General features: G+C 62.8%; 113 protein-coding genes (2 of these 113 running past the window's edge). 54 read left to right on the top strand and 59 right to left on the bottom strand.

What is annotated here, in order from left to right:
• From AC1RTB_RS05795 to AC1RTB_RS05825, 7 genes are all read right to left on the bottom strand, one after another.
• Nucleotides 1–817, bottom strand: partial view of a TadA family conjugal transfer-associated ATPase gene (locus AC1RTB_RS05795; protein WP_492875569.1) — the 5' portion only. It extends 680 nt beyond the left edge of the window; the window shows 817 of its 1,497 coding nt (coding positions 1–817); the start codon lies at nt 815–817; its stop codon lies beyond the left edge, outside the window.
• Nucleotides 818–846: 29 nt separating this feature from the next.
• Nucleotides 847–2,130: a CpaE/TadZ family protein gene (locus tag AC1RTB_RS05800; protein ID WP_492875571.1), complete on the bottom strand. Its 1,284-nt coding sequence runs from the start codon at nt 2,128–2,130 to the stop codon at nt 847–849.
• Nucleotides 2,131–2,152: 22 nt separating this feature from the next.
• The gene (locus AC1RTB_RS05805; RefSeq protein ID WP_492875573.1) at nt 2,153–2,857 is read right to left on the bottom strand and encodes a CpaD family pilus assembly protein; all 705 of its coding nucleotides are present in this window, start codon (nt 2,855–2,857) and stop codon (nt 2,153–2,155) included.
• 14 nt (nt 2,858–2,871) lie between these two features.
• Complete coding sequence (locus AC1RTB_RS05810) at nt 2,872–4,395, bottom strand: type II and III secretion system protein family protein (protein ID WP_492875574.1); 1,524 nt, start codon at nt 4,393–4,395, stop codon at nt 2,872–2,874.
• On the bottom strand, nt 4,392–5,207 hold the full coding sequence (cpaB, locus tag AC1RTB_RS05815) for a Flp pilus assembly protein CpaB (RefSeq protein WP_492875576.1): 816 nt from the start codon (nt 5,205–5,207) through the stop codon (nt 4,392–4,394). The genes AC1RTB_RS05810 and cpaB overlap by 4 nt, the downstream gene beginning before the upstream one ends.
• A gap of 113 nt (nt 5,208–5,320) precedes the next feature.
• Nucleotides 5,321–5,842, bottom strand: a complete 522-nt coding sequence (locus AC1RTB_RS05820; RefSeq protein WP_492875578.1) for an A24 family peptidase — start codon at nt 5,840–5,842, stop codon at nt 5,321–5,323.
• Between the two features lie 160 nt (nt 5,843–6,002).
• On the bottom strand, nt 6,003–6,203 hold the full coding sequence (locus AC1RTB_RS05825) for a Flp family type IVb pilin (RefSeq protein ID WP_492875580.1): 201 nt from the start codon (nt 6,201–6,203) through the stop codon (nt 6,003–6,005).
• Between the two features lie 392 nt (nt 6,204–6,595).
• On the opposite strand from AC1RTB_RS05825, the gene AC1RTB_RS05830 reads away from it, so the two are divergent.
• The 14 genes from AC1RTB_RS05830 (at nt 6,596) to AC1RTB_RS05895 (ending at nt 19,759) form a co-directional block, all read left to right on the top strand.
• Nucleotides 6,596–6,985, top strand: a complete 390-nt coding sequence (locus AC1RTB_RS05830) for a pilus assembly protein N-terminal domain-containing protein (protein ID WP_492876336.1) — start codon at nt 6,596–6,598, stop codon at nt 6,983–6,985.
• A 131-nt stretch (nt 6,986–7,116) separates the two neighbouring features.
• A complete protein-coding gene (locus AC1RTB_RS05835) occupies nt 7,117–7,704 on the top strand; it encodes a TadE/TadG family type IV pilus assembly protein (RefSeq protein ID WP_492875582.1) in 588 nt (195 codons plus the stop codon).
• Nucleotides 7,705–7,802: 98 nt separating this feature from the next.
• Nucleotides 7,803–8,381, top strand: coding sequence for a TadE/TadG family type IV pilus assembly protein (locus AC1RTB_RS05840; RefSeq protein ID WP_492875584.1), 579 nt, complete (start codon nt 7,803–7,805; stop codon nt 8,379–8,381).
• 120 nt (nt 8,382–8,501) lie between these two features.
• The gene (locus AC1RTB_RS05845; protein WP_492875586.1) at nt 8,502–9,740 is read left to right on the top strand and encodes a phosphopentomutase; all 1,239 of its coding nucleotides are present in this window, start codon (nt 8,502–8,504) and stop codon (nt 9,738–9,740) included.
• Nucleotides 9,733–10,623 (top strand): bifunctional DNA-formamidopyrimidine glycosylase/DNA-(apurinic or apyrimidinic site) lyase, encoded by an 891-nt coding sequence (mutM, locus tag AC1RTB_RS05850; RefSeq protein WP_492875588.1) that lies wholly within the window; start codon nt 9,733–9,735, stop codon nt 10,621–10,623. The genes AC1RTB_RS05845 and mutM overlap by 8 nt, the downstream gene beginning before the upstream one ends.
• A gap of 50 nt (nt 10,624–10,673) precedes the next feature.
• Nucleotides 10,674–11,447 carry an enoyl-CoA hydratase gene (locus tag AC1RTB_RS05855; protein ID WP_492875590.1) on the top strand — a complete coding sequence of 258 codons (774 nt, stop codon included), beginning with the start codon at nt 10,674–10,676 and terminating at the stop codon, nt 11,445–11,447.
• 134 nt (nt 11,448–11,581) lie between these two features.
• Nucleotides 11,582–11,848, top strand: coding sequence for a 30S ribosomal protein S20 (gene rpsT, locus AC1RTB_RS05860; RefSeq protein WP_492875592.1), 267 nt, complete (start codon nt 11,582–11,584; stop codon nt 11,846–11,848).
• Nucleotides 11,849–12,780: 932 nt separating this feature from the next.
• Nucleotides 12,781–14,313: a chromosomal replication initiator protein DnaA gene (dnaA, locus tag AC1RTB_RS05865; RefSeq protein ID WP_492875594.1), complete on the top strand. Its 1,533-nt coding sequence runs from the start codon at nt 12,781–12,783 to the stop codon at nt 14,311–14,313.
• 202 nt (nt 14,314–14,515) lie between these two features.
• A complete protein-coding gene (gene dnaN, locus AC1RTB_RS05870; protein WP_492875596.1) occupies nt 14,516–15,634 on the top strand; it encodes a DNA polymerase III subunit beta in 1,119 nt (372 codons plus the stop codon).
• 13 nt (nt 15,635–15,647) lie between these two features.
• Nucleotides 15,648–16,820: a DNA replication/repair protein RecF gene (gene recF / locus AC1RTB_RS05875; protein WP_492875597.1), complete on the top strand. Its 1,173-nt coding sequence runs from the start codon at nt 15,648–15,650 to the stop codon at nt 16,818–16,820.
• Between the two features lie 31 nt (nt 16,821–16,851).
• Nucleotides 16,852–17,610 carry a molybdopterin-synthase adenylyltransferase MoeB gene (locus tag AC1RTB_RS05880; protein WP_492875599.1) on the top strand — a complete coding sequence of 253 codons (759 nt, stop codon included), beginning with the start codon at nt 16,852–16,854 and terminating at the stop codon, nt 17,608–17,610.
• Nucleotides 17,611–17,613: 3 nt separating this feature from the next.
• Nucleotides 17,614–18,096 (top strand): GNAT family N-acetyltransferase, encoded by a 483-nt coding sequence (locus AC1RTB_RS05885; protein WP_492875601.1) that lies wholly within the window; start codon nt 17,614–17,616, stop codon nt 18,094–18,096.
• A complete protein-coding gene (locus AC1RTB_RS05890) occupies nt 18,093–19,346 on the top strand; it encodes an aconitase X (RefSeq protein WP_492875603.1) in 1,254 nt (417 codons plus the stop codon). Before AC1RTB_RS05885 ends, AC1RTB_RS05890 begins: the two co-directional genes overlap by 4 nt.
• On the top strand, nt 19,343–19,759 hold the full coding sequence (locus AC1RTB_RS05895) for an aconitase X swivel domain-containing protein (RefSeq protein ID WP_492875605.1): 417 nt from the start codon (nt 19,343–19,345) through the stop codon (nt 19,757–19,759). The genes AC1RTB_RS05890 and AC1RTB_RS05895 overlap by 4 nt, the downstream gene beginning before the upstream one ends.
• Here AC1RTB_RS05895 and AC1RTB_RS05900 read toward each other — a convergent pair whose 3' ends face one another.
• On the bottom strand, nt 19,760–20,761 hold the full coding sequence (locus tag AC1RTB_RS05900; protein WP_492875607.1) for a 2-hydroxyacid dehydrogenase: 1,002 nt from the start codon (nt 20,759–20,761) through the stop codon (nt 19,760–19,762). It lies immediately after the preceding gene.
• A 160-nt stretch (nt 20,762–20,921) separates the two neighbouring features.
• Between AC1RTB_RS05900 and AC1RTB_RS05905 the strand changes: the two genes are divergently transcribed.
• The gene (locus AC1RTB_RS05905) at nt 20,922–21,479 is read left to right on the top strand and encodes an SH3 domain-containing protein (RefSeq protein WP_492875609.1); all 558 of its coding nucleotides are present in this window, start codon (nt 20,922–20,924) and stop codon (nt 21,477–21,479) included.
• A gap of 41 nt (nt 21,480–21,520) precedes the next feature.
• On the opposite strand, the gene irrA is transcribed toward AC1RTB_RS05905, so the two are convergent.
• Complete coding sequence (gene irrA / locus AC1RTB_RS05910) at nt 21,521–21,919, bottom strand: iron response transcriptional regulator IrrA (protein ID WP_492875611.1); 399 nt, start codon at nt 21,917–21,919, stop codon at nt 21,521–21,523.
• Between the two features lie 277 nt (nt 21,920–22,196).
• On the opposite strand from irrA, the gene fabA reads away from it, so the two are divergent.
• The 4 genes from fabA (at nt 22,197) to AC1RTB_RS05930 (ending at nt 26,427) form a co-directional block, all read left to right on the top strand.
• Complete coding sequence (gene fabA / locus AC1RTB_RS05915) at nt 22,197–22,715, top strand: 3-hydroxyacyl-[acyl-carrier-protein] dehydratase FabA (RefSeq protein WP_492875613.1); 519 nt, start codon at nt 22,197–22,199, stop codon at nt 22,713–22,715.
• A gap of 32 nt (nt 22,716–22,747) precedes the next feature.
• Nucleotides 22,748–23,971: a beta-ketoacyl-ACP synthase I gene (gene fabB / locus AC1RTB_RS05920; protein WP_492875615.1), complete on the top strand. Its 1,224-nt coding sequence runs from the start codon at nt 22,748–22,750 to the stop codon at nt 23,969–23,971.
• Between the two features lie 10 nt (nt 23,972–23,981).
• Nucleotides 23,982–24,794 (top strand): enoyl-ACP reductase FabI, encoded by an 813-nt coding sequence (gene fabI / locus AC1RTB_RS05925; RefSeq protein ID WP_492875617.1) that lies wholly within the window; start codon nt 23,982–23,984, stop codon nt 24,792–24,794.
• A 94-nt stretch (nt 24,795–24,888) separates the two neighbouring features.
• Complete coding sequence (locus AC1RTB_RS05930) at nt 24,889–26,427, top strand: putative bifunctional diguanylate cyclase/phosphodiesterase (protein ID WP_492875619.1); 1,539 nt, start codon at nt 24,889–24,891, stop codon at nt 26,425–26,427.
• Between the two features lie 9 nt (nt 26,428–26,436).
• Here AC1RTB_RS05930 and AC1RTB_RS05935 read toward each other — a convergent pair whose 3' ends face one another.
• From AC1RTB_RS05935 to rimP, 10 genes are all read right to left on the bottom strand, one after another.
• Nucleotides 26,437–27,453, bottom strand: coding sequence for a class I SAM-dependent methyltransferase (locus tag AC1RTB_RS05935; protein WP_492875621.1), 1,017 nt, complete (start codon nt 27,451–27,453; stop codon nt 26,437–26,439).
• A gap of 87 nt (nt 27,454–27,540) precedes the next feature.
• Nucleotides 27,541–29,688, bottom strand: coding sequence for a polyribonucleotide nucleotidyltransferase (gene pnp / locus AC1RTB_RS05940; protein ID WP_492875623.1), 2,148 nt, complete (start codon nt 29,686–29,688; stop codon nt 27,541–27,543).
• Between the two features lie 368 nt (nt 29,689–30,056).
• Nucleotides 30,057–30,431, bottom strand: coding sequence for a 30S ribosomal protein S15 (gene rpsO, locus AC1RTB_RS05945; RefSeq protein ID WP_492876337.1), 375 nt, complete (start codon nt 30,429–30,431; stop codon nt 30,057–30,059).
• A 58-nt stretch (nt 30,432–30,489) separates the two neighbouring features.
• Nucleotides 30,490–31,584, bottom strand: coding sequence for a magnesium/cobalt transporter CorA (corA, locus tag AC1RTB_RS05950; protein ID WP_492875625.1), 1,095 nt, complete (start codon nt 31,582–31,584; stop codon nt 30,490–30,492).
• 61 nt (nt 31,585–31,645) lie between these two features.
• Entirely contained in the window at nt 31,646–32,593 is a 948-nt protein-coding gene (gene truB / locus AC1RTB_RS05955) for a tRNA pseudouridine(55) synthase TruB (RefSeq protein WP_492875626.1), read from the bottom strand.
• Between the two features lies 1 nt (nt 32,594).
• Nucleotides 32,595–33,002 (bottom strand): 30S ribosome-binding factor RbfA, encoded by a 408-nt coding sequence (rbfA, locus tag AC1RTB_RS05960; RefSeq protein WP_492875628.1) that lies wholly within the window; start codon nt 33,000–33,002, stop codon nt 32,595–32,597.
• Nucleotides 33,003–33,116: 114 nt separating this feature from the next.
• Nucleotides 33,117–35,834, bottom strand: coding sequence for a translation initiation factor IF-2 (infB, locus tag AC1RTB_RS05965; protein WP_492875630.1), 2,718 nt, complete (start codon nt 35,832–35,834; stop codon nt 33,117–33,119).
• Entirely contained in the window at nt 35,831–36,481 is a 651-nt protein-coding gene (locus tag AC1RTB_RS05970; protein WP_492876339.1) for an RNA-binding protein, read from the bottom strand. The genes infB and AC1RTB_RS05970 overlap by 4 nt, the downstream gene beginning before the upstream one ends.
• Before the next feature lie 32 nt (nt 36,482–36,513).
• Nucleotides 36,514–38,106 (bottom strand): transcription termination factor NusA, encoded by a 1,593-nt coding sequence (gene nusA, locus AC1RTB_RS05975; RefSeq protein WP_492875631.1) that lies wholly within the window; start codon nt 38,104–38,106, stop codon nt 36,514–36,516.
• A gap of 51 nt (nt 38,107–38,157) precedes the next feature.
• Nucleotides 38,158–38,790, bottom strand: coding sequence for a ribosome maturation factor RimP (rimP, locus tag AC1RTB_RS05980; RefSeq protein ID WP_492875632.1), 633 nt, complete (start codon nt 38,788–38,790; stop codon nt 38,158–38,160).
• Between the two features lie 272 nt (nt 38,791–39,062).
• Between rimP and AC1RTB_RS05985 the strand changes: the two genes are divergently transcribed.
• A complete protein-coding gene (locus AC1RTB_RS05985) occupies nt 39,063–39,227 on the top strand; it encodes a hypothetical protein (protein ID WP_476799815.1) in 165 nt (54 codons plus the stop codon).
• 209 nt (nt 39,228–39,436) lie between these two features.
• Here AC1RTB_RS05985 and AC1RTB_RS05990 read toward each other — a convergent pair whose 3' ends face one another.
• From AC1RTB_RS05990 to AC1RTB_RS06005, 4 genes are all read right to left on the bottom strand, one after another.
• Nucleotides 39,437–40,993 carry a tripartite tricarboxylate transporter permease gene (locus AC1RTB_RS05990; protein ID WP_492875634.1) on the bottom strand — a complete coding sequence of 519 codons (1,557 nt, stop codon included), beginning with the start codon at nt 40,991–40,993 and terminating at the stop codon, nt 39,437–39,439.
• A 27-nt stretch (nt 40,994–41,020) separates the two neighbouring features.
• Nucleotides 41,021–41,509, bottom strand: a complete 489-nt coding sequence (locus tag AC1RTB_RS05995) for a tripartite tricarboxylate transporter TctB family protein (protein ID WP_492875636.1) — start codon at nt 41,507–41,509, stop codon at nt 41,021–41,023.
• On the bottom strand, nt 41,506–42,450 hold the full coding sequence (locus AC1RTB_RS06000; RefSeq protein ID WP_492875638.1) for a Bug family tripartite tricarboxylate transporter substrate binding protein: 945 nt from the start codon (nt 42,448–42,450) through the stop codon (nt 41,506–41,508). The genes AC1RTB_RS05995 and AC1RTB_RS06000 overlap by 4 nt, the downstream gene beginning before the upstream one ends.
• Nucleotides 42,451–42,763: 313 nt before the next feature.
• Nucleotides 42,764–43,828 carry an ABC transporter substrate-binding protein gene (locus AC1RTB_RS06005; protein ID WP_492876341.1) on the bottom strand — a complete coding sequence of 355 codons (1,065 nt, stop codon included), beginning with the start codon at nt 43,826–43,828 and terminating at the stop codon, nt 42,764–42,766.
• 124 nt (nt 43,829–43,952) lie between these two features.
• On the opposite strand from AC1RTB_RS06005, the gene AC1RTB_RS06010 reads away from it, so the two are divergent.
• Together AC1RTB_RS06010 and AC1RTB_RS06015 are read left to right on the top strand one after the other, a co-directional pair.
• Nucleotides 43,953–44,627: a response regulator gene (locus AC1RTB_RS06010; protein WP_492875640.1), complete on the top strand. Its 675-nt coding sequence runs from the start codon at nt 43,953–43,955 to the stop codon at nt 44,625–44,627.
• On the top strand, nt 44,627–46,012 hold the full coding sequence (locus tag AC1RTB_RS06015) for a sensor histidine kinase (protein ID WP_492875642.1): 1,386 nt from the start codon (nt 44,627–44,629) through the stop codon (nt 46,010–46,012). Before AC1RTB_RS06010 ends, AC1RTB_RS06015 begins: the two co-directional genes overlap by 1 nt.
• Before the next feature lie 377 nt (nt 46,013–46,389).
• Here AC1RTB_RS06015 and trmB read toward each other — a convergent pair whose 3' ends face one another.
• From trmB to AC1RTB_RS06085, 14 genes are all read right to left on the bottom strand, one after another.
• Nucleotides 46,390–47,091, bottom strand: coding sequence for a tRNA (guanine(46)-N(7))-methyltransferase TrmB (trmB, locus tag AC1RTB_RS06020; RefSeq protein ID WP_492875644.1), 702 nt, complete (start codon nt 47,089–47,091; stop codon nt 46,390–46,392).
• Nucleotides 47,092–47,107: 16 nt separating this feature from the next.
• The gene (gene metK, locus AC1RTB_RS06025; RefSeq protein ID WP_492875645.1) at nt 47,108–48,415 is read right to left on the bottom strand and encodes a methionine adenosyltransferase; all 1,308 of its coding nucleotides are present in this window, start codon (nt 48,413–48,415) and stop codon (nt 47,108–47,110) included.
• A gap of 203 nt (nt 48,416–48,618) precedes the next feature.
• On the bottom strand, nt 48,619–49,038 hold the full coding sequence (locus AC1RTB_RS06030) for a helix-turn-helix domain-containing protein (RefSeq protein WP_476785574.1): 420 nt from the start codon (nt 49,036–49,038) through the stop codon (nt 48,619–48,621).
• A 141-nt stretch (nt 49,039–49,179) separates the two neighbouring features.
• A complete protein-coding gene (gene lnt / locus AC1RTB_RS06035) occupies nt 49,180–50,772 on the bottom strand; it encodes an apolipoprotein N-acyltransferase (RefSeq protein ID WP_492875648.1) in 1,593 nt (530 codons plus the stop codon).
• Nucleotides 50,773–50,860: 88 nt separating this feature from the next.
• Nucleotides 50,861–51,934 (bottom strand): hemolysin family protein, encoded by a 1,074-nt coding sequence (locus tag AC1RTB_RS06040; RefSeq protein WP_476788957.1) that lies wholly within the window; start codon nt 51,932–51,934, stop codon nt 50,861–50,863.
• 26 nt (nt 51,935–51,960) lie between these two features.
• Complete coding sequence (gene ybeY / locus AC1RTB_RS06045; RefSeq protein WP_492875650.1) at nt 51,961–52,473, bottom strand: rRNA maturation RNase YbeY; 513 nt, start codon at nt 52,471–52,473, stop codon at nt 51,961–51,963.
• A 17-nt stretch (nt 52,474–52,490) separates the two neighbouring features.
• Nucleotides 52,491–53,483 (bottom strand): PhoH family protein, encoded by a 993-nt coding sequence (locus AC1RTB_RS06050; protein ID WP_492876343.1) that lies wholly within the window; start codon nt 53,481–53,483, stop codon nt 52,491–52,493.
• A gap of 74 nt (nt 53,484–53,557) precedes the next feature.
• Nucleotides 53,558–54,967, bottom strand: a complete 1,410-nt coding sequence (gene miaB / locus AC1RTB_RS06055; protein ID WP_492875652.1) for a tRNA (N6-isopentenyl adenosine(37)-C2)-methylthiotransferase MiaB — start codon at nt 54,965–54,967, stop codon at nt 53,558–53,560.
• Nucleotides 54,968–55,009: 42 nt separating this feature from the next.
• Nucleotides 55,010–55,816, bottom strand: coding sequence for a lyso-ornithine lipid O-acyltransferase (gene olsA / locus AC1RTB_RS06060; RefSeq protein WP_492875654.1), 807 nt, complete (start codon nt 55,814–55,816; stop codon nt 55,010–55,012).
• 36 nt (nt 55,817–55,852) lie between these two features.
• Entirely contained in the window at nt 55,853–56,341 is a 489-nt protein-coding gene (locus AC1RTB_RS06065) for a GNAT family N-acetyltransferase (RefSeq protein WP_492875655.1), read from the bottom strand.
• A complete protein-coding gene (gene tsaB, locus AC1RTB_RS06070) occupies nt 56,338–57,021 on the bottom strand; it encodes a tRNA (adenosine(37)-N6)-threonylcarbamoyltransferase complex dimerization subunit type 1 TsaB (protein WP_492875657.1) in 684 nt (227 codons plus the stop codon). The genes AC1RTB_RS06065 and tsaB overlap by 4 nt, the downstream gene beginning before the upstream one ends.
• A gap of 263 nt (nt 57,022–57,284) precedes the next feature.
• Complete coding sequence (locus AC1RTB_RS06075; RefSeq protein ID WP_492875659.1) at nt 57,285–59,459, bottom strand: malate synthase G; 2,175 nt, start codon at nt 59,457–59,459, stop codon at nt 57,285–57,287.
• 148 nt (nt 59,460–59,607) lie between these two features.
• Nucleotides 59,608–61,623 (bottom strand): hydantoinase/oxoprolinase N-terminal domain-containing protein, encoded by a 2,016-nt coding sequence (locus AC1RTB_RS06080; protein WP_492875661.1) that lies wholly within the window; start codon nt 61,621–61,623, stop codon nt 59,608–59,610.
• A 429-nt stretch (nt 61,624–62,052) separates the two neighbouring features.
• Nucleotides 62,053–62,232, bottom strand: coding sequence for a hypothetical protein (locus AC1RTB_RS06085; protein ID WP_492875662.1), 180 nt, complete (start codon nt 62,230–62,232; stop codon nt 62,053–62,055).
• 147 nt (nt 62,233–62,379) lie between these two features.
• Here AC1RTB_RS06085 and AC1RTB_RS06090 point away from each other — a divergent pair, with 147 nt between their 5' ends.
• From AC1RTB_RS06090 to AC1RTB_RS06105, 4 genes are all read left to right on the top strand, one after another.
• On the top strand, nt 62,380–62,850 hold the full coding sequence (locus AC1RTB_RS06090) for a hypothetical protein (protein ID WP_492875663.1): 471 nt from the start codon (nt 62,380–62,382) through the stop codon (nt 62,848–62,850).
• 119 nt (nt 62,851–62,969) lie between these two features.
• On the top strand, nt 62,970–63,641 hold the full coding sequence (locus tag AC1RTB_RS06095) for a hypothetical protein (protein ID WP_492875665.1): 672 nt from the start codon (nt 62,970–62,972) through the stop codon (nt 63,639–63,641).
• Between the two features lie 307 nt (nt 63,642–63,948).
• Nucleotides 63,949–65,409, top strand: a complete 1,461-nt coding sequence (locus AC1RTB_RS06100) for a P-loop ATPase, Sll1717 family (protein WP_492875667.1) — start codon at nt 63,949–63,951, stop codon at nt 65,407–65,409.
• Nucleotides 65,410–65,672: 263 nt separating this feature from the next.
• Entirely contained in the window at nt 65,673–66,083 is a 411-nt protein-coding gene (locus AC1RTB_RS06105) for a hypothetical protein (RefSeq protein ID WP_492875669.1), read from the top strand.
• Nucleotides 66,084–66,236: 153 nt separating this feature from the next.
• On the opposite strand, the gene lepA is transcribed toward AC1RTB_RS06105, so the two are convergent.
• The 3 genes from lepA to AC1RTB_RS06120 all read right to left on the bottom strand — a co-directional run bounded on the left by lepA (nt 66,237) and on the right by AC1RTB_RS06120 (nt 68,890).
• A complete protein-coding gene (gene lepA, locus AC1RTB_RS06110; protein WP_492875671.1) occupies nt 66,237–68,045 on the bottom strand; it encodes a translation elongation factor 4 in 1,809 nt (602 codons plus the stop codon).
• Between the two features lie 63 nt (nt 68,046–68,108).
• Nucleotides 68,109–68,426: a hypothetical protein gene (locus tag AC1RTB_RS06115; protein WP_492875673.1), complete on the bottom strand. Its 318-nt coding sequence runs from the start codon at nt 68,424–68,426 to the stop codon at nt 68,109–68,111.
• A 50-nt stretch (nt 68,427–68,476) separates the two neighbouring features.
• Nucleotides 68,477–68,890, bottom strand: coding sequence for a hypothetical protein (locus AC1RTB_RS06120; protein ID WP_492943798.1), 414 nt, complete (start codon nt 68,888–68,890; stop codon nt 68,477–68,479).
• Between the two features lie 211 nt (nt 68,891–69,101).
• Here AC1RTB_RS06120 and AC1RTB_RS06125 point away from each other — a divergent pair, with 211 nt between their 5' ends.
• From AC1RTB_RS06125 to AC1RTB_RS06140, 4 genes are all read left to right on the top strand, one after another.
• Nucleotides 69,102–69,698: a GNAT family N-acetyltransferase gene (locus AC1RTB_RS06125; protein WP_492875677.1), complete on the top strand. Its 597-nt coding sequence runs from the start codon at nt 69,102–69,104 to the stop codon at nt 69,696–69,698.
• A gap of 64 nt (nt 69,699–69,762) precedes the next feature.
• Entirely contained in the window at nt 69,763–70,530 is a 768-nt protein-coding gene (locus tag AC1RTB_RS06130; RefSeq protein ID WP_492875679.1) for a hypothetical protein, read from the top strand.
• A gap of 81 nt (nt 70,531–70,611) precedes the next feature.
• A complete protein-coding gene (locus AC1RTB_RS06135; RefSeq protein WP_492875681.1) occupies nt 70,612–70,950 on the top strand; it encodes a hypothetical protein in 339 nt (112 codons plus the stop codon).
• A 181-nt stretch (nt 70,951–71,131) separates the two neighbouring features.
• The gene (locus AC1RTB_RS06140; RefSeq protein WP_492875683.1) at nt 71,132–71,620 is read left to right on the top strand and encodes a hypothetical protein; all 489 of its coding nucleotides are present in this window, start codon (nt 71,132–71,134) and stop codon (nt 71,618–71,620) included.
• Nucleotides 71,621–71,720: 100 nt separating this feature from the next.
• Here the strand turns inward: AC1RTB_RS06140 and AC1RTB_RS06145 are convergent, their stop codons facing one another.
• From AC1RTB_RS06145 to AC1RTB_RS06155, 3 genes are all read right to left on the bottom strand, one after another.
• Nucleotides 71,721–72,374 (bottom strand): LuxR C-terminal-related transcriptional regulator, encoded by a 654-nt coding sequence (locus tag AC1RTB_RS06145; protein ID WP_492875685.1) that lies wholly within the window; start codon nt 72,372–72,374, stop codon nt 71,721–71,723.
• On the bottom strand, nt 72,371–73,774 hold the full coding sequence (locus tag AC1RTB_RS06150; RefSeq protein WP_492875687.1) for a sensor histidine kinase: 1,404 nt from the start codon (nt 73,772–73,774) through the stop codon (nt 72,371–72,373). The genes AC1RTB_RS06145 and AC1RTB_RS06150 overlap by 4 nt, the downstream gene beginning before the upstream one ends.
• Nucleotides 73,775–73,919: 145 nt before the next feature.
• The gene (locus tag AC1RTB_RS06155) at nt 73,920–75,911 is read right to left on the bottom strand and encodes a PhoX family protein (RefSeq protein ID WP_492875689.1); all 1,992 of its coding nucleotides are present in this window, start codon (nt 75,909–75,911) and stop codon (nt 73,920–73,922) included.
• A gap of 140 nt (nt 75,912–76,051) precedes the next feature.
• On the opposite strand from AC1RTB_RS06155, the gene AC1RTB_RS06160 reads away from it, so the two are divergent.
• The 3 genes from AC1RTB_RS06160 (at nt 76,052) to AC1RTB_RS06170 (ending at nt 78,876) form a co-directional block, all read left to right on the top strand.
• On the top strand, nt 76,052–76,747 hold the full coding sequence (locus tag AC1RTB_RS06160; protein WP_492875691.1) for a phosphatase PAP2 family protein: 696 nt from the start codon (nt 76,052–76,054) through the stop codon (nt 76,745–76,747).
• A gap of 78 nt (nt 76,748–76,825) precedes the next feature.
• A complete protein-coding gene (locus AC1RTB_RS06165; RefSeq protein ID WP_492875693.1) occupies nt 76,826–77,071 on the top strand; it encodes a helix-turn-helix domain-containing protein in 246 nt (81 codons plus the stop codon).
• An 83-nt stretch (nt 77,072–77,154) separates the two neighbouring features.
• Nucleotides 77,155–78,876 (top strand): SulP family inorganic anion transporter, encoded by a 1,722-nt coding sequence (locus AC1RTB_RS06170; protein WP_492875695.1) that lies wholly within the window; start codon nt 77,155–77,157, stop codon nt 78,874–78,876.
• On the opposite strand, the gene AC1RTB_RS06175 is transcribed toward AC1RTB_RS06170, so the two are convergent.
• The 3 genes from AC1RTB_RS06175 to AC1RTB_RS06185 are packed head-to-tail and all read right to left on the bottom strand — an operon-like array spanning nt 78,848 to nt 81,114.
• Complete coding sequence (locus tag AC1RTB_RS06175) at nt 78,848–79,663, bottom strand: YiiX/YebB-like N1pC/P60 family cysteine hydrolase (protein ID WP_492875697.1); 816 nt, start codon at nt 79,661–79,663, stop codon at nt 78,848–78,850. The two genes, AC1RTB_RS06170 and AC1RTB_RS06175, sit on opposite strands and share 29 nt — an antisense overlap.
• A gap of 48 nt (nt 79,664–79,711) precedes the next feature.
• Nucleotides 79,712–80,644, bottom strand: coding sequence for a CHAD domain-containing protein (locus AC1RTB_RS06180; protein ID WP_492875699.1), 933 nt, complete (start codon nt 80,642–80,644; stop codon nt 79,712–79,714).
• Nucleotides 80,641–81,114 carry a CYTH domain-containing protein gene (locus AC1RTB_RS06185; protein WP_492875701.1) on the bottom strand — a complete coding sequence of 158 codons (474 nt, stop codon included), beginning with the start codon at nt 81,112–81,114 and terminating at the stop codon, nt 80,641–80,643. Before AC1RTB_RS06185 ends, AC1RTB_RS06180 begins: the two co-directional genes overlap by 4 nt.
• A 78-nt stretch (nt 81,115–81,192) precedes the next feature.
• Here AC1RTB_RS06185 and AC1RTB_RS06190 point away from each other — a divergent pair, with 78 nt between their 5' ends.
• The 5 genes from AC1RTB_RS06190 (at nt 81,193) to AC1RTB_RS06210 (ending at nt 85,864) form a co-directional block, all read left to right on the top strand.
• The gene (locus tag AC1RTB_RS06190; protein WP_492875703.1) at nt 81,193–81,876 is read left to right on the top strand and encodes a CerR family C-terminal domain-containing protein; all 684 of its coding nucleotides are present in this window, start codon (nt 81,193–81,195) and stop codon (nt 81,874–81,876) included.
• Nucleotides 81,873–82,823 (top strand): HlyD family secretion protein, encoded by a 951-nt coding sequence (locus tag AC1RTB_RS06195; protein WP_492875704.1) that lies wholly within the window; start codon nt 81,873–81,875, stop codon nt 82,821–82,823. Before AC1RTB_RS06190 ends, AC1RTB_RS06195 begins: the two co-directional genes overlap by 4 nt.
• Before the next feature lie 106 nt (nt 82,824–82,929).
• On the top strand, nt 82,930–83,847 hold the full coding sequence (locus tag AC1RTB_RS06200; protein WP_492875706.1) for an ABC transporter ATP-binding protein: 918 nt from the start codon (nt 82,930–82,932) through the stop codon (nt 83,845–83,847).
• Entirely contained in the window at nt 83,844–84,992 is a 1,149-nt protein-coding gene (locus AC1RTB_RS06205; protein WP_492875708.1) for an ABC transporter permease, read from the top strand. The genes AC1RTB_RS06200 and AC1RTB_RS06205 overlap by 4 nt, the downstream gene beginning before the upstream one ends.
• 56 nt (nt 84,993–85,048) lie before the next feature.
• Complete coding sequence (locus tag AC1RTB_RS06210) at nt 85,049–85,864, top strand: DUF8605 domain-containing protein (protein WP_492875709.1); 816 nt, start codon at nt 85,049–85,051, stop codon at nt 85,862–85,864.
• A gap of 117 nt (nt 85,865–85,981) precedes the next feature.
• On the opposite strand, the gene AC1RTB_RS06215 is transcribed toward AC1RTB_RS06210, so the two are convergent.
• The gene (locus AC1RTB_RS06215; protein WP_492875711.1) at nt 85,982–86,305 is read right to left on the bottom strand and encodes a hypothetical protein; all 324 of its coding nucleotides are present in this window, start codon (nt 86,303–86,305) and stop codon (nt 85,982–85,984) included.
• 176 nt (nt 86,306–86,481) lie between these two features.
• Between AC1RTB_RS06215 and mbfA the strand changes: the two genes are divergently transcribed.
• A complete protein-coding gene (gene mbfA, locus AC1RTB_RS06220; RefSeq protein WP_492875713.1) occupies nt 86,482–87,465 on the top strand; it encodes an iron exporter MbfA in 984 nt (327 codons plus the stop codon).
• Nucleotides 87,466–87,606: 141 nt separating this feature from the next.
• Here mbfA and AC1RTB_RS06225 read toward each other — a convergent pair whose 3' ends face one another.
• Nucleotides 87,607–87,939: an NIPSNAP family protein gene (locus tag AC1RTB_RS06225; protein ID WP_492875715.1), complete on the bottom strand. Its 333-nt coding sequence runs from the start codon at nt 87,937–87,939 to the stop codon at nt 87,607–87,609.
• A 70-nt stretch (nt 87,940–88,009) separates the two neighbouring features.
• Nucleotides 88,010–88,225: a DUF1127 domain-containing protein gene (locus AC1RTB_RS06230; protein ID WP_492875717.1), complete on the bottom strand. Its 216-nt coding sequence runs from the start codon at nt 88,223–88,225 to the stop codon at nt 88,010–88,012.
• Nucleotides 88,226–88,310: 85 nt separating this feature from the next.
• On the opposite strand from AC1RTB_RS06230, the gene AC1RTB_RS06235 reads away from it, so the two are divergent.
• The gene (locus AC1RTB_RS06235) at nt 88,311–88,991 is read left to right on the top strand and encodes an ArsR/SmtB family transcription factor (RefSeq protein WP_492875719.1); all 681 of its coding nucleotides are present in this window, start codon (nt 88,311–88,313) and stop codon (nt 88,989–88,991) included.
• A 275-nt stretch (nt 88,992–89,266) separates the two neighbouring features.
• Nucleotides 89,267–89,419, top strand: coding sequence for a hypothetical protein (locus AC1RTB_RS06240; RefSeq protein WP_492875721.1), 153 nt, complete (start codon nt 89,267–89,269; stop codon nt 89,417–89,419).
• 236 nt (nt 89,420–89,655) lie between these two features.
• Here the strand turns inward: AC1RTB_RS06240 and AC1RTB_RS06245 are convergent, their stop codons facing one another.
• On the bottom strand, nt 89,656–90,276 hold the full coding sequence (locus tag AC1RTB_RS06245; protein WP_492875723.1) for a glutathione S-transferase family protein: 621 nt from the start codon (nt 90,274–90,276) through the stop codon (nt 89,656–89,658).
• A gap of 228 nt (nt 90,277–90,504) precedes the next feature.
• On the opposite strand from AC1RTB_RS06245, the gene AC1RTB_RS06250 reads away from it, so the two are divergent.
• Nucleotides 90,505–90,855 carry a YciI family protein gene (locus AC1RTB_RS06250; protein WP_492875725.1) on the top strand — a complete coding sequence of 117 codons (351 nt, stop codon included), beginning with the start codon at nt 90,505–90,507 and terminating at the stop codon, nt 90,853–90,855.
• Between the two features lie 3 nt (nt 90,856–90,858).
• Nucleotides 90,859–92,103 carry an RNA polymerase sigma factor gene (locus AC1RTB_RS06255; RefSeq protein ID WP_492875727.1) on the top strand — a complete coding sequence of 415 codons (1,245 nt, stop codon included), beginning with the start codon at nt 90,859–90,861 and terminating at the stop codon, nt 92,101–92,103.
• Between the two features lie 168 nt (nt 92,104–92,271).
• On the opposite strand, the gene cysK is transcribed toward AC1RTB_RS06255, so the two are convergent.
• Nucleotides 92,272–93,252, bottom strand: a complete 981-nt coding sequence (gene cysK / locus AC1RTB_RS06260; RefSeq protein ID WP_492875729.1) for a cysteine synthase A — start codon at nt 93,250–93,252, stop codon at nt 92,272–92,274.
• Nucleotides 93,253–93,405: 153 nt separating this feature from the next.
• Entirely contained in the window at nt 93,406–94,023 is a 618-nt protein-coding gene (locus AC1RTB_RS06265; protein WP_492875731.1) for a LysE family translocator, read from the bottom strand.
• A 213-nt stretch (nt 94,024–94,236) separates the two neighbouring features.
• Here AC1RTB_RS06265 and AC1RTB_RS06270 point away from each other — a divergent pair, with 213 nt between their 5' ends.
• Nucleotides 94,237–95,493: an Hsp70 family protein gene (locus AC1RTB_RS06270; protein ID WP_492875733.1), complete on the top strand. Its 1,257-nt coding sequence runs from the start codon at nt 94,237–94,239 to the stop codon at nt 95,491–95,493.
• A 57-nt stretch (nt 95,494–95,550) separates the two neighbouring features.
• Here the strand turns inward: AC1RTB_RS06270 and AC1RTB_RS06275 are convergent, their stop codons facing one another.
• Both AC1RTB_RS06275 and hrcA read right to left on the bottom strand, forming a co-directional pair.
• Nucleotides 95,551–95,748, bottom strand: a complete 198-nt coding sequence (locus AC1RTB_RS06275; protein WP_109575939.1) for a hypothetical protein — start codon at nt 95,746–95,748, stop codon at nt 95,551–95,553.
• A 32-nt stretch (nt 95,749–95,780) separates the two neighbouring features.
• Nucleotides 95,781–96,851, bottom strand: coding sequence for a heat-inducible transcriptional repressor HrcA (gene hrcA, locus AC1RTB_RS06280; protein WP_492875735.1), 1,071 nt, complete (start codon nt 96,849–96,851; stop codon nt 95,781–95,783).
• Between the two features lie 150 nt (nt 96,852–97,001).
• Here hrcA and rph point away from each other — a divergent pair, with 150 nt between their 5' ends.
• From rph to hemW, 4 genes are all read left to right on the top strand, one after another.
• Entirely contained in the window at nt 97,002–97,718 is a 717-nt protein-coding gene (gene rph, locus AC1RTB_RS06285; protein WP_476836098.1) for a ribonuclease PH, read from the top strand.
• Between the two features lie 8 nt (nt 97,719–97,726).
• Nucleotides 97,727–98,137, top strand: a complete 411-nt coding sequence (locus AC1RTB_RS06290; RefSeq protein ID WP_492875737.1) for a VOC family protein — start codon at nt 97,727–97,729, stop codon at nt 98,135–98,137.
• Nucleotides 98,137–98,784: an RdgB/HAM1 family non-canonical purine NTP pyrophosphatase gene (gene rdgB / locus AC1RTB_RS06295; RefSeq protein ID WP_492875739.1), complete on the top strand. Its 648-nt coding sequence runs from the start codon at nt 98,137–98,139 to the stop codon at nt 98,782–98,784. The genes AC1RTB_RS06290 and rdgB overlap by 1 nt, the downstream gene beginning before the upstream one ends.
• 212 nt (nt 98,785–98,996) lie before the next feature.
• Nucleotides 98,997–100,154: a radical SAM family heme chaperone HemW gene (gene hemW / locus AC1RTB_RS06300; RefSeq protein ID WP_492875741.1), complete on the top strand. Its 1,158-nt coding sequence runs from the start codon at nt 98,997–98,999 to the stop codon at nt 100,152–100,154.
• Between the two features lie 367 nt (nt 100,155–100,521).
• Here hemW and AC1RTB_RS06305 read toward each other — a convergent pair whose 3' ends face one another.
• The gene (locus tag AC1RTB_RS06305) at nt 100,522–101,001 is read right to left on the bottom strand and encodes a GNAT family N-acetyltransferase (RefSeq protein WP_492875743.1); all 480 of its coding nucleotides are present in this window, start codon (nt 100,999–101,001) and stop codon (nt 100,522–100,524) included.
• A 102-nt stretch (nt 101,002–101,103) separates the two neighbouring features.
• Here AC1RTB_RS06305 and AC1RTB_RS06310 point away from each other — a divergent pair, with 102 nt between their 5' ends.
• The 4 genes from AC1RTB_RS06310 (at nt 101,104) to AC1RTB_RS06325 (ending at nt 103,375) form a co-directional block, all read left to right on the top strand.
• A complete protein-coding gene (locus AC1RTB_RS06310; protein WP_492875745.1) occupies nt 101,104–101,541 on the top strand; it encodes an EamA family transporter in 438 nt (145 codons plus the stop codon).
• A 192-nt stretch (nt 101,542–101,733) separates the two neighbouring features.
• Nucleotides 101,734–102,657 carry a 16S rRNA (cytidine(1402)-2'-O)-methyltransferase gene (rsmI, locus tag AC1RTB_RS06315; protein ID WP_492875748.1) on the top strand — a complete coding sequence of 308 codons (924 nt, stop codon included), beginning with the start codon at nt 101,734–101,736 and terminating at the stop codon, nt 102,655–102,657.
• A complete protein-coding gene (locus tag AC1RTB_RS06320) occupies nt 102,650–103,021 on the top strand; it encodes a YraN family protein (protein ID WP_492875750.1) in 372 nt (123 codons plus the stop codon). Before rsmI ends, AC1RTB_RS06320 begins: the two co-directional genes overlap by 8 nt.
• Nucleotides 103,022–103,144: 123 nt before the next feature.
• Nucleotides 103,145–103,375: a DUF3297 family protein gene (locus AC1RTB_RS06325; RefSeq protein WP_492875752.1), complete on the top strand. Its 231-nt coding sequence runs from the start codon at nt 103,145–103,147 to the stop codon at nt 103,373–103,375.
• A 33-nt stretch (nt 103,376–103,408) separates the two neighbouring features.
• On the opposite strand, the gene AC1RTB_RS06330 is transcribed toward AC1RTB_RS06325, so the two are convergent.
• Nucleotides 103,409–103,693: an acylphosphatase gene (locus tag AC1RTB_RS06330; protein ID WP_492875753.1), complete on the bottom strand. Its 285-nt coding sequence runs from the start codon at nt 103,691–103,693 to the stop codon at nt 103,409–103,411.
• 168 nt (nt 103,694–103,861) lie between these two features.
• Nucleotides 103,862–105,232, bottom strand: coding sequence for a cytochrome P450 (locus AC1RTB_RS06335; RefSeq protein WP_492875755.1), 1,371 nt, complete (start codon nt 105,230–105,232; stop codon nt 103,862–103,864).
• Between the two features lie 177 nt (nt 105,233–105,409).
• On the opposite strand from AC1RTB_RS06335, the gene AC1RTB_RS06340 reads away from it, so the two are divergent.
• Both AC1RTB_RS06340 and gyrB read left to right on the top strand, forming a co-directional pair.
• Nucleotides 105,410–105,979, top strand: a complete 570-nt coding sequence (locus AC1RTB_RS06340) for an NADPH-dependent FMN reductase (RefSeq protein ID WP_492875757.1) — start codon at nt 105,410–105,412, stop codon at nt 105,977–105,979.
• Between the two features lie 334 nt (nt 105,980–106,313).
• Nucleotides 106,314–108,758, top strand: a complete 2,445-nt coding sequence (gene gyrB / locus AC1RTB_RS06345; protein WP_492875759.1) for a DNA topoisomerase (ATP-hydrolyzing) subunit B — start codon at nt 106,314–106,316, stop codon at nt 108,756–108,758.
• 217 nt (nt 108,759–108,975) lie between these two features.
• On the opposite strand, the gene AC1RTB_RS06350 is transcribed toward gyrB, so the two are convergent.
• Both AC1RTB_RS06350 and AC1RTB_RS06355 read right to left on the bottom strand, forming a co-directional pair.
• Nucleotides 108,976–109,674, bottom strand: coding sequence for a response regulator transcription factor (locus tag AC1RTB_RS06350; RefSeq protein ID WP_492875761.1), 699 nt, complete (start codon nt 109,672–109,674; stop codon nt 108,976–108,978).
• Nucleotides 109,671–111,608 carry the 3' portion of a DUF4118 domain-containing protein gene (locus AC1RTB_RS06355; RefSeq protein ID WP_492875763.1) on the bottom strand. 786 nt of this gene lie beyond the right edge of the window, so 1,938 of the gene's 2,724 nt are visible here — the last part of the coding sequence; its start codon lies beyond the right edge, outside the window — the gene reads right to left on this strand; the stop codon is at nt 109,671–109,673. Before AC1RTB_RS06355 ends, AC1RTB_RS06350 begins: the two co-directional genes overlap by 4 nt.

Below are 111,608 nucleotides of genomic sequence, written 5' to 3' on the forward strand. Positions count from 1 at the left end.
AGATGATGATGTTGCAGCGGACGCGGCCGATTATCTTCAGCACCTCGGCCCCTTGCGGCGAGATCGCACCAAACTTGACCAGCTGATCGAGCGTCAGCTTGTCTTTCTTGAACTTTCGGATGGTGAGGGCAGCACCGTCGATCGACAGCGGCGGTGCGATCACGTTGACGCGGGAGCCATCAGGCAAGCGCGCATCGCAGATCGGCGAAGATTCGTCGACGCGGCGGCCGACCTGGCTGACGATACGCTGGCAGATGTTGAGCAGCTGCTGATTGTCGCGGAAGCGGATATTCGTCTGTTCGACCTTGCCGTTGACCTCAATGTAGACGTGCTTGGCGCCATTGACCATGATGTCGGCGATCTCGTCGCGGGCAAGCAGCGGTTCGAGCGGGCCGTAACCCAAGACGTCGTTGCAGATGTCTTCGAGCAATTCCTCCTGCTCGGAGATCGACATCGCGAAATTCTTGATCGCGATGATGTCGTTGACGATGTCGCGGATTTCCTCACGCGCGCTGTCGGGATCAAGCTTGGCAAGCTGCGACAGGTCGATGGTGTCGATCAGCGCGGAAAACACCTGGCTCTTGGTGTCGTAGTAACTTTCGCTGCGCTCGCGCTGCTGCGGCTTGCGCGGTTCGGGCGCGAAGGACGGCGACGGCTCAACTGTGCGCCGTGGCGGCGCAACCGGTGCTGCCGGTGACGACACCGCAGGGCGCGGAGCAACCAGCGTATCAGTGGATTGCGCTACGGGTGTCACCCCAAGTGGGCGGAATCCCGGTGTCGAGCGGTTGCCGTCGCCGTTGCCTCTCTTGCCAAACATGATCGACTAACACCTCCGCCGCGCGCGCATCACTTATTGCGGGCCTTCAGCCGATTGAGAATTCCGCCGAGGCCGGACGGCTTCTTGGTCTTGGCTTCGGACCTTCCGGTCAGGATATGCGCGATCTCGTTGATCGTCTGGACGACCGCATTCTTCGCGTCCATCTCGCCGAGCATGCGACCGTTGTTGGCGGCATTGCCAAACAGCAGCGGATCGAACGGAATGACCGCCATCGGCGTGATCCCCAGCGGCTCGGAGAAATCCTTGACGGAAATTTCGGGCCGCTTGGGCACCCCGGCCTGATTGAGGACCAACCTGGGCGGCGGGTCGTTGGGCCGAAGGCGCTTCAGCATATCGACAAGGTTCTTGGCGTTGCGCAGATTGGCCAGTTCCGGCGTCGCGGTGATGACCACCTCGTCGGCGCGGATCAGCGTGTTCTTGCTCCAGCCGCTCCAGATATGGGGAACGTCGAGCACGATCAGCGGCGTGCTGCGCTGGGCCGTGTCGATGATCGAGGCAAAGGCTTCGGCGTCGAAATCATAGACGCGTTCAAGCGTCGATGGTGCGGCCAGCAGCGACAGATGTTCCGCGCACTGCGCGAGCAGACGGTCGAGATAGACCTCGTCGACACGCTCGGGCGCGAACACCGCCTCGGCGATGCCCTGCGCAGGGTCCTGGTCGAAATTGATGTTGGCTGTACCGAAAGCGAGATCGAGGTCGGCGACAATGACCTCCGACTTGAACAGGGTGGACATGCTCCAGGCGACGTTGTGGGCGATGGTGGAGGACCCCACCCCGCCCTTTGCGCCGACAAAGGCGATCGAACGGCCGATGGGCTCAGCCTCTGGATCGACGAAGATCGAGGAGATGACGCTGACGACATCGGCTGTGGACACTGGCGCCACGACATATTCGGAGATGCCTGAACGGATGAGTTCGCGATAAAGCGCCACATCGTTGTAGTGGCCAATCACCACGACCTTGGAACTCGGGTCGCAATACTCGGACAGCCGGTGCAGCATTTCGAGCAGGCTCTTGGGCTCGCCGCGCGATTCGAGGATAATCAGGTTGGGCGTTGGAGCGCCGCTGTAGACTTCAAGCGCGGTTTCGATGCCACCCATGTGGACTTGAAGATGGGCCTTGGCCATGCGCCGGTCTTCGCCGGCGCGTTCGATCGGGCCGGCGACGCTGTCGGTCTCGCAGAACGCCTGGATCGAAATGCGCGGCACCGGCCGGAGCACCTGCATCACCGCAAGATCCTGCTGCGAAAGCTCGGCGCTCTCGGGCTGGGAGTCGTAGGCGAGATTGCTCATGTCGAACTGCCTCCAGATCCCATCAATAAACCGTCTCGGGTCGCCAGGCGGCCGGCGGCTTGCGGTATTGGCCGATCACGACGTCGCGGTTCTCGGCATCGATCGGGGTCTGCTTGCGCGGTCCAAGCAGGTCGGCAGGATTGGCGATCTGGGCGGCGATATTGTTCTGATAAGAACAGCCGTAATTGGCGTAGTGCTTGTTGTCGGCCGTGTTGAGCAGGTCCTCAGGCCAGCGGCCGCATTGGTCTGTCTGGGCGCGCATCGCCGAATAGACAACGCGTATAGGCGAGGACGCCTCCGAATAGTCCGATTGATAATTGGTGATGGCGATGCGGTTCTTCGGAACGCCTGCCTTGATCGCAACGTTCATCAGCCCGCGTGCCGCCTTGGAGGCGGCAGCATCATTGGCGCCGCCGGACGGTGCCATGATTGTCAACGCGGGAGCGGCACGGAGATCGTAGTTTTGCAGGAAACCTTCGAAGGTGGCCTGCTGGCTCCGGGTGATACCGCGATCACCGGCGCCGACCGGAATGTCGATCGTCTGGTTCTTCTCGGCAATGACGATCGGGTGGTTGGTGCGGTAGTCGTCGGGGATCGAACCGACTGTTACACTGTCGCGATTTGCGCAACCGGCAAGGAGCGCGACCACAGCAACTGCCAAAAGCGGGCGGAGGATGCGCGACTTTTCCGATCTGTCGAGACTGCGCGTGAATATTGCCTGAGACATGCCGCTATCCCCGCTCATTTGTAGATGAAGCCGACGACGCCGTGGTAACGGCCGGCGGGCTTGTCTGTTTTCATGGTGCCGTAGACACGATTGACGCGGCCAAGGAATATGCCTGCGCCGTCGCTGGCGGCATTGAAATTGTCGTCGGGCTTGGCGAGCTCGTTGCGCGCGGTCGGGCGTGCGAGATATGGGGTCACGATGATGACCAGCTCGGTTTCGTTGCGCACGAAGTTGCGGCTGCGAAACAGCGTGCCAAGCACCGGCACCTTCGCCAACCCGGGCAGGCCGCTCATAACCTGCTTGATGTCATCGCGAACAAGGCCGGCAATCATCATCGACCCGCCGGACGGAAGCTCGACGGTCGTGTCGGCGAGACGCTTGCGCAGCGACGGCAGCATCGGATTGCCACTAGCTGTGCCCGGCGCTTCATTCGTCGGCTCGGAAACCGCCGTGCGAACCTTCAAACTGATGCGACCGGGCGAAAGGACGACCGGTTTGAAATCAAGGCTGATGCCGTATTCTATCTGGTCATATTTGAGACCGCCGGGATCGGTAACGCCATCCTTGTCACGTTTCGGCGGGCTGACTTCCCGCAAGATGTTGAATTCGCCGCCAACACGAAAGGTCGCCTGCTCGCCGGAGACGGCAGTCAAAGTCGGCTCGGCCAGTGTCTTCATCACACCAGCCTGTTCCATTGCGCTGATCGACGCGCCAACGCCATTCTTCGAAAGAAAGAAATTGCCGGCCTCGCGGACCAAAGGCGCACCAATGCCACCCGGAATGGCGTTATCTATGCTCCAGTTGATTCCGTCTGAGCTGCCTTGCGCCAGCATGTTGACGCCAAGCTGCTTCATCACATTGCGGCTGACCTCCGCCACAGTGACTTTAAGCATCACCTGATCTTCGCCGATGATCTGAAGCAGATTGACGATCTTGCTCGTTTGGCGCGTCCGATCTGGATTGTTGATCGCGACGCCCCCATTGTCTGAACCACCGGAGGCTGTCTGCGAATATTGCCCGGTCGTTGCCTCGCCGCCGGTGACGAAAATCGTCGCCAGATCGACAGCGCGTTTGGAATCGAGCGGCGTGTCGACGGTGCCGGTCAGCACGACGTTGTCGTTCAGCAACTCGACCTTGATGTCGGCGCCAGGAATGAAGCGTTTGATGTAGTCCTCGAGGCCGGCGACATCGCGCTCGACGGCGAGGTCGAGGCTGACGATCTGCTCGCCATTGGGGCCGAAGACGAAGATATTGGTCTCGCCGACCGCCTTGCCGAACAAATAGATGCGACGGGCCGTGCGGGTGACCGCGTCAGCGACCGACGGATTAGCGACCAGAATGTCATAGGCATCGCTGGGCAGATCAATGACCACCGACTTGTTGAGGCCGAGCTTGACGCGCTGGCTGTTGGAACTGTTCGACCCGACCTTGGCCTGGGCCGCGGCGGAAGCTGGCGACTGGTCGATCAAGATGGCACCGGCGGCAAGCACCCCGAGTGCTGTGGCGGCAGTTGCGAAGAGTCTGACGCAGGACCTCATTTCCTGGCTCCCGATTCGGAAATCTCGCCTGTTTTTATAAGCCTGACGGTGCCGCGCTTGCCGCTACCCGAGACCAGGTAGTCGGCCTCGGCGAGGTTCTTTTCCTGCGCATCGGCGACAGAGCGCAGTGCCAACGTCAGCCGGTCCGCCATCTGCTGCGCCACCGTGATGATCTCGGACTGCTGCTGCGTGAGTTCCAGCGTCGCCGTTTGGCCGACCTTGACCTTCTTGCCCTCCTCATCCTCCTGGATGGTCTGGTCGATGGCCAGAACGCGGATGTTGCTGAGGATGGTTTCGGTGGTGAAGCCGCTGCCGGATTTCGCCGCATCGGAGCGGCGGGTCATGATGACATCGACATAATCGTTCGGCAGGATGAAGCCACCGGCAGAGGTGTCGGCCGAGATGGCGGTGGCGACCGCCCGCTTCCCGGCGGGCAGTACAGCAGACATGAAGCTCTGGCCTTCGCCGATCAGCTTCGACTTGCGCAACGGCTCACCACTGAACATGCCAAGACGAGCAACGGAACTCTTGAACTTTTCAAGCGCCTCGGGCTCGGTGCTGCGGGTGATGAAATTGGGATTGAGGCCATCGCTCGGCCAGGGCTGCCAGGCGATGTTGCCCTCCACGAGGCCGCCCATGGGCACGTCGCCGGTCAAGACAAGAACGTCGGTCAGCGCAAGCTGGGGCTGCTGTGGCCCGGATTCAACCATGACCTCCTGTGGAGGCGGTGCTGCCATGTTCTTTGCGACGAAACCGGCGCCGCCAGCGGCAGCAACCGCCACGCCAAGTATCATCAGTCGCGATGCAGCCATCGTCCGAACCCCACCTGGCAAACCCCATCAAGCCAGGCCGGACTGTGCATAAGCAATCGTCAACTTATGGTTAATGCAGTCCTTACGATCGTGATTAATTTTGTCTTACGCACCTATTGCGCCGCAAGCCGCTCGACTGCCCACACCATCAATGGAGAACCGGGATAGGTGACCAGGCCGCCGATGCCGAGTGCGATGCCATAGGGCACGCCGCCGGCGTCCTTGGAAAAATTCCTGAGGAACATGTTCTGGCCGGTGATGTGGGAAAGTGCCGAGCTGCGGAAAGACAGGATCGCCAGCGTCAACAGCCCGCCAAAAACCGCCGATGTGAGAAGATATTCCACCAGCGGAATGCCAAACCCCATCCAAACGCCGGTCGCCGCGATCAGTTTGGCGTCGCCGCCGCCCATGCCACCAAGCGCAAAAAGTGAAAAGGTGATGGTTAGCAAGAGGGCGCCGGCGGCTAGATGCATGCCGATGTCGGCCCAAGCCATACCGGTAAGCGGTGCGACGACGAGGAACACGCCCAGCAACAGCAATGGCACACGATTGGCGATGGTCATCGACATGGTGTCGGAGACAGCCGCAAACACCATGCAGAAGGGAAAAACGACAAAGATTAATGCTTCAAGCATCGCCAAACATCCGTCATTGATCATATCGAACTAGCTTAGCTCGATGGCGTTAAGCCGGGATGAAGAGACTTAATCACCTGATAGCTGTCGCTAGACGAGAAAAGGCTGCCCGAAGACAGCCTTTTCAATAGTCTTGCCCGATTAATGCGTCAGCAAGCTGTTACTGAGCCGGGGCTGGGGTAGCCGGAGCTTTGGGATCAGCAACGATCTTCGCGACATCGGCAAACTTCTTGTCGAGCGCGGTGCCAAGCTGGCCGGCACCGGCAATGATAGCAACTGCGATGAGGGCGGCGATCAGACCGTATTCGATGGCGGTCGCGCCGGATTCGTCCTTCACAAAACGTGAGATAAGGTTGGTCATTGTCAGCTCCTTGCTCCGTGTTACAGCACTTCCGCCAACATTTCTTTGTCGTTGATCGGATGACTGCAACCTATCGGGGAGCTGTTTCGAACGGCTTAAGAAACAGCCTTACCGAAACCTTTCGGCCCTGATTGCAGCCATGTGGTTAACAGCCGACTAAACCGGAAGTTACTATTTTCATTGACACAAAAGCCCTGGAAATGGCGGTGCTTCTATGTTTCGACACCAGTGCTTGGACATGCCGGCGCAGCGTTGCCTCGCCCCCTGGTTGCGGTGGCCAATCGCTTAACCGTTGGTTCACCAAAGTCGTTCATCTTCCATTGAACAGTATAGTGACAGCCGCCGAGGGGCCGACGAGCATGGCGAAGCCAAATCTTTATGTCCTGGGAGTCATGGCCGCCGTGGTGTCGTTTACCGCCGCGCCCACTTACGCAGGCGCGGGCATAGAAGTGACGATGAACCAGGCCAAGATCGTGCGCCTCACCCGTCCGGCCGACACCATCGTAGTTGGCAACTCTGCCATCGCCGACGCTTCTGTGCAGGACGCCTCGACCATCGTACTCACCGGCAAGGGTTTCGGCGTCACCAACCTAGTGGTGCTCGATGCCGAGGGCAGCCCTATCGTCGACGAACAAGTGACTGTCATCCGGCACGACGCGTCGTCCGTGCGGATCTATCGGCGCTCGGAGGTCCAGACGCTGTCATGCACGCCCTTTTGCGAGAGCTCCTACAAGAGCGACGCCGAGCGCATGTCCGAGAGCGAGCTGAACGCCAGCCAATAATGCAGGCACGCCAGGTGCGACAGAGTTAGCGCCCGGTAAAGCCGGCGCGTGCAATTTTGCCGATCATTCAAACCGGACTTCAACAGCTTTGCCTTACAAGTCTGCCCGGACCCAAAAAGAGGCGGTCGGACATGAGCGAAACAGCGCCTGCAGCACAAGACGATACGAAAGCGCATCGGCGGGGTTTCCTCGCCCGGTTCGTGCGCGACCAGAGCGGCAGCACTGCAATCGAATTTGTCATGCTGGCGATCCCGTTCTCACTGCTGGTCTTTGCCATTTTGGAAAGCTGCATCGCCTTTGCCGGCCAGCAGGTGCTGTCAAACGCCGCCGACGACGTCGCCCGTCAGTTCCGCACAGGACAGGTCAGGGCAACAGGATTTACCGAAGAAACATTGAAGGGCATGATCTGCGACAAGCTGGAAATCCTTGTCTCGAAGGACTGCAAGCAACAGCTGCTTGTCGACCTGCGCAGCTATCCGACCTTCACTGACGTTGCCAATGTGAAGCTCAAGCTGACTGGCGACGGCAAGGATAGAGATATCGACACCACGGGGTTCGACGTGAAGCCCGGACCATCGATGTCCAAGAACATGCTGCGTGTCTTTTACCGGTGGCCTGTCATTACCGATTTCATGCGGGCTTCGATGTCGAACCTCAAGGACGGCAAGACGCTGCTGTTTGCGGCTATCGTCTGGCAGAACGAACCATTTAACGACTGAACAATCCATCGGCCTGCGGCGAACCGCGGCCCAAGAAAAGGCAACGCATGTCTATCTGCGCGGGGACACGGTCCATGCTGGAATGGTGGCGGTCGAGCATGCGACCCCTGGTCGGCGACACCCGCGGCATCGCGGCCGTGGAATTCGCTCTGATCGCGCCGCTTTTGTTCTCGCTCTACTTCGTGACCATGGAGGTCTCCCAGGCGATCGAGACCAACAAGAAAGTCAGCCGACTCGCTTCCATGGTGGCCGATCTGATCACCCAGCAACAGACGATCACCGGCACCGAAGTGGATGCGGTGATGAAAATCGGCGAGTCCGTCCTGCAGCCTTACAGTCGCAGCGTCGGCAAGACCTTCATAACGGCGATCCAGGTCACCGATGAGCCGACACCGCAGGTACTGGTGGAATGGTCGCGCAAACTCGTCAACGGCGTCGCCAAGCCTGATCTCGTCAAGGGCATGGCAACGACCGTGCCTGACGCCCTCAGGGTCAGGAACACATTCCTCATCCGCGTCGTCAGCGATCTCGACTACAAGCCGGTGATCACCTGGGCCGCCGAAAGCAAGCCCGTGCTTGGGCTCGCCGCCGCTTTCGACGGCATCTCGATGGGCGAAACCTATTATCTGCGTCCGCGCATGAGCCAGACCATTCCCTGCACAGGGTGTGAACTCTAGGCTCGAGCTCCGCCTCGGCGCAGCATCGCCAGTTGTCAGCTGCGCTTCGCCGGATAATTGCCAATGCCGGCGACTGATCCTATGTCTGTGCCGCAACTGGCAATTGAGAGCCCTTCATAGATGGCGCGTGCGTTCCTGTTCGTCCTGGATTCCTTCGGCATCGGCGGCGCTGCTGACGCAGCTCGCTTCGGCGATGTCGGATCGAACACTTTCGGCCACATCGCCGCTGCCTGCGCTGCCGGGCGGGGTGACCGCGAAGGCCTGCGCAGCGGTCCGCTCCAACTGCCGAACATGGCGTCGCTCGGCCTAGGCCAGTCCGCAAAATTGGCCTCAGGTTTCGACTTCGGCGGCACCGCAAAGCCAGTGACCGGTGCGTTTTATGGCGCAGCGCAGGAGATATCGAGCGGCAAGGATACGCCTTCAGGTCATTGGGAAATCGCAGCACTGCCGGTGACGTTCGGCTGGGGTTATTTTCCGCAGACTATTCCCGCCTTCCCGGCTGCACTTACCGAAGCGATCGTCCGCGAGGGCAACATCCCAGGCATATTGGGCGACTGCCACGCTTCGGGCATCGAGATCATCGAGCGCTTCGGCGAAGAGCACATCCAGACCGGCAAGCCAATTTGCTACACCTCAGTGGATTCCGTGCTCCAGATCGCAGCGCACGAGACCCATTTCGGGCTGGAGCGGCTCTACGCGCTCTGCAAATTGGTTCGCCGCCTCGTCGACCCGCTGAAGATCGGCCGGGTCATCGCGCGTCCCTTTACAGGCGAGAGTACTGAAACCTTCGAGCGCACCCCCAACCGCAAAGACTACGCCGTGCCGCCACCGGAACCGACGCTGCTTGATAGGCTGACTGCGCGCGGCAGCAAGGTCATTGCGATCGGCAAGATCGGCGACATCTTCGCTCACCGGGGCATCAGCGAAATCCGCAAGGGCGTCGGCAACATGGCGATGTTCGACAAGGCGCTCGGCGCCATGGACGATGCCAGCGACGGCGACCTGGTGTTCGCCAATTTCGTCGACTTCGACACCGAATTCGGCCATCGCCGCGACGTGCCGGGCTATGCCGCAGCCCTTGAGGCATTCGACAAGCGCCTGCCGGAAGCCTTTGCGCGATTGAGGCCCGGCGACATGCTCATCCTCACCGCCGACCATGGCAATGATCCGACATGGCGCGGCACCGACCATACGCGCGAACGCATCCCGGTGATCGGCATGGCCCCTGGTATACCAGGCGGCGATGTCGGCCTGCGGCCAACCTTCGCCGACATCGGCGAAACGGTGGCCGCGCATCTCGGGCTGGCCCGAGGGCGCCACGGAAACTCCTTTTACGAAACGATCGCAACCCATGCCTGAATTGCCCGAAGTAGAGACCGTCCGGCGCGGATTGCAGCCGGTGCTTGAAGGCGCGCGGATCGAACGCGTTGAGACCCGCCGCCCCAATCTCCGCTACCCGTTTCCCGACAGCTTCGGCGAACGCCTCACGGGCCACAGGATCACCTCGCTCGGCCGTCGCGCCAAATATCTGATCGCCGACGTCGAAGACGCTCCGCTGCTGATCTGCCATCTCGGCATGTCCGGCTCGTTCCGCATCGAGACCGACGAGGACGTGACAGCCCCGGGCAATTTCCACCATGAGCGCTCGAAATCGGAAACCCACGATCACGTCGTCTTCCACGTGGCCGGCCCCAAGGGCGTGCCGTCGCGCGTCATCTTTAACGATCCCAGGCGTTTCGGCTTCATGCTTTTTGCCGAGCGCGGTGGCGCGGAGCATCCAATGCTGTCCGGCCTCGGCGTCGAGCCAACCGGTAACTCGCTGGATGGCGAGCTGCTCGCTGGCCTTTTCGAAGACAAGAAGACACCGCTCAAGGCCGCCCTGCTCGACCAGCGGCTGATCGCCGGCCTCGGCAACATCTATGTTGCGGAAGCCCTGTGGCGCGCGGGACTGTCGCCACTGCGTGCCGCCGGCACCATTGCCGGCACCGGCAAGGCCGCGCGCGAACGCGCAGCGCTGCTTGCGACTTCCGTGCGGGAGGTGATTGCCGATGCGATCGCGGCCGGAGGGTCCTCGCTGCGCGACTACGTCCATACCGACGGTTCGCTCGGCTATTTCCAGCACTCCTTTTCCGTTTACGACCGCGAGGGCGAACCCTGCCCGCGTCCGGGCTGTGGCGGCCATATCGAGCGCATCGTGCAAAGCGGGCGTTCAACCTTCTATTGCCGCCAGTGCCAGCGCTGAGCTAGAGCAAAGCCTCATTGGTAGTGCTGCGAGACAGGGAGAGCCGCAAGATGGCCTATGATACGATCATCGTGGAAACACGTGGCAAGGTCGGGCTGATCACGCTCAACCGCCCAAAGGCGCTCAATGCGCTCAACTCGCAGGTGCTTGGCGAGCTTCTGGCGGCCACTGCCGCCTTCGAGACCGACAATGGCATCGGCGCCATCGTCATCACCGGCTCGGAAAAGGCTTTCGCTGCCGGCGCCGACATCAAGGAGATGCAGGCCAAGACCTATGTCGACGCCTACATGGAGGATTTCTTCTCAGGCTGGGAAGCCTTTGCGCGCAACCGCAAGCCGATGATCGCGGCGGTCGCCGGCTACGCACTGGGCGGCGGCTGCGAACTCGCCATGATGTGCGACTTCATCATCGCCGCCGACACGGCCAAGTTCGGCCAGCCCGAGATCACGCTCGGCGTCATGCCCGGCATGGGCGGCTCGCAGCGCCTCACCCGCTTCGTTGGCAAGTCGAAGGCGATGGACATGTGCCTGACCGGCCGTATGATGGATGCCACTGAAGCTGAGCGCTCAGGGCTCGTATCGCGCGTCGTGCCAGCGGCCGACCTGATGGAAGAGGCGATGAAGGCGGCAGTCAAGATCGCCAACTTCTCGCTGCCGGCGGTCATGATGTGCAAGGAAGCCGTCAACCGCTCCTACGAACTGACGCTTGCCGAAGGCCTGCGTTTCGAACGCCGCGTATTCCATTCGATGTTCGCGCTCGACGACCAGAAGGAAGGCATGGCGGCCTTTGCCGAGAAGCGGACCGCGAATTTCCACAACCGCTGACCGGAATCGCGTTGACGTTGGCAATAAGCTGAACTATAAGCCGCACCAACCGAGGCGACCCAACGGACGCCCGATTGATTTTTGCGCTTTGCGGGAAGCCGCTCGCGCCCACCTAGAGATCAAAGAGAGGCACCATGGCCAATACCTCCTCGGCCAAGAAGGCAACGCGCAAGATCGCCCGCCGCGCAGCGGTCAACAAGAATCGCCGCTCGCGCGTCCGGACTTATGTCCGCCAGTTCGAAGAGGCACTTGCCTCGGGCGACAAGGCAAAGGCAGAAGCCGCCTTCAGCGTCGCCCAGCCGGAATTGATGCGCGCCGCCACCAAGGGCGTGCTGCACAAGAACACCGCCTCGCGCAAGGTTTCGCGTCTGGCACAGCGGCTCAAGGCACTTTCCGCCTAAGCCCTGCAAGCAATTGGATTTCTGATCAACCCGGCCTAACCAGCCGGGTTTTTCTTTTGCCGGCATGGGGCCGAAAAAGCCGTCCAATAGGCCGCTGAAGCATGCCTTTTAAGGGCCAAGAACTTTGCCGGCATATGCGGTTATTCTTATAAGTACAACCGCTACAAGCAGCCCCGCGTTAAGACTCACCGTGGCAGAAATTACCCTGTAGATTCATAGGCTTGCGCACGGTCATCCACAGGTTGTTCAAGCCACCTGGGGGGCTTGGGGGACAAGTTAGTGTCAAGCGGATTCTTTTAAAAATTTTTCCGGCAGGGTGGGATTTTCTTCGATCTGCGGAAAAGGGTTTGAATCACAAAGGCTTTGTCCGTGCAAGGGCGACAGGCAGGCTTTGAATCCGCGCCCGAGGTAAGCAGATTCATTAAAAACGGGTTAGACTCGGCCTTGCCCTGTCCACAGCGATTTTTGTAAGGTCTTTTTATCGAAGGGACGGGCACCTAGCCCTCTGCCAAGCCTAAAAATCGGCGGCGTTCTCGGCGTGGATGGAATCCGCGATCGGGGGAGGCATGCTCACTTCGATATATACTTGGGGCGTGTGGGGATACACGGCATGGTGACTTTGCATAACGCCGGCGACTTCGCCGGATGGCTACGCATTTGCCTGGTGCTGCTGCCCCCGCAGCACTGGCCCTCTGAAAGTGCCTCAGGGCGCTAAGGAGGCGACTACGGCGCCGCGTGTCCAATTGGACGCGCAAGGGACGCCGCAGCACTTTGAACGATGCATGGCTTTTTTCCGAAAATCGGTTCCGATTTTCGGGGTCCTGCACCGGGGGCTCAGCCGGAAACGGCAGCATCCGAATGAACATACCGGTGGCGATGCGAGCGGCGCGTCTCCATTTGGCAAACAGAACCGAAGATTAGGGATTGCGACAATGCAAAGCGGCATCGAAAGGGAAGCAAATGCGGGCTTTCTTTTTACCGGCGAACTGATCGAGGGTAATGCAGTGGCAGCAAGCAGCGCCGCTGAGAAGAATTTTGACCGGGTCAAGACGCAGCTCCAGGTTCGCCTGGGCAGCGAGGTATTTTCGAGCTGGTTCGGCCGCATGAAGCTTGCGGAAACGTCAAAGGGTGTCGTGCGCCTTTCCGTGCCGACCGCTTTCCTGCGCTCCTGGATCAACAGCCACTATCTCGACCTCATTGCCGAGTTGTGGCGCCAGGAAGAGCCGGAGCTCCTGAAGCTCGAAATCATCATCCGCACGGCGACCCGCATGGCGCGTCCCGGCGTGGAGAGCGAGGCAGCAGCTCTGCGCAAACCGGTGCGCCAGATGCAGACAGCCCTTGCCACGAGCACGGTCGCCGCAGGCCGCACCGAGCGCCCGGCGCCCGGCCGCAACGGCACGGCGGACCAAGAGTTCAAGCAGAGCGTTCTCGGCTCGCCGCTCGACCCGCGCTACACCTTCCAGTCCCTGGTCGAAGGGCCTTCCAACCGCGTCGCCCTGGCCGCGGCACGTGCGGTGGCGGAATCGAACTCGCGCTTCAACCCGCTGTTCCTCCACGCCACGGTAGGCCTCGGCAAGACGCACCTGCTCCAGGCGATCGCCGCCGAGTCGCTGAGCCAGAACCCGAAGTCGCGTGTCGTCTATCTGACCGCCGAATACTTCATGTGGCGTTTTGCGACCGCGATCCGCGACAACAATGCGCTGACGCTCAAGGAGCAGCTGCGCGACATCGACCTTTTGATCATCGACGACATGCAGTTCCTGCAGGGCAAGTCGATCCAGCACGAGTTCTGCCATCTCATCAACATGCTGCTCGACTCGGCCAAGCAGGTTGTGGTCGCAGCCGACCGTCCGCCGGCAGAGCTCGAATCGCTCGAGCCGCGCGTGCGCTCGCGCCTCAATGGCGGCGTGGCGCTCGAAATGTCGGCGCCGGACTTCGGCATGCGCCTTGGCATGCTCAAGATGCGCTTTGCCGGCGCCAAGAACGAAGACCCCAACCTTGCCATGGACGAGGAAATCCTCACCCATGTCGCCCGTACCGTGACCGGCTCGGGCCGCGAGCTTGAAGGCGCCTTCAACCAGCTGATCTTCCGCCAGTCATTCGAGCCCCAGCTGTCGATCGAGCGCATCGACGAGATCCTCGGCCACATCTACCGCTCGGGTGAGCCCAAGCGCGTGCGCATCGAAGACATCCAGCGCATCGTCGCTCGCCACTACAACGTGTCGAAGACCGAGCTTTTGTCGAACCGCCGCACCCGCACCATCGTCAAGCCGCGCCAGATCGCGATGTATCTGGCGAAGGTGATGACGCCGCGCTCGCTGCCCGAAATCGGCAGGCGTTTTGGCGGCCGCGACCACACCACGGTGCTGCACGCCGTGCGCAAGATCGAGGGCCTGTCGGGCGGCGACAACACGCTGGCGCAGGAGCTCGAACTGCTGAGAAGGCTGATCAACGACCAGGCCTGATGGATTGTCGGCACAGGCGACAAGTTGCCGCCTGTGACTTATCCCCAGAACGCCCGCGCAACTTCCTCGGAGTGGCTGCGCGGGCTTGCCTTTCCAGTCTTTTTACTGTCAGACTCAGCGCAATTCCGATCGTGTTGCGGGCTTTGCCGGGCGCATTCGAGCCCGCGAGCCCGCACCTTCAAATAAGCGAGCCTGTTTCGTCATGCGTGTTATCCTGGAACGCTCCAACCTGTTGAAGTCGCTGAACCACGTGCACCGCGTGGTCGAACGGCGGAACACGATCCCGATCCTGTCCAACGTGCTTTTGCAGGCCAGTGGCGCGAGCCTCGAACTGAAGGCCACCGACCTCGATCTCGAGATTTCGGAGGCAACCCCTGCCAATGTCGAGCAAGGTGGAGCCACCACCGTTCCGGCCCACCTGCTCTACGACATCGTGCGCAAGCTGCCCGACGGCGCGGAAGTGATGCTGAAGACCGACGAGGACGGCAACGCCATGTCGGTGGTATCAGGCCGTTCGAGCTTCCGCCTGCAGTGCCTGCCGCAATCGGATTTCCCCGAGCTATCGGCCGGCACGTTTTCCCATATCTTCCGGCTCGAGGCCAATGCGCTCAAGGGCCTGATCGACAAGACCCAGTTCGCCATCTCCACCGAAGAGACGCGCTATTATCTCAACGGCATCTACCTGCACACGCATGAAAGCGGCGGCAAGCTGATGCTGCGCGCGGTTGCGACCGACGGCCACCGCCTGGCGCGGGCCGAGGTCGAGGCACCGGCTGGCTCCGAAGGCATGCCGGGCATCATCATCCCGCGCAAGACCGTCAGCGAGTTGCAGAAGCTGATCGACGATCCGGATATTGCGGTGACGACGGAGATTTCCGACACCAAGATGCGGCTGACCATCGGTGGCGTCATCCTGACCTCGAAGCTGATCGACGGCACCTTCCCCGATTATCAGCGCGTCATTCCAAGCGGCAACGACAAGCAGCTGATCATCGACCGCCAGAGCTTTGCTGCGGCTGTCGACCGCGTGTCGACGATTTCGTCGGAGCGCGGCCGCGCGGTGAAGCTGTCGATCGCCGACGGGCTGGTGACGCTCGCCGTCAACAACCCCGATTCGGGCAGTGCCGTCGAAGAACTCGCCGCCGACTATTCATCGGACCCGATCGAAATCGGCTTCAACGCCAAGTACCTGCTCGACGTCGCCGCCCAACTCAAGGGCAGCGAGGCGCGCTTCATGCTGGCGGACGCCGGATCGCCCACGCTCATCCATGACACAGCCGACGAGAACGCTCTCTACGTGCTGATGCCGATGCGCGTGTAGCGCGCGCGAACCCATGCAAGAGCCGGACACGGGGGGAGAGCGGAAACGCATCCCCTCGACGCATATCAGTAAGCTGACACTTACGGACTTCCGCAATTACGCGTCGCTGTCGGTCGAGTTGCGGCCGGGTGCTGTCGTCTTCACCGGCGAAAACGGCGCCGGCAAGACCAATCTGCTCGAAGCCATCTCCTTTCTGACGCCCGGGCGCGGCCTGCGCCGGGCGCCCTACCCTGACGTCGCACGCGAAGGCAGTGCGGGTGGCTTTTCCGTGCATACCACCGTCGAGGGGCCATTCGGCGACGCCGAGATCGGCACGGGCACCGCACCGGAAGCCGCCAATGAGGCGGGGCGGCGCGTGCGTATCAATGGCGCCAACGCCAAGGCCGACGACATGCTCGAATGGCTGCGCGTTGTCTGGCTGACACCGTCGATGGATGCGTTGTTCACAGGTCCAGCCGGCGACCGCAGGCGATTCCTGGACCGGCTGGTGCTGGCGATCGATCCGGCACACGGCCAGCGCGCGCTCGACTATGAAAAGGCGATGCGCGGTCGCAACCGGCTGCTCACTGAGGACCGCCGCGACCGCGCCTGGTTCGATGCGATCGAGATGCAGATGGCCGAAACAGGTGCTGCAATCGCTGCCGCGCGTGTCGAGATGGTGCGGCTGCTGACTGCGATGATTGGGCGGATGCCCGAAACGGGACCTTTCCCGCAAGCAGAACTTAGCCTTGCCGGTAGCCTCGAACAAAGCATCGGCGACATGCCGGCGGTGGAGCTGGAGGAGAGTTTCCGCCAGGCTCTGGCCGACGGGCGCGACCGCGACCGTGCGGCAGGGCGTACGCTCGAAGGTCCCCACCGCTCCGACCTTCTGGTGCGCCACAAGCCAAAATCCATGCCGGCGGAACTGTGCTCGACCGGCGAACAGAAGGCGCTGCTGATTGGCATCGTCATTTCGCACGCACGGCTCACCGGCGAGATGGCGGGTGCGGCACCCATCCTCCTACTCGACGAGATCGCCGCCCATCTCGACGCCGGGCGGCGGGCAGCACTGTTTTCGATTCTCGAAGAGCTGAACTGCCAGGCCTTCATGACCGGCACCGAAGCGAGCCTGTTTTCGAGCCTTGCCGGGCGGGCGCAGTTCCTGACCGTCGACCATGGCAGCGTGCGACCGACGGAAGGCAACTGACAAGCCGATTTCGCAGCGATATGCTCTTGGTATGAACCAGGCAGCCCCCCTCTCCCAAGACGAACTCGAACGTTATGCCCGCCACATCGTGCTGCCGGAGATCGGCGGCCCGGGCCAGCAGAAGCTCAAGCGCGCCCGTGTGCTGGTGATCGGTGCCGGCGGGCTCGGCGCGCCGGTGCTGGAATATCTCGCCGCAGCCGGCGTCGGCACGCTCGGCATCGTCGACGACGACCATGTCTCGCTGTCCAATTTGCAGCGCCAGGTGATCCACGACACCCAGTCGGTCGGCATTTCCAAGGCCGAAAGTGCCAAAGCTACGATCGCCCGCATCAACCCGCATGTGACGGTCGAACTGCACAAGCTGAGGCTCACGACCGAAAACGCCGGCGAGCTCATCGCCGGCTACGATCTGGTCATCGACGGTTCCGACAATTTCGAGACGCGTTATGCGGTTGCCGACGCCAGCGCCGAGGTAAAGCGCCCGCTGGTGCATGCCGCGGTCGGGCGATTCGATGGCTCGATCACCGTGCTGAAGCCGTTCGAGACCAATACCGAAGGCCACCGCAACCCCTCATACCGTGACCTTTTTCCCGAACCGCCGCCGGCGGGGCTGGTGCCGTCCTGCGCCGAGGCCGGCGTGCTGGGTGCGTTGACCGGTGTCATGGGCACGTTGCAGGCGATGGAAGCGATCAAGCTGATCACCGGCATCGGCGAGCCGCTTGTCGGCCGCCTGCTGCTCTACGACGCGCTCGGCGCGCGTTTCGACACCGTGCGTTACAAAGCCTCGTGAGCCATGACCGTTGACGTGACCATTACCCGCCTGCCCGAGAATTTCGACCGCTGGGACGAGTTGCTCGATCTGATCATGCGCTCCTTCGCCTATATGGACGGCGTCATCGACCCGCCGTCTTCGGCGCATCGGCTGTCTCAGGCCAATCTGCGCGACAAGGCCAAGGACGAGGTCTGCTTTATCGCCACGCTTGAAGGGCGAATCGTCGGCTGCATCTTCGCCGCCGAACGGACCAATGTGTTTTATGTCGGCAAGCTTGCCGTCGACGACAGCGCGCGCGGCGCTGGCATCGGCCGGGCGCTGATGCTGGCTGCCGAGCGTCACGCCATCGAACAGGGCAAGCCGGTGCTCGAACTCCAGACCCGAATCGAACTCGCCGCCAACCACGCGACCTTTTCGCGGATGGGCTTCGTCGAGTTCGAGCGCACGGCGCATGAGGGTTTCGACCGGCCGACCTCGATCACCTTTCGAAAGGCGCTCCATTGAGCCTCGAGCTGACCACTGAGGAGCGGCGAATCGCCGACGGCCGTGATGGTGCGGCGATGGCGATGCGCATCGTTGCCGAAAGTGCCGCCCTGCTCGGGGCGCCCCGGCTGATCCCCATCGCCTCCGCCCATATCGATGGGGCGCTCTATCATGGCGATTCGGGCACATTGTTTGCCGAAAGGCTGGCCGAAGGCGGTGCGCGCGTTGCCGTGCGCGCGACGCTCAATGTCGGCGCGCTCGACCTCACCGGCTGTTCGCGTGTCAGGCTCGCCGAGCCGCAACGCTCCATGGCGCGGCGGATGATGGAAGCTTACCGCAAGCTCGGCTGCGAGCAGAGCTGGACCTGCGCGCCCTATCAAGCCGGCCACCGCCCGGCCTTCGGCACTGACGTCGCCTGGGGCGAATCGAATGCCGTCGTCTTCTGCAATTCGGTGCTCGGCGCACGCACCAACCGCTATGGCGATTTCTTGGACATTGCCTGCGCGATATCGGGCCGCGCGCCTGACTATGGCCTGCACCGTCAGGAGAATCGCCTGGCAAAGCTGGTGTTCGACGTCTCCGCCCTGCCCCAAGCATTCCTCGGTTCCGAAATCGCCTGGCCGGTGCTCGGCAGCCTCTATGGCCGCGAGGTTGGCGACGCCATCGGCGTGGTCACCGGCGTGGTCAAACACCCCGGCGAGGATGCGCTCAAGGCATTCGGCGCGGCAGCCGCCTCGTCGGGCGCGGTCGGCCTGTTCCACATCGCCGGCGTCACGCCTGAAGCGCGGGATGTTGAGACTGCGCTCGGCGGCGTGAAGGCCGAGGCAGTGATTCACGTGACACCCCAAATGATCGCCGAGGCGCAGGCGCGGCTCTCGACCGCCCAAAATGCCGACCGAATCGACGCGGTCGCCATCGGCAGCCCGCATCTGTCGCTCGCCGAGTTCGACGCGCTGGAGCGGCTGATCGGCGGACGGCGGCTCAGTGTTCCCATCCACGCCTGCACCGGACGCCATGTGCTGGGCGCGTTGGACCGCGATGGCCGGCGCAAGGCGCTGGAAGCATTGGGCGTGGTGATCGTTGCCGACACCTGCGTGGTGGTGACGCCGATCCTGCCGGATCTTTCGGGCGGTGTGCTGATGACCAATTCGGGAAAATTCGCGCATTATGCGCCGGGCAATACCGGCTACGCCGTGCTCTACGGCTCGCTTGCCGACTGCGTCGAGAGTGCCGTTACCGGCAAGCCGGTGTTCGCGAGGCTCAGCTCATGAGCACGCGCGCCCAAATCCTGGTGCCGGGCGAAGCCGGCGAAGGCCCTGCGCTGATCCTGTCGGCGCCAATCAGCTTCTGGGGCGGGGTCGACCCGAGATCCGGGCGCATCGGCGATGTGCGCCACCCCGAATGCGGCCAGAGCATCGCCGGAAAGGTACTGTTTTTGCCGGGCACCATCGGCTCGTCGTCGGCGTCGGCGGTGCTGATGGAGCTTGTGCACGCCGGCCACGCGCCGGTGGCCCTTGTGCTCAACGAGCCCGACGCCATCCTGCTGCTCGGCCTGATCGTGGCGCGCGAGATGGGCTGGGCAACGCCGGTGGCGGTGAAATTGCCGCGCAAGGAATTCCAGGCTTTTGCCGGTAGGCAGGTCATTGTCGGTGCGGATGGAAATATCGCTCCATCCGCCAGCTGATTAGGTCCTCAGCGGCAGCACGCGATCCGGCGGGCGGTGTCCGTCGACATGGGCGCGGATGTTGATGATGACCTTTTCGCCCATATCGATTCGGCCTTCGATGGTGGCCGAGCCCATATGCGGCATCAGCACCACCTTGCCCCTGGCGGCAAGCTTGAGCAGCTTGTGGTTGACCGCCGGCTCGTGCTCGAACACGTCAAGCGCCGCACCGGCAAGCTTGCCGTCCTGCAGCATCTTGACCAGCGCGTCCTCGTCGATGATGTCGCCACGGGCGATGTTGACGAGGTAGGCGTGCGGCTGCATCAGCGCCAGCCTACGACCCGACAGCAGGTGGAAGGTCGCCGGCGTCGAGGGGCAGTTGATCGAGATGATGTCCATGCGGGCGAGCATCTGGTCGAGGCTCTCCCAATAGGTCGCCTCCAGCTCGTCTTCGACCGACTGCAGCACGCGGTGGCGGTTGTGATAGTGGATCGACAGGCCGAAAGCCTTGGCGCGGCGGGCAACGGCGGTGCCGATGCGGCCCATGCCGACGATGCCCAGGCGCTTGCCGCCAATGCGGCGGCCAAGCATCCAGGTCGGCGACCAGCCGGCCCATTTCTTGTCACCGGTGAGAACGCTGGCGCCCTCGGTCAGGCGGCGCGGCACGGCGAGCATCAGCGCCATGGCCATGTCGGCGGTGTCTTCGGTCAGAACATTCGGCGTGTTGGTGACGGTGATTCCGCGCTTGGAAGCGGCGGTGACGTCAATCTTGTCGACGCCATTGCCGAAATTGGCGATCAGCTTGAGATTGGGTCCGGCCTGCTCGATCAGGGCGGCGTCGATCGTGTCGGTCACCGTCGGCACCAGAACGTCGGCTTCCTTGACCGCCGCAACCAGCTCCGGCTGGGTCATGGGACGGTCATCGACATTGAGGCGCGCGTCGAAGAGTTCACGCATGCGCGTTTCGACCTGGTCGGGCAGCTTGCGCGTGATGATGACGAGAGGCTTTTTTCGACCGGCCATTCTATCCTCGACGGAGATCTCGTTGAGACCTCTTTAACCAAGACCGGCGAAACTGCAATCCGATCCATGAGCGGTAATCTGTGTAACAAGCAGTGCCGACGAAGACAAAGAAAAAGGGTGCCCACCCAAAGGGCACCAAGTTCAAACAGAGGTTACGGAAGTGTCTGGTTTTGCGTCGCTCCGTCTGGCCGTCAGCGCAGCCCTGATCGGTCTTGCTTTCGTTTCGCCTGACACCGGTTTCGTCGGCCCCGCTGCGGCGGCCCAGGACGTCACGCTCGGCCCAAGCGGGCTGCCACTGCCGCGATTCGTCAGCCTCAAGTCGGGCAAGGTCAATTCGCGCATCGGCCCCGGCGCCAATTATCCGGTCAGCTGGCTCTATCTCAAGCCGGGCCTGCCGATGGAAATCATCCAAGAATATGACAACTGGCGCCGGGTGCGCGATGCCGAAGGTGCCGAGGGCTGGATCAACCAGTCGCTGCTGTCGGGTCATCGCACGGCGATGACGGCGCCCTGGCAGCGCGGAAAGCCGGCACAGCTCAACTTGCTGGCAAGGCCAGAACAGGGTGCGCGCGCAGTCGCCATCATCGACCCGGGCGTCGTCGGCTCAATCAAGCAGTGCAACGGCAATTGGTGCGAGATGACCTTCGCCGGTCAGACCGGCTGGCTCAGCCAGTCGCAGGTCTGGGGTGCCTATCCAGGCGAAAGCATCGAGAATTGATGAATATGCGTCCCGGCTTTGCCTGCCGGGACCGCTGAACCTCAGGCCGGGCGCTTGGGCCTGAGTCTCACCACGATATCGACATTGGCGATTTCCATGCCTTCGGGAGGTTCCGGCAGGTTGGTAACCGTCACGGGTCCCGATTCGATATCGAACACCCGGTTTTCGCCTTCAACAAAGAAGTGATGGTGATCGGAAGTGTTGGTGTCGAAATAGGTCTTGGAGCCTTCAACCGCGAGAATGCGCAAAAGCCCTGACTCGGTGAACTGGTGCAGCGCGTTGTAGACGGTCGCCAGCGACACTGGCACGCCGGCCGACAAGGCTTCCTCGTGCAGTTCTTCAGCAGAAAGGTGACGATCGCCCTTGGCGAACAGGAGTTCAGCCAACGCGATGCGTTGACGCGTGGGCCTGAGCCCCGCATCGCGGACACGCGTTTCCACAGCAATACTTGCCTTGTGGGAATCCACTCGTTGCCTCGTCGAAGTTCGCCTTCGCCCCAAATCAAGCCTGCCAACGGCGCCAAAAGCTGAATAGGCAGCCGGCAAGCTATGCCAGACATATATTCGGTAGGTCAAATGCGATCAATAGCGCGCATTGACCCAGGCTGATGTGCGCGTTAATCGCAAACGCCGGTTTCCGGCAGCAAACAGTCTGTGCTAGTGAGAGCACACAAGAAGGGCGTAGCAGCGCCCGAAAGCTTTGACGGGGAAGGTGTTGATGGCCGATCAGAAATCCAGCTACAGCTATGAAGAACTGCTGGCTTGCGCCCGCGGCGAGCTGTTCGGACCCGGCAATGCCCAGCTGCCCTACCCGCCGATGCTGATGTTCAATCGCATCACCGAAATCAGCGAGACCGGCGGCGAGTTCGACAAGGGCTTCGTCCGCGCCGAATTCGATATCCACCCCGACCTGTGGTTCTTCCCTTGCCATTTCATCGGCAATCCCATCATGCCGGGCTGCCTAGGCCTCGACGCCATGTGGCAGCTGACCGGCTTTTTCCTCGGCTGGCTTGGCGAGTCCGGCAAGGGCATGGCTCTTTCCACCGGCGAGGTGAAGTTCAAGGGCATGGTCACGCCTTCGGTCAAGAAGGTCGAGTATGGCATCGACTTCAAGCGCGTCATGCGTGGCCGCCTGGTCCTGGGCATCGCCGATGGCTGGTTGAAGGCCGACGGCGAACCTATCTACAAGGCCCTCGACCTCAAGGTCGGGCTCTCGAAGCAGGAAGCCGCGGCCTAAAGGGTCGCCGGTCATTCTGAAAGGAAATCTGAATGAGACGGGTCGTCGTATCTGGCCTTGGAATCGTGTCGTCCATCGGCAACAACGCTTCTGAAGTGCAAGCCTCGCTGCGTGACGCCAAGTCCGGCATCAGCTTTTCCGAATCCTTCGCCGAGCACGGTTTCAAGTGCCAGGTCTGGGGTTCGCCGAATCTCGACACATCAGAACTCGTCGACCGTCGCGCCGCCCGCTTCCTGTCGCAGGGCGGCATGTGGAACCATGTCGCGATGAAGCAGGCGATCGCCGACAGCGGGCTCGAAGAAACAGACATCTCCGGCAATGAGCGCACCGGCATCATCATGGGATCGGGCGGTCCTTCGACGCGCACGATCGTTGAAGCCGCGGAAATCACGCTGAAAAACAACAGCCCCAAGCGCATCGGGCCGTTCGCTGTGCCGAAGGCGATGTCGTCGACCGCATCGGCGACGCTTGCCACCTGGTTCAAGATCCACGGCGTCAATTACTCGATCTCGTCGGCCTGCTCGACCTCGGCGCATTGCATCGGCAACGCGGCGGAGATGATCCAGTGGGGCAAGCAGGACATCATGTTCGCCGGCGGCCACGAGGACCTCGACTGGACCATGTCGAACCTGTTCGACGCGATGGGGGCCATGTCGTCCAAATACAACGACCGCGCTTCGGTTGCCTCGCGCGCCTACGACCTCAACCGCGACGGCTTCGTCATTGCCGGCGGTGCGGGCGTGCTGGTGCTTGAAGAGCTGGAGCATGCCAAGGCGCGCGGCGCCAAGATCTATGCCGAGCTGGTCGGCTACGGCGCGACCTCCGACGGCTACGATATGGTTGCACCGTCGGGCGAAGGCGCCATGCGCTGCATGCGCCAGGCGCTGTCGACGGTGAAAGGCCCGGTCGACTACATCAATACCCACGGCACCTCGACACCGGTGGGCGACAGCAAGGAAATGGGCGCCATCCGCGGCGTGTTCGCCGACAAGATGCCGAACATCACCTCGACCAAGTCGCTGACCGGCCACTCGCTGGGTGCCGCCGGCGTACAGGAATCGATCTACTCGATCCTGATGATGCAGGGCGGCTTCATCGGCGAGAGCGCGCATATCGAAGAGCTTGACCCGGAATTCGAAGGCATGCCGATCGTGCGCAAGCGCATCGACAACGCCAAGATCGATACCGTGCTGTCCAACTCATTCGGCTTCGGCGGCACCAACGCCACGCTCGTTTTCCAGCGCCATTCCGCATAGGGACACAGACATGGACGGATTGATGAAGGGCAAGCGCGGGCTCGTCATGGGCGTTGCGAACGACCACTCCATTGCCTGGGGTATCGCCAACAAGCTTGCCGAGCACGGCGCCGAACTGGCTTTCACCTATCAGGGCGAAGCCTTCGGGCGCCGCGTCAAGCCGCTGGCCGAGAAGATCGGCGCTTCGCTTGTCATCCCTTGCGACGTCGAAGACAGCGCATCGGTTGCCGCGACCTTCGAGACGTTGAAGGAAAAGTGGGGCGGCATCGACTTCCTGGTGCACGCCATCGGCTTCTCCGACAAGAACGAGCTCAAGGGCCTCTACGCCGACACCACGCGCGACAACTTCGTCCGCACCATGGTGATCTCGTGCTTCTCCTTTACCGAGGTCGCCAAGCATGCGGCAGCCTTGATGAACGAAGGCGGATCGATGATCACGCTGACCTATGCGGGTTCGGTGCGCGTCATGCCGAACTACAACGTCATGGGCGTGGCCAAGGCCGGCCTCGAGGCAAGTGTGCGTTACCTCGCCAACGACTACGGCCCGCGCGGCATCCGCATCAACGGCATTTCGGCCGGACCGGTGCGCACGCTGGCGGGCGCCGGCATCGCCGATGCGCGCCACATGTTCTCCTACCAGCAGCGCAACTCGCCGCTGCGCCGCACCGTGACCCTCGAAGAGGTCGGTGGGTCGGCGCTCTACCTGCTCTCCGACCTGTCGTCGGGTGTCACCGGCGAAATCCACTATGTCGATTCGGGCTATCACATCGTCTCGATGCCAACGCTCGACGAGCTCAAGCAGATGGATGGCGGGCGCGACTAAAAAGTCCGCCCGGCGCTAAAATTGTAGACAATCGCGGCAAGCGATCTTAACGAGCGAATCGGTAGAAACGACGCGCAAGTTAGGAACACCACGCATGCCTGCCGTCAGGAATCCCAGCCGAAGCCCATTGTTTCGGATTATCACCATCGCCGCTTCGGGCATGGGAAGTTTCGTACTGGGTACATGGGGCCTGAAATTCGCCCTTGGCGACGAAATCGGTGGCATGTCGAGCGAGACTGTCGGTGCGATCATCGCCGCGCTGTGTGCGCTGGCCGCATCGATCGCCGCGATGTCGTTTTTCGCCGGCGTCGACGAGTCGGCCGACTATGTCTTCAACGAGACCCATTTCTGCAAGCTGACCGGGCTTCTGGCGCGCACGGCTATGGTCGGCAAGATCGCCGAGGCGGCGTCCGCCACGGCCCGCACCGGCAAGCCGGTATTCCTCATCGACATCGATATCGACCGTTTCAAGCAGATCAACGACGCCATCGGCTACAGCAATGGCGACGCGCTGATCCGCGCCTTCACGGCAAGGCTCAAGGCAGCGCTGCCGCGCGACGTGGTCGTGGGGCGCATCGGCGCGGGCGAATTCGCCATTCTCCACCCAGACCAGGTGCTTAGCGGTTCGCTGGAAGCCCTGATCGAACGCCTGATCCACGATCTGATGCGGCCCTACCCGCTGCCGTCCCATCTCCAGTCGGTCAACGTCTCGGTCGGCGTGGTCGCCATGCCCAAGGATGGCTACGACCCGGTTGTGCTTTTGCGCCGCTCGAATCTCGCGCTGCAGAACGCACGAGCCAGCGGCATCGGCGACTGGGCCGTCTTCCAGCCCGAAATGGGCAAGGTCGCGGACCATCGCCAGTGGGTTGAATCGGAACTGCATGTCGCCTTCGAGCGTGGCGATTTCGACCTGCACTACCAGCCACAGCTCGACCTGTCGTCCGGCCGGGTCGTCGGCTATGAGGCGCTGATCCGCTGGCAGCATCCCGAACGCGGCATGATCCCGCCGGTCGAGTTCATCTCGGTCGCCGAAGAGACCGGCATGATCGCGCCGATCGGCGAGTGGGTGCTGCGCAAGGCCTGCATCGATGCGCGCCTGCTGCCCGACGATTGTTTCGTTGCGGTCAACATTTCTCCGGTGCAGTTCATGACCCGCGACTTCGTCGGCATCGTTCAGCGGATCATGAAGGAAACCGGCATCGAGCCCAGGCGGCTTGAACTGGAACTGACCGAATCGGCGATGATGCAGGACCGCGACCGCGCGGCCTTGATCCTCAAGCAGCTGACGGCGATGGGCATTTCAGTGGCGGTCGACGATTTCGGCACCGGCTACTCCAACCTCGCCTATCTGATCGACTTCTCATTCCACAAGCTGAAGATCGACCGCTCATTTGTCAGCCGCATGGAAACCGACAGCAATTCAGGTGCGGTGATCTCGACGATCGTTGGCCTGTCACGGGCGCTCGGCGTGCGCACGATTGCCGAGGGCGTGGAGACGGAAAACCAGGCGACCCTGCTCAGGGCTACCGGCTGCCAGGAAGTACAAGGCTATTTCTTCGGACGCCCGGCACCGCTCAACATCGGCGACCTGGCCGTCGCCAAGGCCACCGAGCGCGCCGCCAGCGTCCATTGATTGCCGACGTCACCGTTTCGCCGAATAGACCCTGAAGGCGCTGTCGACGGCGATTTCCTGAACCGATGAGAAGGCCTGCGCCAGTACCGGCTGGTAGGGCAGATGGCGGTTGGCCACTATGAACAGCCGGCCACCAGACTTGAGTGCCCCCGCCGCGGCCTTGATCATACGCTGGCCGATCTCAGGATCGGCATCGCGATCCTGGTGGAACGGCGGGTTCATCACCACCACGTCGTAGCGCCGCTCGACCGGCTCCTTGGTGAGATCCTGCCAGTGGAAGCCGGGCGTAACCGGAGCATTGGGCACATTGGCCCTGGCTGCTTCGAGCGCATCGAAATCGGCCTCGAACAGGTCGAGCGCCGTGAGGCTTTTCGCCCGCGCCACCACTTCAGCCGCGACATAACCCCAGCCAGCACAGAGATCGGCGACCTTGCCCTTGATGTCGTTGGGCAGGTTGTCGACCAGCAGGCGCGAGCCAGCGTCAACGCGCTCGAACGAAAACATGCCGGGTGCTGTGCGAAAGCGGCCTTCGACCAGCATCTCGGGATTGTCGGCCCGCAATGTTGCAGCCGCAGCGTCGGCCTGCGCCGTGCGGCGGAACCACAGCGCGGTGCCGTGGAATTTCGGCAGATGGTCCTCGATCTCCACCAGTGAGCCAAGCCGCTTGCGCAGGCTGGCGATGCCGTCGTCCTTGCCGCCGGCAACGACCACCAGGCCACCCGGCGCGACACGCTCGATCGCCTCGGCGACACGCAGCTCGTTGAGGCCGCGATGACGTCCAGCAAGCACCAGGGCGACGTCGAAGCCATCTTCCTCGGCGCGCGACGCGACATCGTGGCCCGCAGCCGCCAGGGCGATCACATGGGGCCGAAAGCCCTGGACCAGGGAAAGTTTTGCTTCGAAGCCCTGCGGCTTCCTGAAGCCCGGTTCAGCGCCGAGGAACAATGCGCGCGCGCCCTGCCCCGGCATCGGCAGCACCTCGGCCTCGAAGGGATAGAACAGGGTCTTCAGTGCTTCGCGAGACATGGTCGAGTTCCAGTGTTGTTGGTGTGCTCAAAACGAAAACGGGCGCGACCTTACGGCGCGCCCGCTTCATATCAAAAAGCGCTGCTATCAGGCGGCGGTTTCTTCGCCTTCGGCCTTCTTGTCGCGAGCAAGTTCCTTGCCCGTTTCCTGGTCGACGACCTTCATCGACAGGCGGACCTTGCCGCGCTCGTCGAAGCCCATCAGCTTGACCCAGACCTTGTCGCCTTCCTTGACCACATCCGAGGTCTTGGCAACGCGGTCGTTGGCAAGCTGCGAGATGTGGACGAGGCCGTCGCGCGGGCCGAAGAAGTTGACGAATGCGCCGAAGTCAGCGGTCTTGACGACCGTGCCTTCGTAGATCTCGCCGACTTCCGGCTCAGCCACGATGGTGTGGATCCACTTCTTTGCCGCCTCGATTTCCTTGGCGTTGGAAGAAGCGATCTTGACCGTGCCGTCGTCTTCGATGTTGATCTTGGCGCCGGTCTTTTCGACGATCTCGCGGATGACCTTGCCGCCCGAACCGATGACTTCACGGATCTTGTCGGTCGGGATGTGCATGACCTCGATGCGCGGAGCGAACTCGCCGAGTTCCTGGCGGCCTTCCGACAGAGCCTTGGCCATTTCGCCGAGGATGTGCAGACGGCCGTCCTTGGCCTGGCCGAGCGCGATGTTCATGATCTCTTCGGTGATACCGTCGATCTTGATGTCCATCTGCAGCGCGGTGATGCCGTTGGTCGTGCCGGCAACCTTGAAGTCCATGTCGCCGAGGTGATCCTCGTCGCCCAGGATGTCGGACAGGACAGCGAAGCGCTCGCCTTCCTTGATCAGGCCCATGGCGATGCCTGCAACCGGCTTCTGCAGCGGAACGCCCGCATCCATCAGCGCCAGCGAGGTGCCGCAGACGGTGGCCATCGACGACGAGCCGTTGGACTCGGTGATCTCCGAGACGACGCGCAGCGTGTAGGGGAACTGATCGGCAGCCGGCAGCATCGGACGCACAGCGCGCCAGGCGAGCTTGCCATGACCGATTTCGCGACGGCCGGGCGAACCCATGCGGCCGGTTTCACCAACCGAGTAGGGCGGGAAGTTGTAGTGAAGGAGGAACTTCTCCTTGTACATGCCGGTCAGCGCGTCGACATACTGCTCGTCTTCGCCGGTGCCGAGCGTGGCAACGACCAGCGCCTGGGTCTCGCCGCGGGTGAACAGCGACGAACCGTGGGTGCGCGGCAGGACGCCGACTTCGGAGACGATCTGGCGAACGGTCGAGAGGTCACGGCCGTCGATGCGCGAACCGGTGTCGAGGATGTTCCAGCGCACGATCTTGGCCTGGAGTTCCTTGAACACGGTGGCGACCTTGTCAGCCGACCACTTCGGAGCTTCTTCGCCTTCAGCAGCGAAGGCTGCCTTGACCTTGGACTTGACCGCGTCGACGGCGGTGTAGCGGGCCTGCTTGTCGGTGATCTTGTAGGCGTCGCGCAGCTCGCCTTCGACGATCTTCAGCATCTCGGCTTCGAGATCGGAATTGTCCGGCGCGGTGAAATCGCGCGGGTCCTTGGCAGCCACTTCAGCCAGCTTGATGATGGCGTCGATGACCGGCTGGAAGCCGCGGTGACCGAACATGACGGCGCCGAGCATGATGTCTTCAGCCAGTTCCTTGGCTTCCGACTCGACCATCAGCACGGCGGCATCGGTGCCGGCGACGACGAGGTCGAGCTTGGATTCCTGCATCTCGTCGATGTGCGGGTTGAGCACGTATTCGCCGTTGATGTAGCCGACGCGCGCGCCGCCGATCGGGCCCATGAAAGGCACGCCCGAGAGCGTCAGGGCAGCCGAGGTGGCAACGATCGACAGGATGTCCGGATCGTTTTCGAGGTCGTGCTGGACAACCGTGATGACGATCTGGGTGTCGTTCTTGTAGCCGGCTGCAAACAGCGGGCGGATCGGACGGTCGATGAGGCGGGAGACCAGCGTCTCCTTCTCGCTCGGACGGCCTTCACGCTTGAAATAGCCGCCGGGGATCTTGCCGGCTGCGTAGGTCTTTTCCTGGTAGTTGACGGTCAGCGGAAAGAAATCGAAACCCGGCTTCGGCTCCTTGGCCGAAACGACGGTCGCGAGAACGACGGTTTCGCCATAGGTGGCGAGCACGGCAGCGTCAGCCTGGCGGGCGATCTTGCCGGTCTCGAGGATGAGCGGACGGCCGGCCCACTCGATTTCAACTTTGTGGTGATTGAACATGTTCTGTCCTTCGTGGCGGGAATGACCAACGCCGCATTCCGGCGCGCCAATTTCCCTGGCTTGTTCGGCGCGCAATTGTGGAAAACCATCTGGTCTTCCGCACGCGCCTGGGCTTCGGTTTGGCCAGCCACGGGCAAGACAACAAGAAGTTCGGTTGGGAATGTGGCCCGCTAAGGCGGCTGACCGAACGTCCTGTAATCCTGCCCCATGACCGTCCATGGGTGGTTCGGGCGCTTCCCTGTGGCGCTCCGGACCCTTTTTCAGCGCAACCATACCCCTGTGGCATGGCCGGGCCGATGGACCATCAAAAGGATGGCCCGAATGCGCGACCGGCGGGCTCTCGCAGGGAGAGCCCGCCGGTCAATTCATCAGCGGCGCAGACCGAGCTTTTCGATCAGCGTCTGATAGCGTGCGTCGTCCTTGCGCTTGAGGTAATCAAGCAGGCTACGACGCAGAGAAACGAGCGCCAGAAGGCCACGACGGGAGTGGTTGTCCTTCTTGTGGTCCTTGAAGTGCTCGGTCAGGTTCTTGATGCGCTCGGAGAGGATGGCAACCTGGACTTCCGGCGAACCGGTGTCGCCCTTGGCGGTTGCGAATTCAGTCATCAATTCCGACTTGCGCTCGGCAGTAATCGACATCGTGTTTTTCCTTTCGATTAGGAGGAAACGGGACGCCCTCGGCCGGGATGTCGTCCAGCTGGGGCCGATGAACAAGGCACTCAAAAGCGCGATGTTGCGGCGCATATAGTGGAATTTGGCAACAAAAGCCAGTCCAATTCGCAAGCCGGCTCCGGGCTGGCCTTCACAGCCACCTTCGCCGCTTGAAAACGATCACCAGCCCGATCGCCACGCAGGCCATGAAGCCCAGCGCGAGCGGATAGCCATAGTAGGACATCAGCTCGGGCATGTTCCAGGGCGATGCCGTGGGGTCGAAATTCATGCCCCATATGCCGGCGAGGAAGGTCAGCGGGATGAAGATCGCCGAGACGATGGTCAAAACGCCGATGATCTCGTTTGTGCGCGACTGCGACAGCGACAGATGCATCTCGATCAGGCCGATCATCGTTTCGCGCTGCGACTCCACTGTTTCGGTCAACCTGATCGAATGGTCGAGCGTGTCGTTGAAATAGATCTTGGTTTCGCCCGAGATGAAGGGCGCATCGGAACGGATGAGCGTGGTCAGCGCATCGCGCAGTGGCCACAAGGTGCGCTTGAGCAGATTGGTTGCCCGGCGCAGGCCGTGCAATTGGCCGATCTGGTGCTTCTGCGGCGAGGCCAACAGCTCGTCTTCGATCTTGTCGACCGTGTCGCCGGTGGCGTCGACGATCGGGAAGTAGCTGTCGACCACCGCGTCGATCAGCGCATAAGCGAGATAATCAGCCTTGCGGTGACGCAAGCGGCTCGGGTTCGATGTGCGGATGCGCTGGCGCACCGGCTCGAACGGATCGCCCTCACGCTCCTGGAAGGTGACGACGAACTTGTCGCCGAAGAAGAACGAGATCTGCTCGTAGCGGCTGGTTTTGGCGTCGTCGATCATCGAGAGCACGAAGAAGGCATGATCGTCGAAGAAGTCGGCCTTGGGCCGTTGGCCGGTGTTGACGACATCTTCGAGAGCAAGCGTATGCAGGCCGAATATCCTGCCGATCTCTTCAATCAGGCCGATATTGCCAAGACCGACGCAATCGAGCCAGATCAATGGCCAATTGTTGCAGGCCGCTTCGACGTCGTCGAGGCTGGCATTGTCGACGAACTCGCAGGCTTCCGGCGAGATCAGCGTCAGGTTGAGCGCCGACTGGCGCGCGGACGGGTCGGCGATCAGCGTGCCGGGCGACGCGCCGACCGGCGGCCTCGTGTGCTGGCGATGGCCGCGTTTGCCGGTGGTTTCAGCCAGTGCCATTGCGTCTCGCCCGCGGAATCATCTCTGCGATCCAATCGGAAACGGCACCGGCATACAAGTGTCAGGCAGTGAACACCCGCTTAGGCTTGAACATGCCCTGCTCGATGGCGCCGATGGCGACGAGCTTGCCGCGCGCGGTGGCGCAGGCCTCTTCGGCCTCCACCGGCGCATCGCGGCCGCGCACGATGACGGGGTTGCCGAGCCTGATCTTGTTGGCTGCCTCGTCGGTCACAGCGATCTGCGGCAGGCAGTCGAGCGCAGCCGAGGTGTCGACTACGAATTCGTCAATCGCGGTGAAGTCCCACTTGCCTTCTTCACCGTCCGGCTGACCGGCAGCGCGAGCGGCTTCGAGCTCGGCGATGGTGACGAAGTCTTCTGCAGTGAACGGATCGACTTCGGTGCGGCGAAGTTCGGAGATATGGCCGAAGCAGCCGAGATCGCGGCCCATGTCGCGGGCCAGCGAACGGACATAGGTGCCCTTGCCGCATTCGATCTCGAAGATCGTGCGGTCGGCCGAGTTTTCGATGATCTCAAGGCGGCCGATTTCGACCTCGCGTGGCGGGATGTCGACGGTCGCACCCTCGCGGGCGAGATCATAGGCACGCTCGCCGGCGATCTTGATCGCCGAGAACTGCGGCGGCGTCTGCATGATCACGCCGGTGTATTTCGGCATGACGGCGCGGATCTCTTCTTCGGACGGACGCTTGTCCGAGGTCTTGGTCACCGGACCTTCGAGGTCGTCGGTCGAACGCTCATCGCCCCAGGAAACGGTGAAGCGGTACACCTTGGCACCGTCCATGACGTAAGGCACGGTCTTGGTGGCTTCGCCGAGCGCGATCGGCAGCATGCCGGACGCCAGCGGATCGAGCGTTCCGGCGTGACCGGCCTTTTCGGCATTGAACAGCCACTTGATCTTGGAGACAGCCTCGGTCGAGCCCATGCCCACAGGTTTGTCCAGCACCAGCCAGCCGGAGACGGGCCGGCCTTTCTTCTTGCCGCGACGCGACATGTCAGTCTTCCTTGTCTTCTTCGCCGCCAAGGTCGCGCACCACTTCGGGTGAGCGCAGCAGATCATTGATCTTGGCGAAATTGTCGTAACTCGTGTCCAGCCGGAAACGGAATTCCGGCATGTATTTCATCTGCCGCAAGGCAAAGGAAACACGGCCACGGATGAATTTGGCATATTTGTTGAGCGCCTCGATCACAGCATCGGGGTCTTTGGCGCCGAGCGGCGACACAAAGGCGGTGGCGATCTTGAGGTCGGGCGACATGCGCACCTCGGTGATCGAAATCACCGCCGTTTCGACCACCGGATCGATGATCTCTCCGCGCTGGAGCGTTTCGGAAAGTGCGTGACGCACCTGCTCGCCGACGCGAAGCTGACGCTGGGTTGGGCCTGAACTCGAAATACGCGACATGGTCCTGAAAATCCATATGTCGCAGGGGGCGGAATGGGACCGCGCTTCCTGCTGCACGAAAACGGACGGCGGCCGACCGGCCACCGTCCAAAGGGTTAGACAAACGCCAGACGCTTAGAGCGTCCGGGTCACCATCTCCACGCGGAAGCACTCGATGACATCGCCAGCGCGCATGTCTTCGTAGTTCTGGAAGGCCATACCGCATTCCTGGCCAACCGGTACTTCAGAGACTTCGTCCTTGAAGCGCTTGAGCGTCTTGAGCGTGCCTTCGTGGATGACAACGTTGTCGCGGATCAGGCGGACGCCCGCACCACGTTCGACCTTGCCTTCGGTGACACGGCAGCCCGCGACCTTGCCTGTCTTCGTGATGTTGAAGACTTCGAGGATCTCGGCGTTGCCGATGAAGGTTTCGCGACGTTCCGGCGACAGCAGACCCGACATCGCCGACTTAACGTCATCCACGAGGTTGTAGATGATGTTGTAGTAGCGGATTTCGATCCCGGACTGTTCAGCGGCATGACGCGCCTGAGCATTGGCGCGGACGTTGAAGCCGATGATCGCCGCACCCGAGGTTTCGGCGAGCGTGACGTCGCTTTCGGTGATGCCACCAGCGCCCGAATGGACGATGCGGGCACGCACCTCGTCGGTGCCGAGCTTGTCGAGCGCGGTGATGATCGCTTCGACCGAACCCTGCACGTCGCCCTTGATGATGAGCGGGAACTCCTTGAGGCCAGACGACTGCAACTGCGACATCATCTGCTCGAGCGAGCCACGCTGGGTGGCGTGCTTGGCGACAGCCTTGTCGCGCGCCAGACGCTGACGGTACTCGGTGATCTCGCGGGCACGGGCCTCGTTGTTGACCACCGCGAAGCGGTCGCCAGCCTGAGGCGTGCCCTGGAGGCCGAGAATCTCGACCGGCATCGACGGCGGAGCTTCTTCAAGACGGTTGCCACGGTCGTCGACCAGGGCACGGACGCGGCCCCACTGATCGCCGGCGACGAGAATGTCGCCCGGCATCAGTGTACCGGTCTGGACCAGGACGGTCGCAACCGGGCCACGGCCCTTGTCGAGCTTGGCTTCGATGACGACACCCTCGGCCGTACGGTCGGGGTTTGCCTTCAGGTCGAGAACTTCGGCCTGCAGCAGGATCGCTTCGAGCAGCTTGTCGAGATTGGTGCCGTTCTTCGCCGAAACCTCGACGTCGAGCACTTCACCGCCCATCGATTCCACGAAGACTTCGTGGCGCAGCAACTCGGTGCGGACCTTCTGGGCATCCGCCGACGGCTTGTCGATCTTGTTGATCGCAACAATGATCGGCACGCCGGCAGCCTTGGCATGGCTGATCGACTCGATGGTCTGAGGCATCACGCTGTCGTCGGCCGCGACCACCAGGATCGCAATATCGGTCGCCTGGGCACCACGAGCACGCATCGCCGTGAAGGCGGCGTGGCCGGGGGTGTCGATGAAGGTGATCTTGTGACCGTTCTGCTCGACCTGGTAGGCACCGATATGCTGGGTGATGCCACCGGCTTCGCCCGATACGACATGGGTCTTGCGGATGGCGTCGAGCAGCGAAGTCTTGCCGTGATCGACGTGACCCATGATGGTGACGACAGGCGGACGCGTAACCAGCGTTTCGCTGTGGTCGGCGATGTCGAACAAGCCTTCTTCGATGTCGGACTCGGCAACGCGGCGAACCGTGTGGCCAAATTCGGCAGCGATCAGTTCAGCCGTATCGGCGTCGATGACGTCGCCCGGCTTCATCATCTGGCCCTGCTTCATGAAGAACTTCACGACATCGACGGCACGCTCGGACATACGCTGAGCGAGTTCCTGGATGGTGATGGTCTCGGGAAGGGTAACCTCGCGAATGATCTTTTCGCGCGGTTCGTTGTGCATCGCACGCTTGAACTTCTCCTGACGGCGACGCATCGCCGACAGCGAACGCGAACGCGCGTCGCCATCCACCGAAGACAGCGCCGTATTGAGCGTGAGCTTGCCACGACGGCGATCTTCTTCGGTCTTGGTCTTGGCCGGACGGGCAACCTCAGGCGTCGCAATGCGCCGGATCGGCGTTGCGGTCGCGGCGCCTGGGCCTACGCGGCCCTTCGGCTTGGCTTCCACCTCGTCGGGCACATTGGCCTCGAGTGCTGCGGCAGGCGCTCGGCGGCGGGCTTCGTCCTCGGCGCGACGGCGCGATTCTGCCTCGGTCTTGAGACGGGCTTCTTCTTCAGCCTGGCGACGAGCCGAATCTTCGCGCTCCTTGCGGCGGCGCTCTTCTTCCTCGAGGCGGCGACGTGCGTCCTCGACAGCGCGCAGGCGGTCTTCCTGCTCACGCACGACAGAGCCTTCAAGTGCGCGACGACGCGCCTCCATCTCGCTGCGCGACAACGAGTTCAGCACCATGCCCGACCGCTCGGGCTGGCGAGTGGGCCTTGGTGTTTCGCGTATAACAGGGGCCGGAGCGGGAGCACGAGGCGCCGCGACGGGCGTCGGTGCCGGCGCTGCCACGACCGGCGCTGCGACGACAGGTGCTGCCGCCACAGGCGCTGCCACGACCGGTGTTGCCGCTGCCACGACCGGTGCTGCCACCACGGGCGCTACGGGCTGCGGCTTGGGCGCGAACACGGCGGCTGCGGTGGGCGTGGGCTCGTGCTTGTCGCCGGGCATGGAGAACTTACGCTTCTTCGTCTCAACGACGACCGCCTTTGTGCGGCCGTGCGAGAAGTTCTGGCGTACGGTTCCCTGCTCCGATCCCGGGCGCTTCAGCGTCAAGGTCTTCTTCGGAGTGACGCTCAACGTGTTGTCATCGCCCGATTTAGTGTCGCTCATTCCATATCCTCTGCGGCATCATCGTCGTAGGCAATCGCCGCAATCATTGCCAGATCATCCGGGGATCCGCCCCGATATCGGTCAAGCGCAACCATGCGCTTTGCGACCGCCTTGCCCGCTTCTCCCGCGAGGACGGCAGCATGTATCACATTTGTTGCCCCCAATGCCAAACCCAATTCGGCTTCCGAAAAAAGTTTGTAGGCAGGCGTTGCAGGCCCGCCGATATGCACTGTGGCCTTGCGGGCCTGGGTGATCTTGCGGACGCCATCTTCGGCGCCCTCATAAGCATGGAGTACTAGAAGCGCCTTGCCGGCGCGGACCGTGGAGTCGACCTTGGCGGCACCTAGCGCCACCAGGCCGGCCTTTCGGGCGAGCCCGAGCGCGCCGAGCGCCGATCTGGCGAGCAGGTTGTCGACCATGGCGCCCAACTCGGGCGGCACGACGACCTGCGCCTTGAAGGCGCGGGCGAACATGCCCTTGGCCTCAGCCTTGTCGATATGTAGGCGGTCGGCCGTCACCCAGCAACCGCGGCCGGGCAGATTTCTCTTGAGGTCCGGAAAAACGGTCGAATCCGGGCCGACGACGAAACGGATAAGATTATCCGGTTCGGCGCTTTTGCGCGTGACGATGCAGGTGCGATCGTTCATCTCGTCCAAGGGGTTCTCCGGCCGGTCTCACGTCACGCACCGGCGACGTCGGCTGGCTCTTCCTCGGACACAACTTCGTCCTCGGTGATCCAACCGACCATACGTCGGGCAGCAACGACCATCTGTTCTGCATCGGTGCGCGACACGCCGTAGTCGGCCAGCACGCCTGGGAAGAACTTGGTCTCTCCGTCCTTGCGTTCCTTCCAGCCGACGAGATCGTCGGCTGCATAGCCGGCGAAGTCCTCGACCGTCTTCACACCATCATTGCCGAGCGCCACCAGCATTGCCGTGGTGATGCCGGGGATCTCGCGCAGTTCGTCCTGCACGCCGAGCGCCTTGCGCTTGTCGTCGTGTTCGGCCTCGATCTTGCCGAGATATTCGCGAGCACGGGTCTGGATTTCAGACGCGGTGTCTTCATCGAAGCCGTCGATCGATGCGATTTCGTCGGCATCGACGTAAGCCACTTCCTCAACGCTGGTGAAGCCTTCCGAGGCCAGCACCTGGCCGACCATCTCGTCGACGTCGAGCGATTCCATGAACAGCGTCGAGCGCTCGACGAATTCCTTCTGGCGGCGCTCCGACTCTTCCTGCTCGGTCAGGATGTCGATGTCCCAGCCGGTCAGCTGCGAAGCCAGACGCACGTTCTGGCCGCGGCGGCCGATGGCCAGCGACAGCTGGTCGTCGGGAACCACGACTTCGATGCGCTCGGCGTCTTCGTCGAGAACGACCTTGGCGACTTCAGCGGGCTGAAGCGCGTTGACGATGAAAGAAGCGGCCGAAGGCGACCACGGAATGATGTCGATCTTTTCGCCCTGGAGCTCGCCGACGACGGCCTGGACGCGCGAACCGCGCATACCAACGCAGGCACCGACCGGATCGATCGAGCTGTCACGCGAGATGACGGCGATCTTGGCGCGCGAACCGGGGTCGCGGGCAACCGACTTGATCTCGATGATGCCGTCGTAAATCTCGGGCACTTCCATGGTGAACAGCTTCGCCATGAACTGCGGATGGGTACGCGACAGGAAGATCTGGGGCCCGCGCTGTTCGCGGCGCACGTCGTAGACATAAGCGCGGACGCGATCGCCATATTTGTAGTTTTCGCGGGGGATCAGCTCGTCGCGGCGGATGATCGCCTCGCCACGGCCGAGATCGACGATGACGTTGCCGTATTCGACGCGCTTGACCGTGCCGTTGACGATCTCGCCGATGCGATCCTTGTATTCGTCGTACTGACGGTCGCGCTCGGCTTCACGCACCTTCTGGACGATGACCTGCTTGGCCGACTGGGCGGCGATGCGGCCGAAATCCATGGGCGGCAGCTGTTCGGCGATGAAGTCGCCGAGCTGGGCGTCGGGGTTGCGCTCGCGTGCCGAGCTCAGCGCGATCTGGATGGCGTAGTCATCGACCTTTTCGACAACTTCCATCAGGCGCTGCAGCTTCATCTCGCCCGTATTGGGATTGATGTCGGCGCGGATGTTGGTCTCTTGGCCATAACGCGAGCGCGCTGCCTTCTGAATCGCGTCGGCCATGGCGGCGATGACGATCGACTTGTCGATCGACTTCTCGCGGGCGACCGCGTCGGCGATCTGCAGCAGTTCGAGCCTATTGGCGCTTACAACCATTGTATTTCTCCCGGAGCGTTCGGCCGAATCTGGTCCAGCCGTGCGGCTCTATCAATCTTCCGTTTCGGTTTCTTCGTCTTCCGGCGCATCTTCGGGTTCGCCGCGACGCTTCCGTGCTTCCTTGCGCGCCTGATTGTCCTTGCTCAGGGCATCGCGAATGAGATCGTCGGTGAGGATCAGCCGTGCCTCGGAAATCGCCTCGAAAGGCACGCGCACGGTCGGCTCCTCGCCATAGGCCGCCTGGTCACGCTGGAGCAGGATGCCTTCTTCGTCGACCTCGGCGATCTTGCCGCGGAACCGCTTGCGGTCGGCAACCATGACCGAGGTCTCCATCTTGACGATGTGACCGATCCAGTTGCCGAAATCCGACTTGCGGACCAGCGGCCGGTCGATACCCGGCGACGACACTTCCAGATGATACGCCTTTTCGATCGGATCATCGACATCCAGAGCAGGCGAAACCGCGCGGCTCACCTCTTCGCAATCCTGGACGGTCATGGTGCCGTCTTCGCGCTCGGCCATGATCTGCAGCGTCAGCCCGCTCTGCCCCGACAGGCGGATACGAACGAGGCGGAAGCCGATCGCACGAAGGACGGGCTGAACGATCAAGGCGATGCGGGCATCGATGCCGGTCTCGCGGATGATGCGGTCGTCGCCTGTCTGTTCGACTGCGTTTTCGGTCATAGAATCTCCAGACGGTCGGCAGGTAACAAAAAAGAGCGGGACCGGGTGGACCCACTCTTCGTCATACCGACCAAGAATTTGAGGCTGATATAGCCGAAGGCGGCGCGGCTTTCAAGTCCTGTGGCCGGCAGCGTCCACTGCTATGCGTTTAGCCGACCATTGCAGCGGATGCATGGCAAACATGCGACAACACCCCTACCGGTTTCCTTTGAGGCACCTATATTTGTTGCGTTGCACAAAAACTATGACGCAACGCAAAAGAGGACACCGAGATGAACACCCGCAAGCAATTTGGACGCATTGGTCAACTGGTCCGCACCTTCGGTAGCGCCGTGGCCGCAGCTGCGGCCGTTGAGCACGGTCATCGTCCGAACAACCAGGATCTGGTGATGCTGGGTATCGACCCGCGCCACTTCGACCGCATCCGCCGGTTCTAAGATTTCTGTTTCAGGGTAGAGAGCGCACACCGCTGCCCACGTCATTGGCGTATGCCGAGACGTGGGCCAAGTGGGCCGTGCTCCGGAGCGGCAGGTTATTTTGACCGTCGCTCTGTCCCTGACAGTTTCAGCCTCCCTCAAGGAGGCAAAGAAAAAGCCGAGGCCGGAAATCCGGGCCTCGGCTTTTTTGTTTCAGGACTGAGCGGAACTCAGTCTTCGTTGGCGCCAAGCTGGGCCAGCACCTTGCCGCGGCCACGGGCGCGCAGGTAGAGCGGTAACAGCACAGCGGTTGCCGCAAGCAGCAACAGAACCACCGCAATCGGCGATCCCAACAGGATCGACGGGTCGCCCTGGCTGATGGCCAGCGCGCGACGCAGCTGCTGCTCCGCCATCGGCCCCAGAATCAACCCGACCACCACAGGCGCAATCGGATAGCCGAAGCGGCGCAGGCCGTAGCCGAGCAGGCCGAACGCCAAAAGCATGCCGAGTTCGAACGACATCGGCCAGGTGAACAGGCCGAAGACATTAAGCTGGAAGACAGCCGAGTTGGCGCCGATGGTCCCAAGCGTCGCAAACGTCAAGATGCCGGCATAAAGCCATGGTGTGGGGATGGTCAAAAGCTTGATCCACACGCCGATCAGCGGCAGGTTCAGCACCAGCAGCATCAGATTGGCAACGAGCAGAGAGGCGATCAGGCCCCAGACGAGTTGCGGGTTGGTGGCAAACAGCAGTGGTCCCGGCTGCAAGCCGAACTGCTGGAAGCCGGCGAGCATGATCGCGGCCGTCGCCGTGGTCGGCAGGCCCAGCGTCAACAGCGGCACCAGCGTGCCGGCGGCTGAGGCGTTGTTGGCCGCCTCGGGACCCGCGACACCTTCGATCGCGCCCTTGCCGAATTCTTCGGGCTTTTCAGCCAGGTTCTTTTCGACCGAATAAGACAGGAACGTGCCGATCTCGGCGCCACCAGCCGGCATCGCGCCGATCGGGAAACCGATCGCGGTGCCGCGCAACCATGGCTTCCATGAACGACGCCAGTCTTCGCGCGTCATCCATACCGAACCCTTGATTGCCTGGATTGTCGATTCGCCACCCTTGCCGGCTGCGACGGAGAGCGCTTCGCCGACAGCAAACAGCGCAACCGCAAGCGTCGTCACTTCGACACCGTCGAGCAGGTCGGGAATGCCGAAGGAAAGGCGCGCCTGGCCTGTCTGCAGGTCGATGCCGATCAATCCCATCGCCAGACCGATGAAAAGTGCGGTCAGCCCGCGCAGCGTCGAGTCGCCGAAGGCGGCCGACACGGTCATGAAAGCGAGGATCATCAGCGCGAAATATTCGGCCGGGCCGAAAGACAGTGCCATCTTGACGACTGTCGGCGCGATGAAGGCAAGGCCGATGGTGGCGATCAGGCCGGCAACGAACGAGCCGATGGCGGCTGTCGCCAGTGCCGGGCCGCCGCGCCCGGCGCGCGCCATCTTGTTGCCTTCAAGCGCTGTGACGATCGAGGCACTTTCACCTGGAGTGTTGAGCAGGATCGATGTCGTCGAGCCGCCATACATGCCGCCATAGTAGATGCCTGCGAACATGATCAGCGATCCGGCGGGATCGAGCTTGTAGGTGACCGGCAACAGCAGGGCCACGGTAAGTGCCGGGCCGATGCCGGGCAGAACGCCGACAGCGGTGCCGAGCGTCACGCCGATGAGCGCATAAAGCATGTTCATCGGCTCGAGAGCTGTAAGCAATCCCTGCGCCAGCAGACCAAAGGTATCCATTTAGAGCCGAGCTCCCTTAAAAATCGCTCAGAACAACAGGTGTTCGAGCGGGCCGGCGGGCAGCGAGAGCTGCAGTCCCTTGGCGAAAATGATCCAGATGACGAAGGAAAGCGCGATGCCGATGGGAATCGTCTTCCACAGGGGCCCGCGACCAAATGCGCGCGCGGTTGCGGCGAACAGCAGCCCCGTGGCGATCGAGAAGCCGGCTGCCTTGAGCAGCAGCATCTGCGCGGCAAGACCGCCGACGATCCACAGGATCGGGCTGATTTCCTGATGCTCGCGCTCGGGGAAATCGCCACGCAAGGCTTCGAAGGCCGTCCAGATCGACAGGCCGAAGAACGCCACAGCGATCACATAAGGAAAGGTGGTTGGGCCGACGCGGGCATAGCTGTTGCCGGCGCCATGGCTGGCGGTGCTCCAGGCGATGACGACCGAGACCACCATGAGCAGCGCGGCGATGGCAAGCGCCGCCCAATCGGGGCGGCGCCTTTCTTGTTGCTGGTTGTCCAGGCTCATTTCACCAGGCCGATGTCTTTCAGGATGGCGGATGTCGCTTCGGTGTCCTTCTTCAGCTGCGCTGCGAAGTCGTCACCGGCGAGGTAGGTGTTGGCCCAGCCCTTGTCGGCGAGGATCTTGGTCCACGAGGCCGAGGTCACCATCTTTTCGACGTCGGCGAGCACAGCTGCCTTCTGCTCGGCCGACAGGCCAGGAGCAGCAGCGACCATGCGCCAGTTCTGGATCGAAACGTCAACGCCGCCGTCCTTGAAGGTCGGGGCGTCGATGCCTTCGACCTTGGCGTCAGACGAGATGCCGATGATGCGCAGCGTGCCAGCCTTGATCTGCTCGGCGAATTCGCCGTAGCCGGAAATGCCGACGGTCACCTGGCCGCCGAGGATGGCGGCAAGCGCTTCGCCACCGCCGGAATAGGCGATGTAGTTGACCTTGGTCGGGTCGACGCCGACAGCCTTGGCAATCAGGCCGGCCGTGATGTGATCGGTGCCGCCGGCCGAGCCGCCGCCCCAGGAAACCGCACCCGGATCAGCCTTGAGCTTGGCGACGAGGCCAGCCATGTCCTTGATGTCGGAAGCGGCCGGAACGACCAGCGCTTCGTATTCGCCGGTCAGACGAGCGATCGGGGTGACCTGATCGAGCGTGACAGGCGAGGCGTTGGTCAGGATCGCGCCGACCATGACGTAGCCGCCGACGATCAGCTGAGCCGGATCGCCATTGGCCTGGTTGACGAACTGGGCGAGACCGATGGTGCCGCCGGCGCCGGGAACGTTGTTGACCTGCACCGAGGCGGAGATCTTTTCGTCCTGGAGCGCGGTCTGCATCGAACGCGCGGTCTGGTCCCAGCCGCCGCCAGGCGCTGCGGGAGCCATGATCTTGTAGTCGGCCGCTGCGGCCGGCAGGGCGAGCGCGCCCGCGACGATGGATGCCAATACGAACTGCTTCATTGCTGTTCCTCCCTTGCTACCCGCATGCGCGGGGCAAATGCTTTTTTCAGTTTCGAGGCCCGCGCCTGAGGCAGCGTCCCGGAACGTCTAGGGAAGGAATGGGCTGGCTAAAATGAGCCGGCCACATGTGCAGCGTTTCCTGGCCCCTTTGCTCGGCGAAATTGCGCCGCCGGGTAGCCTTTACGGAAACGTGTTCGAAGTCCTCCCGAACTTTCCGAGCCTCGCCGCCTCCAACGGGTGGGCCAAAACTTCCCTATCGCAGCAACCTGACATCAGACTGACACCGACGCAACAGCTTGGGAACATCGTACAATCAGGGGCTGCGCAGCGCCTCGTTCCAGCGTTCGATGAGGCGCGTGCGCTTGACCTGGTCGAGATAGACCATCAGCCCCGGACTGACCGGCACCGGGCGCAATTGCCCGCCCAGCACCTCCTGCATCCTGTTGGCGGTATTCTCGCCCGAGACATCAGGATTGACGGCTGCGATCTGCAACTCGCGCGCCATCACCGTCTGGCCCTCGGCCGACATGAAATATTCGAGATAGCGGCGCCCGAGATCGGGAGACTTGGCCGCGGCCGGCACAAGACCGATGCGCGACATCACCACTGTATAATCCTTGGGCAGCACGATGCCGACATTGGGGTTTCTGGCCGCCCAATCGGCGGCGTAGGAGCCCAGGATATTGTAGCCGAGCACGAAGCGGCCATCGGCGATGCGTTCGAGGATCGCCCCGCTTGTCGAATAGAGTTTTACGCCCGCCGCGCCCATCGAGCGGATGACCGACCAGATGTCGGGATATTGCTCCTGGTCGCGCGCCATGAACATGAAGCCGACGCCGGAGCGCTCGATATCGTAGGTGGCGATGCGGCCATAGACCTTGTCGCCCTGGGCCTTGAGGAAATCGACGAACTGGCCGCGTGTGGCGGGTGGCGGCGCGTCCTTGAAGCTTGGCTTGTGATAGACGAACACCGCCGGCTCGAAGGTCAGCGCGTAGGCTGTGTCGCGCCAGTTGGCCCAGCGCGGCCAGCGGTCGGACAGCGGCAGCCGGCTTTCCTGGGCGTAACCGTCATTGGCGAGCTTGACCTGAAGGTCCATGGCCGAGGAAAAGGCGATGTCGGCGGTGCCCTTGCCGGCTTCGGTCTCGGCGACGACACGATCGTAGATATCGGTCGTCAAGAGATCCTCGTAGCGCACGGCGACATCAGGATTGGCTTTCTGGAAGCCGTCGATCATCGGCTTGGCCAAGGGCGCGTCGAGCGAGGAATAAACGACAAGCGTGCGGGCATCCGCAGCGCCGTCGAGCGCTGGAAAGACGGTGACCTCGGCCCAGGCGGGCGATGAAAGGCAAACAAGTGCGGTTAAAATGGCAAGACGCATGATCTTGACCATGCAACAGCCAAGCGAGCGGCACAACGGCGAAGCGCTGAAGATGCGTGCAGGGGCTCTGGACCTTTGCCTATCGAATGGGCATCGTCACAAAGGGCGGCAAGGGAGAATTCGGTTGCGCATTCTGGTGGTGGAGGACAATGCGACGCTGGCCGGGGGGCTGGCAGCGGTGCTCAAGGGCAGCGGTTACGCCGTCGACGTGGTCGGTGACGGCGCGTCGGCTGTGGCGGTGCTCGCCACCGAACGCTTCGACCTCGTCATCCTCGACCTCAACCTGCCCGAAATGGACGGGCTCGACGTGCTGCGCACCATGCGCGGGCGCCAGCATGACGCTGCCGTGCTGATCCTGTCGGCCAGGCATTCGCTCGACGAGCGGGTCAAAGGGCTCGACCTCGGTGCTGACGACTATATGGTCAAGCCGTTCGATGTCGGCGAGCTGGAAGCGCGCGTGCGCACGCTGCTGCGCCGCCGCGCCGGGCTCAAGGCGGCGACCGTCGCTTTCGGCGAGGTGTCACTCGACCTCAACACGCGCAGCTTTTCCTCGAACGGCGCTGCCATCGACATTCCGGCACGCGAACTCGCGCTACTCGAAACGCTGTTCATGCGCGCCGGCAAGGTCGTCGCCAAGCAGGCGATCATCGAATCGCTCGCCGGCTTCGACGAGGATTTGAGCGCCAACGCCATCGAGCAATATGTCAGCCGCCTGCGCAAACGGCTTGCGCCTTACGGCCTGACGGTGCGGACCGCGCGCGGCATCGGCTATTATCTCGAAAAGCTGCCAAGCCCCTGATGGCCCGAGCCAAACCCTATTCGCTACGCAGTCGGCTGCTGCTGTGGCTTTTGGTGCCGCTGGTCACCATCGGCCTGATCGCGCTCGCCGACACCTATCGCGAGGCTGTCGATACGGCGAATGCCGTCTCCGACCGCGTGCTGGCAGGCTCTGCCCTGGCGATCGCCGAGCGCGTGGTGGTGGCCGAGGATGGCGCGCTGGAAGTCGACATCCCCTATGTCGCGCTCGAAATGCTGACCTCGGCGGCACAGGACCGCGTCTTTTACCGCGTCGACGGTCCCCAGGGGTTCATCACCGGATATCAGAACCTGCCTGTGATCCAGGGGCTCGACCAGGAGGAAAGCGGCTATGTCGACGCGAATTTCCGTGGCGAACCGATCCGGCTGAGCTCGCTCTCACGTGCGGCCTCGACGGGCGCGACCTCGATACCTTTCGTCGTCACCATCGCCGAAACGACCATTGCCCGCACGCAGCTGGCGCAAACGATCCTTTTGCGCTCGGCGCTCAGGCTCGCCATCCTGATCGGCAGTGCGGCGGCCATCGTCTGGCTCGCCGTCACCTTTTCGCTCAGGCCGCTCTACCGGCTGCGCGACGCGATTGCCGAGCGCAACCCCGACGATCTGCACCCGATCGAACAATCGGTGCCCAAGGAGGTGCGCGGGCTTGTCGACACGGTCAATTCCTTCATGGGGCGGCTTGGCTCGGCATTAGGCGCCATGCGGCATTTTACCGGCAATGCCAGCCACCAGCTGCGCACGCCGCTGACCATCATCCGCACGCAGTTGGCGCTCGCCTCACGTGCGCACTCGCTCGAAGAGGCGCGGCAGGCAGCCCGGATCGGCGACGAGGCGGTGGCCCATGCCGAGCGCGTCATCGCCCAGCTTTTGCTGCTCGCCAAAGTCGACGAGGCGGCGTCGGACAGGCTCAAGAACCTTGGCGCGGTCAACCTGACCGAGCTTGCGCAGGCGCTCACCGCCGATCGCGTCACCCAGGCCCATGCCGCCGGCATCGACCTCGGTTTCGACGGCGAAAAAGCGCTGTTTGTGCGCGGCGAACCGATGCTGCTCAGCGAAATGATCCGCAACCTGATCGAAAACGTGCTTGCCTATGCCGGCAGCGGTGCGGAAGCGACCGTCAAGGTGCTCGAGCAGGGCTCGGACGTGGTGCTGGAGGTCGAAGACACCGGGCCCGGCATCCCCGCCGCCGAGATCAACAACGTGCGCCAGCGTTTCGTGCGCGGGCGAACGGGCGACAAGCCAGGTGCCGGCCTCGGCCTGCCGATCGTGGAAGAGATCGCGGCCCTGTTTGGCGGAAAGCTGGAGCTGTCAGCGGGTGCTGGTGGGCGTGGATTGCGCGTCTGCATCGCCTTTCCGGCGATGGGATGAAGACCGGCAACTGTCTTGGCCAGGCTTGGTGTCTTTCGGTTGCCCTTTCTTCGCTGGTCTACAGCCGTCGCGGCCTGGATTCCCGACACTCTCCGCTCGTTTCACTCGCTCACGAGGTCGGGAATTACGATCTTCATCGGCGGTTTCCGCCAATCGTCGAGGTTGGAGATTTGCTGAAGCGTTCCCTGCAATCCGTCATTCCCGACCTCGTGAGCGAGTGAAACGAGCGGAGAGTGTCGGGAATCTATGCCGTGACGCAAAAGACAATAGCGCCAATCGGGCTCCCCTGCTCCGTCCAGCCCGTCCCTTCGGGGCACCACCCGGCCCTCCGCTACGGCTCCGGGCGTTCGTCGTTGGAAAAGCCAAACGAGTGGCGCCTACACCCGAACAAACGTCAAATACGCCGGGGTGCGGTTTTCACGGATGGCCTTGGCTTCGTAGCGCGTGCGCGTCCAGCCTTCATAGGGCGTGTGCCAGTCGCGGGCGTCAGTCGCCTGCCACTCGAAGGCGGGGTGGGCGCGGCAATGCTGCAGCGTCCAGTTGATGTAGGTGTCGATGTCGGAGGCAAAGCGGAATTTCGCGCCGCTTTTCAGCACGCGGGCAAAGCGGTCGAGATTGAGCGGGCTGACGAAGCGGCGCTTCCAGTGCTTCTTCTTGCGCCACGGATCGGGATAAAGCAGGTCGATGCCGTCGAGCGAAGCCTCCGGCAGCCAGTCGAGCAGTTGAGTGGCGTCTTCGTCATAGAGGCGGATATTGGCGAGCGGGTTTTCGTCGAGCGCCGCCGTCATCTTGGCCATGCCGTTGACGAAGGGCTCGATGCCGATGAAGCCGTCATCAAGATTGTTCGCGGCGATATGGCGAAGGTGCTCGCCGCCGCCGAAGCCGATCTCCAGCCTGACCTTGGACACGTCGGCTTCAAACATCGTGCGAAGGTCGGCAGGGGCGGCCACGCCAAGGTCGATGCCAAGGCGGGCCAGTCCTGTTTCAAGCGCCACCGCCTGATGCGGGCGGATGGCCTTGCCGCGCCGCCGCCCGAAAAAGGCTTCGCTGGTGCGACTGCGGCGCGGTTCCTGTTCCATTGATTCCACGGTCGCCTTAGGCGGCGACCGCATCCTTGATTGCCTTCACCAGGTCGGTCTTTTCCCACGAGAAAGAACCGTCGCGACCAGCCTTGCGGCCGAAATGGCCGTAGGACGAGGTCTTGGCGTAGATCGGCTTGTTGAGGTCGAGGTGACGGCGAATGCCCGACGGCGACAGATCCATGACCTCGCGCAGCACCTTTTCGAGCTGCGCCTCATCGACCTTGCCTGTGTCGTGCAGGTCGACATAGACCGACAGCGGCTGGGCGACGCCGATGGCGTAGGCCAGCTGGATGGTGCAGCGCTCGGCGAGCTTTGCGGCAACCACGTTCTTGGCGAGGTAGCGCGCGGCATAGGCTGCCGAACGGTCGACCTTGGTGGTGTCCTTGCCGGAGAATGCACCGCCGCCATGCGGGGCAGCGCCGCCGTAGGTGTCGACGATGATCTTGCGCCCGGTCAGGCCAGCATCGCCGTCAGGACCGCCGATGACGAACTTGCCGGTCGGGTTGATGTACCAGTTGCAGTCGTTGGCGATCTCGAGGCCGCCAAGCGCTTCGCGGATATAGGGCTCGACGACCTTGCGGACCTTGCCCGAATCCCAGCTGCCGTCGAGGTGCTGGGTCGAAAGCACGATCTGCGTGACTTCGTGGGCCTTGCCGTCCTGATAACGCACGGTGACCTGGCTCTTGGCGTCGGGGCCAAGCTTGCCGGCCTCGCCGTGGCCTTCGTGGCGGGCGGTGGCGAGCAGTTCGAGGATCTTGTGGCTGTAGTAGATCGGCGCCGGCATCAGATCCGGCGTCTCGCGGCAGGCATAACCAAACATGATGCCCTGGTCGCCGGCACCTTCTTCGCCCTGGCGGTCGGAGGCGCTGTCGACGCCCTGGCCGATGTCAGGCGACTGGCCGTGCAGCAGCACGTCGATGCGGGCGGTCTTCCAGTGGAAGCCGGCCTGCTCGTAGCCGATCGCGCGGATGGCCTTGCGGGCCACTGCCTTGAACTTGGACGGATTGACGACCGGATGGCCGGCTGCGTCCTTCACGATCTGGCCGTTCTTGTCTTTCTTGAGCAGCGTGTCGGGCACGCGCACTTCACCGGCGATCACAACGCGGTTGGTGGTTGCCAGAGTTTCACAGGCAACGCGGACCTTCCACGGATCCATGCCGGTTTTTTTGGCTTCACGGTAGACGAGATCGACGATCTCATCGGAAATGCGGTCGCACACCTTGTCAGGGTGGCCTTCGGATACGGACTCGGAAGTGAAGAGATAATTCTGCCGCTGCACGGGATGTCCCCTCTGGAAAGCGATCGGCGCGATACCGATCATTTGGCGCGACACGTGTTAGCGAAGCCTGCCAGACCTCGTCAAGCAGGCTTTCGTCGCGGAATGCTAGTTATGCTAGAGCCGTGGCGGCGGCGCATCGCCGTCGCACTCACGCACCGGCCCGAAAATCGGAACCGATTTTCGGAAAGCAAGATGCGCAGTTTCAAACACTTAGAGCGTCCTTTCGGACGCACGGCGCCTTGGCATTACTGCTCTTCGTCGTCGGCCAGAACCTTGGCCAATTCAATGACCTTGCGCCGAATTTTGGGGTTGGAAATCCGGGCAAAGGCGCGGTTGAGCTGCAGGCCTTCGGCGCTGCTGAGAAAATTGACCACGAAGGAGGTGGAAGAATCTTCCGCCAGTCCCTTGTGATCGATGCCTTCAGCTCCCGGGGCGTCCTCGAAGAAGAAGGCAACCGGAACGCTGAGGATCGAAGCGATTGCCTGAAGGCGACTCGCTCCGACGCGGTTTGTTCCCTTTTCGTATTTCTGGATCTGCTGGAAGGTAATCCCTAGGCTTTCTCCAAGCTTCTCCTGGCTCATTCCCAACATATTGCGTCGCAGGCGAATTCTACCGCCGACGTATACGTCGGTCGGATTTGGTTTTTTCTTGTTTTCTTTTTCCACTGTCTTTCCTCGCCGGATTCTTCCAGCTTATTATTTGGGCAGATCACCCATTTCGGGGCAATTTATAACGCTCGGACATGAACGCCGATTGGCACAGCCTTAGGCTGCGCGGCTGCATATGAGTTTCTAACAATCGCAGTGTCAATTCGCCCTGAGCCTTTGTCTGAGCTTCAAGCCACTTGCCGCAACGGCAATGAGGAACATGATCAGGAAACCGTTAACGCGCGAAAACGGCGTCGAGGCGGCGCCAGTGGCGGCCACCGGAAGCGAGAAATCGATGGTGCCGCGAACATTCATCGCAAGTGCATCCACAACTCGCCCGCTTGGGTCGACAATGCCGGAAATTCCTGTGTTGGCCGCTCGCAGGACCGGCAACCCGTTTTCGACGGCGCGGATCTGCGACTGCCGGAAGTGCTGATAAGGGCCCGGAGTGTCGCCAAACCACGCGTCGTTGGTGACGTTCACCATAATCTGAGTTGACGCGGCGTCAACTGCCACAAGCGGGGGAAAGATTATTTCATAGCAAATGAAGGCGGACGCCTTGAGCCCGCCGGGCAAATCGAGCGGCCTACGGCTGGTGCCGGCGGCGAAATTCATCGGTCCGGCGACAAGTTGAGTGAGCCCAATGCGCTCCATAAGGCCGGCGAAGGGGATATATTCGCCGAAGGGAACAAGGTGAACCTTGTCGACCGCATCGACGATCTCGCCCTTGTCGTTGATGCTGACGACGGAGTTGTAATAGCGGGCTTCCTCAGCGGCACCCGACTGCCCCTCCTCGCGCACAGTGCCAGCCATCAGCATCTGGCCTTCGGTCAGCATATCGCCGATCGCGACCAGCGCATCGGGCCGCTCGGTGAACAGGAACGGCACCGAGGTTTCGGGCCAGACGATCAGATCAGGCTTCTTGGCGCCCGGCTTCGGTGCCTCGGCCGACAGTTGCAGCAAGCTGGCAAAGATGCGGTCGCGGACACGGCCGTCCCACTTTTCGCTGAGATCGATATTGGGCTGGACGATACGGACATTGATCGTACGTCCGGCGGGCGCTGCGGGTGCCGCCAGCCTGTAATAGCCATAGGCGGCGTGGGCGGCGACCAGAACGGCCGCCAGCGAAAAGCCGAGCTTGAGGTTGCGCCGATCGGCAAGCAGCGCGGGCATGGCGAAGACGAAGACGGCCAGCACGTTCATGCCGGTCACGCCAATCACCGCCACGCTCTGCATGAACAGCGGCATCGGCATGGCGGCAAAGCCGAGCGGGTTCCACGGAAAACCGGTGAACAGGAATGTGCGCAGCCATTCGGTCAGGCCGAAGGCAAAGGCGAGTGCTGCGATGCGGCCAATGCCATCGCTCCACAACAGCCGCGCCAGGGCGGCGGCAAAGCCGTAGAAAAAGGCCAGGATCAGCGGAATGCCGACGACGGCGAAGGGCAATGCCCAGGCAAAACTCTCGGCCTCGACAAGAAGCGCGCCGCCGACCCACCACAGCCCGGCGAGGAAATAGCCGAAGCCGAACCACCAGCCGGTGGCGAAGGCCGGCATGAGACGGCGCAGCACGCCAGCGGGCCTGTCTGCGACAGCACCGTCGAGAAGCCAGACCAGAACAGGGAAAGAGACGAAACAGGCGGCGAAAAAATCATATGGCGCCTGGCCCAAGACGGCGAAGGCGCCGGCCACAAAGGCCACCAGCGCCCTTTTCCATCCCCACAGCAGAATTATCCGCCCAGCATGACGCTCCATCCGTGCCCCTCGTCCCAGAATCACGGGTCGAAGGTGTAGCAGCACCGCAAGGCGGCACCAAATGGCGGACCGCCCGGGCAGGCCAGGCTCACGCCTGTTCAGCCTTGGCGCGGCGGCGGCGCTCACTCTTCAAGCTATGGACGATGCGCACACGCTTGACGCGTCGCGGGTCGGCGTCGAGCACGTGGAACTCGAAGCCGGGTATCGCCTGCACCACTTCGCCGCGCGCCGGCACACGGCCGAGCGCGTTGAAGATCATGCCGCCGATGGTATCGACATATTCGCTATGTTCGCCGGGCGAGAATTCCGAGCCAAGGACCTTGGCGACTTCCTCGATCTCGGCCTTGCCGTCGACGACATAAACGCCGTCTCCCGCCTGGGTGATCATCGGCTCGTCGTCGTCGTGCTCGTCTTCGATGTCGCCGACGACCATCTCGACGATGTCTTCGAGCGAAACCAGCCCGTCGGTGCCGCCATATTCGTCGATGACCAGCGCCATCTGGGTGCGCGTCGCCTGCATGCGGGTCATAAGGTCCGACGCCAGCATGGACGGCGGCACGAACAGCACCGTGCGGATGAGGTTCAACTCGCCAATGTTGCGCTTGAGGTCGACCTGCGCGAGGTCGATCTGCACGTCGGTGGGCTGCGCCTTGCGTGCCCTGCCCTTCTTGACGCGCGCCCCACGGGTAATGTGGGCCAGCACGTCGCGGATGTGGACCATGCCGCGCGGATCATCGAGGGTCTCGACATAGACTGGCATGCGCGAATGGCCTGATTGTTCGAACACGACAAGCAGTTCGCCAAGCGTCGTCGAGAGCTCGATCGCCTCGATGTCGGCGCGCGGCACCATGACGTCCTCGACCCTGACTTCGCGGAGCCTGAGGATGTTGTTGAGCATGGCGCGTTCGCCGGGCGAAAACGAATCGGCGTCGCTGCCGGTCGTTTCGGCCAGCGCGTCGACAATTTCCTCACGGATATTGGTGCCATTGCTGCGGTGACGGAATAGCCTGGTCAGCCGCTCAATGAAGGATGGCCGTTCGGCCTGGGGGTCGTGCGTCGCGGGTAACGGCGCACTGCTACTAGGTCCGTCCTCGTTCTGGTCGGAGGCCTTTGCCGCGGTTCCCGTTTCGGGCGTGGCGGCAGTCTCTGTTTTGTCGTTCATCGTCTTCCGGTCGTTGATCGTCCCTGTTACGCGTAGGGATCGGGAATGGCAAGCCTCGCCAGAGCCTGGCGTTCCAAGGCCTCCATCTCCTCGGCCTCTTCGTCGGTCTCGTGATCATACCCCAAAAGATGCAGGAGTCCGTGGATTATGAGGTGGGTGATGTGATTATCGAGCGGCTTTTGTTCAAGCTCGGCCTCGCGCGCCACCGTCTCATAGGCCAAGACAATGTCGCCGAGCATCGGCGGCAGCGGGTCGCCCGGCGCCATGGGGAAGGCCGGAAACGACAAGACATTGGTCGGCTTGTCCTTTTGGCGCCATTCGGCGTTGAGGCTCTGGATGGCGTCGTCGTCAGTGAAAACCAGGCTCAGCTCGACGCCATCGACAATGTCCACCTCGGCCTCGGCCAGGGCGGCAGGCACGGCACGGTCGACCAGCGCCCTCAAAGCTTCTTCGCTCGGCCAAGCGCCTTCCTCGATCATCAGGTCGATGTCGAGGCCGCCCTCCGCGACGGAGGACGCCGGTGTTTTCTTGTCAGGCATGACCAAACCGTTCCCGATCAACCCTCGGTGCCAAGGCCGCGCGCGACCTTGCCGTCGCGGTCATAGGCCCGGACGATCTCGGCGACGAGCGGGTGGCGGACCACGTCGGTGTCGTTGAAGCGCACCGTCACGGCACCTGGCACACCGTCGAGGATACGCAAAGCTTCGACCAGGCCCGACTTAGTGTTGGGCGGCAAGTCGATCTGGGTCGGGTCGCCGGTAACGATCATGCGCGACCCCTCGCCGAGACGCGTCAGGAACATCTTCATCTGCATCGAGGTGGTGTTCTGCGCCTCGTCGAGGATGACGGCGGCATGCGCCAAAGTGCGTCCGCGCATGAAGGCGAGCGGCGCGATCTCGATGACTTCCGCGGCAATGGCGCGCTCGACCTTGTCGGCGGGCATCATGTCATAGAGCGCGTCATAGAGCGGGCGCAGATAGGGATCGACCTTTTCCTTCATGTCGCCGGGCAAAAAGCCCAGGCGTTCGCCCGCTTCCACCGCCGGGCGCGACAGGATGATGCGCTCGACCATGCCGCGTTCGAGCAGCATGGCGGCATGCGCCACCGCAAGATAGGTCTTGCCGGTGCCGGCCGGGCCGATGCCGAACACCAGTTCGGACCGCTCCAGCGCGCGCATATAGGCGTCCTGGTTGAGCGAACGGGCATAGATGGTGCGCTTGCGCGTCGAAATCTGGGCTGCGGCCATCTTGCCCTTGCGCTCCAGCGTCGGCAGCGTCAGCTGGTCGTCGGGCGCAACCGCCATGCGCACGGCGCCGTCTACGTCGGACTGAGCCACTTCGCCGCCTTTCTGCAGGATGGCATAAAGATGATCGAGTGCGCGGCGCGCCTGTTCGGCTGACGTGGCGCTGCCCTTGATGGTCAGCTGGTTGCCGCGCGAACGAATGTCGACGCCGAGTTTCTGTTCGAGACGGGCCAGGTTCTCGTCGAACTGGCCATAAAGCGCACTGGCTAGCTTGTTGTTGTCGAAGGTCAGTACGATGTGCGCCATGTCAGACGCCCCGGAGGGCAGGTTCTTGAGTTCAGCAGCGCTCAACCGTCTCTCCTCATCTGCCGTACGGCCCATCAGACCGTTTCGGCGAACAGGCTGTTGGTGCCTGTCTTCGTGATTCGCACATTGATAATGTCACCGATTTCGCCGGCCTTTTCATCAACAATAACCGGCTGCAGCCAAGGTGAGCGTCCGACGATCTGTCCGGGCTCGCGGCCGGGCTTTTCGATCAGCGTCGAAATTGTCTGTCCGACCAGCCCGTCGGCGAAGGCATGCTGCTGCCGGGTGATCAGCTGCTGCAGCCTTTGCAGCCGCTCGTCCTTGACGTTTTCCTCGACATGACCGTCCATCTCCGCACCAGGCGTTCCCGGACGCGGCGAATATTTGAACGAATAGGCCGAGGCGTAATTGGTGGCGCGCACGATCTCCATCGTAGCCTCGAAATCGTCATCCGTCTCGCCCGGAAAACCGACGATGAAATCGCCAGACATGGCGATATCGGGACGCGCGGTGCGGATGCGCTCGATCAGCTTGAGATAATCGGCGGCGGTATGTCGGCGGTTCATTGCCTTGAGGATACGGTCCGAGCCCGACTGCACCGGCAGATGCAGGTAAGGCATCAGCGCGCCGAGATCGCGGTGAGCCGCGATCAGCTCATCGTCCATGTCGCGCGGATGGCTGGTGGTGTAGCGCAGCCTGGCAATGCCGGGGATTTCGGCGAGACGATAAAGCAGTCGCCCAAGCCCCCATTCCGTGCCGTCCGCACCCTCGCCATGCCAGGCATTGACGTTCTGGCCCAGCAGCGTGACTTCGCGCACGCCGGCCTCGGCCAGCCGTTCGGCCTCGGTGACGATCTGGGCGACCGAGCGCGACACTTCCGAGCCCCTGGTATAAGGCACCACGCAGAAGGTGCAGAACTTGTCGCAACCTTCCTGCACGGTCAGGAATGCGGTGACGCCGCGCCTGGCGACCTCGGACTTGCGCGGCTGCGGCAGGTGCTCGAACTTGTCTTCAAGCGAATATTCGGTTTCGACGACCTTCTGGCCGCCGCGTGCCCTGCGTACGACTTCCGGCAAGCGGTGATAGGTCTGCGGCCCAACGACCAGATCGACGGCCGAAGCGCGGCGAAGGATTTCGCGGCCTTCGGCCTGGGCGACACAGCCGGTGACGCCGACAATCAATTCGCGGCCACTCTCCGCCCGCTCGGCCTTGAGTTTGCCCAGGCGGCCTAGCTGCGAATAGACCTTTTCGGCCGCCTTCTCGCGGATATGGCAGGTGTTGAGCAAAATCAGGTCGGCGTCGTCGATGGTCTCGGTCGCGGCATAGCCGTCGGCAGCGAGCGCATCGCTCATGCGCTGCGAGTCGTAGACATTCATCTGGCAGCCATAGGTCTTGATGAAGACCTTCTTGGCCGCGCCACTTGCGGTCGAGGCCAGCTCCGCTGAGCTTGCCGGGACTATGGTAGAGATATCGTCGAGTTCCATGCGGCGCCTCATAGCGCCTTTCCAAGGCAAAAAACAGCCAGTTTAGGCCTGGCGCGCCGGCACCGGCGGCGCGAGCGATTGCAGCATCATTTCACGCACGCGCTCTTCCATCAGCCGGGTCGCTTCCTTGCGGCTCGACTTGGCCGAAAAATCGATCGGTTCGCCGAAGCGGATTTCGACGTCGAGCCCGCCTTCGGCCAGCAACTGTTTGATATGCGGCACCAGATCCATGTCGCCGATCCAGCTGGCGATCGGACGATGCTGGCGGCCGAGCGGAATGCCATGGATGCGGGTATAGGCGATCGACACCGGCTGGATGACGACATGCTCGGCCGCCCCTTCGGCAATCGCCATCGAGGCCGCGCCAAACAGCGTGCTTTTGAAAGGCAGCAAAAGATTGCCGTCACCGGTGCTGCCTTCGGCAAACAGCACCACGGCGTTGCCTGCGGCGAGACGCTGGGCGATCTCGCTGGCCTGGTCGCCAGACTTGCGCTTGCGTTCGCGCTCGATGAACACGGTGCGCTGCAGCCGCGACAGAAAGCCGAAGATCGGCCAGCCATTCAGTTCCGACTTGGCGATGAAGGTGACATCGACAAGCGAGCCGAGCGCCATGATGTCGGTCCAGGAGATGTGGTTGGATGCGATCATCAACGGCCGGGTCTCGACCATCTTGCCGACCATGCGCACACGCATGCCGAGCGCCTGCAACATGACGCGGTGCCAGATCTTCAGGATCACGGTTTCCGGCCACAGGCCGGTCTTCATCGAGATCACCTGCAGCGGCACAAGCACCAGCGAGGCCGCAACCATCCAAGAGAGCGCGAGCCCTGTACGGATCTTTCCGATCATATAGCGCTCAATGCCCTTTTTTAACTGGGCTTCTGGCTAACGAAGATCGAGCCGCATGACAAGCGCACCGGTCGCCCCTTGCGCCGACTGGTAATAATTCGGGCGCTTGCCGACCTCATGGAAACCGAATTTGCGATAGAGCCCGATTGCCGGCGCGTTGGTCTCGTCGACTTCGAGAAACAGCGCTTCGGCGCGCTGCGCATGCAGTTCGCGCAGCACGGCATCCATCAGCCGCCAGCCCAGGCCGTGGCGGCGATGCGAACGCGAAACCGCAATGGTCAGGATTTCCGCCTCGCCCGCCGCCAGCCGCGCCAGCACGAATGCGAGCGGAGCCTCGTTGCCATGGCCGGTCTCGCGCACAGCAAAACCGAAGACCGTGTCCTGCTCAAGCAAGGACGAAAACTCGTCGCCGGACCACGGGCGGACAAAATCCTCGCGATGAAGTGGTGCCAATGCTGGGCTATCATCAAGCGACAGAGGCTGGAGCGCATAGTCGCGGCGCAGCGGCCAGAACGGCAGTTTCATTTCTGTTCCCTCGGCAACACGAAGCCGGCCTGCGGCTTGGCATCCGGCGCGCGGAGATAGACCGGTTTTGGCCTTTCGCCCGGCTCCTTGCCGGCAGCAAGGCGCGCATAGGTGCCGATGTCGGCAGTCGCAAGCATCGGACCGAAGGCGAACGCCTTGTCGACCACGACCGCATCCGCGACCAGCCGAGCAGCGGTGCCGGCCAATGCCGTCGGCCCGGAGGCTGCGATCTCGGCGGCCTCGGCCAAGCTCAGAACCGCCGGTTCGCGCAAGGCGAGGCCATTCTCATCATAAAGAGCCGCATGGATTTCCTCGCGGCCCGCGTCGAGTGCTGCGAGCACGGTCCTTGGACCGAGCGCATCGCGCGTTTCGGCAGCAAGCGCTTCCAGTGTCGTGACGCCAACCGCCGGGATTTTCAGCGCCAGCGAAAAGCCACGTGCGGCTGAGACGCCGACACGCACGCCGGTGAACGAGCCGGGACCGGTGGAAACGGCGATCAGGCCGAGGTCTGGATAAGCGACGCCAGCCTTTGTGAGCGCTTCTTCCACCACGCCCATCAGGTGCTCGGCATGGCCCTTGCCAAGATCGCGCACGCAGCGGCCGAGCTCCCTGGCAGCGCCCGTGTCGTAGACGCTGGCGGCGCACAGGCTTGCGGCACAATCGATGGCGAGGAGGATCATGGCAAGGGCCTAGCGGGTCTTGAGAAATGGGGGCGCTCTACGTCGCCCCCCTCTGGCCTGCCGGCCATCTCCCCCTCAAGGGGGGAGATTACCCAAGCCCACTGATTTCGCCTGCCACGAACGCCGAAGGATGGGCGCAGCAGTCCCAGCTGCTGATCTCCCCCCTTGAGGGGGAGATGGCCGGCAGGCCAGAGGGGGGTGGGACGGAACTCGATCATGAATGTCAGACTATCACGTCCTACCAAGCAATTGGCACTGCAGGCTTATCCCCGCGCCTGCGCCTTGAGCTCGAGCCTGCGCTTGTGGAGCACCGGCTCGGTGTAGCCATTGGGCTGGGCGCGGCCTTCAAAGACCAGGTCGCAGGCGGCGCGGAAGGCGATCGACTGGTCGAAGTCGGGCGCCATCGGGCGATAGAGCGGATCGCCGACATTCTGGCGGTCGACGATGGCCGCCATGCGCTGCAGCGAATCCATCACCTGGATATGCGAGCAGACATCGTGGCGCAGCCAGTTGGCGATGTGCTGGGAGGAGATACGCAGCGTGGCGCGGTCTTCCATCAGCCCGACGTCGTTGATGTCTGGCACCTTCGAGCAGCCCACGCCCTGGTCGATCCAGCGCACGACATAACCCAGAATCCCCTGCGCGTTGTTATCGAGCTCGCGCTGGATCTCATCAGGCGTCCAGTTGGGGCGCACAACCACAGGCACCGACAAGATGTCGTCGAGGCGCGCCTTGGGCCGGGATTTGAGCTCGGCCTGCACCTGGTGCACGTCGACCTTGTGGTAGTGGGTGGCATGCAGCGTCGCCGCCGTCGGCGACGGCACCCAGGCGGTGTTGGCGCCGGCGCGTGGGTGGGCGATCTTCTGCTCCAGCATCGCTGCCATCAGGTCGGGCATCGCCCACATGCCCTTGCCGATCTGGGCATGGCCTGAGAGACCGCATTCCAACCCGGTGTCGACGTTCCAGGCCTCGTAGGCGGAAATCCACGGTGCCTGCTTCATGTCGCCCTTGCGCACCATGGGGCCGGCTTCCATCGAGGTATGGATCTCGTCGCCGGTGCGGTCGAGGAAGCCGGTGTTGATGAACACCACACGTTCCTTGGCGGCGCGGATGCACTCCTTGAGGTTGATGGTGGTGCGCCGCTCCTCGTCCATGATGCCCATCTTGATGGTCTTGCGCGGCATGCCGACAAGGCGCTCGACCCGGTCGAATATCTCGACGGCGAAGGCGACTTCCTCGGGACCATGCATCTTCGGCTTGACGACATACATCGAGCCGGCGCGGGAGTTCATGCGGCGGCCATTGGCACCGACATCGTGCAGGGCGATCAAGGCGGTGAGCGCCGCATCCATGATGCCTTCGGGCACCTCGTTACCGTCGCGATCGAGGATCGCCGGATTGGTCATCAGGTGGCCGACATTGCGCACCAGCATCAAGGAACGGCCGGGCAAGGTAACGACACCGCCATCGGGGCCAGTGTAGCTGCGGTCGCCATTCAGCTTGCGGGTGACCGGCTTGCCGCCCTTGTCGAAGGTCTCGGACAGATCGCCGCGCATCAGGCCCAGCCAGTTGCGGTAGACCACAACCTTGTCTTCGGCATCGACAGCCGCGACCGAATCCTCGCAGTCCTGGATGGTGGTCAGAGCGGACTCCAACACCATGTCGGAGATGCCGGCGGGATCGGTCTTGCCGATCGCGCTGTCGCGGTCGATCACCACCTCGACATGCAGGCCGTTCTTCACCAGCACCACCGCATCGGGATTCTTTTCCCCGGCACCGCGATAACCGACGAATTGCGCCCCATCGCGCAGCTCAACCGCGCCGGATGCCGCCGTCAGCACCAGCTTGCCAGCGTCCACCACAAGCCCGGTCACATCGGCCCAACTGCCCTCAGCCAACGGTGCAGACTGATCCAGAAACGCCTTGGCCCAGGCGATGACCTTTTGGCCGCGCTTCGGATTGTAGCCCTTGCCCTTCTCCGCGCCATCGGCATCCGAAATCGCATCGGTGCCGTAGAGCGCATCGTAGAGCGAACCCCAGCGCGCATTGGCGGCGTTCAGGGCATAACGCGCATTCATCACAGGCACCACCAGCTGCGGGCCGGCGACGGTGGCGATCTCGGCATCGACATTGTCGGTGGTGACGGCAAAGGCCGGGCCTTCGGGCACGAGATAGCCGATCTCAGTCAGAAACGCCTTGTAGGCGGCCATGTCATGCGGGGCGCCATGTTTGCGGTACCAGGCGTCGAGCTTGAGCTGGAAATCGTCGCGCTTTTCCAGAAGCGCCCGGTTCTTCGGACCAAGATCATGGACGATCTCGGCAAAGCCCGACCAGAATTTCTCGGCATCGACCCCAGTCCCAGGCAAAGCCTCCGAAACAACAAAGTCGTGGAGTTCGCGAGAAACGCGAAGGCCGAAAAGCTCAACGAGGTCGGTCATAAAACAAGCTCCAGAATTCCGGGGCCGCTGGGGCGGTCAAAACAAGGTTTTGGGGCGTTTGACACGCAAAGCGCGCAGGGTCAATTCGTCGAATGTGCAAGGCAGCATTTGGCTTGCCGCCTATCGCTGCTGCGAATCGATTTAGCCGTCAAACCGCTATGCGAGGCCGGCCTGCGGCAATCGCCACGACATGCGCCTCGATGAACATGCGCTGGCCCTCGACCGTCGACACGTTTATCTCGGTTGCGATCTCGACTTCGGCCGTATCGGTGCCGGCGTCGCCGGCGCGAACGGCCACGATGGCGCGCGCCTCGGCCTCGGCCGCAGCCATCGCCGTTTCCTCGTCCATGAAGTCGCGCAGGATCTCGCCGACCGACAGCCGGAACAGCCCTTCCTTGGGCTGGCTGACACGCGCCTCGGCCGTCACGCGAACCTGTCCGACCACGGCACCGAGCGCGTTGGCGACGTCGGTATCCTCAGGCACCACGCATTCATTGCCGACAAGCTGCGGCAGGCCGGCATAATGCAGCGGCGCCGAGGCACCGAGACCGATGACCGGGCGGTCGAGCGCGACCGACAGCCGGGCGATGCCTGCGTGGCCATCGACAGCGCGCTGGACCAGCGCATGCGCGACTGTCGCAGCACCATCGAGCCCGTCTTCGGCAAATGCCGTTTCCAAGATGACTTCAGCCGAGATGCGGGTGAGCGTCGCCAGCACGCGTTCGGACAATGCTTCGGGGGTCGCTGCGATCGGCTGGCCGCGTCCGTCGCGCTTGCGGGCAAAAAGCTCGGCACCCAGGCGCGCTGATGTCTCGTCCCAATTGGCCTGCCTGCCCAGCACATGGGCTGCGTCGGAGGGGGTGAAGCCGCAGACATGGACCAGCCCGCGCGACACCAGGCGGTTGAGCGTGGCGCTCTGGGCGTTGGAGGTCAAAAGCCGGTCGATGGGCAGTGGTGTGGCCGTGATCGTGTCGTAGAGCTTTGCCTCCGGCGGCGTCAGGCCAGCTTCCAGATGTTCCGGCACGCCCGTGCGGACCGCGAAACGTCCGTCCATGCGGCCCGGATTGGGCGCGCGCAGCTGGCGTTCCAGCTCACTCGTCACCGCCTCGCCATGCATCATGCCAGCAAGCGCCAGCGGCACCAGCCGGCGCGGCCCAAGCGACATTTTGGGCTTCAGCCCGCCCTCCTCCAGCGAAACTTCCGAATCGCCGCCGAGACCGAAGGTGCGCATCGCGACCGCCTCGACCATGGTGCGGAAACCACCGACGGTGGCGCCCTCGGGGTCGAGCCGGGGGCGGCCATGGTCGAGCACGGCGACGTCGGTGGTGGTGCCGCCAATGTCGGAAACAACCGCATTGTCGAGCCCGGTCATGTAGCGGGCGCCGACGAGGCTGGCAGCCGGGCCGGACAGAATGGTCTCGATCGGGCGCTGGCGGGCGAACGCGGCCGAGACCAGCGCGCCGTCGCCACGCACCACCATCAGCGGCGCCTTGATCTTGCGTTGCTCCAGGAAGCCCTCGGTTGCGGCAACAAGGCGATCGATCATCGAGATCAGGCGGGCGTTGAGCAGCGTCGTCAGCGCCCGGCGCGGGCCGCCGAGCTTGGCCGACAGCTCGTGACTTGCCGTCACCGGCAGGCCGGTCTTTTGCCGGATCAGGTCGCGCGCGGCGATCTCATGCGCAGGGTTGCGGGTGGCGAAATAGGCGCAGACGGCAAAGCCCGAGACGGATTTTGCCAGTTCCGGCAATGCTGCCTCAAGCCCGTCCAGTTCGAGCGCGCGGGCGTTGCCGTGGACATCATGGCCGCCAGCGCATAGCACCAGCGGGTCGGTGCCCAGTGCTGTCTTGAGGCCGTCGCGGGCAAGGTCGGCCTCGGAAAAGCCGATCATGACCAGCGCCACCCGCCCGCCCTGGCCCTCGACCAGGGCGTTGGTGGCAAGCGTCGTCGACATCGACACCAGCTTGATCGCGGCGGGGTCGACATGGGCCTTTTCCAGCACCGCGTCGACAGCGCCCGAAATGCCAACGGCGAGATCGTGGCGGGTGGTCAGCGCCTTGGCCTTGGCGGCGACGCCGTGATCCTCGGACCACAAAACGGCGTCGGTGTAGGTGCCGCCGGTGTCGATGCCGAGGAACAAGGGCTGCGGGCGGGATCTGGCGTTCATTCGCTGGCGGTCCGGGGCTTTTTTCCAACTGCCCCGCTCTAGCCGATATGGGCGGCAAAGGGAAACCAGCCAGCGCGGGCTATCGACCGGGTCAGATTTCGCCGCGCACTGCCGTTCCGACAGGGTTTCGTGGGAGGAACAGGGCGGGATTTCCACTGACGATGGTGACAGGGGGTGACAGCCAATCGCTTAGGCTGAGTTCCGTCGCACCCCCCTCTGTCCTGCCGGGCATCTCCCCCACAAGGAGGGAGATCACGCCTTCCTCGGCTAACCGCATACGTTCAAAGAGAATTTCGTACTGTACCTCAGGAAATGACGCGAGGCCGACGCGACCAATCTCCCTCCTTGTGGGGGAGATGCCCGGCAGGGCAGAGGGGGGTGCGACAGAACGCGACCTTAAAAAGAAACTTCGCAACCGTGGAGACCCGCTCAGCCCTGCGAAATCTGCCGGTCCTGCTCGACCGTCAGCGGGGTGACACCTGCCGGCAGCGGCTCGACGTCCGGCTGCCCGATCATCGGCGGGACAGCAACCGAAACCGGCGGCACCGGCCGGGGGCTGGCGCAGGCTGGAAGAGCCGCAAGGGCAACAAGGAGGGCCAGGAATTTCATGGGGCCGGCGTTAGGGGGAAGGTGTGGCGTTATCGCGGCGGCAGATGAGCCTGCTGATGGGGTCAGGTCAAGCCACCCCTGACAACTCCTGACAGTAAGCTGTCAGGAGGGGTAGACTATCCTCAGGGAAACCAAGAGGAGGATGACATGAGTGGCTTTGACGATTTCGACTTTGTGATCGGCGACTGGACGGTGACCAACGAGCGCCTGCGCGAGCGGCTGGTGGGCTCGAACGCATGGGAGACGTTCTCGGCCTTTTCGCACGCCGAAAAGGTGATGCAGGCGCCTGACGGGACTTTTGGCGGGCACATCGACCAGATGGCGGTGCCCGAGCGCGGCTTCACCGGCATGACGCTCAGGCTCTACGATCCCGAGACAAAGCTGTGGTCGATCTACTGGAGCGACACAAGGAGCCACCGGCTGTTCCCGGCGATGGTGGGCAAGTTCGAAAACGGTCGCGGCGAGTTTTTTGGCGACGACGTCGAGGGCGGCCAGAAGGTGCTGGTTCGGTTTCTCTGGCTGCCCGGCACCAGCCCGCGGTGGGAACAGGCGATGTCGGTCGATGGCGGCGAGACGTGGGAAGTTAATTGGGTGATGCGGTTTGAGAGGAGAAGGTAAAACGCTTCACCTACATGGTACCAAATGTATTCGCAAATATCAGAAGCTTTCTATTTCGATCCGAATCAGGCGAGATATGTTTTCGTTGAAATTTTTCTTCGCCTGTTGAGGATCGTTCGATGTCGTTGGAACGGGTTCATTTGAGGAAGCTACTGACCATTTTCTATCTACCGAAAGCACAACGCATCGCCGCGCTGCGCAGTGACATAAGAGATAGCATCAAGAAGGCTAACGGCATCAAATCCAGTGGCGGCGATTTTCACGTGCCGTTCTGGACTGATGCCAAGCTCCACGCCGCTGGCAGCGGCGATCTAACTTCGCTAACGCAGCGCCGCATTGCTGCCAACAAGAGAAGCCGTTGGCGACTTTATCCTCCGTTGGCCGAAGGCTTTCTGACATGGTGGAACGAGAAACGGCGCTGGATCAATGAGCCATTTCAGATCCTGGACCAGAGCGTCAAAGCGCAGTTTACGGTGGAATCGCTCGGATGCGTCGCGAAGGTAGAGAATCTCTTATCGGTTCATATCGGGGACAGCTCCCACAGGTTGGTTTACCCCTATTTTAGCGAAGAGCCGGAACTCTCCGAGGAGGCGGCTCGTATCGGCATATGGCTGCTAGGCCGGGCATTGCCCCAGTTCGATGTGGCAAGCTTCCGAATACTTGATGTTTTGCGAAGCGAGTCTTTTGGGACTCTGGACTGCCCTTTAAAGGGAGACGAGGAGGAGCTTTTCCTTAGAGAATACAGGCTGCTTTTGGACGAGTGGCAGACGCTTCGTAAAGATTACCTTTAAGTCCGTTTTGGAGTTCGCTTTGAGGCAGACCGACTTCGTCGGGGAAATCCCTCATCCGATCCAGCGGGCGATGCGCGTGCGCATCATTTGTGCGCCTGGCCGAAGCCGCCGCTGGGAACAGGCGATGTCGGCGTCCGCCGGGAAGATGTGGGAGCTGAATTGGGTGATGCGGTTTGGGAGGCGAGGCGAATATACCTAGCGTGCACTGCTTTGAGCTATCGACTCAGTCTTCACCAAATTTGCAATTTTATAACCTTCGACGTTTTATCCAAAATTGAAGCAATTTTTTCTTGTATTGGGGTTGGCTATGTCCGTCAAAGAAGTCTTGTCTAAAATCAAATTGGGAAAATCCGTCGCCGAGTTTGACGAAAATCTAGAGGACTATTTTGTTGAAACGGACACGTTTCGTTCCATCATGAATGGCGAGCACGACATCGTAGCTGGCGACAAGGGGACAGGAAAGACGGCTATCTATCGCATGCTCGCTATGAATTTCCGCTCGTATTCGGCCTTTGAAGGCGTCGAACTACTGGCAGCATTCAACCCGCAAGGGAACCCGATATTTCAACGCCTCGGCCAGATACCGGACCAATCTGAAGGACAATATCGCACGCTATGGAAAGCTTATTTCTTTTCATTGGCAGGCAACTGGATGATTGATATTTACGGCGACTCTCATACCCCTCAAATTTCCGAACTAAACAGCCTTTTGGAACGAACTGGCCTCAAAAATCCGGATCCATCCCCCTCTGCAATATTTCAGACTATTGTTGATCTATTTGGAAAAATCCGAAAGCTTTCTTCCGCAGAAATGTCCGGTTCGGTATCCGAGTATGGGCTACCAGTAGTATCAGCCAAGGCTGAGTTCAATGGAGAGGCAAGCGCCACCTCTGTAATTTACTCAGATCAATTTCTTAAGGTCCTTAATGACGCCCTTTCGTCATGCGAAATTAAGTTGTGGATATTACTTGATCGATTAGATGAAGCATTCCAAGACTTCAAGGACGTTGAAGTACCAGCGCTACGGGCTCTTTTTAGAACCTATCTTGATATGGCTGATCTTGATAAGATTCGACTAAAATTATTTGTGCGAAAAGATCTTTTACGAAAGATTACCAGCGGCGGATTCGTAAATCTGACGCATATAAACTCAAAGAAAATAGAGATCGTCTGGGATGAAGATGATCTTATGAATATGCTTTGCCGCCGAATCCGGAAAAGCTCAGATTTTATATCTGATGTTGGCGCTATCTCTAGCAATGATCGCGACCTTTTCTACAAGCTCTTCCCTGAACAAGTAGATAGCGGCTCAAGAAAGCCAGAGACGTGGACTTGGATGATGTCCAGAATCAGAGATGGGAATAATGTTCGTCCTCCACGCAATCTAATTGACCTGATGTTGAATGCCTTGCAAGCACAATTTCGGAGAGAAGAACGCGATGGACGAGAATACCCTGAAGGTAAACCGTTGATAGAGCCAGACTCTTTGAAGCGAGCGCAGAAGCAACTGAGCAGCGACCGTGTTCAAGACACCTTGTTCGCCGAAGCCGGCAATGATCTGGTCGATGCTTTGGAACGCTTCCGCGATCAGAAGGCGGAACATTCGAAGCATACTATTGCCGCCCTCCTAGGGTGCGATGAGAGTGAAGCAACGGTTCGAATCAGGTCTCTAGTTGATCTGGGATTCTTGGAAGAAACTAGCGCAAGCTACAAGATCCCGATGCTATATCGTGAAGGCCTGAATATTACACAAGGTAAGGCCTTGTGATTCTTGTTAGCATAGAGGCGAATGCGCTTCAGTAGCCCTCACGGTGAGCCTGTCAAAACCACGCGGGTGCATGGCGTCGCTAGTTTTTGGCTGCCCCAAAACCCGTGGTTCGACCGTTCGACAAGCTCACGGCTCACCATGTGGTTTTGGGGCCCGACTCTCAGTTCTCCACCCTCATAGACAAACCCCAATCCTTCCGCTCTACCAAGCGGCCGCTGGCCAGATGAGTCGGGCGCGGGCGGTTCAAATCCAAAGGGAAGAGCATGCGCATTCGGTCGATGATGGGGGCTGCCGCCCTGATGGCGGTTGGGGCGTTCACGCAATACGCGCAGGCCGAAGGGTTCGAAAACATCGTGCTGTCCGCCAGCAAGGATGCGGAAGAGACAGAGGTAACGTTTGCGCCGGATACGGCGAAGATTTTCCTCGCCGCCGACCTGACCGACGCCGTGGCGTCGGGATCGAAGCTCACCGTGAGCTGGATTTCGGTGGATTCGGGCGGCGTCGCGCCGGCGAACTACAAGATCGACGAAGCCAGCTTCGAAATCGGCATGATCGAAAACCATGTCGACTCGTCGATGACCAAGCCGGATGCCGGCTGGCCGGTCGGCACCTATCAGGTGCAGATCGCCGTGGATGGAGCGGTGAAAGAGACTGTGGATTTTGCCGTGAAGTGATGGGAGTGGGGGCTAAGGCCCCCTCGCCCGGGCCGCAGCGGGGCAAGTCATCTCCCACTGGGGAGAGATGAGGATTGAGGGTTTTGCGCCGCCCCTCATCCGGCCCTGCGGGCCACCTTCTCCCCGCAGGCGGGGAGAAGGAAAAAGAAGCACTCAGTTATCGCCCATCTTCAGCGCCTGGATGAAGGCTTCCTGGGGGATGTCGACCTTGCCGAACTGACGCATGCGCTTCTTGCCCTCTTTCTGCTTTTCGAGCAGCTTGCGCTTGCGGGTGACGTCGCCGCCGTAGCATTTTGCGGTGACGTCCTTGCGCAGGGCGGAAATCGTTTCGCGGGCAATGACCTTGCCCCCGATCGCCGCCTGGATCGGGATCTTGAACATGTGCTGGGGGATCAGCTCCTTGAGCTTCTCGACCATGACGCGGCCGCGCTTTTCGGCTGCCGTGCGGTGGACCAGCATGGAGAGCGCGTCGACCGGCTCCTCATTGACCAGGATCGACATCTTGACGAGGTCGCCTTCCTTATAGTCGGTGAGGTGGTAGTCGAAGGAGGCGTAGCCCTTGGAGATCGACTTCAGCCGGTCGTAGAAGTCGAACACGACTTCGTTGAGCGGCAGGTCGTAGACCAGCATGGCACGCTTGCCGACATAAGAGAGGTCGAACTGGACGCCGCGGCGCTCCTGGCACAGCTTGAGGATCGAGCCGAGATAATCGTCAGGGGTCAAGATGGTGGCGCGGATCCACGGCTCCTCGATCGAGGCGATCTTGACCACGTCGGGCATGTCGGCGGGGTTGTGCAGTTCCTTGACCGAACCGTCATTGAGATTCATGCGGTAGACGACCGAGGGTGCGGTTGCGATGAGGTCGAGGTTGAACTCGCGCTCGAGCCGCTCCTGGATGATCTCGAGATGCAAAAGGCCGAGGAAGCCGCAGCGGAAGCCGAAGCCGAGTGCTGCCGAGGTTTCCATTTCAAAGGAGAAGCTGGCGTCGTTGAGACGCAGCTTGCCCATGGCGGAGCGCAGGTCCTCGAAGTCGGCGGCGTCGACCGGGAACAGGCCGCAGAACACCACCGGCTGGGCCGGCTTGAAGCCCGGCAGAGCTTTTGCGGTGGGGCGCTTGTCCTCGGTGATGGTGTCGCCGACGCGGGTGTCGGCCACTTCCTTGATCGAGCCGGTGAAGAAGCCGAACTCGCCGGGGCCGAGTTCGTCGACCTGGATCATCTTGGGGGTGAAGACGCCGGTACGTTCGACCAGATATTTGGCGTTGGTCTCCATCATGCGGATGGTCTGGCCCTTCTTGAGCCTGCCATCGATGATGCGCACCAGGACGATGACGCCGAGATAGGTGTCGTACCAGCTGTCGACCAGCATCGCCTTGAGCGGCGCGTCGATGTCGCCCTCGCGCGGGGGCGGCAGCTGGTTGACGATGGCTTCCAGCACGTCGGGGATGCCGAGGCCGGTCTTGGCCGAGATATAGACGGCCTGTGACGCGTCGATGCCGATGACTTCCTCGACCTGCTCCTTGATGCGCTCGGGCTCGGCGGCGGGCAGATCGATCTTGTTGAGCACGACCACGATCTCGTGGTTGTTGTCGATGGCCTGGTAGACGTTGGCGAGCGTCTGCGCCTCGACGCCTTGGGAGGCGTCGACGACGAGCAGCGAACCCTCGCAGGCCGACAGCGAACGCGAGACTTCATAGGCGAAGTCGACGTGGCCGGGCGTGTCGATCAGGTTGAGGACATAGTCCTCGCCATTGTTGGCGCGGTAGTTGAGCCGCACGGTCTGGGCCTTGATGGTGATGCCGCGCTCGCGCTCGATGTCCATGTTGTCGAGGACCTGTTCGGTCATCTCGCGCAGTTCCAGCCCGCCAGTGGACTGTATCAGCCGGTCGGCAAGCGTCGACTTGCCGTGATCGATATGGGCAACGATGGAGAAATTGCGGATGTGGTCGAGCGGTGTGGTCATAAGCGGCGCTTTAGCAGGGGCGACAAAGCTTAACAAGCGCGGCTTTGTTGAGGCCCCCGCGACTTACGCCGTGCCGGCGATCGGCATCATGTGCAGATTGCGGCTTGAGCGGCAGCCGCAGGCGGCGAGCAGTGCCGAGCACAGCATATCGACGTCGGCCTCCTGGCACGGACCCCAGCCGCAGGTGCAGGCGGCGGGACCTGAATGCGCATCGGCGGTTTCGCGGTAGATCGAGCCTACCGCCTGGGCGGCGAGACGCATGACGACCATCGGCGGCAGGCCGGTCTTGCGCATGACCTCGCAGAATTCGTTCATGATCGTTGCGCGGATATGCGCCTGTGCTTCCTCATGACGCCGTTCGTTTTCAATCGCATGTGCCAACGGGAAGTCTCCAGATCAAAGTTTTTGGGCGCCGCTGTGGGCTGCTGGTGTTATCGGCGGTTGAGACGCTGCATGTCTTGATGCGGCGTCGCAGCACTCGCAGGGACGATTGTCGAGGCAGCTACCCGCAAGGCTTCGCGCGCGGTTTCGAGCTGACGCATCGCCTCGAACAGCGCTTCCCGGTCACGCCGATGGATATCGAGCAAAGCGACAAACATCGAGCTGTCGCCGACCTCGGGCTGGGGCAGCGCGTTGAGCCGGCCAAGGCTGTCATTGGCGGTGCGGCGGGCGCTGTCGACCTGCTGATTCAACATCTCGACACGACCGAAAAGCGTGAGATAGCGGCCTGTGTCCGCTTCGCGGCCCTCAGTGAAACCTGCGATGGGAGCGACATGCATCATATGGTCCGCCTCCTGTTTTACGTTGACGACCATGACCACGCGTCGTTTTCGATGCGTGGTCATGGTGAGCCTAACCCGCCACCCAAGATGAGCCAATACAAAACTAGACTAAAAATATCAAGTTTAAAAACATGACATTCCCACGTTCGGTCCGGGCACAATACAGACGTGCTGGAGAGTAGGAATGACGACCCAAAGGGGCTGTTGACTGAGGTGGCCTCGCGCGCTCCTATATGGACGCAGCTTGGGGTGGCTGCGCATGGGAGGAGCGGTCATGGCCGAGAAGGCTGAGCATAGTGACGAGGGTTTGACCGCCGAAGCGCGTCCGGCCACCAAGCAAGATGCGGACATTCTCGCCAAGCTGGTGAACATGGCCGGCCACGGGCTGCCGCTTTATCTCTGGACCAAGATGGCCGAAGGCGGCGACCCGTGGGAAGTCGGCCGCCAGCGGGCACGACGCGAAGAGGGCAGCTTTTCCTATCGCAACGCGGTTGTGCTGGAACATGGCAAGGTGTTGGCCTGCCTGATCGGCTATCCCATCGTACCAGCGCCCGCCGATCTCAATTCGCCTGACATGTTCGTGCCGATGAACGAGCTGGAGGCGATGGCCGTAGGCAGCTGGTATGTCAACGTGGTGGCAACGCTGCCCGAGGCACGCGGGCGCGGCTTCGGCTCCAGGCTGCTCGCCATGGCTGACGCGATCGCCGAGGCGACCGGCTGCACCGGAACCAGCCTGATCGTGTCCGACGCCAATGCGACAGCGCGCCACCTCTATGACAGCGCCGGCTACCGCGAAGTGGCGACGCGGCCGATGGTCAAGGAAGACTGGGACAATCCGGGCCAGAACTGGGTGCTGATGGTCAAGCCGTGAGGCCGCTTGGCCAAAATCCGCTCGAGCTTCGAGATCAACTCGACCCATGCATGGTCTTTCAAACATGGAATACTGCGACGACACGATGATGGCGTATGAGGCGACACGCCGGGTCTTCCGCCCAGGCGAGGCGCTGACATTCGACACCGCCTATCGGCTCGCCCATCTGCCCTTGGTGGCGCCAGGCCATGCCGATGCCATAGCACGCAAGGATGGGACCGATTATCTCAACGGAAAATATGCGGCACCACGTCATTCGCTGGTTTTGCCAATCGATGCCGGAGAACTCGGCCGGTCCGAGGCGTTTGGGCTGTTTGAAAAAGAGCTTCGCTCGTTTTCGTTCTGCGACAAGATAGAGTGGGTGCTTTGTCGCCAGCGCGCATCGAAGCTTCACGCGACAATCGTCAATGGCCTAACCGAGTTGGATATAGCGCATTGCTCGGACGCGGTTGCCACGGCGCTTGCACCACTGGGTGAACTTTCGGTACGGATCGGCGGACCATTTCTGGGCAGGTTCAACACCGGCAGGGTTTATCTGCCGGTGTATCCGGAATATCGCGACGGCGAGGATATATTCGCCTTGATCCAGGGCGCGTGTGGCGCTCGGCTGACCCGTTTTTACGTGGTCGGCTATTATCATTTTGCCTCGCCGCTCACTCCTGCCGAGACGAAGGATCTGGCAGAATTAGAGGACCGCTGGCGCGGTCGCACGATGGCCCATCTGCCTGTGAAATCACTCGCCATTCAATCGACCAATGACGATCTGGCGCTTTCCGCGCGGATCGTCACTACGATACCGGTTGCAGCCGCCAGCCACAGCCATAGAACTTGATTGCGCCAGAGCGCCGCCCCCGCTTGACGCTGGTTACGCGTTAAGCGCAAATCGCGGACAATTTCTCGGGAGCTTTCAAAAATGTCCGCTATCGGCCTTTCGCTGCTCGGTCTTTCGACCGTCATCTTCCTGATCGCGGCAATGGTGGCCAAGACCTGGGGCATCGAGCCGACGATCGGCAAGCTGGTGGTGACGCTGCTGCTTTATTCGCTCGGCAATCTGGTCATGCTGCGCCTGGTGCGCGATTTCGGCATGTCGGTGTCGTTCTCACTGTCGGCGGTGATCCAGCTGATCGCCGTCAATCTGGTGGCGATCGTTTATTTCGGTGAAAAGCTGAGTGGCATCCAGGGCATCGGCGTGGGGCTGGCGGTGGTGGCGGTTGCGCTGATCACGCTTGGGCCGGCACTGGCCGGGAAGTAGGCCAACGCATCCTTTCGACGTAGCGCTTGAGCGGACCAAAGTCCGATCCCGGCGAAGCTTTGGTCCGTCGCTGGGGCGTATGGGTCGCAGGACGCTCCACATCAGGAGAAGCCTGCGGCAGGGTGTTCCTTGCGGGAGAGCCAAGGCGCAGCCCGCCTGCGCCCACAGAAGGAACCTTATGATGCGTACAAGATCCTCCCTCTATCTTACCTTGCTCATGCTTCGCGCCTCGGCTGCCTTGGCGTTGACAGCAGTCCCGCTGCACCTGACTTTCGACGGCGCGATGCCCAAGCTGGTGGCTGCCGTTGCAATGGCCGACGATGACGATTCCGGCTCCGACGGTGGCGGTAGCGACGATGACGGCGGCAACGACAGCGATGATGACAATGGCAGCGACGATCACGACAATGACGACGACAACAGCGGCCCCGATCGTGATGACGACAGGGACGATAGTGATAACAACGACAATGATCGTGAACATGTGAACCCGGTCACCGGCGATCGGGTCGAGATCGATCGCAACGGCATCGAGGTCGTTCACCCTGATGGCACCAAGGAAGAACTCGAAAACGGTATCTACGAGATGGAGGACGCCAGAGGGCGCACCATCATCGAGCGTCGCGCGACGCCGGCGGATATCGCCCGCATGAACTTCCTCGCCAGCTAAGCAGCGGCCCAGAACTCAGGCGACAGGCTGGAAGGTGAAAGCCTTTCCAGCCTTCTTTTTTGCTGCCGACGAACCACCGCCCGATCAGAACGATGGCGCTCTATCCAGCGCGGTCCTGGGAATCGCGCAGCATCATTGCCGCTTCGGTGCGGTTGCGCACATTGAGCTTGGCCAGAACCCTGGTCATGTGGTGCTTGACGGTCTTTTCCTGCAGCTTCAGGCGGGCAGCAACCTCCTTGTTGGCCAGCCCGCTCGACACCAATCGAAGGATCTCGCCTTCGCGCGCCGTCAGCTGCCGCAACGGGTCGGCGTTCGGCTCGGCGGTCTGGATGGCCTTGAGGTCGGTGAGCAGCCGCGCCGACACCACCGGCGAGACATAGACCTCGCCGGCCGCGACATTGTGCAAGATCTCCGCCAGCATCTTCGAGCCCACCCCCTTCAGCACATAACCGCGAACGCCGTGGTTGAGTGCCGTGGTGACGTCGTCGCGGGTTTCCGAGACGGTGAGCATGACGATCTTCTGGCCTGGACGCAGGTCGAGGATGCCCTGCACAGCACTTAGTCCGCCGCCGGGCAGGCTGATGTCGAGCAGGAGTATCTCGGGCGCCACCTCACCGACGATGCGCAGCGCGTCCTCCGCGCTTGCGCCTTCACCGACGATCTCGAAGCCGCCGTGCTCGACGAGGCTGCGCGCCACGCCCTCGCGAAACAGCGGGTGGTCGTCGACGACGGCAAGGCGCAAGGGAGCGGTCATGACTGTTCCTTATCCTCGACATTGAGGGTGACGGCGACGCGGGTGCCGGCCGCTGATGAGGTCAACGAAAACAGGCCGCCAATACTTTCCACCCGCTCGCGCAAGCCGGCAAGGCCGAGCCGGTCGGTGCGAATGTCGGCAACGTCGAAACCCGGCCCCGCGTCGGACACGTCGACGGTAAGCTTGCCGGCGTTGGCCGCAACCGTGACCGCCTGGCCGCGCCCGCCAGCGTGACGGAAGGCGTTGTTGAGCGCTTCCTGGACGAAGCGGTAGATGCAGATCTTTTCATACGACGCCAATGCCAGTTCCGGCTGATCGCCGGACAGTGCCACCTTCGTGCCGGTGCGCTGCTCATGGGCGGAGACGGCGAGCGTCAGCGTCTCGCACAGGCTTGCCGCCTCGATCTGGGGCAGCACCAGCCCGCTGCAGATGTCTCTGATGTCGCGCATCGCCTCATCGAGCCGCGACTTGATGGCGTCGACCTCCTTGTCGCGCTCAGGCTGTGCAATGTTGGCGCCGGTGATGGCCTTGCTGTCCATCCTGAGCGCTGCGAGCGCCAGCAGCTGTGCTGGGCCATCATGCAGATCGGCGGCGATGCGGCGCAGATAGCTTTCGTTGAGTGCCGTGGCGCGACGCGACGCGCGCTGCACGCGCAGGCGCAGCGATGAATTCTGGGCGAGCAGTTCCTGTAGCTCGACAACGCGCTCCTCCAGGGCCCTGCGCTGGCTGTCAATGGTCTTGCTGCCGCGGAAGACGATGCCCCACAACAGCGCGAAGATCGCAAGCGTGGTGCCGGCGACGAACAGCCAGCTCGAAATGCGCGCGGCATTCAACGTCGAGCGAAACTCGTGGGCGATCTCGTAGAATTCGGACACCGCCACGACCTGGCCCGACCAGGGCTCGCGGACGGGATTGTAGATTTCCAGCAGCGGCAGGCCCGTCGCCTTGTCGAGTGCACTGTCGTCATCGTCAAGCTGGTTGAACTCGGCAACGACACGACCGTTCCAGGCAGCCTCCAGATTGGGCGAGAGCGGGAACTTGGCGCCAATCTGGCTGGCATCCTTGGAATAGAGGATGGTGCCGTCGCGGCGCCAGAGCCGGAACGAGACGATCTGATCGCCCAGTCCGCCCTGGTCGAGCGTCTCGTCGAGCGCGCGCTTGACGGTGTCGGTCAGCGTCAGGCTCCTGCGCATGTCGGGCAGGATCGGCGCTATGACGCCGTCGACATAAAGCGCGGTGGCGGTGGCATAATTGCGGGTGACGCCATCCTCGATGCGCGAGGTGACCCAATAGCCGGCAAGAAACATCGCAGCGAGCAGCACAGCGCCGCCGGCGATCAAAAACTGGATGGCAAGCGATTGCCCAGCCCAGGCCCGGCGAAGTCCTTCGATGATGCGCACCCTTCCTCCTCGTTGAAGGGATCATAGGGGCACGACGGCAGTTGTTGAATTGGGCTTCGGTCGACAAGCCCTCAGACTTTCGTCCGGTGGGTGAACGAAAAACGGCCGGCGGGAGAACCCGCCGGCCGTTTTTCTTGCGCTTCGATCAGACGGCGATCTTGCCGCCGCCCTGCCTGGTGATGGCAACGACAGCCGGGCGAACCGGCATGTCGGGCTTGAAGTCGGGCCAACGCGTCGACAGGTCCTCATAGTAGGACGGACGGCCGAAACCTTCCCAATCCTCGCCGCCATCGCCCGGATGCTGGACGGCGACGAAGGCGGTCTGGTCGTCGGGCGTGAAGAGCGGGCCGCACATCTCGGCACCGACCGGCACGCGGAAGAACAGTTTTGAGGTGGCCCTCGCCTCGCCTTCGGTGTCGACCGCCCACAGGCCGTCAGTGCGGCCGGTGGCCTTGGGCGAGTTACCGTCGGTGGCGACCCAGAGGCGGCCGGCGGAATCGACGGCGCAGTTGTCGGGCATGCCGAACCAGCCATTGTGGGTCGTCGAGGTCGAGAAGGAGGCGCCGACTTCGGCGACCGAGGGATCGCCGCATTTCAGCAGCACTTCCCACTTGCCCTTGATGGCGGTGAAATCACCGCCATCCTCGATCAGCTCGATGATGTGGCCGAAGGCGTTTTCGGCGCGCGGGTTGGCGGCATCGACCTGGTCGGCCTTGCGCTTGGTGTTGTTGGTCAACATGACATAGACCTTGCCGTTGACGGCATTGGGCTGGATGTCTTCGGGCCGGTCCATCTTGGTGGCGCCGAGCAGGTCGGCGGCGCGGCGCGTCTCGATGACCACGTCGGCCTGGCTTGTGAAGCCGGCATCAGCCGTCAGCGGCCCCTCGCCCTGGACCAGCGGCAGCCAAACGAACGAACCGTCCTCGGCGAACTTGGCGACATAGAGCGTGCCTTCGTCGAGCAGGTCGAGATTGGCGGCGCGGTCGTTGGGGTTGAACTTGTTCTTGGTGACGAACTTGTAGACATAGTCGAAACGCTCGTCGTCGCCGAGATAGAACACGACCCGACCGTCGGGCGCGACGATCGATTCAGCGCCTTCGTGGCGGAAGCGGCCAAGGGCGGTGCGCTTCTTCGGCACCGAGTTCGGATCCTGCACGTCGACCTCGACGATCCAGCCGAAGCGGTTGGGTTCGTTCGGCTCCTTGGAGACGTCGAAGCGGTCGTAGAACTTGAACCATTCATAGGTGCCTTCGGGCACACCGACGCGCTTGTAGTTCGCAGCTTCGCGGTGATCGGCCGGCAGCTCGCCGCCGAAATAGCCGTGGAAGTTTTCCTCGGCCATGATGTAGGTGCCCCAGGGCGTCACACCACCGGCGCAGTTGTTGACGGTGCCGAACACCTTGGTGCCTGACGCATCGGCATTGGTCTTGACGCGGTCGCTGCCGGCGGCGGGGCCTGTCAGCTGCATCTCGGTGGTGGAGGTGATGCGGCGGTTGAGCTTGCCGTCGCGCACGACCTGCCACTTGCCGCCTTCCTTGCGTATCTCGACAATCGAACCGCCATGGGCGGCCATCTCGATGTCGACGCGCTTCTGGTCAGCCGGGGCGACATCGACCTTGCCCTCGACGATCTTGACGATGCCGGGGAACATCAGGTGCTCGTTGGTGTATTCATGGTTGACGACCAACAGGCCATGCTCGGACGAGCCGTCGAGCTCGATGTAGCCGACATAGTCGTTGTTGTAGCCGAACTGCTTGGCTTGGGCTTCCGCGGTCTGGTTGAGCGGATCGAATTCGGGCGCATCAGTGAAGATCGGGTCGCCCCAGCGCAGCAGAACGTCGGCGTCATAGCCTGATGCAACATGGTGCTTGTCGTCGATGCCTGCCTCGATCTCGTCGAAAACGAAGGCGGACGCTGTGGCCGCGCGGGCGTCGTCGGCGAGCAGGATGGCGATGGGGCTGACGGTTGCGGCAATGGCCGAGACGGCGAGCGAGCCCTGCAGGAAGCCGCGGCGGGAGAAACGCCTGGCGATGATGTCGCCCATGGTGCGGTTGTCGGTCGGGTTGTGGCCGGGACCGTCATTCTCCTCGAGCATGGAAGTGCGGAATTTGTGATCGCCTGGAGTGTGCTGGTTCATTGTCTGACCTCTGGCTGGTGTTCGGCTTGGGGTTCGCCGAGACCGCTAATCGGACGAGATAACAGCAGCATGACAGTTTCGCCGGAAATCCGCCTTGGTTATAGAGCCTCAACGACGGGCAACAAACGAACGGCAGGGCGATGCGGCAGACTTTGTGGAACAGGATTGGATTTTCGCTGCTTGCGGCGGGCATCATCATCGCCGGCGGACTGTGGGGATTCGTCGCGCTTTCCGAAATCGCCCGCGACACCACGCCGCGTGCCTTCGACACCGGCATATTGCTGGCCTTCCGGGTGGCTGGCCAACCCGACATTCCTATCGGCCCGGCCTGGCTCGCCGATGCGATGCGCGACGTCACCGCGCTCGGCAGTGCCTCGGTGCTGATCTACATCACCGCGATCACCATCATTTTCCTTGCTATGACCAGGCGCTGGGGCCTGGCACTGTTCGTGTTTGTCGCCGTCGCCGGCGGACAGGTGCTGTCGAGCGTGCTCAAGCTCGGCATCGACCGGCCACGCCCCGACCTCGTGTCGCATCTGGCGGAGGTGCACACGATGAGCTTTCCGAGCGGACATGCGATGCTGTCAGCGGTGGCCTATCTGACGCTGGCCGCGCTTCTGGCGCGCTTCCTGCCGGGGCGCCCAACGACGGTGTTCGTCTTCGGGATCGCCGTGCTGACGACGCTGATGGTCGGCATCAGCCGGGTCTATCTCGGCGTGCACTGGCCCTCCGACGTGCTTGCCGGCTGGTGCGCGGGCTTTGCCTGGGCGACCTTGTGCTGGCTGGTCAGCCGCGCCCTGCTGAAGGACAAAGGCGCCGACCAGGGCATGCGCTAGATATCAATACTAATGCGTGAGACATCACCATGAATGTATGATACGCTCATTCCGCGGACAAAGACGGGAACGTTTGACGTGATCACAGCCGCACAGATGCGCGCCGCACGAGCGCTGGCAGGCATCGACCAGAAGACCCTCGCCGAAATGGCCGGGGTTTCTGTGCCGACGATCCAGCGCATGGAAGCAAGCGAGGGCGTGGTGCGCGGCGTGGTCGACACGCTGACCAAGGTCATCCAGGCGATTGAAAATGCCGGGGTGGAACTGATCGGCGAAAACGAGACCGGCGGCCGGGGCGTGCGCCTGAAGAAGACGGCCGCTTGAGCCTGACGATCCGCGAGAGATAGTCGCGACGGCGACCGCCGACAGTTTTGCCGACGATCCCGCCGCTTGCTGCGGAATGGATCATGGACGCAAACCCTGAATTGGCCCGACACAAGAAGCCGACATTCGCCGAGCTTTTCACGCCCAAGCTGGTGACGGTTCTGCGCGAGGGCTATGGCGCGGCCCAGCTCAGGGCCGATGCGATTGCCGGGCTGACTGTGGCGATCGTGGCGTTGCCATTGTCCATGGCGATCGCGATAGCCTCGGGCGTGTCGCCCGACAAGGGCCTGTTCACCGCGATCGTCGGCGGCTTCATCGTTTCGGCACTTGGCGGCAGCCGCTTCCAGATCGGCGGGCCGGCCGGCGCCTTCATCGTTTTGGTGGCAGCGACAGTGGCGCGCGAGGGCGTCGACGGCCTGATCCTCGCCACCATGATGTCGGGCCTGTTCCTGATGGCGATCGGCTATCTCAGGCTCGGCACTTACATCAAATTCATTCCCTATCCGGTGACCGTCGGCTTCACCGCCGGCATCGCCGTCATCATCTTCGCCAGCCAGCTCAGCGAAATGTTTGGGCTGACGCTCACCGGCAAGGAGCCCGGCGCGCTGGTGCCCAAGTTGACGGCGCTGGCGCAAGCCGCAAGCACGATCAATGTTTCGGCGGTGACCGTGACAGTGCTGACCATCGGCACGATCCTTGTGCTCAAGCGCTGGCGGCCAAGCTGGCCGGGCATGCTGATCGCCGTCGGCGTGGGCTCCATCGCTGTGGCCTTGCTGGCACTGCCGGTGGAGACCATCGGCACGCGTTTCGGCGGCATCCCGCGCAGCCTGCCATGGCCTGCCCTACCCGTCTTCAGCGTCGACAAGGCGATAGCAGTGCTGCCGGATGCGGTGGCCTTCGCGCTTTTGGGCGCCATCGAGTCGCTGCTGTCGGCGGTAGTCGCCGACGGCATGACCGGCCGGCGCCACCGCTCGAACTGCGAACTGGTGGCGCAGGGTTTCGCCAATATCGGTTCGGCGCTGTTTGGCGGCATCTGCGTCACTGGCACCATCGCCCGCACCGCGACCAATGTGCGGGCAGGCGCGCATGGGCCGGTATCAGGCATGCTGCATGCGCTGTTCCTGCTCGCCTTCATGCTGATCGCAGCACCGCTGGCGAGCTACATTCCGCTCGCAGCCCTTGCCGGCGTGCTGGCTGTTGTTGCCTGGAACATGGTCGAGCGGCAGGCGTTCGCCACCCTGATCCGCTCGTCATGGGGCGACGCGCTGGTGCTGATGGTGACCTTCCTGCTGGTGGTGTTCCGCGACCTGACCGAGGGCATCGTCGTTGGCTTCGCGCTCGGCTCGGTGTTGTTCATCGACCGCATGGCCAAAAGCATCGCGGTGGAGAGCGACCAGCCGCTTGTGCAGGAAGATGTCGCGGATGCCACCAACGGCAGCCGCCACGCCTATGAGGCGAGCGATGCCGGCGACGCCGACACCATCATCTACCGCATCTCGGGCGCGTTCTTCTTTGGCGCGGCCTCGACCGTGGGGGCTGTGCTCGACCGCATCGCCGACCAGCGCAAGAACTTCATCCTCGACTGTTCGGGCGTGCCGTTCCTCGACTCGACGGCGGCCAACGTTCTGGAGGGCGCCGCACGCAAGGCGAGTCATGCGGGCGTTCGCTTCTTCATCACAGGAGCGTCGCCGCAGGTGCGGCGGATGCTGATCAACCACGGCGTCAAGCGACCCCATGTCAGCTACGCAGCGACGGTGAAGGACGCGCTCGACCTGCTCAAGGCTGAGGCGACATTGGCGCGCTAACGCCGGCCTGCTCCTGATCGCCCCAGCTGACCTGCTTGTAGTCGAAGCCATATTCCAGCGTCGGCTTGACGATGCGGAAATAGGGCGACAGGTCGAAGTCGCGCGGGGTGTAGAGCGAGTGGTGGCGGATATGCATGATCTCGCGGCGCATGTAGTTCGACTGGGCCGAGGCGCGGCCGGGCGCGCGGGTGATCTCGGGCAGGATCGGATAGCGGATCTCGCCATAGGCTTCGGCGATCATCGTCGAGCAGATGGCGCGGGTCGGGTCGCCCGAGCCGAAGGCGATCATGCGCCGGCGCCAGCGCACCGGCACCGGGGGCCTTGGAATGAAATAGCGCAGCATGTCGAAGATGTTCTTGAGGTCGTATTTCAGGCCCAGGCGCTGGATCATGAAGCTGACGACGTGGTCGCGGTCCTCCGGCGACAGGCCGTTGGCGCGGCAGATGCGGGTGTTGTAGGTGCGGTATTTCGACAGCGGCACGGCAACGCAGCCCTGGCCGAGATTGACCTCGATGAGACGTGGCCGCTCGGAACCGTCTTCGGGCTCCGGCAGCGCATCGCCGACATAAAGTGCCGAATGCGACCAGGTCGACTGGGTCAAATATTTGATGACAGCCGAAATGCGCTGGTTGCCCTCGATCAGCAGGATGTCGCCCGGCTCAAGCGTTCGGCGCAGCGTTTCGGGATCGGACGGCGTGTAAGGCTCGTAGCCGGACGATTCCACCTGCAGGCGTGAAGCAAGCCAGCGGCCGATGCGGTCGAGCAAGGGGTCGGTCTTCTCAGTCATGACGCAAAGGACGTAACATGACGTGGATGGGCCGCGCCAGTCGGCGAACTATTCGTTGCCAGGAACCTCGGTCGCCGCGGCAAGGTCGTCACGGCACTTGCTGGCGAGCTTGCGTACCGTGCGCCTGGGCTTGTCTTCGAACAAATCCGCGGCATCGGCGAGGCACAGCTTGCGCAAAGCCTTTTCCGAGCGCTTGAGCAGCCGCAGCAGATGCTTCGGTTCGGCACCGTCGAACGGCGCTTCGCGTGCCTCGATCAGCGCGCGCATGACGAAGACGTCGTGCAGTTCGCCCAGGCTTTCGCCAAGCGCGTCGACGCGCGCGCGGCGCGGCTTGACCGGCGATGGCCACAGCTTGCGCAGCAAGGAGAGATGGTCGGCATGCGTCTTCACCGCCTTGCGCAGGTCGTGGAAGTCGTCAGGCTGGCCACGCTCGCGGGCATGGCCCAGCGCCTTGCGGGCGCGGCGCAATGTGGCCAGCGCGCCGTCGGCCAGCACATCGGCGGCATTCTCCGGCAGATCGGGAAGCGAAAGCGTTTGGAGTGCGGCGAGGCCTGCCTGGCATTCGGCAACCGCGTTGTCGAGAACAGCGCCAAGCCCGGTCTCGCCATAGGCGCTCCCAGTGCGATGGCGCGCCAGCATCGCGCGGATACCGGCGAGGCCGGCGGCGTCCGCCTCGTCAGGGAAATCGGCGATCAGCCTGTCGATGGTCTCGATCAAGGCCGTTGCCTGGCGCGGGCCGGCGATCGACTTCGACATGTCGCGAAAACGGTCGTTTTCGGCGCGGCAGAAGGCCTCGTCGCCCGGGCGAACGAGGCGCAGCAGCGCGCGCAGTGCCTTGATGCGCTTGCGGGCGCTGTGCAGGGCCTTTTCGGGACTGTCGCGGGCGGTGTTCAGATGCGTGACGATCTTGTCGATCTCCTCGCCGGCGATGCGGCGAACCTCTAAGGTCAGCGGCAACAGGGGATCGATGCGAAAGCTCATGCAGCAGCCTCCGGGACATCGCTGAGCGCAAGCGACGCGTTGTAGTAGCGCGGGTCGCCAGTGACCTCCTGGCCGATCCACGCCGGCAGCTCCGAAGCCGGAACATCCTCGGGCGATTCGAGTTCGGCGATGACCAGCCCGCTCAGTTCGCCGCCAAAGACATCGACCTCATAGAGACGGCCATGATGGCTAACATGGTGGCGTGTCTTCTCGATGACACGGCCTACGGCGAACTCCTGCATCTCCTCGGCTTCGGCCAGCGGCACCTGATACTCGAACTCGTCGCGCTCGCGGCCCCTGGAGCCGAATTTGAGGGTGAGCGTCGCCACCTCGCCATCTGCGATGCGCAGACGAACCGAACGTCCGTGGTTGGAAGCCAGATAGAACTGCCGGATTTTGATCTCGGCTTCGACAAGGCTCCGCCATTCCGGTCCCGTTACCAGGAACTTGCGTTCGATTTCCTTTGCCATCCCAGCAGTAAAGCGCGGCCCAGCGTGCGGCGCAACATCGATCTTGACTTTAATCAATCGATTGATTAAATTTACTGCATGAGCAAGGCACAGATCCCGCAAACGACGTCGGCAGCCGATGCCACCCGCATGGCGCTGGTGCTGGCAGCGCTGAAGCTGTTCGGCCGCCAGGGCTTCGAGGGTACGTCGACCCGCGAGATCGCCACTTCAGCCAACGCCAATATCGGCTCGATCGCCTATCATTTCGGCAACAAGGAAGGCCTGAGGCTTGCCGCCGCCGACTACATCGTCGCAACGATCCAGACCATCGCGGGACAGGCGCTCGGCAACACGACACAGGCCCAGCCACTGCCGGTTACCCCTGAAGAAGCCGAGGCCCAGATCGAAGCAGCGATCGAGCGCATGGTCGGCTTCATGGTCGCCCGCCCCGAGGCCGGCGAGATCGTGCAATTCGTGCTGCGCGAGCTGTCGATGCCGACCGATGCGCTCGACCGCATCTACACCGGCGTGTTCGAGCCGGTACACCGCAGGCTGTGCCAGCTCTGGGCGGCGGCGACCGGCGATGAAGCCGAGAGCGAGCGCACACGCATCTCCGTGTTCATGATGATCGGCCAGGTGCTCTATTTCCGCATCGCCCGCGCCGCTGTCCTGCGCCGCATGGGCTGGGCGGATGTCGGCCCGCCCGAAGCGGCCAAGGTCATCGGCATCGCCAAGGAAAACGTCGCAGCCATCATTGCCGCCCGGAAGGCAGGAAAGCCATGAGCATTCTTTGTTCGATCCCGTTTGCCGCCGCGCTGTTTTCGGCCTGTGCCGGCCCAGCGCCCTTGGCTGTCGGTTATGTCGAGGGCGATTATGTCTTGCTTGCGCCTATCGAGGTGGCGCAGGTGAATTCGATCGCCGTCAAGCGCGGCGACCGCGTCGAAGCAGGCAAGCCCGTGGTGCTGATGGAAGCGGCCGACGCCAACATTGCCGTCGCGCAGGCCGAGGCCGCACTGGCGCAGGCGAAGGCTCTGCTTGCCGACCTCAAGATCGGCAAGCGGCCCGAAGAAATTGCCGTGCTCGAAGCCACCGTGCGCTCGGCCCAGGCCCAGGTCGACGAGACGCAGCGCACCTTGACCCGCACGCAGGATCTGACCAGGCGCGGCGTCGCGACCCAGGCGCAGCTCGACGATGCGACCACGCAGCTCGAAGTCGCCCAGGCAGCCATCGGGCAGGCCACGGCCAATCTTGCTGTCGGCCGCCTGCCAGCCCGCGTCGAGACGATCAATGCCGCCGAAAACGCCGTGAAGGTGGCCCAGCAGCAGCTGAGCCAGGCTCAGTGGCGCCTGTCGCAACGTACCATCGCGGCGCCCGCACCGGGCCGTGTCACCGACGTCATCCGAAATCCCGGCGACCTTGCCGGCCCTTCGGCGCCGGTGCTGGAGATGCTGCCGGACGGTGCGGTCAAGCTGACGGTCTTCATTCCCGAAACCGATTTTTCCAAGGTCAGCATCGGCACCCGGCTGGCGGTGCGCTGCGACGGCTGCCCGGACGGGCTGACGGCGAAGGTCAGCTATGTCTCGCCCGATCCGGAGTTCACCCCGCCGGTGATCTACTCGCTCGAAAACCGCCAGAAGCTTGTCTACCTCGTCGAGGCACGTCCCGAGGACGCCAACTCGGTGTTGCAGCCGGGGCAGATCGTGGATGTGGCGATAGCAGAGAGCGAATAGGGAGTAGTGAGCGGGGGAATGAGCCGGGTTCCGAGATGACTATCGCAGTCTTCACTACTCCCTATTCGCTACTCCCTATTCGCTTCGCTGCCGGAGGCAGCGCAAAATGAACGCCATCGAAGTCAAGAACCTGGTCAAGCGCTACGGCGACAAGACAGTCGTCGACCACGTCACCATGACGGTGGCCGAGGGCGAGATTGTCGGCTTCCTCGGTCCCAACGGCTCGGGCAAGACCACCACCATCCGCATCATGTGCGGGCTGCTCACGCCCGACGAGGGCGAAGGCCAGGTGCTGGGTCACGATTTGCGTACCGACGCGCTGAGGATCAAGCGCGAAGTCGGCTACATGACGCAGAAGTTCTCGTTCTACGAGGACCTGACGATTGGCGAGAACCTCGAATTCGTCGCCCGGCTCTACAAGCTGAGGCCGGTCGAGGAATATGTCGCCAGAACGCTCGAAGAGCTCGGCCTGACCAGCCGACGCGACCAGCTCGCCGGCACGCTGTCGGGCGGCTGGAAGCAGCGCCTGGCGCTCGCCGCTTGCATCATGCACAAGCCCAAGCTGTTGCTGCTCGACGAGCCGACGGCCGGCGTCGACCCCAAGGCGCGGCGCGAATTCTGGGACGAGATCCACCGCCTCGCGCGCGGCGGTCTGACAGTTCTGGTGTCGACCCACTACATGGACGAGGCCGAGCGCTGCCACCGCATCAGCTACATCTCCTATGGCAAGATGCTGGCGACAGGCACCGTCGAGGACGTGGTGCGCAATGCCGGGCTGACCACTTTCGTGGTGTCGGGGCAAAGGCTCGACCTTGTCGCTACCGCGCTGGAAGGCCGCCCGGGCATCGACCAGGTCGCGCCCTTCGGCGCCACGCTGCATGTCGTCGGCTCGGACCGGGGCAAGCTCGAAGCGGCCCTTGCCGACATACGCGGCCAAGACGGCGTGACCGTCGAGCCGGGCGAGACCAGCCTGGAAGACGTGTTCATCCAGTTCATGGCTGGCTCCAAGGACAACATGTCATGAAGAGCATCAGCAACGGGTTTTTCTCCTTCGCGCGGCTTGGCGCGCTGCTGATGAAGGAGTTCATCCAGATGCGGCGCGACCGCATCACCTTCGCCATGATGCTGGGTGTGCCGTTGATGCAGCTCGTGCTGTTTGGCTTTGCCATCAACAGCGATCCCAAGAGCCTGCCGGCGGCACTGCTCGCCATGAACAACGACCAGTACACCCGCGCCATTGTCGCTGCCCTGCAGAACACCGACTACTACCGCTTCGACCATGTGGCTGCGACCGCCGCGGAGGCGGAGGAACTGATGGCCAGCGGTGCCGTCGCTTTTGTCGTCACCATCCCGGCCGATTTCGGCCGCCGGGTTTCGAGCGGCAATTCGCCCCAGATCCTGATCGAGGCGGATGCCACCGATCCCTCCGCGTCGAGCGGAGCGGTGTCGACGCTCGGCACTGTCGCCAGCCAGGCGCTGCTTCGGGCGCAAGGCATGCAAGCTGCGGCCGCCGAGACGGCCAAGGGCCAGCTCGAGGTCGTCGTGCACCGCCGCTACAACCCCGAGGGCATCTCGCAATACAACATCGTGCCCGGCCTGCTCGGCGTCATCTTGCAGATGACCATGGTGATGATGACCTCGATGGCGCTGACGCGCGAAACCGAGCGCGGCACGATGGAAAACCTGCTTGCCATGCCGGTGAGCCCGGCCGAGATCATGCTCGGCAAGGTGCTGCCTTACCTGGTGGTCGGCGCGGTCCAGGTCACGGTCGTGCTGATCGCGGCGAAGCTATTGTTTGCCATCCCCTTCATCGGCTCGCTGCCGCTGCTGTTGTCGGCGATCCTGGTTTTCGTGCTGGCGCTGGTGCTGCTCGGCTACACCATCTCGACTGTTGCCCGCACGCAGATGCAGGCGATGCAGCTGACCTTTTTCTTCTTCCTGCCATCGATCCTGCTGTCGGGTTTCATGTTCCCCTATCGCGGCATGCCCGACTGGGCGCAGGCGCTGGGCGAGATCCTGCCGCTGACGCATTTCCTGCGCATCATCCGCGCCGTCATGCTGAAGGGCGCGGAATTCCCGGCGATCGCCACCGAAGTCGGCATTCTCGGCCTGTTCGTCATATTCTTTGCCGGGCTGGCGCTGTTCAGGTTCCGCCGCACACTCGACTGATCTTCTTTACCGGCAATTGCTCTGATAGCCTGCAGCCTCCGAACGGAGAGTGCGACATGCTTCGCGGCGGAATTGGGCTTGGAGTGGCGCTTTGGGTCATGGCCTTGCTTGGCCCAGCGGTAGCGTCCGACCTTTACACGACCCAGACCATCACCAGCGGCACCGCGCCTGAGCGCCGCGACATCGGCTTTGCCCAGTGCCTGCGCGACGTGGTGGTGAAGGTGACGGGCGACAGCCGGCTGCTCAACGAGCCGCGCGTGACAGAACAGGCCAGGCATGCCGGCGACCTGATCGCCAGCCATACATTTCGCGATCGCATGGGCGGCATCCCGCTCCATGACGAACAGGGCAGCTACGACAGGCCGCATGACCTGACCTGCGTCTTTGACGCGCAGAAGCTCGATGCGTTTTTGAAATCGCTCGGCCGCGAGCCGTGGCTCAAGCGTCCACGGCTCGTCGCCGTCATTGGCATTCGCGACATGAAGGGTGTCGAGAGCATGCTTGCCGGCGACAGTGCCGGTCCGCGCGACCGGGACATGCTGACAGCGCTCGCGCGTGCCGCCGACAGACTGGCGTTGCCGCTGGTGGTGCCCAGCCAAATACAACTATCGCAGGCAGGGTTGAACACCAGGACATTGGCGGCAGCCGACTCCGCGCGGCTCAACACATTGGCCAAGATGGCCAGTGGCGACGTCGCGCTTGCCGGCACCATCACGTGGAGCGACAAGGACCTCGGCTGGGTCGCCAAATGGCGGACGGAAGCCGATGGCGAAAACCAAAGCTGGGGCATTTCTGGTGTCGGCTTTGACGACGCTTTCCGCAATGCCGTTGCCGGCGCGGCGCAAGTGCTGTCGGGGAACGGCGAGCCGTAGGGGCGATTTGCCTTTCGTTCACCCGCGCCCCGCCCCTTCGACAGGCTCACGGCCTCCAGGCGTTCGTCGCTAGAAAAGCCAAATCGTTGGCTTTTCTAGCCCTACGGCCAACGCACCTCACCCTAGCAACGACCGCACCCGTTTCTCGCCACCTGCCTTGCGCCAGGCGTTGAAGCGGTGCGTGGCAGCGGCAAACGAGATCTTCATGGCGCGCGCCACCGAGTAGCGCGAATTGCCCTCGTCGAACATGCGGTAGCAGCATTCCACGCCATCCGGGGTCAGCTTGCCGTCGCAGGTCTTGTTGTGCGGATTGGCCGGATCGAACTGCTCGACATGCGGCTCGAGCATGCCCTTGAGGCGCTGCAAATCGGCTTCGATGCTGGCGATCAACTCGAGCACGGGCTTGGGGTCGAAGTGTTGGGTCTGCTGCTTTGCCGCCATCGGGACATCCTTCTATCAGCTGAGATTAGGCTATATAGCCAAACATTTCGCTATAACAAGAAGCTGCACCACATCGGCAAAACGATGCGGCAAAAAAGTCGCGCACAGCCTCGCGCATTGACCTGAAAGCACCGACAATCTAGTTTAGAATCATTCTAAACTTAGGGACTTTTCTCATGTTATCCCGTGTCTTCGGCTTTGGCCGCCGCGCCTTCGATTCCCTGTCCGAGCAAGAGATTCTCGCTCTCGCCATCTCATCGGAAGAAGATGACGCCCGCATCTACCGCGCCTATGCGGATGGGCTGCGCGACGAGTTTCCGCAATCGGCCAAGGTGTTCGATGCCATGGCCGAAGAGGAAGACGGCCATCGCGCCGCGCTGATCGAAATGCACCAGGCTCGCTTCGGCGAGCGCATTCCGCTGATCCGGCGCGAGCATGTGCGGGGCTATTACGAGCGCAAGCCCGACTGGCTTGTGCGGCCGCTCGGCATCGACAAGGTGCGCGACCAGGCCGAAGCGATGGAGCAGCAGGCCTATCGCTTCTACGTCGAGGCGATCAAGCGCACCAGCGACGCCTCGACCCGCAAGCTGCTTGGCGACCTTGCGGCGGCCGAACAGAGCCACGAATCGCTCGCCCACAAGCTCGGCGACAAGCATGTGCCGGAGGATGTGAAGCAAGAAGAGGCGGCCGGCGAGCGCCGGCAGTTCATCCTGACCTATGTCCAGCCGGGCCTGGCCGGGCTGATGGACGGCTCGGTGTCGACGCTGGCGCCGATCTTTGCCGCGGCCTTTGCCACCCAGGACACCTGGCAGACATTTCTCATCGGCCTGTCGGCGTCGGTCGGCGCAGGCATCTCGATGGGCTTCACCGAAGCAGCGCATGACGACGGCAAGCTTTCGGGTCGCGGTTCGCCGCTCAAGCGCGGCCTTGCCTCCGGCATCATGACCACGGTCGGCGGCCTGGGCCACGCGCTGCCCTATCTGATCCCGCATTTCTGGACTGCGACGACGGTCGCAGCGATCGTGGTGTTCTTCGAGCTGTGGACCATCGCCTATATCCAGAACCGTTTCATGGAGACACCGTTCCTGCGTGCCGCCTTCCAGGTGGTGCTCGGCGGCGCGCTCGTGCTTGCGGCAGGCGTTTTGATCGGCAACGCGTAAACCCCAGCGCTGCCCCTCATCCGCCTGCCGGCACCTTCTCCCCGTAAGGACGGGGAGAAGGGACACTGCCGCAACGCTGACGCCCCCTCTCCCCGTTCTTACGGGGAGAGTAAGGGTGAGGGGCCGTGCTGACCTTCCCGATCACGGGACGATCCGCTCGGCATGCGGCCCCGAAGCCAGCTTCAGGAAGATGCGGTCCTCCTTGAGGATGAACTTTTCGCGCTTGGCGAACTGGTAGTTCTCGCGTCCGAGCGGGTCGGCCGCAAGCCGCGCACGATAAGCCTCGTAGGCGGCGAGATTTTCGATGTTGTAGATGCCGTAGGCGGTCGTTGCCGACCCCTCATGCGGCGCGAAATAGCCGATCAGGTCGGCGCCGCAGCGCGGGATCGCCTGGCCCCAGTTGCGGGCATATTGCTCGAAGGCCGCCTTGCCGAACGGGTCGATCTCGTAGCGGATGAAGCAGGTGATGGTCATTTTGGTCTCCGTGATGTGTTGGCAATGGTTTGGCCGGCATCGAAGCGTGCGACCGAACTCCTGTGGCAGGCTAGCGCCAGAAGGGTTTTGCGCTTTCGCGCTCGACGTCGCGGCGGGTCAGACCGATGTCATCAAGCTGTTCGTCGGTCAGTTCGGAAAGGTCGAGCCGCTGCAGATGGCGATCGTAGCCGCGAGCAAAGAAGCTGAGCACACGGCCAAGCGCCCCAAGGGTCAGGCGTTTCGGCCCAGTTGCCAGTTTGGCGGCGAGTTCGGTTTTCATCGTCATGGCGCGCTCCTTTCTCTGGTCGGAGAATACGCGTTGCCTGACGAGAATGCTTCGACTACCATCGAACCATGGAGGTAGTGCTGCCATGAAGGAAGGTCCCGATATCGCCCGTATCGCCAGCCTGGTCGGCGACCCGGCGCGTGCGAACATGCTGACCGCGCTGATGGATGGTGGCGCGCTGACGGCAAGCGAACTGGCGCTGGAAGCAGGTGTGAGCCTGCCCACGGCAAGTTCGCATCTCGCCAAGCTGATGGACGGCAAGCTGTTGACGGTGGCGAGCCAGGGCCGGCATCGCTACTTCGCGCTTGCCGGCACAGAGGTTGCGGCGATGATCGAAGCGATCAGCGGCGTCGCCGCTCATTCGGGGCCGCAACGCGCCCGGCCAGGCCCGCGCGACAAGTCGATGCGCGAAGCCCGCGTCTGCTACGACCACCTTGCCGGCGACCATGCGGTGGCGGTGTTCGACCGCTTCGTTGCCGAAGATATCATCGTGCGCGACAACGATACGGTGCGGCTCGGGCCGGCCGGGCAGAGCTTCTTCGCGGACGTCGGCATCGACACGTCGAAGCTTGGCCATTCGCGCCGGCCGATGTGCCGCGCTTGCCTCGACTGGAGCGTTCGTCGCTCTCATCTCGCGGGATCGCTTGGTACCGCGATCCTCGACAAGATCATCGCCGAGAAATGGGCACGCCGGCCGGCCGGCAGCCGGGTCGTCGAATTCACCCCGCCCGGACGCAAGGCGTTCGAAAAACTCTTCCTTGCCTGACGGCAAAATCCGCCGTCAGCGGCCGGTTCGATGTAACCGCGCCTGAAACCTGTGGATAGTTTCGCGGCAATATGCGGATACTTGCGTGGCGCAAAAGACACATCTTAACCAATGCCGCCCGGAATGGCCTAAATGCCTAGAAAAGAACGCAATTCAGCCGCGATCGGGCGCATTTTCACACGAAGATTAACATCGCGTTCACCGAAGATTCACAACCGCCGACTATGATCGCTTCCACGTTCGGGACGAGCCCCGAAGGGACAGGGATAAGAACAATGGCTATCTGGAACCACCTCACTCACGCCGCTGTGGCGTTTCGCGAATTCATCGCTCCGACTTACCGCCCCGAGCGCCACTATATGCGTGGTCCCGGCCCGGCCTGCGCGCGCCGCACCACCACGCTCCAGGCACGCGTGACGTTCCACTGATCATGACTGTTACCGGACGTCACGAAAGCCGCATCGCTCGGCCTGCCAGCGATCACCGCTCGACCACCTTGCGCGGCGAACGCCGGGCGATTGCTTCGACCCGCCTCTAAGGCGCGGCCAAGCCTGCCGGGGGCTCAAGCCCGGCTGCATCATAAACAAAATGAAGCTTTGGAGCGCCGCATCTTTGCGGACGCGGCGCATGACCAATTCCGTTGATCAGAGACCGGGGCGCGCCGTCACCACATCTCGTGGCTGGCGTTGAGGTCCCTGATGACGGGGATTTCGCGCTGTGCCGCGCAGACGCGCTCGATGTTCGGCCAGGTTGCAGCGACCTTGCCAGCCTCGGGGTGCCAGTGGGCAAGCATCAGCAGATAGACGTCGGCGACGGACATGCGCTCGCCGGCGAGCCAATCGCGGCCTTCGAGTGCTGCGTCCAGAATACCAAAACCGCGGTCAAACTCGGCGACGGCTGCCACCTTCACCGCTTCGGTACCTTGTGGGTCGGCGGTGTAGCGCTGCGCATAGTAAAAACGCAGGATTGCCGGATACATCACCGACGACAGGAAAGTGAGCCAGCGCAGGAACTCGGCCCGGCCCGGCGCATCCACTGCGGGTGCCAGCCGTGCGTCGGGATGGCGCTCGGCGATCAGCTGGCATATGGCAGCCGACTCTGTCATCGCATGGCCGTCCGGCAGAACCAGCGCCGGCACCTGGCCGAGCGGGCTGATGTTGCGGAATTCCGCCGGCGGCTCGGCGCCCTTGATCACCTCAATGCGTTCGAAGGGCACGCCCGCCAGTTCGAATGCCGCCTCAACGACAAAGCCGCCGCTGCCGCCGCGCGTGTAAAGTCTGTACATTCTCGTCCCCCAGCCGGATCCCCAGCGGCGGATATGACACGGTCCCGCCACGCGCCTCAAGCCAAGCCAGCGCCCGCCAGAGCTGATTTTCCACCGGTCCAGCCAGCCAATTCTTTGTGCCAGGCTCGCGCTCGCCAAAAAATTCTGCTGACCTGTCGAAATCCGCTTTTGTCAGGCGACTTTCGTTTGGCCCGCGACGATGCGGCCTGGAAAACTCAGGAGATGACAATGCAGTACATGCTTCTACTCCACCACGATGATGCGCCGTTCGTTTCAGCAAGCCATAGCGAGCAGGAAAAGATGTCCGCGCCCTACATGGCCTACAACGAAGCATTGATCAAAGCCGGTGCGATGGTGTCTGGCGAGCGCCTTCAGGGCCCTTCGACCGCCACCACCGTGCGCGTGCGCAACGATAAGACCGAGGTGCTCGACGGACCGTTTGCCGCGACCAAAGAGCAGCTCGGCGGCTTCTACATCATCGAGGCGCCCGATCTCGATGCGGCCATTGGCTGGGCGGCGCGCTGCCCGGGCGCCAGCTATGGCACCATCGAAGTGCGGCCGATCTGGCCGATCCGCTAAGGCATGACCGGCAGCGCCGAACAGGCTCGGGCGGCGGCGGAAGCCGCTGCCCGGCAAAGTTATGGCAGGCTCGTCGCCTATCTGGCGTCGCGCACCCGCGATGTCGCGGGTGCCGAGGACGCGCTCGCCGACGCCTTTGCCGCGGCTCTGTCCCGATGGCCTGACACAGGCGTGCCGGACCATCCCGAGGCCTGGCTTCTGACGGTGGCGCGGCGGCGCTCGATCGACCAGCAGAGGCGGCGCATGACCGGCGAGGCCGGCCAGGCCCATCTCAGGCTGATCGGCGAAGAACTGGAACAGGAGATGGCGCGCGAGAAATTTCCCGATGACCGGCTTGGCCTGATCTTCGCCTGCGCCCATCCGGCGATCGAGGCAGGCGTGCGCGCACCGCTGATCCTGCAGACAATCCTCGGCTTTGATGCTGCGACCATCGCCTCGGCGTTCCTGGTTTCGCCTTCGACCATGAGCCAGCGCCTGGTGCGGGCCAAGTCGCGCATCAAGCAGGCCGGCATTCCGTTTCGCATCCCCGAGACGGCGGAACTCGGCGAAAGGCTCGCCACAGTGCTGGAAGCGATCTACGCCGCTTTCGCCGAAGGCTGGGCCGATGCCAGCGGTGCCGAATCCCGGCGGCGCAACCTGGCCAGCGAAGCCATCTGGCTCGGCCGGCTGGTGGTGCAGCTGATGCCGGACGAGCCGGAGGCGCTCAGCCTTTTGTCGCTGATGCTCCATGCCGAGGCGCGCCGCGCCGCCCGCCGCGATCCCGAAGGCGCCTTCGTGCCGCTCAGTGAGCAGGATACGCTGTTGTGGGACGCGGAGTTGATTTCCGAGGCGGACGCGCTACTGCAGCGCGCCGGTGCCTTCGACGGCATCGGCCGCTACCAGATCGAGGCGGCGATCCAGTCGGCGCATGCGGCGCGGCGTTTTGCCGGCAGCACCGACTGGGCGGCGATCGCCATGCTTTATGCCGGCCTGATGACGATCTCGGCCTCGCCGGTTGTCGCCGTCAACCATGCGGTGGCGGTGGCTTATGCGGATGAGCCGGCGCGGGGCCTATCCCTGCTCGACGCCATCGACGATGCCAGGCTCAGCGAATATCAGCCCTATTGGGCAGCGCGCGCCGAACTGCTGTCGCTGGCCGGCGATCTCGTGGAGGCCGACAAGGCCTATCAGCTCGCCATCGGCCTTGAGACCGACCAGGCCGTGCGAGACTTCCTCGAACAAAAGCGGGCGGCTGTCGCTGGGCGGTGAGTGTGTGAAATACCCCCACCCCTAACCCCTCCCCACAAGGGGGAGGGGAACTTCGTGGCGCCTCGGCTCCGAGGCAACTGCGAAATCGAATGCGAAAGCGATGCTGAAAAGTCCCCCTCCCCCTTGTGGGGAGGGGTTAGGGGTGGGGGTCGATTTTGGTGAAGAGAATTACCCGCCCAAACCCTCGAACAGTACCGTCGAGAGATACCGCTCTGCGAAGGACGGAATGATGACGACGATGTTCTTGCCGGCGTTTTCCGGGCGTGAGCCGACGATGATGGCGGCTTGAAGGGCGGCACCCGAGGAGATGCCGACCGGCACGCCTTCGAGGCGGGCGACAAGCCGGGCGTTGGCCACCGCGTCCTCGTTCGAAACCTTGACGATCTCGTCATAAACAGTGGTGTCGAGCACCTTGGGTGCGAAACCGGCGCCGATACCCTGGATCTTGTGCGGGCCGGGCTGGCCACCCGACAGAACCGGCGAACCTTCCGGCTCGACCGCAACGACATGGAGCGAAGGCTTGCGCTTCTTGATGACCTGGCCGACGCCGGTGATCGTGCCACCGGTGCCGATGCCGGCAACGAGGATATCGATCGAGCCTTGGGTGTCGTTCCAGATTTCTTCCGCCGTCGTCTCGCGATGGATTTCGGGGTTGGCCGGGTTTTCGAACTGCTGCGGGATGATCGCGTCGGGAATGGTCTGCGCCAGTTCCTCGGCCTTGGCGATGGCGCCCTTCATGCCCTTGGCGCCTTCGGTCAGCACCAGTTCGGCGCCGAGCAGCGCCAGCATCTTGCGGCGCTCGATCGACATCGTCTCGGGCATGGTGAGGATCAGCTTGTAGCCCTTGGCGGCGGCGGCGAAGGCGAGCGCTATGCCGGTATTGCCCGATGTCGGCTCGATCAGCGTGCTCTTGCCGGGCGTGATGCGGCCATCGGCCTCAAGTGCTTCGATCATGGCGACGCCGATGCGGTCCTTGACGCTGCCGATCGGATTGAAGAATTCGAGCTTGGCGATGAGGTTCGCCACCACGCCCTTTTCCCCCGCGAATTTGTCGAGCCGCACCAGCGGTGTGTCGCCGATGGTCTCGGTGATCGAGCCATAGACGCGGCCACGGCCGGGCACACGCGTGGAGGTAACGGGCTTGTTCATCGATTTCGCTCCCGAAATTGCCTGAGTTTTGAACTGCGAAGATAGGGTGTCGCCGGGCAAATTCCGAGTGGGCGCCGTGCTGATTAGGGGCAGTTCACGGAAACATGTTTCCGTGAACGCTAACCCAGGAGAATGAAATTCCAGCCAGCGCCGTTACTGGCGGACGGCGATCGCGGCCGCCGCGCCGACCATGAAGCCGGCGGCAGTGCGGTTGAGCAGCTTGAGCGCGCGCGGCGTCTTGAGGAACCAGCGCGCCTTGGACGCGAGCAGCAGATAGGGCACCAGAACGATCATCAGCACCGCAACCGTGATGGCAACGAGAATGCCGTAGTCGGCGAGCGTCAGCGAATGCAGGTCGACGACTGTCGGCGTGATCGCCAGGTAGAAGATCATCGTCTTGGGATTGCCAAGCGTCACGGTCAGCCCGGCGAGAAAGCTCGCCAACAGGCCGCCCTTGCCCTTCTTCGCCTCGACCGTCTCGGGTGTGATGCCGCTGGTCCAGAAGTTCCAGGCGAGATAGGCAAGATAGGCGACGCCGAGCCATTTGATCGCCAGAAACACCATGCCGAAGGACTGGGCGACAAGCGCCAGGCCAAGCACGACGGCGGTGAGATAGCTGAGATCGCCAACAACAAGCCCGAGCGACATGGCAAGCGACGAGCGGAAGCCCGAGCCGAGCGCACGCGCCACGAGTGCGGTCACCCCTGGCCCTGGAATGGCGGCGGCAATCGCAAGCGCGCCGCTATAGGCGAGAAATCCTGTCAGGGTCATGTGAGCTGCTCGGGGTCAGTTGGACGGCGCTGATATCGCACGAAAGCGGCTTGCTGGGAATGTCGCGAGGGTTGGGCCAGCGATCACATTTTGTCAGAAAATACCCTGATGACATCGACATTCGCCGCCCCGTCGTGTAGGCGCACGGTCCGATTGCGGCCCCGGCAGAAGCTCGAGGGTCGCCCATTCATGCAGAAAATCCAGGACTCAACGATGCGACCGGCTTTCGGCGGCATAGACTTCGGCACTTCCAATTCGACCGTCGGCGTGATCGAGAACGGCCGCCCGCGCCTCGTGGCGCTTGAAGGCGACAGCGTCACGCTGCCTTCCGCCATCTTCTTCAACTTCGAAGACAACCAGACAGCGCTCGGCCGCCGCGCCATCGGCGAATACACCGACGGCGCCGAAGGCCGCCTGATGCGCGCGCTGAAAAGCGTTCTCGGTTCGTCGCTGGTGCATGAAAAGACACGCATCAAGGCGCGCCAGATCGCCTTCACCGACATCATCGGCATGTTTGTCGGCCATCTCAAGGATCGCCTGGAGAGCCATGTCGGCGAGGCCGTGGAAAACGTCGTGCTCGGACGCCCGGTCCAGTTCGTCGACGACAATCCCGGTGCCGACGCCGCAGCCCAGAGCGAGCTTGAAAAGGCCGCGCGCGCCCAGGGCTTCAAGCATATCGACTTCCAGTTCGAGCCAATCGCCGCCGCCCTCGACTACGAGCGCACGGTGACCCGCGAAGAGCTGGCGCTGATCGTCGACATGGGCGGCGGCACGTCGGACTTTTCCATCGTTCGGGTCTCGCCTGAGCGGGCGACGTCCAGCGACCGCAAAGCCGACATCCTCGCCAATCGCGGCGTGCATATCGGCGGCACGGATTTCGACCGGCTGCTCAGCATCGCCCATGTCATGCCCGAGCTCGGTTATCTCACGGCGACCAAGGACGGCAAGCGCAACCTGCCGGCGGGTTATTTCATCGATCTCGCGACCTGGCAGCGCATCAACTTGCTCTACACGCCGAAGGCCAAGCTCGACCTGCGCCAGATCCGCTTCGAAGCCGCCCGCCCCGACCTCATCGACCGGCTGATCGAGGTCGTCGACCAGCGTTTCGGCCACGCTTTGGCGACCAAGGTCGAAAAGGCCAAGATCGAGCTGACCGATGCCGACCAGGCGGCTATCGACGTTTCGCTTCCGGCGGCAAAGTTCACAGCATCGCTGACCAGGCAGGGGCTTGAAGACACCATTCGCAGCGCGGTCGAGCGCGTCACGGCAACCGTCGCCGACACGCTTGAAGAAGCGCAGGTACAAGCGGACGACATCACCGCCGTGTTTTTGACCGGCGGCTCGACCGCCATCCCGCTGGCGCGCCAGAGCATTCTGGCGCTGGTACCGGGCGCAAAGATCGTCCAGGGCGACGCCTTCGGCAGCGTTGGCCTGGGCCTCGCGCTCGATGCGCAGCGGAAGTTCGGCTAAGACAATCGAAGTGCAGCACCTCTGGCGCGTCCAAGTGGGCGCGCCAAGCAGCCCGTCTCAGGCGCCGGCTTTGTAGAAATCCTCGTCGAGACGCTTTTCCAGTTCGACGAGGTCGGCGGGCACCGGCAAGCCTTGCGCCCGCAATTCGGCCAGCTTCTCGCGCAGGCGCTCGTGCAGTTCGTGCTCGTCTTCGGGCTGGTTGACCATCTCCTGCAAGAGGACCGCAATCTCGGCCTTGATCTGTTCGAATGCCATTGCATCCTCCTGAGTATGACTGGGCGATTATCTCACCTGAGCATGCGCGAGATCAACTGCGCCGTATAGTCGACCATCGGCACGATGCGCGCATAATTGAGCCTGGTCGGGCCGATGACGCCGAGCGCGCCGACAACGCGGGCATCCTTGTCGCGATAAGGGGCTACGACCAGCGACGAACCGGAGAGCGAAAACAGCCGGTTTTCCGAGCCGATGAAGATGCGCACGCCCGAGCCTTCCTCGGCGAGGTCGAGAAGCTGGATCAACCCGTCCTGGGTTTCCATGTCCTCAAACAGATGCTTGAGCAATTCGATGTCGGCCTGGGCGGTGACGTTTTCGAGCAAATTGGCGCGCCCGCGCACGATGAGCCGCGACGGCAGGCCGCTTTCGGCGCCAGCCCAGACGGCAAGGCCCTTTTCGACGAGATCCTGCGACAGCGTATCGAGGGCTGCCTTGGTCTCGTCCTTGATGCGGGCGATTTCGATCCGGGCCTCGGCCAGGGTGCGGCCACGGATATGGGCGTTGAGGAAGTTGGACGCCTCGTGAAGCTGGGAGACGGTGACGCCGAGCGGCAGTTCGACGACGCGGTTTTCGACATCGCCATTCTGCGACACCAGCACGGCCAGCGCCTTTGTCGGTTCGAGCTGGATGAACTCGATATGCTTGAGGGCGACCTCGTTCTTGGCGGCGAGCACCAGGCCCGCACCGCGCGACATGCCCGACAGCATCTGGCTCGCCTCGGTCAGCATCTGCTCCAGCGAAGCCCCCTCGCCCGAGGCCTTGACCTGGGCTTCGATGACACGGCGCTCCTCGTCAGACAGATCTCCTAGTTCCATGAAGGCGTCGACGAAAAAGCGCAGGCCCTTTTGGGTCGGCAGGCGGCCGGCGGAGATATGCGGGGCATAGACCAGACCGAGATGCTCGAGATCGCTCATCACGTTGCGCACGGTTGCCGGTGACAGCGACGAAGGCAGCATGCGGGACAGGTTGCGCGAACCGACCGGCTCGCCATCCCTGAGGTAGGAATCGACGATGCGCCGAAAGATGTCGCGCGAGCGCATGTCGAGCGATTGCAGCGAGGGATCGGGTACCGCTTTGGTCATCTGCTTCATGGACTCCGTCTAAAATGATATAGACAGCACGGCTGCGAACACAACAGCTCCAGCAGCGGAACCGGTTTTCCTTTGCGCTGGTCCTGCCATGGAGCTACAAGCCGGCAACAATTTTCCGATTTCGCCAGAGAAAGTAGCCGTATGCGCCCCTCCAAACGCCAATTCGACGAAATGCGCGCCATCTCCTTCGAACGCAACGTGTCCAAGCACGCCGAAGGCTCGTGCCTGGTGAAGTTCGGCGACACCCACGTTTTGTGCACCGCGAGCCTGGAAGAAAAGGTGCCGGGCTGGATGCGCAATTCCGGCAAGGGCTGGGTAACGGCCGAATACGGCATGCTGCCGCGCTCGACCGGCGAACGCATGCGCCGCGAGGCTTCGGCCGGCAAGCAGGGCGGCCGCACCCAGGAGATCCAGCGGCTGATCGGCCGCAGCTTGCGCGCCGTGGTCGACATGGGCGCGTTGGGCGAACGTCAGATCACCGTCGACTGCGACGTGATTCAGGCCGACGGCGGCACCCGCACGGCTTCGATCACTGGCGCCTGGATCGCGCTTCACGACTGCCTGCGCTGGATGGAAGCGCGCCAGATGGTCAGCGTCGACAAGGTACTGAAGGACCATATCGCGGCGATCTCGTGCGGCATCCATGACGGCCAGCCGGTCATCGACCTCGACTATGTCGAGGACTCCTCGGCCGGCACCGACGCCAATTTCGTCATGACCGGCAAGGGCGGCATCGTCGAGATCCAGGGCACCGCCGAAGGCGTGCCGTTCTCGGAAGAGGAATTCCTGGCGCTGATGAGCCTCGCCCGCAAGGGCATCACCAGGTTGGTTGACCTGCAGAAGATGGCGGTGGGCTGAGGCTCCCTATGAAGCTCTCGGCGATCCTCGAATCCGCGCTTTACGTCACCGACCTCGATGCCGCTGAGGCATTCTATGGCAAGGTGATGGAGCTGGAGCAAATCGCCAAGGTGCCGGGGCGGCATGTGTTCTTCCGCTGTGGCCCCGGCGTGCTGTTGCTGTTCAATGCTGAGGCGACGCGACAGCCACCGAAGCCCGATTCCAGGCTGCCGGTGCCGCCACATGGCACGACGGGCCAAGGGCATCTGTGCTTTGCCGCGACGGCTGAAGAAGTCGAGCAATGGAAGACAAGGCTCGAAGGCGAAGGCGTCGCCATCGAAGCCGATTTTGAGTGGCCGAATGGTGGCCGTTCCATCTATTTCCGCGATCCATCGGGCAATTCGCTTGAGATCGCCGAGCCGAAACTATGGGGCCTTTGATGCGCAAGCTTGCCGACAACGAGATCGTGATCGCCAGCCACAATGCCGGCAAGCTGCGCGAATTCGCCGACCTGATGGCGCCGTTCGGCATCGCCGCCAAATCGGCCAAGGAATACGGCCTGCCAGAACCCGACGAGACCGGCACGACGTTCGAGGAAAACGCCTACATCAAGGCACTGGCGGCGGCGACAGCCACCGGACTGCCGGCGATGTCGGACGATTCCGGGTTGGTGGTCGACGCGCTCGACGGCGCGCCGGGCGTCTACACCGCCAACTGGGCCGAGAAGCCCGACGGCACGCGCGACTTCGCCATGGCGATGCAGCGCACGGAAGACGCCATGCAAGAGCGCGGTGCGGCAGCGCACGCCCAGCGCACCGGCCGGTTCGTCGCCGTCATCTGCCTGGCCTGGCCGGATGGTCACGCCGAATATTTCCGTGGCGAGGCCGAGGGCAATCTGGTGTGGCCGCCGCGCGGCGAAAAGGGTTTTGGCTACGATCCGGTGTTTTTGCCTGAAGGTTTCGACAAGACCTTTGGCGAGATGAGTGCTGAGGAAAAGCATGGCTGGAAGCCCGGCCAGGCCGACGCGCTTTCGCACCGCGCGCGCGCGTTCCAGAAATTCGCCCGTGCCATGTTCGGCTCGGCCTGAGCGATGCGTCTTTCGCCAAATTCATTGCGTCGCAATGCACCCCCACCCCTAACCCCTCCCCACAAGGGGGAGGGGGACTCTGGCGCAGCCATCGCAACCGGACTGCCCGCTGGAAGCCGGCGGGAACGTAGCAAAAATCCCCCTCCCCCTTGTGGGGAGGGGCTAGGGGTGGGGGTATTGTCGCCCCAGTCTAACCGGGCAGGCATCACCCAATGATTCTCGATCGCTCGCCCGGCTTCGGCGTCTATGTGCACTGGCCGTTTTGCGCGGCCAAATGCCCTTACTGCGACTTCAACAGCCATGTCCGCCACCAGCCGGTGGACCAGGAACGTTTTGCCCGCGCCTTTGCCGCCGAACTCGCAACGATGCGCGCGCGCACCGGCCCGCGCGAGGTGACCAGCATTTTCCTGGGCGGCGGCACCCCGTCACTGATGAAGCCCGAGACAGTGGGGGCGGTGCTCGATGCGATCGCCGCCAACTGGACGATATCAGGCGATGCCGAGATCACGCTCGAGGCCAACCCGTCTTCCGTCGAGGCCGAACGCTTCCGCGGCTATCGCGCGGCTGGCGTCAACCGGGTCTCGCTCGGCGTGCAGGCGTTGAACGATGCCGATTTGCGCTTTCTTGGCCGGCTGCACAACGTTCCCGAAGCGCTGCATGCCATCGGTCTGGCGCGCGAGATCTTTCCGCGCCTGTCGTTCGACCTGATCTATGCGCGGCCGGGCCAGAAGCCCGACGCCTGGGCCAAAGAGCTTGAACAGGCGATCAGCTATGCCGTCGACCATCTGTCGCTGTACCAGCTGACGATCGAAGAAGGCACGCGCTTCTTCCAGCTCTACAATGCGGGCAAGTTCGAGATCCCCGACGGCGAACACGCGGCAGAGCTCTATGCGATCACCCAGGAGGTGACGACGGCGCACGGTCTGCCGGCTTACGAAATCTCCAACCACGCCAAGCCGGGCGCCGAGAGCCGGCACAATTTGACCTACTGGCGCTACGGCGAATATGTCGGCGTCGGCCCGGGCGCACATGGCCGCTTTCTCGAAGATGGCACGCGCGTGGTGACGATCGCCGAAAAGCTGCCCGAACGTTGGGCCGAACTGGTCGAGCAGCGCGGCCACGGCATCACCGGCGGCGAGATACTGAACCGCTCGGAAGAGGCCGACGAGTTCCTGCTGATGGGCCTGAGGCTCGTCGAAGGCATCGACCTCGCTCGCTACGAAGTGCTGTCGGGCAAGTCGCTGTCTTCGGCGCGGCTGTCTATCCTACAGGACGAAGGCCTAGTGGCGCCGATCGGCAATTCGCGCCTGCGCGCCACACCCCAAGGCATGATCGTGCTCGACGCGGTGGTTGCCGACCTGGCGCGGTAGGAACCGTTCTTGTCGTAGTCTTCGACCATGGTGGCAGTTCCTGCGGACGCATGATCGTGCTCGACGCTGTCGTGGCCGATCTCGCTCTGTTACCTTTGACCGTGGCGGTTGTTGGCACGTCACGGCATGGATCCCCGGAACTCCGCGCGTCGCTTCGCTCCTGCTCCGCCCGAGGATGACGAGCTTTGGCGGACGCCACCGCCAATCTCCGTCGTTCGCGATTGGCGAGGAGCCCAATCCCTTCGTCATCCTCGGGCGGAGCAGGAGCGAAGCGACGCGCGGAGTTCCGGGGATCCATGCCGTAACCGAACTGACGGCGGTGGCGGTTCAGAATGCACTTCAGTCAGCGCCATACTGACCGCGCTGATCAGGCCGGGCTCTTCATCTGAAACACGTTGGTGCCTTCGACGTCTTCTTCGATCTTCCGCCAGCCCATGCCTTCGTAGTAGGCGGTCAGGCGCGGCTTGGCGCAGAGATAGACGGTCTCGAAGCCCTGCTTGAACGCGGCTTCGGCCCCTGCTCGCGCAAGTGCGGTGCCGAGGCCCGATTTGCGTGCGCCTTCGTCGACCCACAACGCAGCCACCCAGGGCGAATATTGCGGGCGGGACTCAAGGTCGTTGTCGATCAGATGGGCGGTGCCGAGGAAGGTGTCGCCGTCGTGGGCGACGAGCGCCAAGGGCAGCCCTGTCGAGGAAAAATTCTCGTTCACCAGTCCCTGGATGAAGTCGAGTTGGTGGCCGTCGTCGCGCCACCATGCATTCCAGATACGATCGGCGACCGTTTCGGCAAATTCCGGCCTGTCGCGAAGATCGGAGATCGAAAACTTCTGTTCTTTGCCGTTCGTCATCAGGCGCACTGCTATGCTTTCGACTTTCGGAAAGTCGGCGATTGAAAAGACTGAGGTAAACGTCCATTCAAATGCCAACAAGTCCATTTCACGGAGCCAGACATGAATTCCGCCGTCGCATACTGGCAGTTCTGGGCCGTTCTTTCGGCCATCTTCGCGGCCCTGACGGCGATCTTCGCCAAGGTCGGCATCGAAAACATCAATTCCGACTTCGCCACGTTGATCCGGACCGTGGTGATCCTGCTGGTGCTGGGCGCGATCATATCAGCCACCGGGCAGTTCCAGCCGCTCAGCGAGATTTCGCGCAAGACCTATCTGTTTCTGGTGCTCTCGGGGCTTGCCACTGGGGCGTCGTGGCTATGCTACTTCCGCGCACTGAAGCTCGGGAACGCTGCGCAAGTGGCGCCGATCGACAAGCTAAGCGTCGTTCTTGTCGCCGTGTTTGGCGTCATGTTCCTTGGCGAGCGACTTAGCACGGCGAACTGGCTCGGCGTCGCGTTGATCGCGGCGGGAGCGGTTCTGGTCGCCTACAAGGCGTGAGGGCGGGGCCGCTTTGGTGGCTGCGTCAAGGCGGGAGATGAAGGCGTCGAAGCGATGGGACATGGCCAGTACGATTGCCTCTGTTGACGAATCTCTGTGTTCCGATCCGCGGCGGCGATTTGTTTCCCGCACTGTGGCAAAGCCAAGGCAAAATCGATCACATCCTTTTGCAAGTGCCTCAGTGCCATGCCAATGAGAGGGTGGAAGCGAGGCGGCGTGCAGAACAACGAAAACAAGCGGGTCTATGTCATCGGCCAGACCGAAATCGCGGCACGGCCGCTGACACCGGCGCTGTATCTGGTGGCGACGCCGATCGGCAATCTCGGCGACATCACGCTGAGGGCGCTCGAAACGCTGGCTGGAGCCGACCATGTCGCTTGCGAGGATACGCGGGTGACGCGTGTTTTGCTCGACCGCTTCGGCATCCGCCAGCGGCCAACCGCCTATCATGAGCACAATGCCGGTGAGGCCGGGCCACGGCTGATTGAGGCGCTGGAGAACGGTCGCAGCGTGGCGCTGGTTTCGGACGCCGGAACGCCGCTGGTCTCGGACCCCGGCTTCCGCCTTGTCGGACAGGCGCAGGAGCGCGGCATTCGCGTCGTGCCGATTCCCGGCGCTTCGGCGGTGCTCGCGGCGCTGACGGCTTCCGGCTTGCCCTCGGATGCGTTTTTCTTCGCCGGTTTTTTGCCGGTCAAGGACGGGCAGAAGCGGACACGGCTCGAAGAAGTGAAGGCAGTGCCAGGCACGCTGATCTTTTTTGAATCGCCGCGCCGGATGGCCGACACACTCGCCGCCATGGCCGATGTGCTGGGCACGCGCCAGGCGGCGATCGGGCGCGAACTGACCAAGGCCTTCGAGGAAATCCGCACCGGCACCTTGGCCGAACTCGCGGCCCATTATGCCGAGGCTGACACACCCAAGGGCGAGGTCGTCATCTGTGTGGGGCCGCCCGAGCAGCGGACCGAGACGGCCGACGATGTCGACAAGTTGCTGTTGTCGCTGGCCAAGGAAATGCCGGCGTCCAAGGCGGCAGCGGAAGCTGCGCGCATGACCGGTGGGCAGAAATCTGCACTTTACCGCCGCCTGCTGGAACTGCGCGAAGGGTCGGATGACTGACCGCCTTACCCGCCAGCAAGCACAGCGCCTCGGACATCGCGGCGAGTGGCTGGCGGCATTGGCGCTGATGCTCAAGGGCTACCGGATCGTTGCCCGGCGCTACAAGACCAAGCTCGGCGAGATCGACCTGATCGCCCGGCGCGGCGACCTGGTGCTGATCGTCGAGGTGAAGGCGCGGCGCACGCTGATCGAGGCGATGGAAGCTGTCGGCTACGGCTCGGAGCGGCGCATCGAGGGCGCCGCCGACCTGTGGCTCGCACGCCAGCCGGATTATGGCCGGCTTTCGGTGCGCTTCGACATGGTGGCTGTGCTGCCGCGGCGCTGGCCGGTGCATGTCGAAAACGCATTCCAGGGGCGTAACTGAGCGTGGGCCTTTACCCAGCCGGCCAATGACCTTAACAGCGCTCGCAAAGCATGCTGCGAACTGGACGATCATTCGCCCGTCCATGCTCAGCTGTATGAACGCCTTGTGCTACTGGAGATATCAATGACCCTTCCCGACCGGCTGAGCATCGACCCGAAAAGCCCCTTTTTCAACGCCGAGGCGCTGGAGCAAGGCGTGGGCATCCTGTTCAACGGACGCGAGCGCGAGGATGTCAGCGAATACTGCGTCAGCGAGGGCTGGATTCGCGTTCCCGCCGGCAAGTCCAAGGATCGCTTCGGCGAGCCGCTCACCATCAAGCTCAAGGGCACTGTCGAGCCGTTTCCGAAGCCCTGAACGGTCCAAGGCCGGAACCGAGGAACCGCGCTTTCAGCCGGTGATGTCGAAGCCGGCAGGCAGATTTTCCGGCTTCGCCGGTTCCGAGACGACGCTGGATACCACCGCCCCGCGCGGGCCTTCCCAAAATGCCTTGAGCATCGATGCGATGTCCTCGTCGGGGCCGGCGATGAGTGCCGTCACCGAGCCGTCGCGCTCGTTGCGCACCCAGCCGCGCAGGCCGCGCTTTTCGGCCTGGCGCTTGGTCCAAATGCGGAAACTGACGCCCTGGACGTGACCGGTGATATGGACGTGGACGGCGCGGGACGTGCTGATCATTGAGGCCTCCAGGCTGACGCGGAATCCCCCTCCCCCTTGTGGGGAGGGGTTAGGGGTGGGGGTGATGCCAGCTTCGGCGCCTCACGTTTACCCCCACCCTGTATCCCTCCCCACAAGGGGGAGGGAGGACGTCAGCGTCGCGCCTCCCTCAGGAGGCAGAGTTCAGCTTCACCTTCGCGTCACGCGCATCGGCAGGCCGCCTTGCGGCTGAGTTGTCAGCTTCTGCACCGGCCATGGCTTGGTCGCAGCGATCGTGTCGAAGCGGTAGCGCGACAGTAGAATGGCGAGCGCGATGATCGCCTCTTGCATGGCAAAGCTCATGCCGATGCAGACGCGCGGGCCAGCACCGAAAGGCAGATACTGGTAGCGGTCGATCTTGTCGCGGTTTTCGGGGTGGAAACGCTCAGGCATGAAAGCGTCGGGCCGGTCCCACAGCTTGCGATGGCGGTGCACCGTCCATGGCATGACCAAAACCTGCGCCTTGCGCGGGATTTTCAGGTCCTTGTAGCTGTCATCGGCGATAGGCTCGCGGTTGATCGACGGTGCTGGCGGATAAAGCCTGAGCGCCTCTTCGAACACGGCGCGGGTGTAGGGCATGGCGTCGAGCCATTTGACCGGATCGGGCTCGCGCGAAAGCACCGTGTCGATTTCCTGCTCGACGCGGTCGCGCTCCCAGGTGGCCTCGGCAAGGCAATAGATGGTCCAGCCGAGCGCGCGTGCCGTGGTCTCGTGGCCAGCACCAATGAAGGTGATGATGTTGTCTTCGATCTCCCCGCGCGTGAGCCCATCTGGCCCTTCGGCGCGCAGCAACAGGGTCAGAAAATCTTCGGGCGCGCCGCCGGGGTCACGGGCCAGTTTTTCGCTGCGCATCTCCACCGTGTCGGTGACGATCTTGCGGAAATAGGCCATGGTCTTGCGGCCGCGCAGGCGCGTGAAGCGCGGCAGCCATTGCGGCGCCCGCAACAGGTCGAACGGATCGACGCGGCCCATCGTCTCGAACAGGCGGTCGATCTCATGGGCAAAGCTGCCCGGCTCGCCTGCGATCTCACCCGAAAACAGCGTCTCGGCCAGGATATCGTAAGTCAGCATGGTCATGTCGTGGGCGACATCGACCGGTTCTGAGGCATCGTCATAGCGTTTGACGAAATCGAGCGTGCGGGCAAGCATCGGCTTGGCGAAACCGAAGATGTGGCGCGGCGTGAAAACAGGCGCCATGGCCTTGCGCGAGCGCTTCCAGACATCACCTTCGGCGGTCAAAAGCCCGTCGCGCAGGATCGGCCGCAGGATCATCTGGCGGACGGTCGCCATCTTGTAGTTCTTGGCGTTGTCGACCAGCACATGGCGGATGAGGCCGGGATCGTTGGCGATGACCAGCGGCCCGCCAATGCCGGTGACCGAAATCCATGGCTCGTTGTAGGACGGCTCGCCCCACAGCTCGAGCGGGTTGCGGTAGACGATCCGCATCATCTCCAGCGTCGAGGGCGGCTTGGTGCGCGGTATCGGTGCCGGGGGAACGAAGGGTTCCGGTCTGGTATCCATCAGATGCTCTGCCTCTCCCGTTGAATGTAGGCGCGGCAGGGCCAAGCGTCCATGCGGCCGAATTGCGATTACCTGGATGTGACCCAGTTACAAAAAAGTGCCTTCTTGTCACCGCAAGCTGCCGGGGACTATCTCGCGCCTAGTCACCATTAGATACTGCCATCAAGGAAACAAGACTTGAAACACCAGCTCAACATCGTCGTTGCCAGCACCCGGCCCGGCCGCGTCGGCCCCGTATTCGCCCGCTGGCTCGAAGCCTATGCGCGCGAGCATGGCAAGTTCGAACCGGTCATCACCGACATCGACGCCTTCGGCCTGCCGATCTTCGACGAACCCAAGCACCCGCGCCTGGGACAGTACGAAAATGAGCACACCAAAAAGTGGTCGGAGGCGATCAAGCCAGCCGACGCCTTCGTGTTCGTGACGCCCGAATACAACTACTTCGCGGCCCCCGCACTGGTGAACGCCATCGACTACCTGTCCAACGAATGGAGTTACAAACCGGCGGGTTTCTTGAGCTACGGCGGCGTTTCGGCCGGCCTGCGCGCCGTGCAGGCGGAGAAGATGCTGCTGACCACGGTCAAGATCATGCCTATTCCCGAGGCGATCGCGATCCCGGCCTTCCCCCAGCATCTCGACGAGAATGGCGAGTTCAAGTCGAACGCGCTGGTCAACGACAGCGCCAAGGTGATGCTCGACGAACTGTTCCGCTGGAGCGAAGCGCTGAAGCCGATGCGGGCCGACTGATCTTCAAAAACCACACCGTTGCCGGTCGCCCGTTCGGCCGGCAACGAGCGTTTCCGATACCCGATCCCATCTGGGATTTTTGGGGTTTGCACGCACGCCGAGACTGCGCGAGTGACCTCTGTGGCCCCTCACCCGCGCCACCGGCCCAGATGGCTGCCGAGCACTTCGCGACGAGGGCTGGGTATGGCCCCGCGCGCATACGTCCATCCCCAGTCAAAACACCCGTAAAACTTGGAAAAACCACACTTAACGCCTATATCTGGGTGATCTATGGGCGTGCGATTCGGGGCCGATTTTGCCGCGTCCTCCCGCGGCAGTCAGACGAAAGTTTTTCATGAGCGACCAGTCCGAGAACCTTCCCGGCGCAGAAGCCGAGTACGGCGCAGATTCCATCAAGGTTTTGAAGGGGTTGGATGCTGTCCGCAAGCGCCCTGGCATGTATATCGGTGACACCGACGACGGTTCGGGCCTGCACCACATGGTCTACGAAGTGGTCGACAACGCCATCGACGAGGCGCTGGCCGGGCACGCGACGCTGGTGACGGTGTCGCTCAATCCCGATGGTTCGGTGACCGTGACCGACAACGGCCGCGGTATTCCCACCGATATGCACGAAGAGGGCGTGTCGGCGGCTGAGGTCATCATGACGCAGCTGCATGCCGGCGGTAAGTTCGACCAGAACTCCTACAAGGTTTCGGGCGGCTTGCACGGCGTTGGCGTGTCCGTCGTCAATGCGCTGTCGGTGTTCCTCAGGCTGAAAATCCGCCGCAAGGGCAAGATTTTCGAGATGAGCTTCACCCATGGCGTCGCCGACGCGCCGCTGCGCGAAACCGGCGATGCGGGCAGCGAGACCGGCACGGAAGTCACCTTCATGCCCTCGCCCGAAACCTTCACCATGGTCGAGTTCGACTATGGCACGCTGGAGCACCGGCTGCGCGAACTCGCCTTCCTCAATTCGGGCGTGCGCATCGTTTTGTCCGACAAGCGCCATGCCGACATCAAGGTCCAGGAACTGCTCTATGACGGCGGCCTGATCGAATTCGTCCGCTATCTCGATCGGGCGAAAAAACCGCTCATATCGGCGCCGATCGCCATCCGGGCAGAGCGCGACGGCATCGTCGTTGAAGTGGCGATGTGGTGGAACGACAGCTACCACGAAAACGTGCTGGCCTTCACCAACAACATCCCCCAGCGCGACGGCGGCACCCATCTGGCCGGCTTCCGCGGCGCGCTGACGCGCCAGGTGACCGGCTATGCCGAAACCTCCGGCATCGCCAAGAAAGAAAAGGTCTCGATCACCGGCGACGATTCCCGCGAGGGTCTGACGGCGGTGCTGTCGGTCAAGGTTCCCGACCCGAAATTCTCGTCGCAGACCAAGGACAAGCTGGTTTCGTCGGAAGTCCGCCCTGTCGTGGAAAGCCTGGTCAACGAAGCGCTCGGTAGCTGGCTCGAGGAACATCCGGCGGAAGCAAAGACGCTGATCGCCAAGGTGGTGGAAGCTGCAGCTGCCCGTGAAGCGGCGCGCAAGGCGCGCGAACTGACCCGTCGCAAGGGCGTGCTCGACATCACCTCGCTGCCCGGCAAGCTGGCCGACTGCCAGGAACGCGATCCGGCCAAGTCCGAAATCTTCATCGTCGAGGGTGACTCGGCAGGTGGTTCCGCCAAGAGCGGGCGCTCGCGCCAGAACCAGGCGATCCTGCCGCTGCGAGGCAAGATCCTCAACGTCGAGCGCGCGCGCTTCGACCGGATGCTGGGTTCCGAGATGATCGGCACGCTGATCACCGCGCTCGGCACCTCGATCGGCAAGGATGAGTTCAACGCCGACAAGTTGCGCTACCACAAGATCATCATCATGACCGACGCCGACGTCGACGGCGCCCACATTCGTACGCTGCTGTTGACGTTCTTCTTCCGCCAGATGCCGGTGCTTATCGAGCGCGGGCACCTCTATATCGCCCAGCCGCCGCTCTACAAGGTGGCGCGGGGCAAGAGCTCGCAGTACCTCAAGGACGAAGGCGCCTTTGAGGAATATCTTGTCGATGTCGGCCTCGATGAAGCGTCGCTGACGCTGTCGTCGGGCGAAGTGCGGACCGGCCAGGACCTGCGCGCGGCGGTGACCGACGCGCTCGGCGTGCGCACGCTGATCGACGGCCTGCACACGCGCTATTCGCGCTCGGTGGTCGAGCAGGCGACGATCGCCGGTGCGCTCAACCCCGACGTCTTCGCCGATCTCGACCGCGCCAAGGCGATGGCCGAAACGATTGCCCAGCGCCTCGACCTGATTTCGGAAGATATCGAGCGCGGCTGGACCGGCCACATCTCGACTGCCGATGACGGCACGGGCGGCTATGTCTTCGAACGCACGCTGCGCAGCGTCAAGGAGAGCGTCCATCTCGACATGGCGCTGATCAACTCGGCCGATGCGCGCCAACTCGACCGTTATGCCGCCCGCCTCAACGAACTCTACTCCCAGCCACCGGTGCTGCGCCGCAAGGAAGTTTCGGAGACCATCGCCGGACCGATGGCGCTACTGGCTGCGGTCTTCGCATCGGGCCGCAAGGGCCTGACCATGCAGCGCTACAAGGGTCTGGGCGAGATGAACGCCGAACAGCTGTGGGAAACCACGCTCGATCCGAATGTGCGCACGCTGCTGCAGGTCAAGGTGAACGACGCCACCGATGCCGACGCACTGTTCTCGCGCCTGATGGGCGACGAGGTCGAGCCGCGCCGCGACTTCATCCAGGAAAACGCGCTCAGCGTGGCCAACCTGGACGTCTAAGCAAGAATGTCGGGCGCACTCCAAAGGAGTGCGCCCTTCGAGGCTCGCTTCGCTCGCACCTCAGGATGAGGAACGAGGTTGCGAGGCTCGACAGTTCTGCAAGTATCACGCCCGGCACTTACCTATCTGTGGATGGGGATCGTCGGACTCCGACCTCCTCATCCTGAGGTGCTCGCCTGAAAGGCGAGCCTCGAAGGACGCAGCGACCACATCTTGGCTAAAGCAGATCCGGCTCTCGCAGCCTGTAGCCGACACCGGTTTCGGTGGTGATGTATTGCGGCTCGTCAGGCGCCTTTTCGATCTTCTGGCGCAGCTGGCGGACATAGACCCTGAGATATTGCACGTCGGCCGATCCGCCCCAGACATGCTCAAGCAGGAAGCGGTGGGTGAGCACCTTGCCGGCGTGCTGCACCAGCACGCGCAGGATGTCATATTCCTTGGGCGACAGCTTCACTTCCTGACCACCTACCCTGACGATGCGCTTGACCAGATCGACCGACAGCTCGCCGGTCTGGAACACCGGCTTTTCGCCCTGCTGCTGGAGCCGGTGGCGAAGGGCGGTGCGGATGCGCGCGGCAAGCTCGTTCATGCCGAAGGGTTTCGACACATAATCGTCGGCCCCGAGCTCCAGCGCCTTGACGATACCGGCCTCGTCGGTGCGGCTCGACAGGATGAGCACCGGCACCTGGAGGCCCTCATTGCGCCAGGTGGCAAGCAGATCGTGGCCGGCGATATCGGGCAGGCCGAGGTCGAGTAGGATCAGGTCAGGCTTGTCTTCCTTGACCAGCGCCATCGCCGTCTTGCCATTCGGCGCCTCGCTGATGGCGTAGCCCTGGGTGCCGAGACCGACGCGCAACAGTTTTCGGATCGGCGGCTCGTCATCGACGATCAGGATCTTTACCGCAGCGTTGGTCATGCAATTCCATCCAGGTTCGGTCCGTCCAGGCTTGGCCGCTCGGCTGGCACCGGCATGGTGATGGTGAAGACCGCGCCCGAGCGGTCGGCCCGGTTCGAGGCAACGATGGTGCCACCCATCGCCTCGACGAAACCACGGCAGATCGACAAGCCAAGCCCGGTACCGGCGCGGACATGGTCGCCCTTGCGGACGCGATAGAACGTATCGAAGACCCGCTCCAGATCGGCCTGTGGAATGCCCGGGCCTTCATCCATGATCTGGATGGTGACAGTGGCACCGTCGGCCCAGCCGCGAATGCGGATGGTCGAGCCTTCCGGAGCGTACTTCGCGGCATTGTCGAGCAGGTTGAACAACACCTGCTCAAACAGCACCGGGTCGAGCTTCAGCATCGGCAGGTCGGCCGGCATGTCGACTTCGGTCTTGTGATTGGCGGTGATCTTGGCGGCACGGCGCAGGGAACTGCCGACGATGTCGCCAACATAATGGAGCGCTGAATTGGGTGCCATCGCGCCCGACTCGAGCTTGGTCATATCGAGCAGATTGGCAATGAAGCGGTTGAGCCGCTCGGATTCGTCGAGCACCGTCGAGACAAGCTCCGCCCTGCCCTCTTCCGGCAAAGACGTGCCGAACTCGCGCAGAGCGCCTGCGGCGCCCATGATGCTGGCGAGCGGGGTCTTGAGGTCGTGCGAGATCGAAGTGAGCAGTGCGGACCTCAGCCGATCGGCTTCGACGGCGAGCCGGGCACGGTCGACATCGGCGACGAGCTGGATGCGCTCGATGGCGACGGCGGCCTGGTCGGCAAGGGCATCGAACAGGCGTTGCTGTTCCGGCGTCAGAAGCGGGCCCTGGCGGTCATTATCGAGACCAACGACGCCCACCGCCATGCGCCCGGTGCGCAGCGGCAGATAAAGGCGCTTGGCGCCCGGCAAGGTGTCGGCGCCACGGCCGGCGGCACGGTTGTGCTCCCAGGCCCATTTGGCGGCGGCGATGTCGGCATCGACAAGCGTGTCGTCGGGCGGATAGCCGGCCTTGACGGCGATGGTGCCATCCTCAGGCAAAAGCAGCACGACGCGGACCTTGAGCATCGAGGCGATCTGGAAGGCGGTCGCCCACAAGACATCGTCGAGCGTGCCGGTACCCGCGAGCTTTTTGGAGAAGAGGTAGAGATCCTCGGTCAGGCGCGCGCGCTCGCGGGCGGCGGCGGCCTGACGCTGCACACGGCCGGTGAGGTTGGAGGCGATGACCGCGACGATGAGGAAAAACATCAGCGCGACCACGCTTTCGGGATCGGCGATGGTCAGCGTGTAGAGCGGCGGCAGGAAGAAGAAATTGTAGGCAAACGCGCTGAGTACCGAAGCAAAGAGCGCGGGCCAAAGGCCGAGCGTCACCGCCGAGGTGAGCACCGCCATGATGAAGACGAGCGCGATGTTGCGGACGTCGAGGAACTGTTCGAGCGCCGTGCCAACGGCGAGCGCACCGACGACGTGCAGCGTCGCGGACAGGTAGGGCCGAAAGTTCAGCGCCTGTGCCTGGGTGACAGTTTTCAAACCGCGCGCGGCAAGTGCGGCGTCCTGCTCGGTGCCTGATGTGACATGCACCGAGATATTGCCGGCCTGGCGGATCAGGTCGTGAGTGACCGAGCCCTCGAAATATTCGCGCCAGCGCGGTTTGCTCGCCTTGCCGACGACTATGTGGGTGAAATTATGCGTGCTGGCGTGGCGGACGATGTCTTCGGCGACCGACTGTCCGGGAATGGTGACCGCCTCGCCACCGAGCTGTTCGGCCAAGCGCATGGTGGCGGCGAGCCGGTCCTTGTCGGCGTCGGGCAGGTTGGCCGAGCGCGAGGTCTCGACGTGGATCGCGGCCCAGGGCGCGCGCAGGCGGTCGGCCTGGCGGCGGGCGTAACGAACCAGCGAGGCGCCGCGCGGATGTTC

The organism is Aminobacter sp. GW821-FHT11F06 (genome assembly GCF_058808215.1).

Bases quoted from the DNA above. Each gene is read 5' to 3' on its own strand.
- AC1RTB_RS05800 (WP_492875571.1), bottom strand. From the start codon at position 2,130: ATGAGCAATCTCGCCTACGACTCCCAGCCCGAGAGCGCCGAGCTTTCG.
- AC1RTB_RS05805 (WP_492875573.1), bottom strand. From the start codon at position 2,857: ATGTCTCAGGCAATATTCACGCGCAGTCTCGACAGATCGGAAAAGTCG.
- AC1RTB_RS05810 (WP_492875574.1), bottom strand. From the start codon at position 4,395: ATGAGGTCCTGCGTCAGACTCTTCGCAACTGCCGCCACAGCACTCGGG.
- cpaB (WP_492875576.1), bottom strand. From the start codon at position 5,207: ATGGCTGCATCGCGACTGATGATACTTGGCGTGGCGGTTGCTGCCGCT.
- AC1RTB_RS05820 (WP_492875578.1), bottom strand. From the start codon at position 5,842: ATGCTTGAAGCATTAATCTTTGTCGTTTTTCCCTTCTGCATGGTGTTT.
- AC1RTB_RS05825 (WP_492875580.1), bottom strand. From the start codon at position 6,203: ATGACCAACCTTATCTCACGTTTTGTGAAGGACGAATCCGGCGCGACC.
- AC1RTB_RS05830 (WP_492876336.1), top strand. From the start codon at position 6,596: ATGGCCGCCGTGGTGTCGTTTACCGCCGCGCCCACTTACGCAGGCGCG.
- AC1RTB_RS05835 (WP_492875582.1), top strand. From the start codon at position 7,117: ATGAGCGAAACAGCGCCTGCAGCACAAGACGATACGAAAGCGCATCGG.
- AC1RTB_RS05840 (WP_492875584.1), top strand. From the start codon at position 7,803: ATGCGACCCCTGGTCGGCGACACCCGCGGCATCGCGGCCGTGGAATTC.
- AC1RTB_RS05845 (WP_492875586.1), top strand. From the start codon at position 8,502: ATGGCGCGTGCGTTCCTGTTCGTCCTGGATTCCTTCGGCATCGGCGGC.
- mutM (WP_492875588.1), top strand. From the start codon at position 9,733: ATGCCTGAATTGCCCGAAGTAGAGACCGTCCGGCGCGGATTGCAGCCG.
- AC1RTB_RS05855 (WP_492875590.1), top strand. From the start codon at position 10,674: ATGGCCTATGATACGATCATCGTGGAAACACGTGGCAAGGTCGGGCTG.
- rpsT (WP_492875592.1), top strand. From the start codon at position 11,582: ATGGCCAATACCTCCTCGGCCAAGAAGGCAACGCGCAAGATCGCCCGC.
- dnaA (WP_492875594.1), top strand. From the start codon at position 12,781: ATGCAAAGCGGCATCGAAAGGGAAGCAAATGCGGGCTTTCTTTTTACC.
- dnaN (WP_492875596.1), top strand. From the start codon at position 14,516: ATGCGTGTTATCCTGGAACGCTCCAACCTGTTGAAGTCGCTGAACCAC.
- recF (WP_492875597.1), top strand. From the start codon at position 15,648: ATGCAAGAGCCGGACACGGGGGGAGAGCGGAAACGCATCCCCTCGACG.
- AC1RTB_RS05880 (WP_492875599.1), top strand. From the start codon at position 16,852: ATGAACCAGGCAGCCCCCCTCTCCCAAGACGAACTCGAACGTTATGCC.
- AC1RTB_RS05885 (WP_492875601.1), top strand. From the start codon at position 17,614: ATGACCGTTGACGTGACCATTACCCGCCTGCCCGAGAATTTCGACCGC.
- AC1RTB_RS05895 (WP_492875605.1), top strand. From the start codon at position 19,343: ATGAGCACGCGCGCCCAAATCCTGGTGCCGGGCGAAGCCGGCGAAGGC.
- AC1RTB_RS05900 (WP_492875607.1), bottom strand. From the start codon at position 20,761: ATGGCCGGTCGAAAAAAGCCTCTCGTCATCATCACGCGCAAGCTGCCC.
- fabA (WP_492875613.1), top strand. From the start codon at position 22,197: ATGGCCGATCAGAAATCCAGCTACAGCTATGAAGAACTGCTGGCTTGC.
- fabB (WP_492875615.1), top strand. From the start codon at position 22,748: ATGAGACGGGTCGTCGTATCTGGCCTTGGAATCGTGTCGTCCATCGGC.
- fabI (WP_492875617.1), top strand. From the start codon at position 23,982: ATGGACGGATTGATGAAGGGCAAGCGCGGGCTCGTCATGGGCGTTGCG.
- AC1RTB_RS05930 (WP_492875619.1), top strand. From the start codon at position 24,889: ATGCCTGCCGTCAGGAATCCCAGCCGAAGCCCATTGTTTCGGATTATC.
- AC1RTB_RS05935 (WP_492875621.1), bottom strand. From the start codon at position 27,453: ATGTCTCGCGAAGCACTGAAGACCCTGTTCTATCCCTTCGAGGCCGAG.
- pnp (WP_492875623.1), bottom strand. From the start codon at position 29,688: ATGTTCAATCACCACAAAGTTGAAATCGAGTGGGCCGGCCGTCCGCTC.
- rpsO (WP_492876337.1), bottom strand. From the start codon at position 30,431: ATGCGCCGCAACATCGCGCTTTTGAGTGCCTTGTTCATCGGCCCCAGC.
- corA (WP_492875625.1), bottom strand. From the start codon at position 31,584: ATGGCACTGGCTGAAACCACCGGCAAACGCGGCCATCGCCAGCACACG.
- truB (WP_492875626.1), bottom strand. From the start codon at position 32,593: ATGTCGCGTCGCGGCAAGAAGAAAGGCCGGCCCGTCTCCGGCTGGCTG.
- rbfA (WP_492875628.1), bottom strand. From the start codon at position 33,002: ATGTCGCGTATTTCGAGTTCAGGCCCAACCCAGCGTCAGCTTCGCGTC.
- infB (WP_492875630.1), bottom strand. From the start codon at position 35,834: ATGAGCGACACTAAATCGGGCGATGACAACACGTTGAGCGTCACTCCG.
- AC1RTB_RS05970 (WP_492876339.1), bottom strand. From the start codon at position 36,481: ATGAACGATCGCACCTGCATCGTCACGCGCAAAAGCGCCGAACCGGAT.
- nusA (WP_492875631.1), bottom strand. From the start codon at position 38,106: ATGGTTGTAAGCGCCAATAGGCTCGAACTGCTGCAGATCGCCGACGCG.
- rimP (WP_492875632.1), bottom strand. From the start codon at position 38,790: ATGACCGAAAACGCAGTCGAACAGACAGGCGACGACCGCATCATCCGC.
- AC1RTB_RS05985 (WP_476799815.1), top strand. From the start codon at position 39,063: ATGAACACCCGCAAGCAATTTGGACGCATTGGTCAACTGGTCCGCACC.
- AC1RTB_RS05990 (WP_492875634.1), bottom strand. From the start codon at position 40,993: ATGGATACCTTTGGTCTGCTGGCGCAGGGATTGCTTACAGCTCTCGAG.
- AC1RTB_RS05995 (WP_492875636.1), bottom strand. From the start codon at position 41,509: ATGAGCCTGGACAACCAGCAACAAGAAAGGCGCCGCCCCGATTGGGCG.
- AC1RTB_RS06000 (WP_492875638.1), bottom strand. From the start codon at position 42,450: ATGAAGCAGTTCGTATTGGCATCCATCGTCGCGGGCGCGCTCGCCCTG.
- AC1RTB_RS06005 (WP_492876341.1), bottom strand. From the start codon at position 43,828: ATGCGTCTTGCCATTTTAACCGCACTTGTTTGCCTTTCATCGCCCGCC.
- AC1RTB_RS06015 (WP_492875642.1), top strand. From the start codon at position 44,627: ATGGCCCGAGCCAAACCCTATTCGCTACGCAGTCGGCTGCTGCTGTGG.
- trmB (WP_492875644.1), bottom strand. From the start codon at position 47,091: ATGGAACAGGAACCGCGCCGCAGTCGCACCAGCGAAGCCTTTTTCGGG.
- metK (WP_492875645.1), bottom strand. From the start codon at position 48,415: ATGATCGGTATCGCGCCGATCGCTTTCCAGAGGGGACATCCCGTGCAG.
- lnt (WP_492875648.1), bottom strand. From the start codon at position 50,772: ATGGAGCGTCATGCTGGGCGGATAATTCTGCTGTGGGGATGGAAAAGG.
- AC1RTB_RS06040 (WP_476788957.1), bottom strand. From the start codon at position 51,934: ATGAACGACAAAACAGAGACTGCCGCCACGCCCGAAACGGGAACCGCG.
- ybeY (WP_492875650.1), bottom strand. From the start codon at position 52,473: ATGCCTGACAAGAAAACACCGGCGTCCTCCGTCGCGGAGGGCGGCCTC.
- AC1RTB_RS06050 (WP_492876343.1), bottom strand. From the start codon at position 53,483: ATGGCGCACATCGTACTGACCTTCGACAACAACAAGCTAGCCAGTGCG.
- miaB (WP_492875652.1), bottom strand. From the start codon at position 54,967: ATGGAACTCGACGATATCTCTACCATAGTCCCGGCAAGCTCAGCGGAG.
- olsA (WP_492875654.1), bottom strand. From the start codon at position 55,816: ATGATCGGAAAGATCCGTACAGGGCTCGCGCTCTCTTGGATGGTTGCG.
- AC1RTB_RS06065 (WP_492875655.1), bottom strand. From the start codon at position 56,341: ATGAAACTGCCGTTCTGGCCGCTGCGCCGCGACTATGCGCTCCAGCCT.
- tsaB (WP_492875657.1), bottom strand. From the start codon at position 57,021: ATGATCCTCCTCGCCATCGATTGTGCCGCAAGCCTGTGCGCCGCCAGC.
- AC1RTB_RS06075 (WP_492875659.1), bottom strand. From the start codon at position 59,459: ATGACCGACCTCGTTGAGCTTTTCGGCCTTCGCGTTTCTCGCGAACTC.
- AC1RTB_RS06080 (WP_492875661.1), bottom strand. From the start codon at position 61,623: ATGAACGCCAGATCCCGCCCGCAGCCCTTGTTCCTCGGCATCGACACC.
- AC1RTB_RS06085 (WP_492875662.1), bottom strand. From the start codon at position 62,232: ATGAAATTCCTGGCCCTCCTTGTTGCCCTTGCGGCTCTTCCAGCCTGC.
- AC1RTB_RS06090 (WP_492875663.1), top strand. From the start codon at position 62,380: ATGAGTGGCTTTGACGATTTCGACTTTGTGATCGGCGACTGGACGGTG.
- AC1RTB_RS06095 (WP_492875665.1), top strand. From the start codon at position 62,970: ATGTCGTTGGAACGGGTTCATTTGAGGAAGCTACTGACCATTTTCTAT.
- AC1RTB_RS06100 (WP_492875667.1), top strand. From the start codon at position 63,949: ATGTCCGTCAAAGAAGTCTTGTCTAAAATCAAATTGGGAAAATCCGTC.
- AC1RTB_RS06105 (WP_492875669.1), top strand. From the start codon at position 65,673: ATGCGCATTCGGTCGATGATGGGGGCTGCCGCCCTGATGGCGGTTGGG.
- lepA (WP_492875671.1), bottom strand. From the start codon at position 68,045: ATGACCACACCGCTCGACCACATCCGCAATTTCTCCATCGTTGCCCAT.
- AC1RTB_RS06120 (WP_492943798.1), bottom strand. From the start codon at position 68,890: ATGACCACGCATCGAAAACGACGCGTGGTCATGGTCGTCAACGTAAAA.
- AC1RTB_RS06125 (WP_492875677.1), top strand. From the start codon at position 69,102: ATGGCCGAGAAGGCTGAGCATAGTGACGAGGGTTTGACCGCCGAAGCG.
- AC1RTB_RS06130 (WP_492875679.1), top strand. From the start codon at position 69,763: ATGGAATACTGCGACGACACGATGATGGCGTATGAGGCGACACGCCGG.
- AC1RTB_RS06135 (WP_492875681.1), top strand. From the start codon at position 70,612: ATGTCCGCTATCGGCCTTTCGCTGCTCGGTCTTTCGACCGTCATCTTC.
- AC1RTB_RS06140 (WP_492875683.1), top strand. From the start codon at position 71,132: ATGCGTACAAGATCCTCCCTCTATCTTACCTTGCTCATGCTTCGCGCC.
- AC1RTB_RS06145 (WP_492875685.1), bottom strand. From the start codon at position 72,374: ATGACCGCTCCCTTGCGCCTTGCCGTCGTCGACGACCACCCGCTGTTT.
- AC1RTB_RS06155 (WP_492875689.1), bottom strand. From the start codon at position 75,911: ATGAACCAGCACACTCCAGGCGATCACAAATTCCGCACTTCCATGCTC.
- AC1RTB_RS06160 (WP_492875691.1), top strand. From the start codon at position 76,052: ATGCGGCAGACTTTGTGGAACAGGATTGGATTTTCGCTGCTTGCGGCG.
- AC1RTB_RS06170 (WP_492875695.1), top strand. From the start codon at position 77,155: ATGGACGCAAACCCTGAATTGGCCCGACACAAGAAGCCGACATTCGCC.
- AC1RTB_RS06175 (WP_492875697.1), bottom strand. From the start codon at position 79,663: ATGACTGAGAAGACCGACCCCTTGCTCGACCGCATCGGCCGCTGGCTT.
- AC1RTB_RS06180 (WP_492875699.1), bottom strand. From the start codon at position 80,644: ATGAGCTTTCGCATCGATCCCCTGTTGCCGCTGACCTTAGAGGTTCGC.
- AC1RTB_RS06185 (WP_492875701.1), bottom strand. From the start codon at position 81,114: ATGGCAAAGGAAATCGAACGCAAGTTCCTGGTAACGGGACCGGAATGG.
- AC1RTB_RS06190 (WP_492875703.1), top strand. From the start codon at position 81,193: ATGAGCAAGGCACAGATCCCGCAAACGACGTCGGCAGCCGATGCCACC.
- AC1RTB_RS06195 (WP_492875704.1), top strand. From the start codon at position 81,873: ATGAGCATTCTTTGTTCGATCCCGTTTGCCGCCGCGCTGTTTTCGGCC.
- AC1RTB_RS06200 (WP_492875706.1), top strand. From the start codon at position 82,930: ATGAACGCCATCGAAGTCAAGAACCTGGTCAAGCGCTACGGCGACAAG.
- AC1RTB_RS06205 (WP_492875708.1), top strand. From the start codon at position 83,844: ATGAAGAGCATCAGCAACGGGTTTTTCTCCTTCGCGCGGCTTGGCGCG.
- AC1RTB_RS06210 (WP_492875709.1), top strand. From the start codon at position 85,049: ATGCTTCGCGGCGGAATTGGGCTTGGAGTGGCGCTTTGGGTCATGGCC.
- AC1RTB_RS06215 (WP_492875711.1), bottom strand. From the start codon at position 86,305: ATGGCGGCAAAGCAGCAGACCCAACACTTCGACCCCAAGCCCGTGCTC.
- mbfA (WP_492875713.1), top strand. From the start codon at position 86,482: ATGTTATCCCGTGTCTTCGGCTTTGGCCGCCGCGCCTTCGATTCCCTG.
- AC1RTB_RS06225 (WP_492875715.1), bottom strand. From the start codon at position 87,939: ATGACCATCACCTGCTTCATCCGCTACGAGATCGACCCGTTCGGCAAG.
- AC1RTB_RS06230 (WP_492875717.1), bottom strand. From the start codon at position 88,225: ATGACGATGAAAACCGAACTCGCCGCCAAACTGGCAACTGGGCCGAAA.
- AC1RTB_RS06235 (WP_492875719.1), top strand. From the start codon at position 88,311: ATGAAGGAAGGTCCCGATATCGCCCGTATCGCCAGCCTGGTCGGCGAC.
- AC1RTB_RS06240 (WP_492875721.1), top strand. From the start codon at position 89,267: ATGGCTATCTGGAACCACCTCACTCACGCCGCTGTGGCGTTTCGCGAA.
- AC1RTB_RS06245 (WP_492875723.1), bottom strand. From the start codon at position 90,276: ATGTACAGACTTTACACGCGCGGCGGCAGCGGCGGCTTTGTCGTTGAG.
- AC1RTB_RS06250 (WP_492875725.1), top strand. From the start codon at position 90,505: ATGCAGTACATGCTTCTACTCCACCACGATGATGCGCCGTTCGTTTCA.
- AC1RTB_RS06255 (WP_492875727.1), top strand. From the start codon at position 90,859: ATGACCGGCAGCGCCGAACAGGCTCGGGCGGCGGCGGAAGCCGCTGCC.
- cysK (WP_492875729.1), bottom strand. From the start codon at position 93,252: ATGAACAAGCCCGTTACCTCCACGCGTGTGCCCGGCCGTGGCCGCGTC.
- AC1RTB_RS06265 (WP_492875731.1), bottom strand. From the start codon at position 94,023: ATGACCCTGACAGGATTTCTCGCCTATAGCGGCGCGCTTGCGATTGCC.
- AC1RTB_RS06270 (WP_492875733.1), top strand. From the start codon at position 94,237: ATGCGACCGGCTTTCGGCGGCATAGACTTCGGCACTTCCAATTCGACC.
- AC1RTB_RS06275 (WP_109575939.1), bottom strand. From the start codon at position 95,748: ATGGCATTCGAACAGATCAAGGCCGAGATTGCGGTCCTCTTGCAGGAG.
- hrcA (WP_492875735.1), bottom strand. From the start codon at position 96,851: ATGACCAAAGCGGTACCCGATCCCTCGCTGCAATCGCTCGACATGCGC.
- rph (WP_476836098.1), top strand. From the start codon at position 97,002: ATGCGCCCCTCCAAACGCCAATTCGACGAAATGCGCGCCATCTCCTTC.
- AC1RTB_RS06290 (WP_492875737.1), top strand. From the start codon at position 97,727: ATGAAGCTCTCGGCGATCCTCGAATCCGCGCTTTACGTCACCGACCTC.
- rdgB (WP_492875739.1), top strand. From the start codon at position 98,137: ATGCGCAAGCTTGCCGACAACGAGATCGTGATCGCCAGCCACAATGCC.
- hemW (WP_492875741.1), top strand. From the start codon at position 98,997: ATGATTCTCGATCGCTCGCCCGGCTTCGGCGTCTATGTGCACTGGCCG.
- AC1RTB_RS06305 (WP_492875743.1), bottom strand. From the start codon at position 101,001: ATGACGAACGGCAAAGAACAGAAGTTTTCGATCTCCGATCTTCGCGAC.
- AC1RTB_RS06310 (WP_492875745.1), top strand. From the start codon at position 101,104: ATGAATTCCGCCGTCGCATACTGGCAGTTCTGGGCCGTTCTTTCGGCC.
- rsmI (WP_492875748.1), top strand. From the start codon at position 101,734: ATGAGAGGGTGGAAGCGAGGCGGCGTGCAGAACAACGAAAACAAGCGG.
- AC1RTB_RS06320 (WP_492875750.1), top strand. From the start codon at position 102,650: ATGACTGACCGCCTTACCCGCCAGCAAGCACAGCGCCTCGGACATCGC.
- AC1RTB_RS06325 (WP_492875752.1), top strand. From the start codon at position 103,145: ATGACCCTTCCCGACCGGCTGAGCATCGACCCGAAAAGCCCCTTTTTC.
- AC1RTB_RS06330 (WP_492875753.1), bottom strand. From the start codon at position 103,693: ATGATCAGCACGTCCCGCGCCGTCCACGTCCATATCACCGGTCACGTC.
- AC1RTB_RS06335 (WP_492875755.1), bottom strand. From the start codon at position 105,232: ATGGATACCAGACCGGAACCCTTCGTTCCCCCGGCACCGATACCGCGC.
- gyrB (WP_492875759.1), top strand. From the start codon at position 106,314: ATGAGCGACCAGTCCGAGAACCTTCCCGGCGCAGAAGCCGAGTACGGC.
- AC1RTB_RS06350 (WP_492875761.1), bottom strand. From the start codon at position 109,674: ATGACCAACGCTGCGGTAAAGATCCTGATCGTCGATGACGAGCCGCCG.